Annotated in this window: 120 protein-coding genes, 1 tRNA gene and 1 pseudogene (2 of these 122 cut by a window edge); 47 read left to right on the forward strand and 75 right to left on the reverse strand. The window is 69.2% G+C overall.

Annotation, left to right across the window (positions count from 1 at the left end):
• Window positions 1-335, reverse strand: partial view of a hypothetical protein gene (locus EDF24_RS12740; protein ID WP_123703247.1) — the 5' portion only. 262 nt of this gene lie to the left of the window's left edge; 335 of the gene's 597 nt are visible here — the first part of the coding sequence; its start codon is at window positions 333-335; the stop codon falls past the left edge of the window.
• Window positions 332-1,009, reverse strand: a complete 678-nt coding sequence (locus EDF24_RS12745; protein ID WP_123703248.1) for a TetR/AcrR family transcriptional regulator — start codon at window positions 1,007-1,009, stop codon at window positions 332-334. The genes EDF24_RS12740 and EDF24_RS12745 overlap by 4 nt, the downstream gene beginning before the upstream one ends.
• Before the next feature lie 47 nt (window positions 1,010-1,056).
• Here EDF24_RS12745 and EDF24_RS12750 point away from each other — a divergent pair, with 47 nt between their 5' ends.
• Both EDF24_RS12750 and EDF24_RS12755 read left to right on the forward strand, forming a co-directional pair.
• On the forward strand, window positions 1,057-1,428 hold the full coding sequence (locus EDF24_RS12750; protein WP_123703249.1) for a VOC family protein: 372 nt from the start codon (window positions 1,057-1,059) through the stop codon (window positions 1,426-1,428).
• A 40-nt stretch (window positions 1,429-1,468) separates the two neighbouring features.
• The gene (locus EDF24_RS12755) at window positions 1,469-3,469 is read left to right on the forward strand and encodes a GMC oxidoreductase (RefSeq protein ID WP_260233438.1); all 2,001 of its coding nucleotides are present in this window, start codon (window positions 1,469-1,471) and stop codon (window positions 3,467-3,469) included.
• 21 nt (window positions 3,470-3,490) lie between these two features.
• Here the strand turns inward: EDF24_RS12755 and EDF24_RS12760 are convergent, their stop codons facing one another.
• Entirely contained in the window at window positions 3,491-4,462 is a 972-nt protein-coding gene (locus EDF24_RS12760) for a helix-turn-helix domain-containing protein (protein ID WP_123654286.1), read from the reverse strand.
• A gap of 69 nt (window positions 4,463-4,531) precedes the next feature.
• A complete protein-coding gene (locus EDF24_RS12765; protein ID WP_123654287.1) occupies window positions 4,532-5,104 on the reverse strand; it encodes a TetR/AcrR family transcriptional regulator in 573 nt (190 codons plus the stop codon).
• A gap of 161 nt (window positions 5,105-5,265) precedes the next feature.
• Here EDF24_RS12765 and EDF24_RS12770 point away from each other — a divergent pair, with 161 nt between their 5' ends.
• From EDF24_RS12770 to EDF24_RS12785, 4 genes are all read left to right on the forward strand, one after another.
• Complete coding sequence (locus EDF24_RS12770) at window positions 5,266-6,006, forward strand: DUF1345 domain-containing protein (protein WP_123654288.1); 741 nt, start codon at window positions 5,266-5,268, stop codon at window positions 6,004-6,006.
• 82 nt (window positions 6,007-6,088) lie between these two features.
• Window positions 6,089-7,474: an FAD-binding oxidoreductase gene (locus tag EDF24_RS12775; RefSeq protein WP_123703251.1), complete on the forward strand. Its 1,386-nt coding sequence runs from the start codon at window positions 6,089-6,091 to the stop codon at window positions 7,472-7,474.
• Window positions 7,474-8,295 carry an alpha/beta fold hydrolase gene (locus tag EDF24_RS12780; protein WP_123703252.1) on the forward strand — a complete coding sequence of 274 codons (822 nt, stop codon included), beginning with the start codon at window positions 7,474-7,476 and terminating at the stop codon, window positions 8,293-8,295. The genes EDF24_RS12775 and EDF24_RS12780 overlap by 1 nt, the downstream gene beginning before the upstream one ends.
• Complete coding sequence (locus tag EDF24_RS12785; protein WP_123703253.1) at window positions 8,292-8,792, forward strand: DUF427 domain-containing protein; 501 nt, start codon at window positions 8,292-8,294, stop codon at window positions 8,790-8,792. Before EDF24_RS12780 ends, EDF24_RS12785 begins: the two co-directional genes overlap by 4 nt.
• 1,004 nt (window positions 8,793-9,796) lie before the next feature.
• On the opposite strand, the gene EDF24_RS19680 is transcribed toward EDF24_RS12785, so the two are convergent.
• On the reverse strand, window positions 9,797-10,057 hold the full coding sequence (locus EDF24_RS19680) for a hypothetical protein (protein WP_395868060.1): 261 nt from the start codon (window positions 10,055-10,057) through the stop codon (window positions 9,797-9,799).
• Window positions 10,058-10,961: 904 nt separating this feature from the next.
• On the opposite strand from EDF24_RS19680, the gene EDF24_RS19685 reads away from it, so the two are divergent.
• Window positions 10,962-13,220 (forward strand): family 78 glycoside hydrolase catalytic domain, encoded by a 2,259-nt coding sequence (locus tag EDF24_RS19685; RefSeq protein ID WP_395868112.1) that lies wholly within the window; start codon window positions 10,962-10,964, stop codon window positions 13,218-13,220.
• 10 nt (window positions 13,221-13,230) lie between these two features.
• Here EDF24_RS19685 and EDF24_RS12795 read toward each other — a convergent pair whose 3' ends face one another.
• A complete protein-coding gene (locus EDF24_RS12795) occupies window positions 13,231-13,551 on the reverse strand; it encodes a Sec-independent protein translocase TatB (protein WP_123703255.1) in 321 nt (106 codons plus the stop codon).
• Between EDF24_RS12795 and EDF24_RS12800 the strand changes: the two genes are divergently transcribed.
• A complete protein-coding gene (locus tag EDF24_RS12800) occupies window positions 13,546-13,785 on the forward strand; it encodes a hypothetical protein (RefSeq protein ID WP_132048873.1) in 240 nt (79 codons plus the stop codon). The genes EDF24_RS12795 and EDF24_RS12800 overlap by 6 nt on opposite strands.
• 36 nt (window positions 13,786-13,821) lie before the next feature.
• On the forward strand, window positions 13,822-14,559 hold the full coding sequence (locus tag EDF24_RS12805; RefSeq protein WP_123703257.1) for a GAF and ANTAR domain-containing protein: 738 nt from the start codon (window positions 13,822-13,824) through the stop codon (window positions 14,557-14,559).
• A 49-nt stretch (window positions 14,560-14,608) separates the two neighbouring features.
• On the opposite strand, the gene EDF24_RS12810 is transcribed toward EDF24_RS12805, so the two are convergent.
• The 4 genes from EDF24_RS12810 to EDF24_RS12825 are packed head-to-tail and all read right to left on the reverse strand — an operon-like array spanning window position 14,609 to window position 19,761.
• Window positions 14,609-15,619: a carbohydrate ABC transporter permease gene (locus EDF24_RS12810; protein ID WP_123703258.1), complete on the reverse strand. Its 1,011-nt coding sequence runs from the start codon at window positions 15,617-15,619 to the stop codon at window positions 14,609-14,611.
• A complete protein-coding gene (locus EDF24_RS12815; RefSeq protein WP_185017216.1) occupies window positions 15,619-16,587 on the reverse strand; it encodes a carbohydrate ABC transporter permease in 969 nt (322 codons plus the stop codon). Before EDF24_RS12815 ends, EDF24_RS12810 begins: the two co-directional genes overlap by 1 nt.
• 1 nt (window position 16,588) lies before the next feature.
• Window positions 16,589-17,965 (reverse strand): ABC transporter substrate-binding protein, encoded by a 1,377-nt coding sequence (locus tag EDF24_RS12820; RefSeq protein WP_243698312.1) that lies wholly within the window; start codon window positions 17,963-17,965, stop codon window positions 16,589-16,591.
• A 41-nt stretch (window positions 17,966-18,006) separates the two neighbouring features.
• Window positions 18,007-19,761, reverse strand: a complete 1,755-nt coding sequence (locus EDF24_RS12825; RefSeq protein ID WP_123703259.1) for an alpha-amylase family glycosyl hydrolase — start codon at window positions 19,759-19,761, stop codon at window positions 18,007-18,009.
• Window positions 19,762-19,896: 135 nt separating this feature from the next.
• Here EDF24_RS12825 and EDF24_RS12830 point away from each other — a divergent pair, with 135 nt between their 5' ends.
• On the forward strand, window positions 19,897-20,907 hold the full coding sequence (locus tag EDF24_RS12830; protein ID WP_123654311.1) for a LacI family DNA-binding transcriptional regulator: 1,011 nt from the start codon (window positions 19,897-19,899) through the stop codon (window positions 20,905-20,907).
• Between the two features lie 97 nt (window positions 20,908-21,004).
• The gene (locus tag EDF24_RS12835) at window positions 21,005-21,349 is read left to right on the forward strand and encodes a cupin domain-containing protein (protein ID WP_123703530.1); all 345 of its coding nucleotides are present in this window, start codon (window positions 21,005-21,007) and stop codon (window positions 21,347-21,349) included.
• A 21-nt stretch (window positions 21,350-21,370) separates the two neighbouring features.
• On the opposite strand, the gene EDF24_RS19205 is transcribed toward EDF24_RS12835, so the two are convergent.
• Both EDF24_RS19205 and EDF24_RS19210 read right to left on the reverse strand, forming a co-directional pair.
• Window positions 21,371-22,126: a PspA/IM30 family protein gene (locus EDF24_RS19205; protein ID WP_185021656.1), complete on the reverse strand. Its 756-nt coding sequence runs from the start codon at window positions 22,124-22,126 to the stop codon at window positions 21,371-21,373.
• Window positions 22,123-22,680, reverse strand: coding sequence for a hypothetical protein (locus EDF24_RS19210; RefSeq protein WP_185021657.1), 558 nt, complete (start codon window positions 22,678-22,680; stop codon window positions 22,123-22,125). Before EDF24_RS19210 ends, EDF24_RS19205 begins: the two co-directional genes overlap by 4 nt.
• Before the next feature lie 191 nt (window positions 22,681-22,871).
• Between EDF24_RS19210 and EDF24_RS12845 the strand changes: the two genes are divergently transcribed.
• Window positions 22,872-24,566, forward strand: a complete 1,695-nt coding sequence (locus EDF24_RS12845) for a collagen-binding domain-containing protein (RefSeq protein WP_123703261.1) — start codon at window positions 22,872-22,874, stop codon at window positions 24,564-24,566.
• 19 nt (window positions 24,567-24,585) lie between these two features.
• On the opposite strand, the gene EDF24_RS12850 is transcribed toward EDF24_RS12845, so the two are convergent.
• From EDF24_RS12850 to EDF24_RS12860, 3 genes are read right to left on the reverse strand one after another with little or no spacing between them, the layout of a single operon-like run.
• Complete coding sequence (locus EDF24_RS12850) at window positions 24,586-25,524, reverse strand: ABC transporter substrate-binding protein (protein ID WP_123654316.1); 939 nt, start codon at window positions 25,522-25,524, stop codon at window positions 24,586-24,588.
• Window positions 25,524-26,303 (reverse strand): ABC transporter permease, encoded by a 780-nt coding sequence (locus EDF24_RS12855; protein WP_123654317.1) that lies wholly within the window; start codon window positions 26,301-26,303, stop codon window positions 25,524-25,526. Before EDF24_RS12855 ends, EDF24_RS12850 begins: the two co-directional genes overlap by 1 nt.
• Before the next feature lie 2 nt (window positions 26,304-26,305).
• On the reverse strand, window positions 26,306-26,923 hold the full coding sequence (locus EDF24_RS12860) for an ABC transporter permease subunit (protein ID WP_311316807.1): 618 nt from the start codon (window positions 26,921-26,923) through the stop codon (window positions 26,306-26,308).
• Window positions 26,924-27,441: 518 nt separating this feature from the next.
• On the opposite strand from EDF24_RS12860, the gene EDF24_RS19215 reads away from it, so the two are divergent.
• Both EDF24_RS19215 and EDF24_RS12865 read left to right on the forward strand, forming a co-directional pair.
• Entirely contained in the window at window positions 27,442-28,215 is a 774-nt protein-coding gene (locus EDF24_RS19215; protein WP_185021658.1) for a hypothetical protein, read from the forward strand.
• Window positions 28,208-29,359, forward strand: coding sequence for an XRE family transcriptional regulator (locus tag EDF24_RS12865; RefSeq protein WP_185021659.1), 1,152 nt, complete (start codon window positions 28,208-28,210; stop codon window positions 29,357-29,359). Before EDF24_RS19215 ends, EDF24_RS12865 begins: the two co-directional genes overlap by 8 nt.
• 76 nt (window positions 29,360-29,435) lie before the next feature.
• Here EDF24_RS12865 and EDF24_RS19690 read toward each other — a convergent pair whose 3' ends face one another.
• The 7 genes from EDF24_RS19690 to EDF24_RS18915 all read right to left on the reverse strand — a co-directional run bounded on the left by EDF24_RS19690 (window position 29,436) and on the right by EDF24_RS18915 (window position 35,194).
• Window positions 29,436-29,690: a nucleotidyltransferase domain-containing protein gene (locus tag EDF24_RS19690; RefSeq protein ID WP_185021660.1), complete on the reverse strand. Its 255-nt coding sequence runs from the start codon at window positions 29,688-29,690 to the stop codon at window positions 29,436-29,438.
• 34 nt (window positions 29,691-29,724) lie between these two features.
• Window positions 29,725-30,372: a hypothetical protein gene (locus tag EDF24_RS18905; RefSeq protein WP_148070886.1), complete on the reverse strand. Its 648-nt coding sequence runs from the start codon at window positions 30,370-30,372 to the stop codon at window positions 29,725-29,727.
• Window positions 30,369-30,734: a hypothetical protein gene (locus EDF24_RS18910; protein WP_148070887.1), complete on the reverse strand. Its 366-nt coding sequence runs from the start codon at window positions 30,732-30,734 to the stop codon at window positions 30,369-30,371. The genes EDF24_RS18905 and EDF24_RS18910 overlap by 4 nt, the downstream gene beginning before the upstream one ends.
• A 733-nt stretch (window positions 30,735-31,467) precedes the next feature.
• The gene (locus EDF24_RS12880; protein ID WP_260233439.1) at window positions 31,468-31,944 is read right to left on the reverse strand and encodes a hypothetical protein; all 477 of its coding nucleotides are present in this window, start codon (window positions 31,942-31,944) and stop codon (window positions 31,468-31,470) included.
• Complete coding sequence (locus EDF24_RS12885; protein WP_123703272.1) at window positions 31,941-32,735, reverse strand: hypothetical protein; 795 nt, start codon at window positions 32,733-32,735, stop codon at window positions 31,941-31,943. Before EDF24_RS12885 ends, EDF24_RS12880 begins: the two co-directional genes overlap by 4 nt.
• Before the next feature lie 177 nt (window positions 32,736-32,912).
• On the reverse strand, window positions 32,913-34,502 hold the full coding sequence (locus EDF24_RS12890; RefSeq protein ID WP_148070888.1) for a glycosyltransferase family 39 protein: 1,590 nt from the start codon (window positions 34,500-34,502) through the stop codon (window positions 32,913-32,915).
• On the reverse strand, window positions 34,499-35,194 hold the full coding sequence (locus tag EDF24_RS18915) for a hypothetical protein (protein ID WP_148070889.1): 696 nt from the start codon (window positions 35,192-35,194) through the stop codon (window positions 34,499-34,501). The genes EDF24_RS12890 and EDF24_RS18915 overlap by 4 nt, the downstream gene beginning before the upstream one ends.
• A gap of 493 nt (window positions 35,195-35,687) precedes the next feature.
• Between EDF24_RS18915 and EDF24_RS19220 the strand changes: the two genes are divergently transcribed.
• A complete protein-coding gene (locus tag EDF24_RS19220) occupies window positions 35,688-35,855 on the forward strand; it encodes a hypothetical protein (RefSeq protein WP_165931458.1) in 168 nt (55 codons plus the stop codon).
• 436 nt (window positions 35,856-36,291) lie between these two features.
• On the opposite strand, the gene EDF24_RS12900 is transcribed toward EDF24_RS19220, so the two are convergent.
• The 11 genes from EDF24_RS12900 to EDF24_RS19645 form a co-directional block, all read right to left on the reverse strand.
• A complete protein-coding gene (locus tag EDF24_RS12900) occupies window positions 36,292-36,495 on the reverse strand; it encodes a hypothetical protein (protein ID WP_132048893.1) in 204 nt (67 codons plus the stop codon).
• A 95-nt stretch (window positions 36,496-36,590) separates the two neighbouring features.
• On the reverse strand, window positions 36,591-39,101 hold the full coding sequence (locus tag EDF24_RS12905; RefSeq protein WP_123703278.1) for a LuxR C-terminal-related transcriptional regulator: 2,511 nt from the start codon (window positions 39,099-39,101) through the stop codon (window positions 36,591-36,593).
• A gap of 189 nt (window positions 39,102-39,290) precedes the next feature.
• Window positions 39,291-40,898: a SulP family inorganic anion transporter gene (locus tag EDF24_RS12910; RefSeq protein ID WP_243698313.1), complete on the reverse strand. Its 1,608-nt coding sequence runs from the start codon at window positions 40,896-40,898 to the stop codon at window positions 39,291-39,293.
• Window positions 40,899-40,945: 47 nt separating this feature from the next.
• Window positions 40,946-41,623 carry a GAP family protein gene (locus tag EDF24_RS12915; protein WP_123703282.1) on the reverse strand — a complete coding sequence of 226 codons (678 nt, stop codon included), beginning with the start codon at window positions 41,621-41,623 and terminating at the stop codon, window positions 40,946-40,948.
• Complete coding sequence (locus tag EDF24_RS12920; RefSeq protein WP_123703284.1) at window positions 41,620-42,759, reverse strand: AI-2E family transporter; 1,140 nt, start codon at window positions 42,757-42,759, stop codon at window positions 41,620-41,622. Before EDF24_RS12920 ends, EDF24_RS12915 begins: the two co-directional genes overlap by 4 nt.
• 36 nt (window positions 42,760-42,795) lie before the next feature.
• Window positions 42,796-44,160 (reverse strand): hypothetical protein, encoded by a 1,365-nt coding sequence (locus EDF24_RS12925; RefSeq protein WP_123703285.1) that lies wholly within the window; start codon window positions 44,158-44,160, stop codon window positions 42,796-42,798.
• Between the two features lie 27 nt (window positions 44,161-44,187).
• Window positions 44,188-44,682: a DUF1269 domain-containing protein gene (locus tag EDF24_RS12930; RefSeq protein WP_123703287.1), complete on the reverse strand. Its 495-nt coding sequence runs from the start codon at window positions 44,680-44,682 to the stop codon at window positions 44,188-44,190.
• A gap of 41 nt (window positions 44,683-44,723) precedes the next feature.
• Window positions 44,724-45,221 carry a general stress protein gene (locus EDF24_RS12935; protein WP_123703289.1) on the reverse strand — a complete coding sequence of 166 codons (498 nt, stop codon included), beginning with the start codon at window positions 45,219-45,221 and terminating at the stop codon, window positions 44,724-44,726.
• Between the two features lie 41 nt (window positions 45,222-45,262).
• On the reverse strand, window positions 45,263-45,571 hold the full coding sequence (locus EDF24_RS12940) for an SHOCT domain-containing protein (protein WP_123703291.1): 309 nt from the start codon (window positions 45,569-45,571) through the stop codon (window positions 45,263-45,265).
• Window positions 45,572-45,583: 12 nt separating this feature from the next.
• Window positions 45,584-46,018 (reverse strand): DUF6325 family protein, encoded by a 435-nt coding sequence (locus EDF24_RS12945; RefSeq protein WP_148070890.1) that lies wholly within the window; start codon window positions 46,016-46,018, stop codon window positions 45,584-45,586.
• Entirely contained in the window at window positions 46,015-46,791 is a 777-nt protein-coding gene (locus EDF24_RS19645) for an SHOCT domain-containing protein (protein WP_311316808.1), read from the reverse strand. Before EDF24_RS19645 ends, EDF24_RS12945 begins: the two co-directional genes overlap by 4 nt.
• A 787-nt stretch (window positions 46,792-47,578) precedes the next feature.
• Here EDF24_RS19645 and EDF24_RS12960 point away from each other — a divergent pair.
• The 5 genes from EDF24_RS12960 (at window position 47,579) to EDF24_RS12980 (ending at window position 52,817) form a co-directional block, all read left to right on the forward strand.
• Window positions 47,579-48,403, forward strand: a complete 825-nt coding sequence (locus EDF24_RS12960) for an alpha/beta hydrolase (RefSeq protein WP_260233440.1) — start codon at window positions 47,579-47,581, stop codon at window positions 48,401-48,403.
• A gap of 68 nt (window positions 48,404-48,471) precedes the next feature.
• Window positions 48,472-49,329 (forward strand): mechanosensitive ion channel family protein, encoded by an 858-nt coding sequence (locus tag EDF24_RS12965; RefSeq protein WP_165931460.1) that lies wholly within the window; start codon window positions 48,472-48,474, stop codon window positions 49,327-49,329.
• 47 nt (window positions 49,330-49,376) lie between these two features.
• Entirely contained in the window at window positions 49,377-49,634 is a 258-nt protein-coding gene (locus EDF24_RS12970; RefSeq protein WP_123703304.1) for a DUF6458 family protein, read from the forward strand.
• A gap of 33 nt (window positions 49,635-49,667) precedes the next feature.
• A complete protein-coding gene (locus EDF24_RS12975; protein ID WP_123703306.1) occupies window positions 49,668-50,339 on the forward strand; it encodes a GAP family protein in 672 nt (223 codons plus the stop codon).
• A gap of 150 nt (window positions 50,340-50,489) precedes the next feature.
• A complete protein-coding gene (locus EDF24_RS12980) occupies window positions 50,490-52,817 on the forward strand; it encodes a sulfatase-like hydrolase/transferase (RefSeq protein WP_123703308.1) in 2,328 nt (775 codons plus the stop codon).
• A gap of 1,036 nt (window positions 52,818-53,853) precedes the next feature.
• Here the strand turns inward: EDF24_RS12980 and EDF24_RS19695 are convergent.
• Genes EDF24_RS19695 through EDF24_RS18925 form a run of 3 tightly spaced genes read right to left on the reverse strand, consistent with a single transcriptional unit; the run spans window position 53,854 to window position 55,077 of the window.
• Window positions 53,854-54,279, reverse strand: coding sequence for a winged helix-turn-helix domain-containing protein (locus tag EDF24_RS19695; protein WP_123703310.1), 426 nt, complete (start codon window positions 54,277-54,279; stop codon window positions 53,854-53,856).
• Between the two features lie 10 nt (window positions 54,280-54,289).
• The gene (locus EDF24_RS19225; RefSeq protein WP_165931434.1) at window positions 54,290-54,718 is read right to left on the reverse strand and encodes a hypothetical protein; all 429 of its coding nucleotides are present in this window, start codon (window positions 54,716-54,718) and stop codon (window positions 54,290-54,292) included.
• A 53-nt stretch (window positions 54,719-54,771) separates the two neighbouring features.
• Window positions 54,772-55,077 carry an IS3 family transposase gene (locus EDF24_RS18925; RefSeq protein WP_148070891.1) on the reverse strand — a complete coding sequence of 102 codons (306 nt, stop codon included), beginning with the start codon at window positions 55,075-55,077 and terminating at the stop codon, window positions 54,772-54,774.
• Window positions 55,078-55,437: 360 nt separating this feature from the next.
• Between EDF24_RS18925 and EDF24_RS19540 the strand changes: the two genes are divergently transcribed.
• On the forward strand, window positions 55,438-55,671 hold the full coding sequence (locus EDF24_RS19540; RefSeq protein WP_243698315.1) for a hypothetical protein: 234 nt from the start codon (window positions 55,438-55,440) through the stop codon (window positions 55,669-55,671).
• Between the two features lie 139 nt (window positions 55,672-55,810).
• Here the strand turns inward: EDF24_RS19540 and EDF24_RS19700 are convergent.
• Window positions 55,811-56,047: pseudogene (locus EDF24_RS19700) on the reverse strand (MaoC/PaaZ C-terminal domain-containing protein); the annotation flags it as partial.
• A 761-nt stretch (window positions 56,048-56,808) separates the two neighbouring features.
• Between EDF24_RS19700 and EDF24_RS13000 the strand changes: the two are divergent.
• Together EDF24_RS13000 and EDF24_RS19705 are read left to right on the forward strand one after the other, a co-directional pair.
• Entirely contained in the window at window positions 56,809-57,984 is a 1,176-nt protein-coding gene (locus EDF24_RS13000) for an LCP family protein (protein WP_243698316.1), read from the forward strand.
• A gap of 279 nt (window positions 57,985-58,263) precedes the next feature.
• A complete protein-coding gene (locus EDF24_RS19705; protein ID WP_165931462.1) occupies window positions 58,264-58,677 on the forward strand; it encodes an IS3 family transposase in 414 nt (137 codons plus the stop codon).
• A gap of 225 nt (window positions 58,678-58,902) precedes the next feature.
• Here the strand turns inward: EDF24_RS19705 and EDF24_RS13010 are convergent, their stop codons facing one another.
• The 5 genes from EDF24_RS13010 to EDF24_RS19545 all read right to left on the reverse strand — a co-directional run bounded on the left by EDF24_RS13010 (window position 58,903) and on the right by EDF24_RS19545 (window position 61,037).
• Window positions 58,903-59,106, reverse strand: coding sequence for a hypothetical protein (locus EDF24_RS13010; RefSeq protein WP_123703319.1), 204 nt, complete (start codon window positions 59,104-59,106; stop codon window positions 58,903-58,905).
• 202 nt (window positions 59,107-59,308) lie between these two features.
• Window positions 59,309-59,806 carry a hypothetical protein gene (locus EDF24_RS13015; RefSeq protein WP_123703321.1) on the reverse strand — a complete coding sequence of 166 codons (498 nt, stop codon included), beginning with the start codon at window positions 59,804-59,806 and terminating at the stop codon, window positions 59,309-59,311.
• 166 nt (window positions 59,807-59,972) lie between these two features.
• Window positions 59,973-60,122: a hypothetical protein gene (locus tag EDF24_RS19230; protein WP_165931463.1), complete on the reverse strand. Its 150-nt coding sequence runs from the start codon at window positions 60,120-60,122 to the stop codon at window positions 59,973-59,975.
• A 94-nt stretch (window positions 60,123-60,216) separates the two neighbouring features.
• On the reverse strand, window positions 60,217-60,798 hold the full coding sequence (locus tag EDF24_RS13020) for a DUF2332 family protein (RefSeq protein ID WP_243698317.1): 582 nt from the start codon (window positions 60,796-60,798) through the stop codon (window positions 60,217-60,219).
• Entirely contained in the window at window positions 60,795-61,037 is a 243-nt protein-coding gene (locus tag EDF24_RS19545) for a hypothetical protein (protein ID WP_243698318.1), read from the reverse strand. The genes EDF24_RS13020 and EDF24_RS19545 overlap by 4 nt, the downstream gene beginning before the upstream one ends.
• A 102-nt stretch (window positions 61,038-61,139) precedes the next feature.
• Between EDF24_RS19545 and EDF24_RS13025 the strand changes: the two genes are divergently transcribed.
• Window positions 61,140-61,367 (forward strand): hypothetical protein, encoded by a 228-nt coding sequence (locus EDF24_RS13025; RefSeq protein ID WP_123703323.1) that lies wholly within the window; start codon window positions 61,140-61,142, stop codon window positions 61,365-61,367.
• 83 nt (window positions 61,368-61,450) lie between these two features.
• On the opposite strand, the gene EDF24_RS13030 is transcribed toward EDF24_RS13025, so the two are convergent.
• Entirely contained in the window at window positions 61,451-61,888 is a 438-nt protein-coding gene (locus EDF24_RS13030; protein WP_123703325.1) for a MarR family winged helix-turn-helix transcriptional regulator, read from the reverse strand.
• Between the two features lie 66 nt (window positions 61,889-61,954).
• Here EDF24_RS13030 and EDF24_RS13035 point away from each other — a divergent pair, with 66 nt between their 5' ends.
• Entirely contained in the window at window positions 61,955-63,532 is a 1,578-nt protein-coding gene (locus EDF24_RS13035) for an FAD-dependent oxidoreductase (RefSeq protein ID WP_123703327.1), read from the forward strand.
• 218 nt (window positions 63,533-63,750) lie between these two features.
• A complete protein-coding gene (locus EDF24_RS13040) occupies window positions 63,751-64,413 on the forward strand; it encodes a cyclase family protein (protein ID WP_260233441.1) in 663 nt (220 codons plus the stop codon).
• Between the two features lie 32 nt (window positions 64,414-64,445).
• On the opposite strand, the gene EDF24_RS13045 is transcribed toward EDF24_RS13040, so the two are convergent.
• Entirely contained in the window at window positions 64,446-65,063 is a 618-nt protein-coding gene (locus tag EDF24_RS13045) for a TetR family transcriptional regulator (protein WP_123703329.1), read from the reverse strand.
• Window positions 65,064-65,196: 133 nt separating this feature from the next.
• Between EDF24_RS13045 and EDF24_RS13050 the strand changes: the two genes are divergently transcribed.
• Window positions 65,197-66,276, forward strand: a complete 1,080-nt coding sequence (locus tag EDF24_RS13050) for a hypothetical protein (RefSeq protein ID WP_123703331.1) — start codon at window positions 65,197-65,199, stop codon at window positions 66,274-66,276.
• A gap of 70 nt (window positions 66,277-66,346) precedes the next feature.
• Here EDF24_RS13050 and EDF24_RS13055 read toward each other — a convergent pair whose 3' ends face one another.
• Complete coding sequence (locus tag EDF24_RS13055) at window positions 66,347-66,916, reverse strand: hypothetical protein (RefSeq protein ID WP_123703333.1); 570 nt, start codon at window positions 66,914-66,916, stop codon at window positions 66,347-66,349.
• Between the two features lie 215 nt (window positions 66,917-67,131).
• Between EDF24_RS13055 and EDF24_RS13060 the strand changes: the two genes are divergently transcribed.
• Entirely contained in the window at window positions 67,132-68,259 is a 1,128-nt protein-coding gene (locus tag EDF24_RS13060; protein ID WP_221181376.1) for a hypothetical protein, read from the forward strand.
• A 5-nt stretch (window positions 68,260-68,264) separates the two neighbouring features.
• Here the strand turns inward: EDF24_RS13060 and EDF24_RS13065 are convergent, their stop codons facing one another.
• Window positions 68,265-68,834 carry a helicase associated domain-containing protein gene (locus EDF24_RS13065; RefSeq protein WP_123703337.1) on the reverse strand — a complete coding sequence of 190 codons (570 nt, stop codon included), beginning with the start codon at window positions 68,832-68,834 and terminating at the stop codon, window positions 68,265-68,267.
• Between the two features lie 373 nt (window positions 68,835-69,207).
• Between EDF24_RS13065 and EDF24_RS13070 the strand changes: the two genes are divergently transcribed.
• Window positions 69,208-70,191 (forward strand): hypothetical protein, encoded by a 984-nt coding sequence (locus tag EDF24_RS13070; protein ID WP_148070893.1) that lies wholly within the window; start codon window positions 69,208-69,210, stop codon window positions 70,189-70,191.
• Entirely contained in the window at window positions 70,188-72,008 is a 1,821-nt protein-coding gene (locus EDF24_RS13075) for a hypothetical protein (protein ID WP_123703341.1), read from the forward strand. Before EDF24_RS13070 ends, EDF24_RS13075 begins: the two co-directional genes overlap by 4 nt.
• Window positions 72,009-72,273: 265 nt before the next feature.
• On the opposite strand, the gene EDF24_RS13080 is transcribed toward EDF24_RS13075, so the two are convergent.
• A tRNA-Gln gene (locus EDF24_RS13080) sits at window positions 72,274-72,348 on the reverse strand.
• A gap of 79 nt (window positions 72,349-72,427) precedes the next feature.
• Here EDF24_RS13080 and EDF24_RS13085 point away from each other — a divergent pair.
• Entirely contained in the window at window positions 72,428-72,922 is a 495-nt protein-coding gene (locus EDF24_RS13085; protein ID WP_123654726.1) for a MarR family winged helix-turn-helix transcriptional regulator, read from the forward strand.
• A gap of 69 nt (window positions 72,923-72,991) precedes the next feature.
• On the forward strand, window positions 72,992-73,423 hold the full coding sequence (locus EDF24_RS13090; RefSeq protein ID WP_123703343.1) for a VOC family protein: 432 nt from the start codon (window positions 72,992-72,994) through the stop codon (window positions 73,421-73,423).
• A gap of 28 nt (window positions 73,424-73,451) precedes the next feature.
• Here the strand turns inward: EDF24_RS13090 and EDF24_RS13095 are convergent, their stop codons facing one another.
• The 6 genes from EDF24_RS13095 to glp all read right to left on the reverse strand — a co-directional run bounded on the left by EDF24_RS13095 (window position 73,452) and on the right by glp (window position 78,727).
• On the reverse strand, window positions 73,452-75,305 hold the full coding sequence (locus tag EDF24_RS13095; protein WP_123703345.1) for an ABC-F family ATP-binding cassette domain-containing protein: 1,854 nt from the start codon (window positions 75,303-75,305) through the stop codon (window positions 73,452-73,454).
• 221 nt (window positions 75,306-75,526) lie between these two features.
• Window positions 75,527-75,925, reverse strand: coding sequence for a PLDc N-terminal domain-containing protein (locus EDF24_RS13100; RefSeq protein WP_123654337.1), 399 nt, complete (start codon window positions 75,923-75,925; stop codon window positions 75,527-75,529).
• 45 nt (window positions 75,926-75,970) lie between these two features.
• Window positions 75,971-76,465, reverse strand: a complete 495-nt coding sequence (locus EDF24_RS13105) for a molybdenum cofactor biosynthesis protein MoaE (RefSeq protein WP_123703347.1) — start codon at window positions 76,463-76,465, stop codon at window positions 75,971-75,973.
• Window positions 76,462-76,974, reverse strand: a complete 513-nt coding sequence (locus EDF24_RS13110; RefSeq protein WP_123703349.1) for a molybdenum cofactor biosynthesis protein B — start codon at window positions 76,972-76,974, stop codon at window positions 76,462-76,464. Before EDF24_RS13110 ends, EDF24_RS13105 begins: the two co-directional genes overlap by 4 nt.
• Window positions 76,971-77,459: a cyclic pyranopterin monophosphate synthase MoaC gene (gene moaC / locus EDF24_RS13115; RefSeq protein ID WP_123703351.1), complete on the reverse strand. Its 489-nt coding sequence runs from the start codon at window positions 77,457-77,459 to the stop codon at window positions 76,971-76,973. Before moaC ends, EDF24_RS13110 begins: the two co-directional genes overlap by 4 nt.
• Window positions 77,456-78,727, reverse strand: a complete 1,272-nt coding sequence (gene glp, locus EDF24_RS13120) for a gephyrin-like molybdotransferase Glp (protein ID WP_123703353.1) — start codon at window positions 78,725-78,727, stop codon at window positions 77,456-77,458. The genes moaC and glp overlap by 4 nt, the downstream gene beginning before the upstream one ends.
• A 96-nt stretch (window positions 78,728-78,823) precedes the next feature.
• On the opposite strand from glp, the gene EDF24_RS13125 reads away from it, so the two are divergent.
• The 6 genes from EDF24_RS13125 (at window position 78,824) to EDF24_RS13150 (ending at window position 83,449) form a co-directional block, all read left to right on the forward strand.
• The gene (locus EDF24_RS13125) at window positions 78,824-79,729 is read left to right on the forward strand and encodes an MTAP family purine nucleoside phosphorylase (protein WP_243698320.1); all 906 of its coding nucleotides are present in this window, start codon (window positions 78,824-78,826) and stop codon (window positions 79,727-79,729) included.
• Window positions 79,726-80,796, forward strand: a complete 1,071-nt coding sequence (locus tag EDF24_RS13130) for an NAD(P)-dependent oxidoreductase (RefSeq protein ID WP_123654343.1) — start codon at window positions 79,726-79,728, stop codon at window positions 80,794-80,796. The genes EDF24_RS13125 and EDF24_RS13130 overlap by 4 nt, the downstream gene beginning before the upstream one ends.
• 205 nt (window positions 80,797-81,001) lie before the next feature.
• Window positions 81,002-81,724, forward strand: coding sequence for a glycosyltransferase family 2 protein (locus tag EDF24_RS13135; protein ID WP_123654727.1), 723 nt, complete (start codon window positions 81,002-81,004; stop codon window positions 81,722-81,724).
• Window positions 81,721-82,407, forward strand: a complete 687-nt coding sequence (locus EDF24_RS13140) for a DUF2064 domain-containing protein (RefSeq protein ID WP_123703357.1) — start codon at window positions 81,721-81,723, stop codon at window positions 82,405-82,407. The genes EDF24_RS13135 and EDF24_RS13140 overlap by 4 nt, the downstream gene beginning before the upstream one ends.
• The gene (locus EDF24_RS13145; RefSeq protein WP_123703359.1) at window positions 82,404-83,072 is read left to right on the forward strand and encodes a bifunctional 2-polyprenyl-6-hydroxyphenol methylase/3-demethylubiquinol 3-O-methyltransferase UbiG; all 669 of its coding nucleotides are present in this window, start codon (window positions 82,404-82,406) and stop codon (window positions 83,070-83,072) included. The genes EDF24_RS13140 and EDF24_RS13145 overlap by 4 nt, the downstream gene beginning before the upstream one ends.
• Before the next feature lie 131 nt (window positions 83,073-83,203).
• Window positions 83,204-83,449, forward strand: coding sequence for a hypothetical protein (locus EDF24_RS13150; RefSeq protein WP_123654346.1), 246 nt, complete (start codon window positions 83,204-83,206; stop codon window positions 83,447-83,449).
• Window positions 83,450-83,546: 97 nt separating this feature from the next.
• On the opposite strand, the gene EDF24_RS19235 is transcribed toward EDF24_RS13150, so the two are convergent.
• The 8 genes from EDF24_RS19235 to EDF24_RS13190 form a co-directional block, all read right to left on the reverse strand.
• Complete coding sequence (locus tag EDF24_RS19235; protein ID WP_185021662.1) at window positions 83,547-83,687, reverse strand: hypothetical protein; 141 nt, start codon at window positions 83,685-83,687, stop codon at window positions 83,547-83,549.
• Window positions 83,684-84,346, reverse strand: a complete 663-nt coding sequence (locus EDF24_RS13155) for a contact-dependent growth inhibition system immunity protein (RefSeq protein ID WP_148070894.1) — start codon at window positions 84,344-84,346, stop codon at window positions 83,684-83,686. The genes EDF24_RS19235 and EDF24_RS13155 overlap by 4 nt, the downstream gene beginning before the upstream one ends.
• 234 nt (window positions 84,347-84,580) lie before the next feature.
• Complete coding sequence (locus EDF24_RS13165; protein ID WP_123703365.1) at window positions 84,581-85,177, reverse strand: contact-dependent growth inhibition system immunity protein; 597 nt, start codon at window positions 85,175-85,177, stop codon at window positions 84,581-84,583.
• A 37-nt stretch (window positions 85,178-85,214) separates the two neighbouring features.
• Window positions 85,215-85,538: a contact-dependent growth inhibition system immunity protein gene (locus EDF24_RS13170; protein WP_123703367.1), complete on the reverse strand. Its 324-nt coding sequence runs from the start codon at window positions 85,536-85,538 to the stop codon at window positions 85,215-85,217.
• A 243-nt stretch (window positions 85,539-85,781) separates the two neighbouring features.
• Window positions 85,782-86,105 carry a contact-dependent growth inhibition system immunity protein gene (locus EDF24_RS13175; protein WP_123654350.1) on the reverse strand — a complete coding sequence of 108 codons (324 nt, stop codon included), beginning with the start codon at window positions 86,103-86,105 and terminating at the stop codon, window positions 85,782-85,784.
• Window positions 86,102-87,895 carry an RNase A-like domain-containing protein gene (locus EDF24_RS13180; protein WP_123703369.1) on the reverse strand — a complete coding sequence of 598 codons (1,794 nt, stop codon included), beginning with the start codon at window positions 87,893-87,895 and terminating at the stop codon, window positions 86,102-86,104. The genes EDF24_RS13175 and EDF24_RS13180 overlap by 4 nt, the downstream gene beginning before the upstream one ends.
• Window positions 87,892-88,281 (reverse strand): DUF6507 family protein, encoded by a 390-nt coding sequence (locus tag EDF24_RS13185; RefSeq protein ID WP_123654352.1) that lies wholly within the window; start codon window positions 88,279-88,281, stop codon window positions 87,892-87,894. The genes EDF24_RS13180 and EDF24_RS13185 overlap by 4 nt, the downstream gene beginning before the upstream one ends.
• Window positions 88,278-89,159 (reverse strand): DUF6177 family protein, encoded by an 882-nt coding sequence (locus EDF24_RS13190; protein ID WP_123703371.1) that lies wholly within the window; start codon window positions 89,157-89,159, stop codon window positions 88,278-88,280. The genes EDF24_RS13185 and EDF24_RS13190 overlap by 4 nt, the downstream gene beginning before the upstream one ends.
• Window positions 89,160-89,229: 70 nt before the next feature.
• Between EDF24_RS13190 and pgm the strand changes: the two genes are divergently transcribed.
• Entirely contained in the window at window positions 89,230-90,849 is a 1,620-nt protein-coding gene (gene pgm, locus EDF24_RS13195) for a phosphoglucomutase (alpha-D-glucose-1,6-bisphosphate-dependent) (protein ID WP_123703373.1), read from the forward strand.
• Window positions 90,850-90,873: 24 nt separating this feature from the next.
• On the opposite strand, the gene EDF24_RS13200 is transcribed toward pgm, so the two are convergent.
• Both EDF24_RS13200 and EDF24_RS13205 read right to left on the reverse strand, forming a co-directional pair.
• A complete protein-coding gene (locus tag EDF24_RS13200; protein ID WP_123703535.1) occupies window positions 90,874-92,151 on the reverse strand; it encodes a glycoside hydrolase family 125 protein in 1,278 nt (425 codons plus the stop codon).
• Between the two features lie 46 nt (window positions 92,152-92,197).
• Entirely contained in the window at window positions 92,198-92,959 is a 762-nt protein-coding gene (locus EDF24_RS13205) for an alpha/beta hydrolase (protein WP_123703375.1), read from the reverse strand.
• 147 nt (window positions 92,960-93,106) lie between these two features.
• Between EDF24_RS13205 and EDF24_RS13210 the strand changes: the two genes are divergently transcribed.
• Window positions 93,107-95,569: an MDR family MFS transporter gene (locus EDF24_RS13210; protein WP_123703377.1), complete on the forward strand. Its 2,463-nt coding sequence runs from the start codon at window positions 93,107-93,109 to the stop codon at window positions 95,567-95,569.
• Between the two features lie 194 nt (window positions 95,570-95,763).
• Window positions 95,764-96,048, forward strand: a complete 285-nt coding sequence (locus tag EDF24_RS13215) for a GNAT family N-acetyltransferase (RefSeq protein WP_123654358.1) — start codon at window positions 95,764-95,766, stop codon at window positions 96,046-96,048.
• A 9-nt stretch (window positions 96,049-96,057) separates the two neighbouring features.
• Here the strand turns inward: EDF24_RS13215 and EDF24_RS13220 are convergent, their stop codons facing one another.
• From EDF24_RS13220 to EDF24_RS13230, 3 genes are all read right to left on the reverse strand, one after another.
• Window positions 96,058-96,387, reverse strand: a complete 330-nt coding sequence (locus EDF24_RS13220; RefSeq protein ID WP_123703379.1) for a hypothetical protein — start codon at window positions 96,385-96,387, stop codon at window positions 96,058-96,060.
• A gap of 226 nt (window positions 96,388-96,613) precedes the next feature.
• A complete protein-coding gene (locus EDF24_RS13225; RefSeq protein WP_123654360.1) occupies window positions 96,614-97,663 on the reverse strand; it encodes a biotin/lipoate A/B protein ligase family protein in 1,050 nt (349 codons plus the stop codon).
• Window positions 97,664-97,740: 77 nt separating this feature from the next.
• Window positions 97,741-98,610: an alpha/beta fold hydrolase gene (locus EDF24_RS13230; RefSeq protein ID WP_123654361.1), complete on the reverse strand. Its 870-nt coding sequence runs from the start codon at window positions 98,608-98,610 to the stop codon at window positions 97,741-97,743.
• 41 nt (window positions 98,611-98,651) lie between these two features.
• On the opposite strand from EDF24_RS13230, the gene EDF24_RS13235 reads away from it, so the two are divergent.
• Window positions 98,652-99,581: an acetamidase/formamidase family protein gene (locus EDF24_RS13235; protein WP_123703381.1), complete on the forward strand. Its 930-nt coding sequence runs from the start codon at window positions 98,652-98,654 to the stop codon at window positions 99,579-99,581.
• A gap of 361 nt (window positions 99,582-99,942) precedes the next feature.
• On the opposite strand, the gene EDF24_RS13240 is transcribed toward EDF24_RS13235, so the two are convergent.
• Complete coding sequence (locus EDF24_RS13240) at window positions 99,943-100,695, reverse strand: SDR family NAD(P)-dependent oxidoreductase (protein WP_123703383.1); 753 nt, start codon at window positions 100,693-100,695, stop codon at window positions 99,943-99,945.
• Window positions 100,696-100,821: 126 nt separating this feature from the next.
• On the opposite strand from EDF24_RS13240, the gene EDF24_RS13245 reads away from it, so the two are divergent.
• Together EDF24_RS13245 and EDF24_RS13250 are read left to right on the forward strand one after the other, a co-directional pair.
• Window positions 100,822-101,271 (forward strand): MarR family winged helix-turn-helix transcriptional regulator, encoded by a 450-nt coding sequence (locus EDF24_RS13245; protein WP_123703385.1) that lies wholly within the window; start codon window positions 100,822-100,824, stop codon window positions 101,269-101,271.
• Window positions 101,268-102,614 carry an MFS transporter gene (locus EDF24_RS13250; protein WP_123654365.1) on the forward strand — a complete coding sequence of 449 codons (1,347 nt, stop codon included), beginning with the start codon at window positions 101,268-101,270 and terminating at the stop codon, window positions 102,612-102,614. Before EDF24_RS13245 ends, EDF24_RS13250 begins: the two co-directional genes overlap by 4 nt.
• Window positions 102,615-102,749: 135 nt before the next feature.
• On the opposite strand, the gene EDF24_RS13255 is transcribed toward EDF24_RS13250, so the two are convergent.
• Window positions 102,750-103,646, reverse strand: a complete 897-nt coding sequence (locus tag EDF24_RS13255; protein WP_185021663.1) for an alpha-E domain-containing protein — start codon at window positions 103,644-103,646, stop codon at window positions 102,750-102,752.
• 348 nt (window positions 103,647-103,994) lie between these two features.
• On the opposite strand from EDF24_RS13255, the gene EDF24_RS13260 reads away from it, so the two are divergent.
• A complete protein-coding gene (locus EDF24_RS13260) occupies window positions 103,995-104,195 on the forward strand; it encodes a hypothetical protein (protein WP_123654367.1) in 201 nt (66 codons plus the stop codon).
• On the opposite strand, the gene EDF24_RS13265 is transcribed toward EDF24_RS13260, so the two are convergent.
• From EDF24_RS13265 to EDF24_RS13290, 6 genes are all read right to left on the reverse strand, one after another.
• Complete coding sequence (locus EDF24_RS13265) at window positions 104,196-105,122, reverse strand: NAD(P)-dependent oxidoreductase (RefSeq protein ID WP_311316809.1); 927 nt, start codon at window positions 105,120-105,122, stop codon at window positions 104,196-104,198.
• Between the two features lie 195 nt (window positions 105,123-105,317).
• A complete protein-coding gene (locus EDF24_RS13270) occupies window positions 105,318-106,001 on the reverse strand; it encodes a M23 family metallopeptidase (RefSeq protein ID WP_123654369.1) in 684 nt (227 codons plus the stop codon).
• Window positions 106,002-106,345: 344 nt separating this feature from the next.
• The gene (locus EDF24_RS13275) at window positions 106,346-106,672 is read right to left on the reverse strand and encodes a hypothetical protein (protein ID WP_123654370.1); all 327 of its coding nucleotides are present in this window, start codon (window positions 106,670-106,672) and stop codon (window positions 106,346-106,348) included.
• Window positions 106,673-106,787: 115 nt separating this feature from the next.
• Window positions 106,788-107,519 carry a 1-acyl-sn-glycerol-3-phosphate acyltransferase gene (locus EDF24_RS13280; protein WP_123654371.1) on the reverse strand — a complete coding sequence of 244 codons (732 nt, stop codon included), beginning with the start codon at window positions 107,517-107,519 and terminating at the stop codon, window positions 106,788-106,790.
• A gap of 97 nt (window positions 107,520-107,616) precedes the next feature.
• Complete coding sequence (gene recQ / locus EDF24_RS13285; protein ID WP_123703389.1) at window positions 107,617-109,464, reverse strand: DNA helicase RecQ; 1,848 nt, start codon at window positions 109,462-109,464, stop codon at window positions 107,617-107,619.
• Window positions 109,465-109,473: 9 nt separating this feature from the next.
• Window positions 109,474-110,634 carry a CPBP family intramembrane glutamic endopeptidase gene (locus tag EDF24_RS13290; protein ID WP_123703391.1) on the reverse strand — a complete coding sequence of 387 codons (1,161 nt, stop codon included), beginning with the start codon at window positions 110,632-110,634 and terminating at the stop codon, window positions 109,474-109,476.
• A gap of 36 nt (window positions 110,635-110,670) precedes the next feature.
• Here EDF24_RS13290 and EDF24_RS13295 point away from each other — a divergent pair, with 36 nt between their 5' ends.
• Window positions 110,671-111,615, forward strand: a complete 945-nt coding sequence (locus tag EDF24_RS13295) for an EamA family transporter (RefSeq protein ID WP_123703393.1) — start codon at window positions 110,671-110,673, stop codon at window positions 111,613-111,615.
• Window positions 111,616-111,633: 18 nt separating this feature from the next.
• Here the strand turns inward: EDF24_RS13295 and EDF24_RS13300 are convergent, their stop codons facing one another.
• Window positions 111,634-112,068 carry a GNAT family acetyltransferase gene (locus EDF24_RS13300; protein WP_123703395.1) on the reverse strand — a complete coding sequence of 145 codons (435 nt, stop codon included), beginning with the start codon at window positions 112,066-112,068 and terminating at the stop codon, window positions 111,634-111,636.
• 108 nt (window positions 112,069-112,176) lie between these two features.
• On the opposite strand from EDF24_RS13300, the gene EDF24_RS13305 reads away from it, so the two are divergent.
• A protein-coding gene (locus EDF24_RS13305) for a class E sortase (RefSeq protein ID WP_123703397.1) crosses the window boundary here: on the forward strand, window positions 112,177-112,273 show its start. It continues 683 nt past the right edge of the window; 97 of the gene's 780 nt are visible here — the first part of the coding sequence; its start codon is at window positions 112,177-112,179; the stop codon falls past the right edge of the window.

A 112,273-nucleotide genomic window follows, 5' to 3' on the forward strand; every position in this document is an offset into this window, starting at 1 on the left:
AGCGCCGAGGTCGCAGCGATCTGCAGCAGCCGGGAGCGGACGGGGCGCATCGCGCGCCCGAGCAGCATCGTGAACGGGAGTGCCACGAGTGCGGCCGCCATCGTCGGCAGGAACGCGACCACGTCGACCATCAGCATCCAGACCACGGTGCCGCCGATCGCGCTCAGCCACGAGCCGAAGGAGGTCTCGACGTCCCAGCCGGACGTCGCGCCGGCCCCGACCAGGCCGATGACGACCGTCGCCGGCAGGGTCACGCCGAGCATCCAGCCGAAGGCGCGGATCTCGAGCCACCGGCTGTCCGACCAGGTCCAGGTCGCCGGTGCGGTGGCACTCATGCCGCACGCCCGGCGACGATGCCGACGATCTCGGTGACCGCCGTGCGGAACGGCCGGATCCGGAGCATCGGGAGGGCGAATCGCAGGACGCCGAGCATCGCGTCGACGAGTCGGTTCGTCCGGCTCTGTCCCGGCGAGGTGTCGTACGTCCAGAACAGCGCGAACAGCAGGTAACCCGTCCAGAGCGCCGTCGGCAGGTCCTCGGCGAGGTCGGCTGGGAGCTTCTGCCGGGCGCCGGCGACCGCACGGCGGAAGAGGTCGAGCACCAGGTCCCGGGCTTCGGACGACTCGGCGGACAGCGGGTTGATCGGCGAGTCGGGGGCGACCGCGGCGGCGAGGAACTGCGGCGCGATGGCGTGGTACGCGGCGAGGTTCGTCAGGCCCGAGCGGACCACGATGCCGATCCGGGCGGTGAGGTCGTCGGTGGTGTCGAGCAGGGGCAGCGCGACGGCGCGGTGCTCCTGCTGCACGTCGACGTAGAGCTCCTGGACGAGGTGGTCCTTCGTCGGGAAGTGGTAGTAGGCGTTGCCGACGGAGAGCCCGGCCTCTGCCGCGATCCCGCGCATCGTGGTGGCGTCGTAGCCCTGCTCCCGCAGCGACCGGATCGCCACCGCGCGGATGGCTGCCCGGGTGCGCTCCCGCTTCGGGAGCGGCTTCCCCTCATTTTCGAACATGTTCAAAAACTACACCCCACCCGGTCCGGTGTCACTAGGGTGGTGCGATGACGAGCGTGCGGGAGTTCCAGGTCACCGTCGACTGCGCCGACCCGCAACGGGTGGCACGGTTCTGGGCCGACGTGCTCGGGTACACCGTCCAGGAGTCGGGGACGTCGTGCGTCGACCCGAACGACGTCGGGCCCCGGCTGTACTTCCAGCAGGTGCCGGAGGGCAAGGTCGTGAAGAACCGCGTGCACCTCGACGTGCGGGTCGGGATCGGGCTCGTCGGTGCCGAGCGGCTCGATGCGCTGGAGGCCGAGTGCGCGCGACTGGTCGCGATCGGCGCCACGCGCGTCCGGCTCCTGCCCGCGGACGACGACGAGGAGTCGTGCATCGTGATGCAGGACGTCGAGGGCAACGAGTTCTGCCTGGACTGATCCGTCCGACCACCCTGCTCACCCTGACGAAGGAGTCGGCGTGCTCTCACCCACCCAGGAACGGCTCACCACGCTGATGGACCGTGTCGTCCCCGGCGACGAGGACCCGTCCGCGAGTCAGGCCGGTGGCCTGGCGTTCCTCGAGTCGGTGGTCGCCGAGCGACCCGAGTGGGCCGAACGGCTGGACGACGTGGTCGCCCACGAAGAGGCCAGTGTGCACTGGGACTGGTTCGCCGAGCTCGTCGCAGGGGGCTTCTACGCCGACCCGGGCAACGGCGGCAACGCGGGCGCGGCGTCGTGGCGGATGGTCGACTGGCAGCCGGAGCCCCTCGGCGGGTGGCCGACGACGGTCCCGGTCGCCGAGGCGGCGCCGGTCACCGTGCACCCTGCTGCGCTGGAGGACCGCTACGACGCGATCGTGATCGGCTCCGGAGCCGGCGGCGGCGTGGCTGCCTGCGGCCTGGCCGAAGCCGGACGCCGTGTCCTCGTGGTGGAAGCGGGCGACTGGCCAACCATCGGCACGCTCGCCGAGGACCACCTCCGGAACCCGCGGTCCGACTGGGGCCTCGCGCCGCGCTCGGGCCCGACCGATGACCGGGACGTCCGGGTCGCCGACGACGGCCGCACCCGGCTGCCGATCCGGCCCGCGGACCCCGGGTGGAACAACAACGCGTCCACCGCCGGCGGCGGCACCCGTGTGTACGGGGCGCAGGCCTGGCGGTTCGCACCCCTCGACTTCCGGATGGCGTCGACGTACGGGGTCCCGGACGGCAGCGCGCTCCGGGACTGGCCGATCTCCTACGACGACCTGGAGCCGTACTACTCGCGCGCCGAGTGGGAGGTCGGGGTCAGCGGCGGCATCGACGACGGCAGGTGGTCCGGGCCGCGCTCCCGTCCGTACCCGATGCCGGCCGTCGCCGCAGGCCCGACCCGCGAGCGGTTCGCGGCGGCGGCGTCCGCGCTCGGCTTCGGCACGGTGCACGTCCCGCTGCTGGTCAACAGCACGCCGTGGCTCGGCCGACGGGCCTGCGCGGGGTGCAACCAGTGCGTCGGGTTCGCCTGCCCGGTCGACGCCAAGAACGGCTCGCAGAACACCATGCTGACCCGGGCGTTCGCCACCGGCCGCGCGCAGGTCGTGCTGCGGACGCGCGCCGCTCGGCTCCGCACCGACGCGACCGGACGGGTCGTCGGCGTGACCCTCGTCGGCACCCGGGACGGCCAGGACTGGCAGCGCGACGTCGACGCAGCGGAGATCGTCGTCGCAGCCGGGGCGATCGAGTCCGCACGGCTGCTCCTGAACAGCCGGAGCGACCTGGAACCGAACGGCATCGGGAACGGCAACGACCTGGTCGGGCGGCACCTGCAGGGGCACGTGTACGGCGGGGCGACCGGCGTGTTCGACGACGTGGTGGAGGACCTGGTCGGCCCCGGCCCCTCCATCGCGACGACGGACCACCGGCACGGCAACGCCGGGCTCGTCGGCGGCGGCATGATCGCGAACGAGTTCGTCGCCACCCCGTCGAACACCTACCGGTACCTGGTCGGTGCGGGGCTCCTCCCCCGGGCCGGCACCGCATCGAAGGCGGGCATGCGCCGCCTGGTCCGCTGGACCGCCCGGCTGATGGGCCCGATCCAGGAGGTGACCTCCGCCGATTCCCGCGTCCGCGTGGACGACGGGGTCACCGACCGGTACGGCGTGCCCGTCGCCCGCCTGAGCGGCAGCGTGCACGCGGAGGACCTGCGTGCCCGCGACGCGACGAGCGCGCGCAGTGCCGCGTGGCTCCGCGCCGCCGGAGCCGTCCGGGCCGTCGAGGTCGGGGGCACTCCGGTCGGACCGTCCGGCGGGCAGCACCAGGCAGGGACGCTCCGGATGGGGTCGGACCCGTCGCACTCCGTCGTCGACGAGTTCGGCCGGGTGTGGGGACACGAGAACCTCCGCGTGACGGACGGGTCGGTGCACGTCACGAACGGCGGGGTGAACCCGGTGCTGACGATCTTCGCGACGGCGATGCGGAGCGTCGAACAGATGACCGCGGAGTAGCGCAGCCGACCGCGGAGGAGGTCAGTCGACGGCGCGGAGCGTCGTGCTCGGGTACTCCCCGAACCGCTCCGCGTAGACCCCGGAGAACCGCCCCAGGTGCGCGAACCCCCAGCGGAGCGCGATGTCCTTGACGCTGGTCTCGCCGGGGTCGGCGCGACGGAGTTCGGAGTGCACGTGGTCGAGGCGCACCGCGCGCAGGTACTCGCTCGGCGACGTGTCGAGCGCCCGCCGGAAGCCGTCCTGCAGCGCTCGGACCCCGAGGCCCGCCGCCTTCGCGGCTGCGGTCGGCGTGATCGGCAGGTGTGCGTTCGCGTGGATGAACTCGACGGCGGTGCGCACCCGTGCGTTCCCGGGCACGAGGAGCGCGGGCGGCAGCGACACCGGCAGCTGCGGGTAGAGCTCGAGGAACGCGATGGCAGCGAGCCGGGACATCTCCGCGCGGAGCAACGGCGACGCCGGCGCACCGATCAGGGTGCGCGAGATCAACCCCATCGCCTGCCCCCAGGTCCGGACGGCGTCCCGCCCCGGCACGACCGCGCCGTCCACCCGGAGGTCGCCGTGCTCGATGCCCGTCTGCTCCGCGGCGACCCGTTCGACGAGCCCACGGTCGAGGTGCACGAGCTTCTGGTCGAAGTCGGCGTACGAGAACCGGAACGGACGATCCGCGGGGAACAGCACCGGCGTCCCCGGTGCGACGGCGACCTCGGCTGCGCCGACGTCGACGACGCCGCCGCCGGTCGTCACCCAGTTGACGATGAACTCGTCGCCGGTCGGCAGGATCTCACCGTCGAGCCGTCCGCCGTGGAAGGACGAGGTGCGGAGGGTCATCGACTCGTCGCCGATGGCGTGGTGCGAGTACGAGAACGGGCGGCCCTCCACCTCGGCCGCCGACCACCGGAGGCCGTGGTACAGCTCGCGGAACATCTCCACGGCCTCGCCACGATCGGTGCCGCGTGCTTCGATGCGCACGCGGGCAGGGGCTTCCTCGGTCACGACAGCATCGTCACACACGCAGATGACGCGGAGCCCTTCAGTGGCACGTCCCTGTCCGGATCGCGCCGGTCACTGCGGTCCGTACAGCCCGATGAGCATCGCGGCGGACGTCCGCGCCTCGCGAGCCGGGGCGACCGTGCCCATCGTCGCCGCTGCGACCTGCGCCCCTTCGGCCAGCAGGACGATCGAGGCCGTCAACATCGCCGGGAGACCGGCGCTGGTCACGAGGTCGTCGACGATCCCGGTGAACACCCGCGTGTGGTCACGCACCATCGCGAGGACCCGCGGGTTCGTCCGACCGAGCTCCCCGTACGCGTTGATGAACACGCAGCCGGCGAAGTCGTCCTCGGCGAACCAGCCCTCGAGGAACGTGAAGATCCCGATGAGCGCGTCGCGGGGATCGTCGATGGGGTCGACCGCGCGGAGCAGGTTGCCGGTCCACCGGTCGTGCTGCTGGCGGAGGACCGCCTCGACGAGGGCGTCCTTCGACACCACGACCGAGGCCGCACGACCCGCCGGCACACCGGCACGGAGCGCGACGTCCTCGAGTTCCACCGTGGTCGTCCCGGCGCGGTTGAAGAGGTCGTCCGCCGCCGCCATCAACCGTCGGTGGCACTCGACGTCACTGAGGACTGCGGGCATGACGGGTCCGATCGGGAGGGTGCTGCGGAGGAGTTCCGAGTTCTGACCATAGGCCAGCGTCGCCCGAGCGCCGCCAGGTGTCCGATGACCGGCGGTCCGGACGCCCCACCTGTCCGCGATGCGCGGCGCTGGCGGGTCCGGCCGCGCAGTACGGTCGGGGCATGAGCGGCGGACGCACCAGCAGCACAGAGCAGGACGACGAGACCCCACCGGGCGAGGCGGACCGCCGTGTCGGCACCGAGCTCCGCTGGCCGGCCGTCGTGGCGGTCCTCATCGCGCTCGGCCTCTACGGCGCCCTGCCGAGCGAGTTCCCCGCGTCCCTGCGCTTCGGCGTGGTCGCGCTCGGGCTCGTCCTGCTCATCCCGGTCACGATCCTCAACCCCGTCCGGCTCGACCGTCAGACCCGCTGGTCGCGCACCATGTCCACGGCGCTCGCGCTGCTGCTGGTCGTCGCGAACCAGGCGGCACTGGTGATCCTGATCGTCGTCCTGGTGTCCCAGGAGCACCCGAACGGTCCAGCAGACCTGCTCGCCGCGCTCCAGGTCTGGATCACGAACATCATGGCGTTCGGCCTGTTGTTCTGGGAGCTCGACCGCGGAGGCCCGGTGTCCCGCCGTGTGGACCACCGCGCCGACCTGCCGCCGGCGGACTTCCGGTTCCCGCAGGACGAGGACGAGAACACGGTCATCGAGGTGCAGCGACGCTCCTCGGTGAAGAGCGACTGGGTGCCCTCCTTCGTCGACTACCTCTACCTCTCCCTGACGAACTCGACGGCGTACTCCCCCACTGACGTGATGCCGCTGTCCTCCCGGGTGAAGGGGTTGATGGGTCTGCAGTCCGCCGCGTCGTTCGTGATGGTCGCGCTCGTCATCGCCCGCGCCGTCTCCCTGCTCGGATCCTGACGCGAGCGGGATCCCCTGACGCGCGCGGAATCCCCTGACGCGAGCGGTATCGTCGGCCCCGACCACCCCGGAAGGACCCACGATGACCGTCACCACCCCGGTGGACACCGCCGCCCTCGACGAGCTCCTCGGTGCCGACCAGGTCCTCCGCGACCCGGCCTCGCTCGAGCGCTACAGCCACGACGACGCCGAGTGGGCCGAGTTCTCCCGGCCGCTGGCGGTCGTCCGGGCCCGGAGCACCGACGACGTCGTCGCCGCGGTCCGCTGGGCGGCAGCAGCCGGCGTCCGGGTCGTCCCCCGCGGAGCCGGCACGGGACTCTCCGGCGGCGCGAACGCCGTCGCGGACAGCATCGTCCTGTCCCTCGAGCTGATGAACGCCGTGCTCGAGGTGAACACCGACGAGCGCTACGCCGTCACCCAGCCCGGCGTCATCAACGACGCCCTCCGCGCCACCGTCGCCGAGCACCGCCTCTGGTACCCGCCGGACCCGGCGAGCTCCGCGATCTCGACCATCGGCGGCAACGTCGCCACGAACGCCGGCGGCATCTGCTGCGTCAAGTACGGCGTCACCCGCGACTACGTCCTCGGGCTCACCGTCGTCCTCGCGGACGGCTCCGTGGTGCAGCTCGGCCGGAAGACCGCGAAGGGCGTCGCGGGCTACGACCTGACCGCGTTGATGGTCGGCTCCGAGGGGACGCTCGGCATCGTCACGAGCGTCACCGTGAAGCTCCTCCCCCTCGCCGGCCGCGACGAACGCGCCGTCATCGGCTACTTCCCGTCCCTCAGCGCCGCCGGTGACGCCGTCGCGGCGATCTCCCGCGCCGGGATCATCCCCGCCGCGCTGGAGATCGTCGACCGCACCTGCCTCCGCGCCGTGGACGAGTGGATGCACCTCGGTCTGCCGTCCGAGGTCGACACCCTCTTGCTCGCCCGCATCGACGAGCGCGGAGCGGCCGGGGACGAGATCGCCGACCACGTCGCCCGGGTCTTCGGGGACGCCGGTGGCACCGACGTCGAACGCGCCACCGACCCGGAGGAGATCGACCGGCTCTTCCAGGCCCGCCGGCTCGCCTACCCGGCGCTCGAACGCCTCGGCCCGGTCCTGACCGAGGACATCTGCGTCCCCCGCAGCGCGGTCCCCGAGATGCTCCGGCGGATCCAGGCGACCGCCGCCGCGAACGACGTCACGATCGCCAACATCGCGCACGCCGGTGACGGCAACCTGCACCCGCTGATCATCGCGCCCGAGGACGACCCCGCCGCGAAGGACCGCGCGAAGACCGCCTTCGACCGGATCGTCGCCGACTGCCTGGCGCTCGGCGGCACGGTGACCGGCGAGCACGGCGTCGGGCTGTTGAAGCTCCCCGGCCTCCGGCAGGAGCTCGGCGAGCGCGTCATCGCGATGCACCGCTCCGTCAAGGACGCCCTCGACCCCGCCGGCACGCTCAACCCCGGCAAGGCGTTCTGATGGTCGCCACCTTCACCTCCTCGGACGGCGCCCGCCTCGCGTACACCGACTCCGGTCCGGCGAGCCCCGGCGGACGCACGGTCGTCCTCGTCGCCGGCTACGCCATGCCCGCGACGGGCTGGGCACTGCAGGAGGACGCCCTCCGCGCCGCCGGGCACCGGGTGGTCGCCTTCGACCGCCGGAGCCACGGCGAGAGCGAGGACACCCTCCGGGGTCAGCGGGTCGCCCGCCACGGTGCCGACCTGCACGAGCTGCTGGAGGTCCTCGACCTGCAGGACGCCGTCCTCGTCGGGCAGTCCATGGGCGCGAGCACGATCTGGGCCACGATCGACCTGTTCGGCACCGCGGGCATCGCCGGGGTCCTGACCATCGACCAGACCCCGAAGCTCATCAACACCGACGACTGGCCGCACGGCTTCTACGGCATGACGCCGGAGAACAGCGGCACCTTCTTCGACCAGGGCATCCCGGACACCGGCCGCGGCCTCCGTGTCGACCAGGGGAACGCCGGCGTCCAGCGACTCATCGCCAGGATCGGCGGATTCCCGGCCGTCCGCACCCCGAACGCGCCGGAGACCGTCCGCCTGCTCCGCGACCACGGCCAGCAGGACTGGCGCGACGTCGTCGAGCGGCTCGACGTCCCCTTCACGATGGTCGCCGGACGGGACAGCCAGCTCTGGCCGTGCTCCCACGCCGAGGCAGCCGTCGGCGCGAACCCGAACGGCAGGGTCGTCGTCATCGAGGACGCCGGCCACGCCACCAACCTCGACCAGCCCGACGCCTTCAACGACGTCCTCCTCGCCTTCCTGGAGTCACTGTGAACCGTCACCCCGCGCCCGTCCAGCCCGGCCCCGGCCAGGAGTCCGTCTGGGACTACCCCCGCCCGCCCCGCGTCGAGTCCTCCACCGAGCGGATCGTCGTACGACTCGGTGGCGTCGCGATCGCGGACACCACGTCCGCCGTCCGCGTCCTGGAGACGAGCCACCCGCCCGTCTACTACATCCCCGCGGCCGACTTCGTGCCGGGAGCGCTCGCCCCCACGAGCGGCTCGAGCATGTGCGAGTTCAAGGGACGTGCGAGCTACTTCGACGTGCACGGCGGCGACACGACCGTCCCCCGTGCCGGCTGGACCTACCCCACCCCCGAGCCCGGCTTCGCCGAGCTGCTCGACCGCGTCGCGATCTACCCCGGCCAGATGGACTCCTGCGAGGTCGCGGGCGAGACCGTCCACGCCCAGGCCGGTGACTTCTACGGCGGCTGGATCACGTCGAAGGTGGTCGGCCCGTTCAAGGGCGAACCCGGCACCCTCGGGTGGTGACGCTGCGGCTCTGCAGATGGTGACGGGCCGGACGGGAGGCGCGGGTCGGGCCCGCCCCGTGCCTCCCGTCCGGCACCGTGGTCCAGTTCTGGTCCGCGCCGGTCAGGAAGGACGTCGGGAGGAGTCGGTGTGCAGAAGCCAGTCCATGTCGAGGTGTTGGCGGACCTTCTCCTTCGGTGAGATGTCGGCGACGTCCGAGACGAAGTCGATGTCGACGCGGTGGATCCGACCGGTGAACGGGAAGCCCTCGCGGGTTCGGTAGTACTCGTCGACGGGGCGATGGTGTTCACGCCGAACCCGAGCGTCGAGTCATTGATCGCGACCGGGCCCGCCGCATCGAGTGCGCAGAAGACGGAGGTATCGCCCGTCGTGGAGCCCCGCGTCTGCGCACTCGATCGCGCTGGCGCTGCGGCAGGGACAGGACAAGGGGCCAGGACGGGGCGCGGGACAGCGACCCGCCCCCGCCACCTGATCTGGGGTGTTCTCGAAGCGAGGGATCCTCCATAAGGTCGAGATCGGCCGTCCGGCCCGTTGCTTCGTCTGCCCTCTTCCCAGAACGGGTCCATGCGTCCTCGTCCTCCTCGTCGCGCCCGAACGGTGCTCGGCGTCCTCCTCGCCGCCGTCGTCGTCCTCAGCGGAGCCGTCACGACAGCCCCCGCGTTCGCGAGCACCGTCGACCCGTCGGGATCGACCGCGTCGCCGTCGCCTGAAGTGTCGGAGCAGCCGACGGACCCCGATGACCCCGGCGCACCGACGGCGACTCCCACGCCCGATGTCCCGACGCCGTCCGAGTCACCGACGCCGTCCGCGACCGCGACCCCGACGCCGGAACCGACGACCACTGCCCCACCCGAGCCGACGCCCACGGCGACCCCGACGCCGGAGCCGACCCCGGCCTCCCGGCCGACCGCGCTCCGCGTGAACGGGGCGACTTCGCCCATGGCGGTCGACCCGAGCGCCACCGTGCGGTTCTCATGGGTGCCGGACGCGGCGGTGGAGCGCACCTACCGGATCGTCGTGGCCACGTCGCCGGCGGCAGCGGCGGCGGGCACCGGGGACGTCTGGGACTCCGGGAACGTGACGTCGGCGGCGACGCAGAACGTGCCGTACCGGGGACCGCGCCTGGCGAACTCGGCGCGGTACTGGTTCAGCGTGCAGAGCACCGGCGACGACCGCCCCGCCTCGCCGTGGGCGACGCCGTCGACGTTCGGCACCACGGTGAGCGCGTGGTCCGCGAAGCCGATCTGGTCCGCGAAGCCGACCACCGCGTGGCAGAGCTACACCGTCGACGCGACGGTCACCGTGGACGCGGTGGCCATGGGCGTGGTGTTCCGGGCGAAGGACGCACGCAACGGGTACCTGTGGCAGTTCCGCGCGGACAACGACACGCTCGTGCCGCACGTCCAGCGGAACGGCGCCTACCGGGCACTGCCCGCGATCCGGCTGGCGAACGCCGGCGTCCGCATCACCCGGGGCTCCGCGTTCCCGGTCCGCATCGTGGTCACGGGGAACCGGATCGTCACCTCGGTCCGCGGGACGGTCGTGGACGACCGGCGGGACTCGACGTTCACCGAGGGGTGGGTCGGCGTCCGCACCGGCGCTTCGGAGCGGGGATCGATCACCGGACTCCGCGTCACGTCCTCGGACGGGGCGGCCCTCTGGTCGGCGAGCGGGACGACGTCGACCCCGGACCTGCCCTGCACGACGCTGAAGAGCGGGCGGACGACGGTCGGCGTCCGCGCGAACTGCGTGTACGACGCGTGGGCGAACTACACCGTGCACGCGACGGTGATGATGGGCGCGTCGCCGACCGGCATCGTCCTCCGCGCGTCGGACGACGCGAACGGGTACCTCTGGCAGTTCGACACGGCGACCTCGACGCTCCGCCCGCACGTGCAGGTGCACGGGTCCTACCGGCTGCTGAAGACGGTGTCCCTGAAGACCAAGGTGCTGAAGGCGCACCAGTACGCGATCCGGATCCAGGTGCAGGGCTCCACGATCCGCACCTGGTTCGCCGGGCGGCTCGTGGACACCCGGACGGACAAGACGTTCAGCCGAGGGCTGGTCGGCTTCCGGACCAGCACGAAGGAGACGGTGCAGGCGAACGTCTTCACCGTCACCGCGCCGTCCGGGCTGCAGGTGTACGCGAAGAACTCCGCCCGGACCGACATGTCCTGCGCGACCCTCAGCGCGACGGGCGTCCTGTCGGTGCCGAAGGGGAGCCGCTGCCTCATCGACTCGGCCGTGCCGGACTGGACGTTCGCCAGGACCTCGTTCACCCTGCCCGCCGGGAAGATCCGCTGGGCGACGGTGTGGTCCACCGGGTCCTCGCCGGCGCCGACGCGGCAGTACGTGTACCGGCTCTCGGTGAACGGGTCGTTCGCCGCCGCCGGCCCGGTGCGGCCCATCGGCACCGAGGTCCGCTACGACAGCACGGACGTCACGTCCCTGCTGCACGCCGGGCAGCGGAACGCGCTCGCCGCGCTCGCCTACACGACGGCGGACCGGCGGTTGCTGGTCCAGCTCGTCGTCACCTACGAGGACGGCACGCGTGTCGTCATCGGGAGCGGATCGTCGTGGCGCACGCTCGACGGCACCGGCGCCTTCCGTCCGGGCGCCTCGGTCGGCACCGGGTACTACGTCGCCCCGTCGGAGAACATCGACGCGGCCCGGTACCCGGACGGCTGGGACACGGCCGCGTTCGACGACAGCAGCTGGCGGGCCGCCGAGGTCCGCCCGACGATCGCCGCGCTGACCGCGTCCCCGCTCGTGCCGATCGTGGAGACCACGCACGCGGTGCGCTCGACCGTCCGTTCCGCATCCGGCACGCTCGTCGTCGACTTCGGCAGGACGTGGATGGGCGGCATCAGCCTGGCCGTGTCGAGCAGCGCGGCCCGGAACGTCACCGTGACCTACGGCGAGACCCTGACCTCGGCGAAGACCATCGCCGCGACGACCACGGCCGGCAACCGCTGGGTCGATTCCTACCGTCTGCGCCCCGGCAAGCAGACGATCGCGGGCTGGGGGCTCCGGGTCTTCCGGTACGTGCAGATCACCGGGCTGCCGTCCGGCGTCACCGCGTCCGCCGTCCGGGCCGTCGCGCTGCACTCCCCCATCGGGACCGACGCCGACTTCGACTCCTCCAACGCCACGCTCGACGCGGTCCGCGACCTGTCCGCCACCACGATCGAGAGCACCACGCTCGGCATGTACGTCGACTCGTGGGAGCGCGAACGGGCACCGTACGAGGCCGACGCGTACATCGAGCAGCTCGCGCAGGCGGCGCTCGACACCGACTCCGCCGCCGCCGCGTACACGTCGCGGTGGCTCCTGGCGAACGCCACCTGGCCGACCGAGTGGCCGCTGTTCGACGCCCTCGCCGTCCACGCCCGGTGGATGGAGACCGGCGACACCACCGAGATCTCCGCGAACTGGGCCGCACTGCAGAAGACCCTGCTGACGAAGTACATCGACACGGGGACCGGCCTGGTGCGGCACGACTCGTCGAAGGACATCGTGGACTGGCCCGGCGCCGAACGCGACGGGTACGTGTTCACGACGACCAACACCGTCGTGAACGCGCTGACGTACCGGGACCTCGTCGTGATGTCGGAGCTGGCGACCGCGATCGGCCGGACCGCCGACGCCGCGACGTACACGAAGCAGGCCGCGGCGCTCCGCACCGCGATCAACGCCCGGCTCTGGGACCCGACCAAGCGCGCCTACCGCGACGGGCTCACCGCGAGCGGCGGTGCCGTCGCGCACTGGGCCGTGCAGGCGAGCGCCTTCGCACTCGCCGCCGGCGTCGCCGACACGTCGACGGCCACCCGGGCAGCGGCGTACGTCGCCGGCCGCGGCATGGCCTGCAGCGTGTACTGCGCCGCGTTCCTCGTGCCGGGGCTGTTCGCGAACGGCCAGGCCACGGCGGCGACCGCGATGCTGACCAGCACCGGGAAGCGGAGCTGGTCGAACATGATCCGCGTCGGTGCCGGCGCGACGATGGAGGCGTGGGACCTGTCCCTCAAGGCGAACACGACCTACTCCCACCCGTGGGCGGCGTCACCGGCCTCGATCGTGGTGTCGAGCCTCGTCGGGCTCCGGGCCACCACGCCCTCGTGGTCCACGTTCGAGGTCGCGCCGGAGCCCGGCGGGATCGCGAACGCGACGCTCGCGCGGCCGACCGTGCGCGGGACGATCCGGGCCGGGTACGCGATCGTGGGGTCCGGGGTCGACGTGGCGGTGTCCGTGCCGGCGACCACGCGTGCAAGCGTGCGGGTGCCGGGGACGAGCTCGAGCGTGTGGGTGGACGGGGTGTCGCAGCCGGCGACGCGGACGGGCGGGGATGCGGTGGTCGAGGTCGGGCCCGGGTGTCACACGGTGTCGGTCGGCGCGACGCCGGCTGCGGTGCTCCGCGGGGTGTGCCGGTAGCGCTCACCGCTCACGTGCCCTCCGCGTCGAACGGCGCCACCTCCCCCGTTGCCAGCGGAACGACCGGCGCGGTTGCCCGGACCCGCGGCGCGGTCACCTGCACGGTCTCGACGACGGTCGGCACCAGGGCTTCGGCCGGCGCCGCCAACGCGTCCCGGACGATCCGCCGCGGGTCGTACTGCCGCGGGTCCAGCGACCGCCACTCGACGTCGTCGAAGTCCGGCCCCATCTCCTCGCGCAGCTGCGACTTCGCGTCCTGCGCGAATGCCCGCGCCGCCTTGACGAACTCCGCGAGCGTCTGCGCGTAGTGCGGCAGGTGCCGCTCGTGCACACCCTCACCGACACCGGCCGCGCAGCACTCGACGGTGGCCACGAGATCGCGGCGGAGGTGCTCCAGGACCTGTTCGCACCGTTGCACGAAGCGCAGCGAGGTGCCCTGATGGAGGCGCTCGCCGTGCTCACCGCTCAGGAGACGGTGATCGCCACGAGCCCCGCGACGCCGGCGAGGGAGAGCAGCACCACCACGAACGGGTCGATGCCCATCCGCGTTGCGCGGACTGTCTGAACGGTGCGTGATCTGTCTGGTCGTACGATCCGGGCCATGAGCACGACCGACGAACAGCCGCGCGGAGCGGACCGGTTCGAGCGCCTGTCCGCGGGACTCACCAGCGTCCTGGAACCGGAACTCGAAGTCCTCGACGCGATGGACCGCGTCATCGCTGCGTGCGTCGAGCTCACCTCGGCGACCGAGGCCGGGGTCGTCCTGGGTGACGCATCCGGCACCCTGCACGTGATCGCGTCGACCAGCGAGCGCAGCAGCGACGCGGAGGAGGCGCAGCTCGGCACGAACGAGGGCCCGTGCGTGGACTGCCACCGAACCGGGAAGGCGATCGACGTGCCGGACGTGGCCACCCACGAGTCGGTGTGGCCGGTGTTCACGGAGACCCTGCGCGGGCGAGGACTCCACGGGACGTTCGCCGAACCGATCCGGCTGCGGGACGCGACGATCGGCTCGTTGTGCGTCTTCGCAGCACACCGGGACGGACACGACGACAGCGACGTGGTGCTGATCCAGCTGCTCGCCGACGCCGCCTCCGCCGCACTCGTCCGGCAGCGGGACGGCGGGCGCCTGCACAGCCTCGACGAGCAGGTCCAGGACGCCCTCCAGGCGCGCGTGGTCGTGGAGCAGGCGAAGGGTGCGCTCGCGTTCCGACGTGGCATCCGCATCGACGAGGCCTTCCAGGTCCTCCGGCGCGCGGCGCACAGTGCTGGCAACGGCATGCGCGCCTCGGCCGAGGACGTCGTCCACCGCGGCTCGGACCTCGGGAGCACCGCCTGAGGAGCATCCGCGGCGGACACCGCTTCTAAGGGGACCCACCACCGCCGGTTCACCCCTTGACCGCGCCGCCCAGCCCCGCCGAGTTCAGGAACATCCGCTGGAACCCGAGGAACAGCACCACCGGGATGAGCGTGGAGATCGCCAGTGCCGCCAGGAACACGTCGAGCTCGGTCGTGGACTGGATGCTCGGCAGCCGCACCGAGAGCGGCTGGAGCGCCGGGTCCGGCAGGACGAGCAGCGGCCACAGGAAGTCCTTCCACGAGTTGATGACCGCGAACACGGACACCACCCCGAGGATCGGCTTGGACATCGGCAGCACCATCGACCAGAACATCCGGAACGGTCCGGCGCCGTCGGTCGACGCGGCCTCGAAGACCTCCCGCGGGAGCGCGTCGAAGAACCGCTTGACGAGCAGGATGTTGAACGCGTTGGCGCCGGCCGGCAGCCAGACCGCCCAGTACGTGTTGATGAGCGACGTCCCGATCACGGGCGGGTGCAGGATCGTCAGGTACAGCGGGACGAGCAGCACCACCGACGGGATGAACAGCGTGGAGAGCACCATGCCCTCGAGCACGCGCGCGTACGCCGGCCGCAGGATCGAGAGCACGTAGCCGCCGGTCGTCGCGACCAGGATCTGCATCACCCACGCCCCGATGGCCAGGACGAGCGTGTTCCCGAAGTACAGGCTGATGTGGACGTCGTTCCAGGCCGCGGAGAGGTTCGCCCAGTCGACGCCGTTCGGGAACAGCGCGAGCGGCGTGCGGAGCGTGTCCTGGGTCGGGGTGATCGCGGACTTGGCGAGCCAGAGCATCGGCCCGAGGCCGAGCCCGACCAGGCCGATGAGCAGCAGCCCGTTCAGCGAGAACAGTGACGCACGGACGGAGCGCCGGCCGCGGTCGGCACGCGCGATGATGCCGCGGCTGGTGCTGTCCACCGGGGCCGCCGACCGACGCGGCGGTCGGCGGACTGGCCGGAGCGGCGGTCGACGCACCGGTGCGACGCTCGCACCGGCGGGGTCGTCGGAGCCGAGGACGGGTGCGGAGGGAACCGTCGAGGTCATCAGACGCTCCACTTCTTCGTGAGCCGGAAGTACAGGATGCTGAGCGCCGCGAGCACGATCGCCAGCATGATGCTGAGCGCGGTGGCCGATCCGTAGTCGCCGCCGGTCGAGTTCGCGAACGCGTAGTCGTAGATCATCAGCAGGATCGTCGTGGTGGAGTTGTTCGGCCCGCCGCCGGTGAACAGGTACGGCTCGAGGAACACCTGCGCCGTCCCGATCACCTGCAGGATGAGCGTCACGAACAGCACGCCGCGGAGCTGTGGCAGCGTGACGTGCCAGATCTTCCGCCACACGCGGGCGCCGTCCACCTCGGCGGCGTCGTAGAGCTCGGGCGGCACCGAGAGCAGCGCCGCCAGGTAGATGATCACGGTGCCACCGGCCGCCGCCCACGTCGCCTCGAGCACCAGGGACGGCATCGCGGTGCCGGCGTTCTGCAGCCACGGCTGCGGCGGGATCCCGACGAAGCCGAGGATCGTGTTGAAGACACCGGTCGCGGATCCGTCGTAGAAGAACTTCCAGAGCAGCACCGCGACCACCGGCGGGACGACCACCGGCAGGTAGACCAAGGCGCTGAAGAAGCCCTTCGCCCGACGGAGCTCGCTCATCAGCACCGCCATCACGAGCGGCAGCGGGTAGCCGAACACCAGGGCCAGCACCGCGAACCACACGGTGTTGCCGATGGCCGTCGGCAGGAGCGGGTCGTGCAGGACGTTCGCGAAGTTGTCCCAACCGACGAACGTCGGCGCGGTCACCAGGTTCGTCTGCTGGAAGGACATCACCGTCGCGCGGACGATGGGCCACCAGGAGAACAGCCCGAAGACCAGGATCAGCGGGAGGGCGAAGACGAGCGTCGAGAGCCCACCCCGACGCAACCAGGTCGCGGGGGTGCGCCGCCGGTCCCGAGGACCGTCAGGGTCCGGACGGGAGGCTCGGCGCGGCTCCCGCAACCCGGTTGCGTTGGTCGTCATCTCACTTGGCCGAATCGAGCTTGGCCTGGATCTGCGTCTGCGCGTCCGACAGCAGCTTCGCCGGGTCCGCTGACTTGTCCGTCAGGACGGCCTGGACCACCGGGTCGAGCAGGCCGTAGAGCTCCTGCGTGTTCTTCGCCGGCTCCGGGACGATCGTCTGGTCGAACTGCTGCTCGGTGTACGGCTTCATCTGGTCGAGCGGCACGTTGATCCACTCCTTGGTCCACTCGAGGGTCTTGTCGTAGGTGGCCTTGTCGAAGACCGGGACCTGCGGCGCACCGACCGGCTGGTCGGAGGCGGCGAGGGTCTTCGCGTCGCGCTGGGCGTCGGCCTTCGTGAAGAGCTTCTGCATGTAGTAGAAGTCGATCCACTTGACCGCTGCGGCCTGCTGCTCGGCGGTCGACTTGGCGCTGACCGCGGCGAGCGTGCCACCGCCGAGCGCTCCGGCGTCCTTCCCGCTGAGGGGCACGACCGTCTCGCCGTAGGACTTCGGGTCGATCTGGTTCTGCGACACGAGCGAGCCGTAGTTGCCGCCGCCGGAGACGTACATGCCGACCTGGCCGGAGGCGAACGCCTGGTTGATGGCGTTCCAGTCGTAGAGGAAGTTGCCGCCCATCGAGTCGTCCTTCCACCGCATGTCCTGCATGAGCGTCAGGGCCTTCTCGTACGCGGCGGTGTCGACGGTGGCCTTGGTCTTCGCGCCGGAGCCGGTCTCCGCACGACCGCCCATCGCGTAGGCCAGTGACGTGAGGATCCAGCCGCCCGTGTTGCCCTGGGTCATCGTCGCGTAGCCGGCCTTGCCGGTCTTGTCGGCGATCTGCTTCGCGTCGGCGCGGACCTCGGCCCAGGTGGTCGGCGGCGAGTCCGGGTCGAGGCCGGCCTGGGTGAACAGGTCGCGGTTGTAGTGCAGCGCCTGGCCGTACGCCGCGATGGGGAGGGCTTCGATGTCGCCGTCCGCGTTCTCGCCGTTCTTCACGACGTTCGGGTTGAACTTCTCCGCGTACGGCAGCTTCGAGACCAGGCCGGAGATGTCCGCGATCTGGTTCTGCTGGATGAGCGACTTGCCGTCCGTGAACGGGATCGTGAACACGTCCGGCAGCGTGCCGCCGGCGAGCTCGGCGGCGAACGTCGTGCCGGTCCACGTGTACTCACGGCTCGTCACGGTGATCTTCGGGTTGGCCTTCTCGAACGCCTTCACCTGGTTCTGGAAGGCGACCTTGGCCGGCTTCTCGAGGCCGGCGTCGATGGCGACGACGATCTTGGTCTTCCCGTCGGAGCTGGCGGCGTTCGATCCGGTGCTGCAGCCGGCGAGCATGCCGATCGCTGCGGTGGTGGCGATCGCGGCGAACGCGATCCTGGTGCGTGACTTCATCGTCATGTCCTCTTGGTCGTGGAGCGGGTCGGGTGGTGCGTGCTGTGTCAGGCGGAACGGACGGTGAGCCAGACGCTCGTGTCCGGGGGCAGGGTGTGGTCGGGGAGGGGTCCGCTCGCGAGCAGGACGTCGGCGTCGTCGGGGAGCGGCACCGCGGTCGTCCCGCAGTTCGTGCGGTGGAGCAGTGCGCCCCGGTGGAACGCGATGACGTCGGGGGCGTCGTCGTCCCAGACGAGGTCGCCGTGCTGCAGGTCGTCGCCACGGCGGAGTTCGAGCACCCGGCGGTACAGGGACAGCGTCGACGCGGGGTCGTCCTGCTGCGCGGCCACCGAGTACGTCCCCCAGTCCGCGGGCTGCGGGAGCCACGGCTCGCCGGTGGCCCCGGCGGGGCTGAAGCCGGCCGTCGCGGGGTCGGTCGTCCACGGCAGCGGGACACGGCACCCGTCGCGGCCCGGGTCGACACCCCCGGAACGGTGGTGCATCGGGTCCTCGATCCGGTCGAGCGGGATGTCCTCCACCTCGGGCAGCCCGAGCTCGTCGCCCTGGTAGACGTAGAGCGCACCGGGGAGCGCGGCGGCGAGCATCGCGGCGGCCCGGGCACGTCGGGCGCCGACGACGAGGTCGCTCGGCGTCCCGAACCGCTTGGTGTCGAACGCGAACGCGCTGTCCTCGCGCCCGAACCGGGTCACCGGGCGGGTGACGTCGTGGTTCGAGAGCACCCACGTCGCCGGGGCGCCGACGGGTCCGTGCACGGCGAGGGTCTCCTCGATCGCGGCACGGAGTCCCTCGGCGCCCCACGGCCGCGCCATGAAGTCGAAGTTGAACGCCATGTGGATCTCGTCGGGCCGCAGGTAGAGCGCGAACCGCTCGAGGTCCGCCAACCAGATCTCCCCCACGAGGACCCGGTCGCCGAGGGTGTCCCCGTCGTCCGTCGCCGCACGCGCGGTGTACTCGTCCGCGACCGCACGCCATCCGCGGTAGATCTCGTGCAGGTCGTCGCGGTCGACGTTGGGGTGCTGCCCGGCGGGGTACTCCCCCACGATCTCCGGCAGCGCCGGGTCCTTCGCCACGAGTGCGGCGGAGTCGATCCGGACACCGGCGACCCCGCGGTCGAGCCAGAACCGGAGGACGTCCTCGTGCTCACGCCGGACGTCCGGGTGGTCCCAGTTCAGGTCCGGCTGCTCGGGGGTGAACAGGTGCAGGTACCACTGCCCTGGCGTGCCGTCGGGGTCCGTGGTCCGCGTCCAGGTGCTGCCGGAGAAGCTCGACGGCCAGTTGCCGGGCGGCAGGTCCCCGTCCGGTCCGAGCCCGTCGCGGAACCAGAACCGGGCCCGGGCGTCGCTGCCCGGTTCGCTCGCGAGTGCCTCCTGGAACCAGGCGTGCTGGTCGGACACGTGGTTCGGGACCACGTCGACGATCGTGCGGATGCCGAGCGCGGCGGCCTCGGCGATGAGCGCCTCGGCCACGGCGACGTCGCCGAAGTCCGGGTGGATCGCGCGGTAGTCCTCGACGTCGTACCCACCGTCGGCCAGCGGTGAGCGGTACCAGGGGGTGAACCAGATCGCGTCGATGCCGAGGGCGGCGAGGTACCCGAGCCGTGACCGGACGCCCGCGAGGTCGCCGATCCCGTCGCCGTTCCCGTCCGCGAAGCTGCGCACGTAGACCTGGTAGATCGCGGCGGTGCGCCACCACTCCTGGTCGGTGACCGGCGTCGTGGAGCCGATCCGAGCCTCCAGACCGGGTTCGTCGGAGGCCGACGTGCCGGGCGTGGCCGCGGTGTCACGGGGCGGGCTGAGCGTCATCGTCCGGTCCTTCCGACGGTCGGGCGACAGTGCCTCGACCGGATTTGGTTTAGCGCTATACTCGGCGCTGGAGTGACAATATGGTGCTCCGCTCCCGGATGTCAACTCCCCTCACGAAGCAGGAACGAACCGCCCGTGCCCGTCACCCTCAAGGACATCGCCGCCGAGGCCGGAGTCAGCCTCATGACGGTCTCGAACGTCGTGAACGGCAACCACGACAAGGTCTCCGCCGGCACCATCGAGCGCGTCCGCGCCATCGTCGATCGGCGCGGCTACGTGGCCAACGCGTCCGCGCGGAGCCTCGCCGCGAAGACCTCACGGCTGATCGGCCTGCTCGTCCCGTCATCCGAACACGACATCCTCGTGCTCAGTCCGCACAACGTCGCGGTGTTCGGGTTCCTGGAACGGCAACTCCGCGATCGCGGCTACCACCTGCTGTTCCGCGGCGTGAACGAGACCGCCGAGGTCGACGTCGCACTGCGGTCCTGGAACCTCGACGGCGCGGTCGTGCTCGGGTTCCTCGACGAAGAGGTCGACGGTTTCCGACCGACCGGCGGCACCCCGATCCTGGCGCTCGACAGCTACTCCGCGAACACCCGGACCACCGGGGTGCGCTCCGACGACCGCGAGGGCGGACGGCTCGCGGCCGAACACCTGCTCGCCCTCGGACACCGGCGGATCGCGTTCGCCAGCCCGGCGTTCTCCGACGTGGGCCTGGTCCGCCAGCGCTTCGAGGGGTTCCTGCAGGCGCACCTCGAGGCGGGCGTGGCATGGGACCCGGCCGACCAGGTCGTCGTCGACCCGACGTGGGAGTTCGGCGTCACCGCCGGCGCAGCGCTCGCCGGCGACCACCCGCACGTCACCGCCGTGTTCGCCACGGCCGACATCCTGGCCGTCGGCATCACGGAGGGGCTCCGGCAGGACGGCCGCTCCGTCCCCGGCGACGTGTCGATCGTCGGCTTCGACGACATCGACGTCGCGCACTACGTCACGCCGAAGCTGACGACCGTCCGCCAGGACGTCGCGGCGAAGGGGTCGATCGCGGCGAGCATGCTCCTCGACGAGGTGCAGGGCCGGGGTGCACCCGGCGAGCCCGTGGTCATCCCCGTGGAGCTGGTCGTACGGGAGTCGACGGCGGCGCGCTGAGCGCTCCGCGCGGTCCGGTGCCCCGATCCGCGGCGTTCCGGCGTCGACCGGAGGACGATGGTGGGCACCGACGCACATGAACGGAAGCGAGTCGACGATGACCGCAGACGATCCCCTGGAGACGGACCCGGAGCACTACCGGCTGCTGTGGGAGAACGAGCACGTCCGGGTGCTGGACTACACGGACGAGCCGGGCGACCAGACCCACCCGCACCGGCACCCGAACAGCGTGATGGTGACGCTGACCGCGTTCGAACGGCAGCTCGCCGCTGACGACCGGACCGTGGACGTCGCGCTCCCCGCCGGGAAGGCCGTGTGGCTCGCCGCGCAACGACACTCCGGCCGCAACACCGGCGCGACCCCGACACACACCGTCCTCATCGAGCTGAAGGACGCGCCAGGGGGCGGAGCGCCGACATCCGTCCTCGGCCCGGTGCCGTGACCCGCCGTGGCCGTTCCGGGGTCAGCGCGGACCGTCGATCTCGAGCCAGGACCCGGCACCGCCCCGAGCGTCGCCGTCGATCCCGGGTCGTTCCCGCAACGCGGCGAGTTCCCGGTCGATCGCGGAGCGGTCCGCCGTCGACCCGAGTTGCCGGTCGAGGTCCGCGTCCGGTTGGCCCGTGACGTCGGGGATGCCGTTCGTCGCGAGGAGCTCGTCGGTGGCCGCAGCTCGAGCCTGCATCTGCGCGATGCGTTCCCTGGCGTGGTCGAGCCGTGCCGCGGCCTGGTCGAACTGACCGCTGATGCCGGCGACCGCCTCGTTGACGCGGACCTGTGCCGCTGAGGCCGCGTAGGAGGCCTTGATCGTCTCCTTCTCGATCCGGAACGCCGCGAGCCGTTCGCGGAGCCGCTGCTCCGTCTCCTGCAGCCGGGTCTGCTGGCGTTCGAGCCCCTCGAACTGCACGCGGAGCGTCGCGACCTGCGCGGCGACCGACGTCCGTCGTTCCAGGGCGATCCGAGCGAGGTCCTCGCGTCCTTGGTCGATCGCCTCCCGCGCCTGCTCGCCGAGCCGCGCGTACCGGGCGCCCTCCTCCTGTCCCTGGAGTTCGACGCGCTTGCGGGCCGTGGCGATGTCGGCGATCCCGCGGCGCACCTGCTGGAGCATCTCGGCCTCACGGTCGTAGGTGTCGTCGAGGGCGTCGCGTGGGTCGTCCATCCGGTCGATCGCTCGGGCGGCCTTGCCCTGCATGATGGCCTTCAGGCGTCCGGTGTTGCTCACGGTCGGTCCCTTCGTGTCAGGTCTCGGTACGCATTCGTCCCGGCCGCCAGCGCGGCCGCTTCCCGGTCGACGTCGTCCCGGAGGATCGAGATCCGTCCGCCGGTCTCGCTGGTGACGGAACGGATCGTGCTCGAGAGACGGTCGACGATGCCGGACAGCTCGGCGGCCTGACTCCGGAGCGCCGGCAGCTCGACCGCGACCCGGCCGGCGTCGTGGTCGGTCAGGAGGAACGCGATCGCTCCGTCGACGGAGGCCGCACCCGCATCGATGCGGAGGACGAGCCGTCGGACTCCGGGCTCCGCTCGGTCGACCGCGATCGCGTAGGCGAGCGCCGCATGCGCCCGTTCGACCGTGCGAGCGAGGTCCGCCCTGAGCGCGATCGCGGTCCGCCGTGGTCCGGGCGTCGTCGCCATCCGGACCCGCCAGCCGATCGTCCGGACGGTCGTGCTGCGTCGGAGGGCGCGGGCCATCCGCAGCACGATGATCGCCACTGCCGCCCAGAACGCGATGAGCGCCACCACGAGCGAGACCAGCACCCAGCCGAGAACGTCCATCGAGAACCTCCTGCCGACCAGGATCACTCGCGCCGCGGCGACGGACCATCACCCGAACAGGGCGATATCGAGCGGTCCGGTCCCGCCGGGACCGCCCTCGGGTCTACGGTCGGGCGGACCGGGGAAACCAGGGCCCCGGGGTTGGGGATCACTGTGGCGTGGAGCAGGGTCGATGCGACCGTGAGCAGCAGATGACCAGTGCGACGCGAGTGCGTCGGATCACCGCGACGGGTGTCGTCGGTGCGGCGATCGGGGCGTTCGCCCTCACGGCAGCCTCAGCGGGACCGGCGCAGGCGGCGGACGTCGCTCCGGTCAACCCCGTCACCGTGCCGGTCGACGGCCACGCGGCGAACCAGGGATTCCTGGTGTTCGTGCAGGGCGACGTCGCACTCTCCGCCGACGAGGCAGAGGGCACAGTCGCCGCGGGCGGGGACCTGGCGTTCGACACGGACTACAACATCGCGGCCGGCAGCGTCCCGATCGGCGCGCCCACGCTGCCCGGCGACGACCGTCCGACGTACCTCTACGTCCAGGGCGGTGTCCAGTTCCCCGCGGACAGCGGCGCGATCCTCCGTGTCCTCAACGGCGGGCTCACACACGTCGGCGACACGTCGACCTACGACGCGTTCGACGCCGACCAGAACGGGGCGTCGATCGCCTACCGGATCGCTCCGGAGGGCGGCACCGCCGAGAGCATCCCCCGCATCGAGGGGACCGTCGCCGAGCCGGCTGCCACCGTCCCACGGCTGGCCGACCCGTCGGTCCTCGACTTCGATGCGTCCTTCACCCGCTACCGCGCGCTCTCGACCGACATCGGCACGTGCCCGGCGACGACCACCCTCGCGGACGACGAGGGCACGCCCGTCACCAGCCCCGTCCCCGACGGGTCGGCCGCCCGTGTCGCGATCCGACCGGGCGTGACGAACGTGCTGACCGTCTCCGCGGCCGACCTCGACGCCCTCGGGCAGCTCACCTTCGACGGGCTCCCCCGATCGGACAGCCCGCTGGTGGTCAACGTCACCGGGACGTCGTTCGACGGGTCCATCCCGAACCTCGCGAACCTGACCAACGGGCAGGCCCCGTTCGTGCTGTGGAACTTCCCCGACGCGACGACCGTCCACGTCACCGGTGCCGACGCGCTCGAAGGCACCATCTACGCGCCACGTGCCCTCCTGCAGTGGGACGTCACACAGAACATCGAGGGCAACGTGATCGCCGCGTCCTTCGTCCACGGGGTCCCGGCCCGACCAGGCCCCGCCCCGCGTGAGATCCACGGCTTCCCCTTCGCGGCCGAGGTGTCGTGCGTCACGACCGATGCCGTGACGGGGAACCTGACGCTCGTCAAACAGGTCGACGGCGGCACGGCCTCCGCGTCCGACTGGACGCTGACCGCTGCCGGTGCCGGTGCCGGGGCCACGACCATCAGCGGTCAGAGCGGCAGCTCCGCGGTGACCGACCAGACCGTCGCTGCGGGCGACTACACGCTCTCCGAGTCGGGCGGCCCCGACGGGTACACGGCTGGCGACTGGACGTGCGTCGGCGCGCGGGTCACCGGCGCGACGGTCACCGTCGAGGGCGGTGACGACGTGGTGTGCACCATCGTCAACACGGCCGTGTCGCCGACACCGACACCCACCCCGACGGCGCAACCGACTCCGACCCCCACCGGCACGCCGGCCCCGGACGCCGGGCCGCCGTCGGACCCGGGTGCTGGCGCAGGGCCGGAGATCACCGGTGACGGTGGGGAATCGCCCTGGGCGGATGCGGGCTCGCTCGCCTTCACCGGGTACGACCCGCTCGGGCTCACACTCGTTGCGGGAGCGCTCCTGCTCGGCGGGCTCACGCTGACCATCGTCGTCGCACGGCAGCGCGCACGTCGCTCGTGACCCGACGACCCACTCTGGGCTACCGCAGCAGCCCTTCCTTGGTCAGCCAGTCCTTCGCCGCGGTCGCGGCTTGGGCCTTCTCGCTCCCTTCGACACGGTTGCGCAGCGCGATGAGGTCGTCTGTGGTGAGCTTCGCGGAGATCTTGTTCAACACCGAAGCGAGTTTCGCGCTGGAGATCTTCTTGTTGAGGAACGGCAGGACGTTCTGCGCCGCGATCAAGTTCTCGGGGTCCTTCAGCACGAGCAGCTTCTTCGTCACGAGGTCGGGCGACGTCGTGTAGATGTCGGCCACCTGCACCGTGTCGTCGACGAGCGCCTTGACCGTGTCGGGTCCGCCGTAGTCCTCGATCGACTTGAACGTCACCTTGTCGACGCCGTACGTCGACTTGAGCCCGGGGATGCCGTAGGGAAGTGTGCCGAACTGCGGGTTGGCTCCGAGCGTGAACGGCTGGATCTTCGACAGGTCCGAGATCGACGTGAGGCCCTCCTTCGCCGCCTCCGCCTGGGTCACGACGTACGCGTCCTTGTCCTGCGCCGGCGACGGGTCGAGCACCTGGAAGTCGCTCGGGACCTCGGTCTTCAGCGCCGCGTCGACGTCCGCTGTCGTCTTCGCGGTGGCCTTGGTGTCGTAGAAGAACAGCAGGTTGCCGTTGTACTCCGGCATGAGGTTGATCGAACCGTCCTTGAGCGCGGGGATCGTGGTCTGCCTGGGGCCGAGGTTGAACTTGGTCGTCACGTCGAACCCCGCGTCCTTCAGGGCCAGCGCGTACATGTTGCCGAGGATCTCGCTCTCCGGGAAGTTGAACGAACCGACCACGATCGGCGTGCTGCCCGATCCGGAGCTGCCGCCTGGAGCCGCCTTCGTGGGATCAGAAGTGGAACATCCGGAGAGGGCGACGATCGTTCCGATCGCCACCACGCCCGCGAGGATGCGTGTCGTGGTGCCTGCTGTGAACATCAGTGGTCCCTTTCGTCGACGGTGGATACCGTCACCGCGCGGCGCCGGGATGGCAGCGTACGGACGTGTGTGCGACGGCGGCGGGTCGGTGCTTCGTGGCCGCGTCGGGTGAGGCGCTGCGCGAGCGCGAAGAGCCCGTCGATCACGAGGGCGAGCACCGTCACGAGCAACGCGCCACCGAGGATGAGGTCGTTGTCGTTCAGGCTGATCCCGGTCGAGATGATCGCACCGAGCCCGCCGAGTGAGACGTACGACGCGATGACCACCGTCGCGATGACCTGCAGGACCGATGCGCGGATCCCGCCGATGATGAGCGGCAGCGACAGCGGGATCTCGACCTTCCAGACGATCTGCAGTTCGGTCATCCCGATCGAGCGGGCGGCATCCACCGTCTCCGGATCCACGGACTCCACTCCTGCGTACGCCCCGGCGAGGATCGACGGGATCGCCAGGACGACGAACGCGATGATGGACGCGAAGAACGCGGTCTGCGTGAACGGCACGGTCAACCCGATGACGACGAAGAGGGTGCCGAGCAGACCCAGGGTCGGCAGGGCGCGCATGCCGCCGCTGAAGGCGATGACGAACCCGCGTCCGCGTCCGGTGTGGCCGATGTACAAGCCCAGTGGAAGCGCGATCAGGGCTGCGATCGCGACGGAGATGAACGTGTACAGCAGATGCTCGACGATCCGGTCCTGGATCGGGAGCGGAGTCTGGAGGCCGGGACGGTAGTTCGCCGGGTCGAGGAGCCAAGCGACGGCGTTGAGGAAGAACTGCACGGTCAGGCCCCGCGTTCGATCGTCGCCAGCGCTGCGCGCCGCCGTGGCCGGAGCGGGGTTCGACGCGACCACGGCATCAGCACGCGCCCGATCGCCACGAGGACGGCGTCGAAGACCAGTGCGATGACGAGGCTCGCCACCACGCCGACGAGGATCTCTTCGAGGAACTGCCGCTGTCGCCCGTCGGTGAACAGGAAGCCGATGTTCGCGGAACCGACGAGGGCGCCCACCGAGACCAGGGCAACGGTGCTCGCGGAGACCACCCGCATCCCTGCGAGGAGGACGGGGCCGGCCAACGGGAACTCGACCGCCCAGAAACGGTGCCACGCCGAGAAACCCACCGAGGTGGCCGAGTCGATGACGTCCGCCGAGACGGCGCCGAACGCGTCGGACGACAACCGCACCATGATGGCGACCGCGTAGACGGAGAGCCCGACGACGATGTTGACGGGATCCGTGATGCGTGTCCCGAGCAGGTACGGGAGGATCACGAAGAGCGGCAGGGACGGGATCGTGTAGAGCAGACTGCCGCCGCCGACGATGACCGATCGAACTGCGCGCCAACGGTTCGCCACCCACCCCAGCGGCACCGCCACGACGAACCCGAGGACGATCGGCACGGCGGCGAGCGCCGTGTGCGTGACGGTGAGGCTCCAGATGAGACCGAAGTTCGCGGTGATCCAGTGCAGGTCAGCACCCCAATCCTCATCGGAAGGCCAGCGGATGGGGCCTTCGTCCCGCAGGGCTGCTGCGTCCGTCTGAGAGTAGCCGCGCAGGACGGTTCTGACCGGGTGGCTGGCTGGCGAGGTGTTCGGCTTATTCGCGGATGCCAGTGATCACGCGGATCGCGGATCCCAGTACTGACGGGCGTTCCACGGGTTACGGGGATCTCTTCCACGGTCTCGTTCCAGACCGAGCGAGGCGGCTCATCACATCTTCGGACCTGCGTTGACCTGCCTGGACAAGAATTTGGTTCTCGAAGGAGAGCGCTGCGAGTGGCCCACTCCTACGCGCGGCACCCTGGCGCCTGGCCAAAACGAAACTCACGAAAAGCGAACACATCGTGCGCGAATCTGAAGCATAGGTGCTACTCTTAGGTCAAGAACTCCAGGAGCACCACCTACCCGAAAGGTACCTCATGGTCTCGACCCCCTTGTGGCTGCGCCAGCTCCTCGGCACTGACGCCGAGGACGTCATCGAAGCCGTCTTCAGCTGCATCGACTCCGCCCACCGCGACGCTAGCGACGCTCAGGACGCAGGCAGGCTTCGCAAGCGCACCACATACGGCGCAACGTTCTGGCTGTCCGTGTACGACCAGCTGATCGACCGCTTCGACGGCATGCCAGGGGCAACGCGCTTCCACCCTCGCGGCGCACCCTACGACCTCGTCGTCCTCAACGGCGTCCTGCTGTACCCGATCAAGGTGGGTGACAGCCTCAAGCGCGCCGTTCGGGACGGACGCGTCGCCGACCAACGGATCCGGAAGGGCATCCTCGAGATGGCGCGCCGCTACAGCCTGAACCACGGTTTCGATCTCGCGGGGCTCGTCGATGACGACGGCACCGAGTGGGACGAACTGCCGCCGATCATCCCCGAGGGACAGGTCGCCGAGATCCTTCTCGTGCCCTACATCAGCAACGCAGAAGCGGGAGTACTCGCGGCCGGACTCGGCCAAGGTAGCCTGCAGACCCCGAAGTCCATCACGTGGGAGCACTACGTCGATGTGGACCTCGACCTCTATCGGAGCGCCCCGCAACGCGTCGATGTCGACACCGACGACAACCGATTCGACAACGCACCGCTGCCGAACCCGACGTTTGGCATCCGCGCGGCAGCCGTCGACAACCCTGAGGAAGTCGACGAGGGCACCGAACACGGAGCCGAGGAGGAGAAGAGTGGCACGGGTGACTGACCAGTTTCCGTCTTCGGCGAAGGCCGACGATGTCGCGCGGCTCTTCGACCCCGCTCGGCTCCGCCAAGCAAGGCGCTTGACGATGATGACGAAGCAGGCGCTCGCTGAGAAGGTCGGCGTTTCGCCAGCGGCTGTTGGGCAGTACGAGTCTGGTGTCCACAACCCGAAAGCGGATGTACTTCGCGCACTGGCGGACAGTCTTGACGTTCCAATCGAATTCTTCGCCCCGGACCGACCACTGACATCCCTTGACAGTTCCGACGCGCACTTTCGCTCGCTGCGCTCCACGAGCGTCGGGCAACGCAACAAGGCGCTCGCGTTCACAGAGCAGGTGTGGGAGCTAACGCATGCATTGGAACGCTGGGTGCAGTTCCCCGAAGTCAATCTCCCCCAGACCCTCAACGGAAGCTCGCGGGATCGGTCTAGGGCCGAGCTCCGAGACGCAGCGGACATGCTCCGGACACACTGGGGCATCCCTCTGAACGAGCCGTTTGCACACCTCACTCGGACTTCTGAGACGAATGGCGTCGTTGTCGTCTTCGCCGCGTTCGCCGGCGCAGGAGAGAAACAACGCATCGACGCGTTCTCAACGTCCAAACTCTCGAGGCCAATTGTCGTAACGCCGCCGGACCGCGCCGAAGGCGTCTTCAAGCATCGGTTTAACCTCGCGCACGAGATCGGCCACCTACTTCTACATCGCGAGGAGGTCCACGGAGAGCTCATCATCGAACGCGAAGCGAATGCTTTCGCAGGCGAGCTTCTCATGCCTGAGCGTGCGATGCGAAACGTGCTGAAGCCACGGATTGATTGGGACAACTTAAGCAAGCTGAGCCATAAGTGGGGCGTAGAGATGAAGGCACTAATATTCCGCTCCCGCGAACTCGGCATCCTCTCCGATTCGTCCGCCCGGCGCGCGTACCAGCGGATCGAAGTCATGCGATCCGCCAACCTTCTGACAAACCTGTCGACCGCCGAGTTTGAGGGCGAGATTCCAGTACTGCTGCAACGCGCGTTCGAGTACGCGACAACCGAAGGGGTCACTGTCGAGTCACTCGCCCAACAGCTGCGATGGCGCCCACTTACTGTCAAAACACTTCTCGGCGTTACAGGCGATAGCAGACCAAAGCTGCGAGCGCTGTTGTAACCCCTAACGCTCGCAACTCAGGCGGCCATGCTCGAGCTCATCGAGTCACGCAACGCTGAGAAAGCACATTGTACATTTAAACTTCGCGGGCAGGACCGAGGACCAAGCGTGCCCCCTCCGACCGAATGAAGTCAAAATGGCGCTCCTCTTCTGGCGTCATGGAGATCACATCGACCGGCAGGTCCGAGGGAAGCTCATACAGGTCCCTTAGGAACGCCCGTAGCTGCTCTAGATTCCGGTAAATCACGAGAATATCGATGTCTCGATACTTTGACTCCCCGCGCGTAAACGACCCGAATCCGTAAACCTGAACGTTGGCGTGCGCGGACACAACGTGGCGTAACGCCTCCCAGTTCCGCAATCCTTCAGGTCTTAGCAAGTGCGGACATAAGTTGCCCGGGCCTCACGAAAACCTCAATGCCCGCATCAGCCGCAGCTTTGTAAAGACCTAGAGCAGGCCCGGCACCATTCGGGTTCGTGCAGTAGTAGTAGTCAAAAAGACCCTGCGCAAGCTCGTCAAAAAACTGCGCAGTCGTTGGTTCATAACCAATATCCAGTACAACCGACTTTATAACACCTGTACGACACTCGACTTCGAATCGATTTAGGCCAACCCGGCTAATCTTGACCACATTGGAGAGGCCATGTATGTGAGCGAACGCAAATCGGATGCTCGGACTGACGTACTCGCTCGGCTCCTCCTGATCGACAGCCCGAATTGCGTCTGCCCAGTCACAGAGTACAACGCCATGACTATCGGCCTCGACGAAAGCAAGGCCATCTACCCGTATGGGTTTGTGCATCAGGAGAACGAGCTCAGCTTCTGGGTAGTCCTCAACCAATCTGGCCACCATCGAGCCCGTAACCACCGGGTCGTCCAGGGCACCAAGGCCGATACGGCGTCCATCGTCGCGTTGAAGCCATGCGAAGCTGTCAGCAACGTTCTCATACGTCCCGATCGAGTCTGACTTCGAGCTCAGCCACCTCGCTGCGCGTGCAGCCTCGCCCGTCATGAGTTCACGTCCAGCGGCTCGGCGATGGCGCCCATCCCGCGCGGCCATCGGGATCCTCCGGGAATTGGGGCCTCGCCTAGGTGGCGTCGTTCGAGGTCCAAGACGTGCTGACGGAGAGCTGCCACAGTTTCTCTTTCATCTTCAGTCAGAAGCCGCTCGTTGACCTCGAGAAGGCGAACGACGGTGAGGTTGTTCGGCAGAATGTCTTCGCGCACTTTGACCCGCCAAGTGTCCGCGCGATCATCGTATGGCATCACGAAAGGGGCGGAATCTGGGCCAAACTCAGCGTGAATGAGCTTGTTGAGGCGCAGAAGCGGGTCGATCGCTCCTCGAAGACTCTCACGGTCATTGAATGTCTGCACGCCGAATACTGCGTCGAGTCTCGCTCGGTGCGAAGATTTCCATTCGCGGAGTAGATCGACAGGGTAGTCAGCGTCAGCCTTGTCTACGACCTTATGGCAGTTCGCGCAAAGCACTAGCAGGTTCGCATCGCCCGCTCGCTCGGTCTCACCGACACGATCATCACCACGAGCACCGCCGGGGCTCGCAGCGATGATGTGCGCGAGCTCCGCGAAATGTACAGTTTGCCCAGAAAAGGTTGTCTTGAAGATGCTCTGGTTGCAGTCAGGATTCTGACAAAATCCCCCGGACTCTGCAAGGAGGACGTTCTTTGTTGCTTGACTTGCGTCACTGCCGCCGCGCGCACACGATCTTGACACAGCCATCCCTCTTGTCGAGTTCCCATCAACGCGGGCCAACCCATGTTTGGCTCAGCCCGCAACCACGCTACCGCGGATCGGAAGCGAAAGACGGACGTGCTCTGGCGCGGTTTTCGGAAGCAACGCTTGGCTCTAGCGGGGAGGTCCGTCGCCGACCTCGGCAAGCAGGGCACCGCCCCACCACCCCCTCGATTGCCGCGTCCGACTGCATGTGCCAGTCCGCATCTGGTCGTAGCCAAAGACACCCGGAATCCGGCCAACGGCGCCGATAACGCTCAGTATGTCTGCGCGATGTTGCGGTGCCCCAGCTTGGGAGCCGCTCATGCTCAGCGCGAGCATGAGCGGCTCCCACAAACCAACTAGTGCGCCCGGCGGACTAGTTCTTGGACAGTCGAACGGTCGCGGTGCTGCCTGCGATGCTCACAGGGAAGCTGATCTCGTCGTCTTCGTAAATGAAGTCTTTCGTCGCGTCCGTCGACGCCAGCAGCGCGGTCTCGGTCGCTGCTTTGTCTCGCGTCGACGTCCAGGTGTACGGCGTCGTGTCGTCCGTGGGAGGTGTAAAGGAGCCGACCCAAAACAGCGACGTGGTGTCGCCGTTATCGGTGACGAAGCTCGCCGTGATGGTGTTCCCGGACACGGTTGCGGTCATCCACCCGTCGTCGCTCGCCGAGTTGTTCTGTTTCCAGTCCCCAGCCAGATCGGGGATGACCACCGGGTCCGGAGTTGGAGTGGACGCGACCGCAGTGCTGGGGTTGCTGGTGGCTTCGGCGGCGGTGCCCCCGGAGTTCGGCGCACTGCACCCGGTGAGTGCCAAGATCGCAGCGAGCGCGATGGGCCCGATTAGCCGCTTCACTGGAACCACCCCGAGACGCCGATTGCGAAGGTGTCGCACGGGGTGTCGTACAGGTCGTGGCTGAATGACACGGTCGCATCCGCCTCGATGTCCCCGGTCTCCGTGGCGTAGTCGAGGGTCGAAGCGGACAGGGCGTCGCCGTTGAAGCAGTAGATCCCGACTGAGTACGGCCCGGTGAGGGGCTTGCCGGTCTTGTTCGCTGCTGTGCCGATGATGGATGTTCCGTTGTTGTCCGCCTGGGTGACGGTGAGCGGCGCGGTGTTGTAGGAGGAGGTGTTCGCTGGCGACGTCGAGGCCTTGAAGTCGTACTGCACTCCGGATTCCGGGATCGACGAGGTGTCTTCGAAGTAGATGTAGCCGAAGCCTGCTTCTCCTGGCTGCACCTGCGCCGGGATCGTGTCCTGACTCGAGCCACTCGCGACGACCTTGCCGCTGGCGGTGGCCGTGCCGGTGAAGTCCACGTGGGAGATCGGTGCCGATGTGTTGTTGCGGAACGCGAACGCCAATGTGCCGCTGCCGATGCCGTCCGAGTCAAGCGGCGCAGTGGCCACGACAGAGACCTTGCCGACTTCCCCGGCGTCGACTGTCGGTGTCGCGTTGCCGCCGAGGTACCCGCCGGCGTTGAACGGGAGGGCCTCTACGGTCGTCGGGGTCGGCGTCGGTGATGCCGTCGCAGACTCGCTGACGGCGCCGGCGGCGACGTTGGAGGTGGATGACGTACTGCAGCCGGCGAGGAGCAGCGTTACTGCCCCTCCGAGTGCGGCCGCCATGAACGTCTTCTTCGAGATCATGGAGAGGGGGGTTCCTTCGTTGAGCGTCCATCAAGACTGTGGTTCTGTTCAACGTAGCGTGATGGGCGAGCCAGCCCGACGCCCCAGTTGTGGGCAGAGCAAGAACGGCGGATCACCGCAGGATTGATAACGCATCGGTCTCTGCGGATGTCGCCCGATCGGCGCATCGATTGCGAGTCAGCGTGGCACCCAGACCTCGTATGCCCCGTCACCGTAGGCCGTTGAGAATTGCACGCGGGGTAGGCGTTCCCACGTCCGATCGCCCTTGAGCTCCATCCTGATGCGTCTTGCTGTCGCGGCGCTTGGCCCGAATCGGAGGACCACCGCCCCGAAGTAGTGGTCACGGACAGCCGCAGAGTAAGCGGCGTCGCCGTTCAACGCGCTTCCCTCCGACTCGTACGTGAATGCATCGAGACCGGTCCACTGCCACCCCGAGGCGATGTCGCGGAGCTCGTACCGTGGGACCTCCATCTCCTCGGCCAATACTCGCGTGTCATCGGAGCGGACGACGGTCCGGAGGACCTGCGCTGCGCCGCTGGCGTCCGGCCATGTTGTGTACAGCTGCTTCGCTTCGCGAAGTCCAACGCCGGTGAGCAGGACGAGTGTGGCGATGGAGAAGGCTGCGATCTGCGTGGTCGACATTTGAAGCGTGGTTGTCGTGCGTTCGAGCGCGTACCCGATGAGGAAGGCTCCGAACAGCACGCCGAAGGCCATGTGCTTGTCGAACGACACTTGTTCGCCCGTCGCGACGTGGTACACGGGAGCGATGAGCATCGTGGCGAGTGCGAGACTCCCGAGCGATCTCGATGGCCCGCGCCGAGTCCGAGTCCGAGTCCGAGTCCGAAGGTGGTCACCGGGTACAGCGGAGCGTGCCCGAACGAACATCCATGCCAGCCCGACGGTCGCCACGAGCACTATTGGTCCGAACAGCGGGAGGGCATGCAGGAGAAGATCCGACGCGGACTCTCGGTGCAGCACGGTCCGGCTGGTGGTGGTCAGAGACAGTCCGGCGAGGAGCTTCGGCTGCTCAACGGCGAGTATCCCGACGACAGCGGCCGCTACCGCCCCCGTCGCACCAGCGACGATGAGTTGCGTCCGCAAGGCACGCGCATCTCCACGCCGCAGCAGCAGGACGACACAGAACACCATTGCAGTGGGCACGAACGCAGCCGTCGCGTACTTCGCGATCGGGGCCGCCACGATCACGGCGACGAGCAGGAGCGTGCGCCACCACCGCGGAGTCGCCGTTGCGATGGCCAGCCCGGTACCGAGAAGGGCGAGGCTGAACGCATCGAAGGTGGCGAGGCGCCCGATGAAGAGCACCGACGGTTCCCCGGCGAATGTGGCCGCGGCGAGCAACCCGCTTCGCGCACCGATGAGGTTCCGGGTCACGAGGTACACCACGACCGTTAGCCAGAGCACCGAGAGGGTACTGAGGAGCCTGGCGAGTTCCAGACCGCCGACCGCGTCGAGTCCGGCGGCGATGACGGGGTAGAACGACGGCAGTCCGGAGAAGAATCCCGAGTAGTCGCTCGTCAGCGCGCTACCTGTTGTCCAGGAAGCCCAGATGTCGTGTCCGGCGTAGATGTAGAGCGCTTCGTCCTGGAACGGTCCGTTGCGGAGGGTCTCGAGCAGGAGGAGCTGCGCGGCGAGCACCAGGGTGAGCACGGCAGGAACCCGCACCGAACCGACGACGCTGCCTTCCCGACGTCGGGCTCCTGCGATGGCGGCGACGGTGCGCACGCGACGCCCACTGACAGCGGTCATCGCGCACTCTCCGCTGCGTTCAAGACTGCCTTGCGGGTCACGTCTCCGTCGGCTGCCGTCCGCAGGAAGGCCTGCATGACCTTTGTCGTCGCAGGGTCCGACGATGCCGACCAGTCCTCCGCGGGGTCGTCGCCCGAGGAACCTGGCGCAGCTTCGTGGTACACAACCGCTTCGACGCGCGGACGTGCAGCGGCCTGCGCGAGAGCGTCCCGAAGCCACGTCGCCTTCTGTACCGAGTCGCCCACCGCGCCGAGTACCAGGATGAGCGGCGCGCCCGGGTGTGCTTCTGCTGCCAGGTCGAGCGCGGACGAGACATTGGGCCACGCGGTTCCATTGAGCCGAAGTTCCGTGACGACGACGGCGTCCGTCGAACCCTTGGGAGGAGCGAATTGCTCGTCGTCCCCTGCTCGCGCAGGCGCCCACGCGAACGCAGCGTTTGAGGCACCCGCCTTTGCGAAGAGGTCGCGCACGTGTCGCCAGGCGGCCGATGCGTCCGCAGGCACGCCGCCGCCGGCGACGGCTGAAGAGACCGCCCAATCCGCGTCGGCTTGCGGAAGTACCGTGACCACGAGTGGGCTTGCGTACTCGCGGACGCTGTTCGCCCATTGACGAAGGCGAGCGTCGAACGCTCCATTCTCGATCGCTATCAGACCAGTTTCGCGCTGCTGCGCGGTGTCGAACTGCAGAGTCACCCACGGAGTGCCGCCGCCATCGCGCACCGCGCCAGCCCATCGTTGGTCGAACGCCTCCGAAATGAGCTGCGTGCGTGCAACGAGTCCGGGCGCCGCGCTGTCGAACGCCGCGCTGTGAGACCTCGTCGTGTTCCCTTCGAGGTGACGAGGTGACCGAGGACTGGGCGCCCGACGTCCTGGGCCCGGGCTACGAGGCGCTGCGGATACCGCTCGAGGACGACGACGAAGGCGCCGTCGTGGCGACCCTCGTCCGGCGGGCACCGCCCCACCGCACGGTCGGGCGGTGGCGCATGTCACCTCTGGTGCCCGCGGAGCGGACGGATCCGCTGGGATAACCCCAACTTCACCGACGGATACGAGCCGGGCGCTACGGGCAGGCGGACTCATCGTGCCCTCCTGGCGACGAACCTGCCGGAGATCGCGATCACCGTCGGTGCCGCCACATCTGGATCTGCTCACACAGGCGAACGCCAGCGACATCTAGCTGACCGCCGTGGCGGCGCTCCTCACGCTGGTCTACGCGGCGGTCGGGTTGATGTTCCGACCGAGGCTGCGCATCGCCGGGATGGGCATGGACTCCCTCGTCGTCGTGCTGCTCTACTTCGCCGTCGCGGGGCTCATCGCTATCGCCTTCCATGAAGGCCGTTGCCACGCCTCGTGAGGGTACTGCCCGCTTTCGCTGGAAAGTGAAAGCGGGCAGCCGCGCCGCACCGAGGATCAGAAAACTCAAGGCGCGGGCGCTAGGACGGTAACCAGCCGTCCTACCCCCATTGTGCGGCATCTCGGATGTGGGTCAGCGCCGAGGCGGGTCCGGCAGGGAGCAGCCGGTGTACGGGAGCGAGCCTCGGGGTGACGTTAGAGACGCCACCGCCCGGGACGAATCAACTCCTTCGTCGCCATCCGGCACGGACCTCACCGATGCCCGCCGACTCACCGGCATCACCGCACAGGGCGAGGCGCGCGTAGTCGCTTGACGAAGGTTTGGGTGCGGCGCCCGACGTGTGCCGGGGCGGCTGAGGTGAAGTCATCGCAGTCCGCTGAGTTCGGGTTCGAGAGATTGTCTTTCGTGGCGGGAGTGACGGCCGTGTCGCCAACCATCACTCGGCGGTTCGACGGAATTCGGAGATTTCCAGGCCGAGATCGCCCACGCGTTCGAGGAGCGCGTGGACCTCCGTCGGATCACCGAAGGATCCCGTTAGCAGGGTCTGCGCTGGTCCGATCTGAACCAGTTCGAACTCCGGGAAGGCTGCAGCGAGCGTTTCCGACATGGCGTACGGTAAGCGGAACTCGTAACGGCTCATTTGACCATTCCTCCCAACCGGCTCGATCCCATCGTCGAACCTGAGGTTGGTTGGCGCGTCCCACATTCCGGGTGAGACCGGGCACGCCATCGAGTTCAGATCAACCCGTGCTTCCTTGCTGCTGCGACAGCATCGGCACGACCTGAGACGGCCAGCTTCAGGTAGATGCTCCGCAGGTGCGTCTTCACCGTGTTGCTGCTGAGGTGATGCTTCGCTGCGATGACGCCTACCGTCTGATGCTCCGGGAGTTCGAGGAGCAGCTCTCGCTCCTTCCGGGTGAGCGGGACGAAAGCGGCGCCGTCCGTGAGATGAATGTCCGCGACCGAGCACAGCGTGAGCAGATGGGCGGCGTAAGGCTCAACGCCGCCGTGTTGTCCCTGGGTGGCGAACACGATCCTTGCTCCCCGTCCTTGACAGGCGAGGAACTCCCGCGCGTACCCGTACTGCTCGCTGACTTCCATTGCATGGCGTACTTGGTCTGCCGCGTCGTTCATTCGGCCGCTGCTCAAAGCTCGGTCGGCAACCGCCAGATGTCCTTGCACGACGGAGGTCCCGTTCCACGCGCCATCCTTGAAGCTCAGGCGTTCGGTGAGCGCGTGCTCGGCCGTCCGATCTCCTCCGACCGTCTCGCGAACGCGCATCGTCAGGACCTCCAGTGAGTCGCTGCCGAGGATGCCGGAAACCAGACGGCGGACCTCGGCGGCGCTGGCTGCGCCGTGCAGAACCCCTGACCATTCGTGGAGGCGGGGCGCAACGGCAGCGACGATACGAGGATGAGCGGCGCCGTCGGTGCGGACAAGGTCAAGAAGCTGTGGGAACGCCTCCCGCACTGTCCGTCGGTCATCGAGCGCGTGCAGCAGGAGCAGCGATCGCGTTTCGAACCCAAGACCGAGCTCGGTTCCTGTGGGATCAGCCGTCTCGATCTGGTGGACGGCCTTGAACGACACCGGCTCGCAGCGTTCATAGGAGCACAGCGTGTTGATCAGCATGGCTCGCGCTGTTGCGCGGTTGTACGGCGGCGACGTGTCGAACGGTACTGCCGCCATTCGCTGTTCTTGCACGGCGGCCGTTCGCCAGTCACCTCGTCGGCCGGCGAGCGTGGCTGCCAGATCGGTGGCGACGAGGAACACCCACGCGGCCCCGCTTCGGTGTGCGGCGGCTTGCACGGAAAGGAGTAGTGCTTCGGCGTCCTCGAATCGGTCCGTCGCGATCAGGCAGTGTGCGATCGCGAGTCGAACGCCCAACGCGGCAGGCAGCGAAGGCAGCGGTGTCGTGCGCAGATACGTACCGAGCGACTCGAGCGTTGTTGCTGCTTCCACCGGATCGACGATCAACAGTGCCGAAATGGTGCGGATGATCGGTCGCCACCGTTCTGCGACGTCGTCCGGCGCATCGTTGAGCGATCGGTTGATCGTGGCCATGTGATCTGTCGCGCCGATGCGGTCAGGGAAAGATGGCACGTCCATCGCGAGCCGTATCACTGCCACCGGGAGGGACGGGCACGTGCCCTCCAACTTCCGCAATGCCTTGGCGACGATGCCGCTGCGCCCCTGCATGAGCAGCAACAGTCCGGAGCGCTCCAGCTGCTCGGCGAGGATGGAGACGTCGCGGGACTGTATTGCTTGCTTCATCGCATCGTCGTGCGAACCGGACTCCTCGTACCACCGCGCTGCCACCGCGTGGTTCTGGATCGCCCCGCATTCATCTCGCCGTCGATACTCCGCCCGCATGTAGCCGACCAGGATCGGGTGGATTCGGAACCCGTCGATCTGCCGGTCAGCGTCAACGAACATATGCCGTGAACTCAAGCGTTGCAGGACGGCACCGGCGTCGCGGCGTCGTGTGAGCGTCACAGCAAGGTCAAGTGGCACGTCCTCCGTCACCGATGCTCGCATCAGCACCTCGCGATCCGAGTCGTTCAACCCGTCGAGGATGCGGCGGACAAGGTAGTCCGCGACTTGGTGATTGTCGCCGTCGAATTCCTGGATTGCCGCGGACGTGCTCGACGCAGCGGCGAGGTACGGCATGGCCAAACCGAGCCCAGCTGCCCATCCTCCGACGTGAGCGGTGAGGATGTCTGAGTCACTCACGCTGAGAGGCACACCGCACTGTCGGGCGAGTTCAAGAGTCTCATCGGAAGTGAAGGCGAGGTCCTTGTGGGGCAAGGAGAACGCCCCACCTGCAGCGTCGATCACTTCGGCGAAACCGTCGGGCGCGTACCGACCCGTCATCACGATACGGACGGTCTCCGGAAGCGCGGCGACGAGGTTCACCAGCGGCGCGACGCCGAGACCTCCGACAAGCGCGTTCACGTTGTCGATGAGCACCCACCGGAGTCCAGGAGGCGATGACGTTTGGGCGGCCTCGCCGGGAACGTCACGTTGCGCTCCTTCGCGGATGACCTGTACCACGACGCCGCGCGCGATGAGGATGTCTTCCCACTGCTCAAGCAGTGTTGTCTTGCCGATGCCACCTGGTCCCCAGATGGTGAGGAGCCGTTGGTCGGACTCACCGAATGTCGTCAGGTGCGTCAGGAGCCGTCGCCGTCGGACTCGGGCGCGACCCGTCGTCGTATCTCCGCGGAGGGCCATGATGGTTGTCTGCATGGACTCGCCTTTCCCCTGAAGAAGGCTTGATCTCCCTGCGACAGTAGAGCGGTATGCCCGGTGATGTAAGGCTCCACCGCTTCCCGCCGCAACGGGGCACGATTCTCACCCATATTGGGTGACCAAGCTGCCTGGAGATGGGCAGGTGTTCGCCGCTCAGTGCCGGCTGCGATGGCGATGCCGTTTCCGTCACCCGCGGTCGTTCGGGCCGGACGTCGTGAGGGCGGCGACGGCCGCCGCGTTGCTTGAGTAGATCGTCACGTCGCCGGTGAGCGCGAATTCCTCGAGCTCCGCCTGCAGTTCGGGGCGGAGCCGACTGTAGGAGACGGTCAGGTTCTGATTCCGGCACCATTCCAGCGTGTCGCCCATGACGTCTGCAGCTGTGGTGTCCACCCCCGTCACAGCCTCGCAGTCGAGCACGAGGTGCCGTACGTGTTCGCTCCTGCCTGCCTCGACGGTGGCCCGCACGGCATCACCGAAGCGCTGTGCGTTGCCGAAGAACAACGGTCCGGCGAAACGCAGCACGATGACGCCCGGAGCCGTGGTGAAGACGCCGTCCTTCGCTGATCTGAACGCGTCGAGCGGTTCTCCGTCTCCAGTGAGCACGTCGACCGGCGGGTTAGAGGCGCGGCGCACCACGTCGATGAGAGACAGGATGAACGCGATGACTACCCCGATCACCGGGCCGAGGAACAACGCCCCGAGGAAGCACACCGCCGCGACGGCGAACTCGAAGCGCCGGAGCTGCCAGAGACGCGCGAGTTCCCGCAGACCGAGCAACGGAACGACCGCGACCGCCACGATGGCGCCGATCGCCGGTGAAGGGATGTCTCGCAGGAGGGCCGTGCCGAAGCACACGACGACAAAGGTGAGGATCGCGGCGACGAGGGCGGGCAGTTGCGTTCGCGATCCGGCTTGGTCCATGGCAGCGGTACGCGAGGCGGAGGAGCCAACGGTGAACCCGCCGGTCACCCCCGCGCTGAGGTTGGCGGCGGCGAACGCGAACAGGTCGCGGTTCGGGTCGTCGTGGTAGCCGTGTCGCTCGGCGTAACGACGTGCCACGAGGAGTCCCTCGGCTATGGTCACGAGCGTCAGGGCCAGCGCGCTCGGCACCACCTGGAACCATTGCGTCAAGCTGATCTGCGGCCAGGTGAAGGTTGGCGGTCCGGCCGGCACATCTCCCAGGATCGACACCCCGGCGTCGTCCAGGTGGAACACGACGAGTGCGACGGTCGACGCGACGAGGACCACGAGTGCCCACGGCACTGAGCGGAGCCTGCGTCCGATGAGGAGCACCGCTATGGAGGCGACAGCGATCAGGACGGACCAGAGGTTGGTCCCGCCGAGTCCGGTGAGCAGCTGACCGGCTTTCTCCACGAACTCGCCGCCGCTGTCGATGTGGACGCCGAGCATTTTCGCGAGCTGGCTGACGAGGATGTCGAGCGCGAGGCCGCCGACGAACCCGACGAGGATCGGCGCGGACAGGAAGTTCGCGAGGAACCCGAGCTTGAGGACGGCGCACAGCGCGAACATCACCGCGCCGATCAATGCCTGGGCGAACGCGAGTTGCAGGTACGTGTCGCTGTCCGCCGCGACCAATCCGGTGAGCGAGGACCCGACGAGCGCCGCTGCGGCTGCGTCCGGCGAGGCGACGAGCTGTCGACTCGAGGCCAAGAGGGCGTACAGCACGGCAGGCACGATGAGTGCGTAGAGACCGGCGGTCGGCGGCAGTCCTGCGATCTGCGCGTAGCCGATGTTGAGTGGGATCGCGATGGCAGCGAGGGTGACGCCAGCCAACGCCTCTGTGCGCCAGTTACCCGCGCTGAGCCCGGCAAGTACTCGCATTAGAAACTCTCAATCCCTCTGCCGATGTTGATGACTCCGCTGATCAGGAAAAGCACGGTCATGATCGCCGTGGCCTGGCGTGACAGCTCAACCCGCATCTGGTCCAGCGGCCCGTCTGCCCGGCGACCAAGTATCCGGGAGAGCACGATCGGACCCGCGACTGTCGTTGATGCCACCGCGACGAACACACCGATCGTCCAAACCTCCGTTCCGATCGCAGCGTTGCTCGTGCCGATCGTCAAACCCGCGGCGCAACCCGACAGGAGGTTTTTCGGGTTGACGGACGCCAGGGCGAGTCCGATTCCGGTCGTCCTCCAGGGTTTCAACGCCTCAACCGTCCTGAGCCAAGGCGGGGGCCCCTGGGCTGATCCTGTTGCCCCGTGCGGGCGGATCTGCCGGATGGCCAGTGCAATGAGCGTTGCGCCGAACAGGATCTTGAGGGTGCCGATGATCGGCCGGGATGCGTCCTCGCTGACGGTGTTTATGGCAGAGGCGAGGATGGTTGCCGTCGTGAGAAGCAGGAGGACCCCAAGAACCCACCCTCCGACGAAAGCTCCCGCTACTCGAGATGCTTGCGGTGTGCGGAGCATCACGATGACTGCGATCACCGGTATGGGACTGATCGCGATCGTGACCGCTTGTGGGAGGAGTTCACCAATCAGCGTTGCAGCGTTCATCGCTCTGGTCGGCGTCGCTTGGCGGGTGTGACCCCGGAGAGGTCCCCGAGCGCTGGGCGCATCCAGCGTGCGTCCGGGTTCGCGTCGACGAGGAGCGCGCGGACGAGGAGCGTGAGCGGGAGCGCGAGGATCGCGCCGAGCGGCCCGAGGAGCGCCGACCACACGACCACGGACAGGAACGAGATCGTCTGGTTCAACGACACCGCGGAGCCGGTGATGTGCGGCTGCAGGCCCGACTGGATGACACCGTTGATCACCGCGTAGACGACGATCACCGCGAGGGCCGTCGGCCACCCGAACGCGAGCAGTGCGAGGAACGCTGGGGGGATGAGGCCGATCCAGTAGCCGATGTTCGGGATGAACCCGGTGATGAAGGCGAGCAGACCCCAGAGCAGCGCACCCGGGATCCCGAGGACCACCAGCGCCAGCGCGTCGAGCGCCGCCACCGCTGCGCCGAGCAGCGCCGTGACGAGCATGTACCGGCGCACGCTCACCGTGTACGCGACCAGTGCCTCCACCAGGCCGGGACGCGCCGGTCGGAGCCGACCCGCGATGAGGTGTCCCCAGCCGGCGTCGAGGGTCATGAACACGATGAGTGACAGCACGAGGAAGGTGGAGAAGCCGAACCCGAAGACGCTCCCGATGAGACCGGACACCACGCCGACGATCTTCCCCGGGTCGAAGGTGGCGAAGACCGCTGCGACCTGCTCCGGTCCCACGCCGAGGGATTCCAGGCCGTTGGCGACCGATTGCTCGAGATCGGCGAACTGGTCGGAGTACTGCGGGAACAGCGTCGCGAACTGCGCGAGAGAGATCACGAGCGCGGCGGTGAACGCCACGGTGACCACGAGCACGATGACGATCACGACCGCTGACGCGAGGCTCCGGGCGAACCCGAGGCGTTCGAGGAAGACCCGAGCCGGTTGCACGCAGATGGTGACGACGAGCGCGAGGACGGTCGGGCCGATGATCGGGGCGAACCGCGCACAACCGAACGCGACGACGACGGCGCAGGCGAGGCCGATGACGGTGCGCAGGCCGCGGCCGAGACCGGCGCGGTCGTCCGGCGAGCGCGGGGCCGCGTCCGCGGCCGGCGGCACCGGCGCGGTGTCGTGATTGCGTCTTCTCCACAACACGGTGGTCTCCTCGTGGTTCGTCGGCGCTGGTACCGGTCAGGGGTGAACCGGCGCGGCGGGGACGGCGTCGTCCGGAGGGACTCCGGCCGTGTCGGCAGGGCCGGGTGGGCGCGAGACGAGCTCGACGGTCGCTACCGCGACGAGCCCTCCGACGAGGGTCCACACGATCAGTGCCGGCTGCAGTGGCCGGTGCAGGACGATGACCGCCGCCGCTCCGAGCGCGATGAGCGTCCGCAGCACCAGCCGCCAGCGGTACACGGCTTCGCCGACCCGTCCGGTGGTGACCCCGTGGGCTCGTGCGCTGCCCCGCGCGGCCGCGGCCAACCGGTTCCACCCTCCGCGGACCCGGACGGCGGGACGGGACGAACCCGAGAACCAGGCGACCACGGCGACCGACAGCGCCAGCACGGTGACGGCGATCGAGGCGCTCAGGACGAAGGCGACCGCCGCGTCGTACACGGCCCTGGCGGCGTTCCTCGGCATGAGGTCCGGAGCGAGTGCCCGGACGGTGACGATGCGGCCGAACGCGACACCCAGCACGGTCACGAGCATCGCGACGGCGATACCGACGGCGGCCAGCGCGAGCGCTCGGGACCGTCGACGGGCCATCACCACCCCGACACCGATGCAGGCGACGACGAGCCACGGGAGCCACAGTGCGGTGACCTGCACGAGCGCGTACGCGGTCTGCGCGCGGACGGCTGCGTCCGAGGACGCCACGACGATGGTGCGGTCGATTTCGGGGAGACGGGACGCGAATGAGATGCCGCGGTCGAGGAGCCGCTCCTTGACCTCGGCCACGATCGGCCCGAGTTGGATCCCGATCGAGCCGTCCGCCGCGATCGTCACCGCCGCCCGGTCGTCACCGCTCAGGGCCCCCACCATCTGGGTGTGGCCGGTTCGGAGCAGCCGTTGCCACAGCTCCGCGAACGCATCGGACGCGACGAACCGCCGCACGGTCTGGTGGACGAGCTCCTCGACGCCGGCCGCCGCCGGGGCTTGCAGGGTTGAGAGTGCCTGGGCGGCACGCGGCGGGAGATCGAGCTGGCCGACACCGTCGAACACCGTCTTCGTCAGGGCGCGGACGTCGAGCTGCTCGTCGACCGCGTCGATCGTTCGACTCACCACCAGGCTCTGCACGGCCTGGTCGCGGGCGAGCGGCGCGAAGGTCTGCACGAAGGCCTCGGTGGAGGTCAGCTGCCGGTCTGCCCACGCGCTCACCACGGCGACCGGGGCGAGGATCGCCCCGATGACGATGAGCGCAGCCGACGGGATCACCCATGCCCGACCCCGGCGGGCCGGAGCCGGCCGGTCGGGCCCCGTCGCCGCGTCGAGCTCCGCCCGCAACCGGGCGTTCTCGACCCGGAGTGCCGCGAGTTCGGCCTCGGCGTCGGTGCTCATGGGTGATCCCGTCCGCTGCGGACCCGGTTACCGGCTCGCGGTCATGTCGTGCGCGAGTTCGTGTTCGTCAGCTTCGGACAGGGACGTCTGCACGATGGTGCCGCCGAACCCGCGGAGCGCCTCACCGAACTTGTCCTCGGTGATCTTCGTCGCGTACAGGACGACGGCCGAGCGCCCGTCCGCGACGGCGGACTTCACCCGGTCCCGGAACTCAGCGTTGAGCCCCGTCTTGTCGAGTCCGGCGATGAGCCCGCCGAGCGCGCCGCCGATGACGAATCCGAAGAACGGGACGAAGAACAGCAGGCCGAGCAGGCTGCCGAAGAGCGCACCCGTGCCGACTCCCACCCCGACCTTGCCGGCCGGCCCGGGTGTCTCGACGTGGGTCTTGCCCTCGGAATCGGCACGCACGAGCGCGACTCCGGCGAGCTCGACGACGAGATCCTCCTGCAGCCGTTGCACTTCCTCGTACGCCGCGACGGCTTCCGCTTCGTCGTTAAACGAGATGACAATGAGATCGGACATTGTTTGAACCCTTCGATTGCGAGCGACGGAGACGAGGGTCTCTACGCGCTGTAGCGGTTGGCTCGCAGGGGTGCGGCGTCAGTGATAAGCTGATGCGCCTTCTCGACCGTTGCCGCGTCGCCATGGACGATCACGAGGTACCGGTCGGCTTTGAGGTCGTCCTCGTACTGCGGAATCTCCTCCTCGGGGACGGCCAGGCCGACCAGTGCACCGAGACCCGCACCGATGCCGGCACCGACCAGTGTGCTCGCCAGCCAGCCCGCCGCAGCAACCCAACCGATGCCCGGCAGCCACACAAACCCGAGGAGCAGCCAGCCGGTCAGGGCACCCCAGAGCGCTCCCCACCCGCCGAACGATCCCGCCTGGTTGCCGACGGGGATCCAGCCGTGGACGGTCTTCTCGTCCTTGACGCCCTTCCCGACGACGGACACGACATCCTCGCCGTAGCCGGCTTCCTTGAGGGTCTGCACCGCGGCGAGAGCCTCGTCGCTAGAAGCGAACACGCCGATGGTGGAGTCGGAGGTTGTGGTGGTGGTCATGGTTTCCTGCCTTCTTCCGAGTGGGTAGTGCGTGGGTGTGGCTACGGCGCGAGCAGGCGCTGCTTCGCCGCCGTGAACTCTTGGTCGCTGAGCAGACCCTGCTGGCGTAGTGCACTGAGGCGGTCGAGTTCGCTCATCAGATCGGTCGGGCCGGGTGGGGAGGGTGCTGGAACTTGCGAGGTCGGGATGGTCTGTTCGAGTTCGTATGCGTTCGCTTCCTCGCGGCGTTGCGCATTTTCCTGCTGGTGGGTCGCAACCGCGCCGCCGACCGCTGAGGCCGTTCCAGCGACGACGGCCGTTCGAGCGGCGAGGCCGAGCAGGCCGGGTCTTCCGAATCTCCGAAATGGCATGTCCTGCCCCTTTCACTTGATGTGTGCTGCCGCGGCGAGCTCGTTGAGTTCTGGGGCCGGTACGCGCACGGTCTCGAGCAGTTCGCCGCCGCTCTCTGAGAAGCGTTCCGCGAGGTTCTTCGCCCAGAGCAGTTCGATGACCGCGATCGCTGCTGACATGCCGGGGGTGAGCCCGTCGGCGATGCTGTCGACGTCGTCGTTGCCGGCGAGGCCGCGGGCGTCGAGTGTGACTTCGCCGAGTGCGCCGTCGGTCGGGAGATCGTCGATCTCGAGGACTGACACGGCGCCGTCGACGGCACGGGAGACGACGAGGATGTCGAGGAGTCGTACCGTGCTGTCCGCGACCAGGGCCGCGAGTGCTTCGAGCACTCCTGGGTCAGGCAGAACGCCCGGGTATCGAATGATGTACACCTCGGCGGGGCCGAAGTCGAAAGCTGTCACCGTCACACCGCCGCGTGCGTCGAGGGGGCCTGACGGGAGGTGCCGAGTGCCGTGGACTTGATTGCTTCGAACTCCGCCTGCGTGATTGCACCGTTCTCGAGCAGCGTCCGAGCTTTGGCGATCTCGTCCGCGGGTGACGATCCGGCGACATGGCGGATGTAGCCCTCCGTGGCCTGCTTCTGCTTGTCGGCGGCCCCTGCCTGCCGGTCGGCCATGCCTCGGCCTCGTGCAATGAAGTAGACGAACACCGTGAGGAACGGTACGAACACCAGGAAGAACATCCAGATGGCCTTGTACCAACCGTTCAATGTTCGGTCCCTGACGAGGTCCGCGAGAACGGCGAAGATCGCGAACAGCGACGCGATGAACGCGAATCCCAGCAGGCTGTACCAGAGGATCGACCAGAACCAGTACCAGAAGTCCATTGCGATGTTCCCTTCTATCGGTGTGGTGTCCGGTCTACGGCGAGGGAACATGCGCGGCACCACCCGGATCGGGCGATCTGTGGTTGAGGGGCCGTGATCCCGCTCGCGCGACGCGGGTGTGTGCCGTCTCGTGGCATCTGACCGGACGAATTCGGCGCCGACGTCCGATGCGCGGTGGTCGCCAGTGCCCTCAAGCTCGGCGCAGATGCGCGGCTTGAACTGGTCGTCGAGAACGAGTACGCGGCACGAGTCGATGGAGTCCCGGTTGGCGGTGCCTGTGTCGTCAGCGAGGGCGGCGACGACGGAAGCTACGGCGAAACGTCCCGCGCCGTAACGCCGGCCACCCGTCACCATCCTTCAGGCGACCGTCGCGGGCCAGCCCGTCCCACTTGTCCAGCTCGTCACCATCACGATCACATGCACGCTCAAACCCGTTCCGACACCGACACCGACGCCCGCATTGACACCCGCATCGACACGGACACGGAATTCCACCGCGCCGCCGGTGCCGTCGTCGGCCGGGGCTCAGGGGAACCGGCGAACGCGGACGGATCTCTGGCGTACACCGGTTCCGACAGCGCTGCGATGATGTCGCTCCTGCTCCTCCCCAGCGTGCTGCTCGGTGGAGGGAGCCTCCTCAGGCCAAACGACGTCAGCGATGGGTTCGCCCGGTTTGGGCGATGCAGGAAGCGGTCACACCGGCGTGAACTTGCGACATCACACGATCGCGAGGAGGCCACCAGATGAGCGACAGACTGCATCCGGACCGAGCCCGGCAGGACGACCCGACCATCAAGATCACGGTCGTCCCGGTGCCTCGCATCGACGGGGCCCTTCCCACCCGCACCTCCGTCGTGCCCCCGAAGCCTCTGTCCACGAGCACTACGCCGCGACACCGAGCGTGAGACAAACTAACCGCTCTCCGCGTCCGACACGACAGCGGCAACGGGGGTCGTGGACATCAGACGTCCTCGGGACTGACTTCGAGTCGATGCCCCTGCAGCTCGACGACGATGACGAGGGGGCCGTCATCGCGACTTTGGTCCGCCGAACCGCGACGCATCGGCTGCCAGGACGGTGGCGGACCGGGCTACGACATCGCTCCGACAGACGTCCACTGGGCGGAGCCGATGTTCTCTACGTGCACGGGTGGTCGGACTACTTCTTCCAACGTGAGCTGGCGGAGCACCTCGAAGCCCTCGGCGCACGCTTCTTCGCCTTGGACCTCCGGAAGTACGGCCGGAGCCTGCTCCCACATCAGACCCCCGGTTACGTCGACGACTTGGGGACGTACGACGAGGACATCGCCGCGGCACTCCACGCCATGGGTCACGGCGAGGACGCACGTGGACATCGACGGCTCATCCCGCTCGGGCACTCCACCGGCGGACTCATCCTCGCGCTGTGGAGCGCTCGGCATCCAGGGACCGCCGCCGGCTTGATCCTCAACAGTCCCTGGCTCGAGTTTCAGGCCACCGCCCTCGGACGGGAGTTCCTTGCGCCGCTGATTCGACTCGGTGCGCGTCGGAACCCGCTCGCGCCCATGCCGACCATCGACCCCGGCTTTTACACCCGCACCATCTCCAACGGCGCAGAGGGAACCTGGAGCTACGACCAACACTGGCGCCCCGAACGGGGTTTCCCACTGCACCCCGGCTGGCTCGCCGCGGTATTCGACGCCCAAGACGCGATATCGCGCGGGCTGCGCACGACGACCCCAACGCTCGTGCTCCTCAGCTCGCAGAGCCTCCTGTCTCCTCGCTGGAGCGACGCGATGGCGCACGCGGATGTCGCACTCAACGTCGACGCCGTCGCCCAACGCGCGCTGTCCCTCGGAGACGACGTCAGCGTGGTCCGCATTCACAACGCCGTACACGACGTCATGCTCTCCGAACCGTCAGTCCGAGAGCACGCGTACACGGCCATCCGCCGGTGGTCGCGAACGATTCCCCTTCCCGGAACCTAGCCGCTGCCTGTAAACCACCGCGACCACCAATGAGGCGGCCCGCCGGTTGCGCTGAGGAAAGGACACACATGCAGGACTTTCTGAACCAACTGCTGAAGGAGTCGTCCTTCAACGTTTGGGACGTCGTCCTCGCGGCCGTGGTCGTCGTCCTCGGGTGGATGGCTTCCATCTGGGCGCGAAAAGGCACTCGTAAGCTCCTCGAACGTTGGAGTGGTCTCGGTGCAGAATCGACCAACTTGCTTTCCCGCCTGGTTCGGTACGGCATCCTGCTCCTCACCGTCGGCATCGTCCTCTCCGTCCTCGGGGCGCCCCTTCAACCAGTGCTTGCCGCAGTCATCATCGTCGTCACGGTCGCTGTCCTCGCCTTGCGCGGAATCGCGGCCAACTTCGGCGCGGGACTCGTGATCCAGGCCCGACGTCCCGTCCGCATGGGCGACACCATCGAGGTGGACGGTCGACAGGGCCGCATCATTGAACTCACCGGCCGCACCGTGCTCCTGCTCACATCGGAAGGTGACACCATTCGCGTGCCGAACGCGCTCCTGCTCCAACGACCGTTGGTGAACTCCACAGAATCCGGCGCAGTACGCAACGAGATCTGGGTCCGCGTCACTTCGGACATGTCTGCGAACGCGGTGCTTCAAACGATTCACGACGCAGTCCTCTCGATCCCGCACCGAAACGAGCGGCTCCCCGAGACGCTCCTGGAGACGGCCGGGCCGAGGCAAGTCGACGCTTCTGTCCGGTTCTGGACAAGCTACGTCGACCGCGAGGCAGCTCGGAGCGCAGCGGTGAACGCAGTGCTCGACGCTCTCAACAGTCAGCAACCCGACGCGTGGGTGTCCTCACACCGGCCCCACGCCGTCGACTGGGTCCGTCCCATCCCCCCGATTTCACCCCGCCCGGGCGAGGCACCCGACCAATAACCGGAGTTCCGTGACACCACCAGATCACGAACATCACGGGAGTGAAAATGAGCATCGGCGGCGGAATCTTCCTCATGGTCGTTGGCGCGATCATGGCTTTCGCGTTCAACTTTCAGCTTGCACGCGTTGATATCCGCCTCATCGGGTACATCCTGCTCGCCGCCGGTCTCCTCGTCCTCGTGTTCGGCATCATCAGCCGGGTACGCCGCCGTCGCTACGAATCGACGTACGTCGTCGACGTCGATCCGGTCACCGGGGAACGTGTCACGCGAAGGATCGTTGAAGAAGGCGGACCGGAGAACTAGCGCAGCAGCGTCCGAAGAGTGACGAGGAGCCGCATGCTCGCGGTACTCGGCCATACGTTGCCCCTCGCTGTCGCACTCGCGATGAGCTCCGTACCGATCGTCACCAGCCTCACCCTCATCATTCGGAATCCGAGGCGGTGGGCACCGACGTGCTTCGCGGCAGGGTATGTCCTCGGGATGGCCGGTTTCCTCGCCGCCTTCGTCCTGCTCATCCCCGCGCCGAACAACGACGGGCTCCTGCGCGGGTCAGCTGTTCAAGGATGGGCGGAGATCTGCATCGGCGTCGTGGTCGTGGCTCTCGGGATCCGCTCGATTCGCCACCGCCCGCAGGGCGGGATCCTTCACTCGGTTATCAGACGGCTGTCTGCCGCACTGACACGAGCACCTTCCCTTCTCGCGGGACTCGTTGGTATCGCAATGAACTTGCGGCCGAAGTCTCTCCTGCTGACGACCGCACTCGCACTGATGATCGCGGCGGCACAGCTCTCCGTCTGGGGCAGCGCAGTCACCGTCGGCGCCGTTGTCGTTATCGGAACGAGCACGGTTCTCGGACCAGTCGCCATCACATTGCTGCGCCGAGAAGAGGCACGAGGATGGGCTGAGAACGCCGACCGATGGATCCGGCGAAACGGCCACATCGTCGCGGTCGTCGTCCTGCTCCTCGTCGGAGTAGTCATCGTCGGCAACGGTCTGGCCCTGGTGTAAGCCTCGGTGCGCATGAGCGGTGCCGTCGAGTTCACCCGGTTCGGGCGATGGATCGTCTTCGCAACACGCGGACAGTGAATGACGAGGTTGGCTAGCCCGTCCGAACGGACGTTGAACTGTGCCGACGATCCGACCAGTGAGGAGTGACACATGTCGCAGCCATTCCGCGGCGTCATCAACATGGACGTTCGGGACTCAGTCCCGGACTGGGAGCCGTTCCAGCCGCCCAAGGCCCGCGCCGACGCGCCGAACGTGCTCTACGTGATCTGGGACGACACCGGCATCGCAGCATGGGACGTCTTCGGCGGTCGTATCAAGATGCCGACCCTTTCGCGCATCGCTGAACTCGGTCTCCGTTACACGAATTGGCACACGACCGCGTTGTGCTCCCCGACACGGTCCAGCCTCCTCACGGGAAGGAACGCCCACTCGAACGGGATGGCGTGCATCGTCGAAGGAGCGGCAGGATACCCCGGGCAATCTGCGGTGATCCCGCCCGAGAACGGCACGATCGCGGAGACCCTGCTCGAAGAGGGCTACAACACCTACTGCGTGGGCAAATGGCATCTGACACCGGAGAGCGAGTCGAACATGTCGAGCTCGCGGCGCACCTGGCCTCTCGGCCGCGGCTTCGAGCGCTACTACGGGTTCCTCGGCGGAGAGACGAACCAATGGTTCCCGGACCTCGTCTACGACAACCACGCCGTCGACCAACCAGCGAAGCCCGATGACGGCTACCACCTGTCCGCAGACCTCGTCGACAAAGCGATTGAGTTCATCCGCGACGGCAAGCAGGTCGCTCCGGAGAAGCCATGGTTTACCTACCTGGCGTTCGGCGCGAACCACGCGCCGCATCACGCCCCGATCGAGTGGTCGGACCGGTACAAGGGCGTGTTCGACGACGGGTACGAGTTGTACCGCGAAGGCGCACTTGCACGGCAGAAAGAACTCGGCATCGTCCCGCCAGACACCGAGATGGCACCCATCAACCCGTGGCCCGCCCCGGAGGTCATCGCCGAGGCCGACGAGGTCCGTCCGTGGGACGAACTCTCCGACGACGAAAAGCAGCTGTTCGTCCGGATGGCCGAGGTCTACGCCGGGTTCTCCAGCTACACCGACCACGAACTCGGCCGCCTGCTCGACTACCTCGAACAGTCTGGGCAGCTCGACGACACGATCATCGTCGTGTGCTCTGACAATGGCGCCTCCGGCGAGGGAAGCCCGAACGGCTCCGTGAACGAGAACAAGTTCTTCAACAGCTGGCCGGACGACCTGCAGGAGAACCTCGCGAAGGTCGATCAGCTCGGCGGCCCGGAGACTTACAACCACTACCCGACGGGCTGGGCGGTCGCCTTCAACACCCCGTACAAGATGTTCAAGCGGTACACGCTCGAGGGCGGCATCGCCGATCCCCTGATCATCGCGTGGCCGAACCGGATGAGGGACGTCGCCGGGCAAAATCGCGACCAATACCACCACGCGATCGACATCGTCCCGACCATCTACAGCTGCCTCGGCATCACGCCACCCGAGTACGTCAAGGGCTACCCGCAGGTGCCGATCCAGGGCGAGTCCATCGAGTACACCTTCGCCGATCAAACCGCCGCGAGCCGCCGCCGTACTCAGTACTACGAGATGCTCGGCAGCCGGGCGCTGTACCACGACGGATGGAAGCTCGTCGCGCAGCACGGCCCCCTGTCCGGCGTGGGCCACTTCGGTCAAGACGTTTGGGAGCTGTACCACACAGAGACGGACCGTGCCGAGATGCACGACGTCGCCGATCAGTATCCGGATCGGGTTCAAGAGATGGTCGGCATGTGGTTCGCTATCGCCGGTAGGAACAACGTGTTCCCCCTCGACGACAGGACCGCGCGCGAGCGCCTCGTCGAAGAACGACCAAGCGGTTCGGCACCTCGCACTGCGTACACCTATTACCCGGGCACGGCCGAGATCCCAGAAGGTGTCGCACCGAACATCCGGAACCGGTCCTACACGCTCCGCGCGGTCATCGACGTCACGGACCAGGATGCGTCCGGGATCGTGCTCGCCCAAGGCAGCCGCTTCGGCGGTCACGCGTTGTACCTGGCGGACGGGAAGCTTCGTTACGTCTACAACTTCCTCGGGATCGACGAGACCACCGCCGCAGCTGAGACCACCGTTCCCCTCGGGACGACAACGATCGAAGTCGCGTTCGACAAGGAGCACGAGGAACCCCAGGGGGTCGCGAACGGCACTGTCACCGTCCGGGTAGACGGCGACGACGTCGCGTCAGCGATGCTCCGCACGCAACCGGGAAAGTTCGCCCTCGCCGGCGAAGGGCTGGCCGTCGGACGAGACTCAGCCGATCCGGTCAGTCAGGCATACGGCGCTGACTTCCCGACGCACGGGTTCACGATCGACCACGTCACGGTCGACGTCGCTGGTGACCACTACGTGAACGAGGAGATCGAGGCCCGCGGCATGCTCGCCCGAGAGTAACCACCAAGGAGCCGGGCCAGGGAGTTGTACCGCCTAAGAGCTTCCCTGGCCCGGCTCCCGATCATCAATTGCGGTGGTAGTGCGGTGGAAGAAGGAGGCGAGCCGGGTGATGGAAGTGAAGCTAAGTCACGGCGCAAGATGGCGGAAGAACCGTGATCTCGTCACGATTGTCATCCAGTCGACACCACCCCAGGAGGCCACCCGTACGGGTCGGTCACGGTGAGTTCGCCCAACAGATGCTGCGCACTGCGGACGGCATTCTGAAGTACATCGTCGGCCGGCCCTGGACGCTGGTCCGTTTCGATCGCCGGTCACTGATCACCTCCGGCTCCCCGGTGAGCTTGGTTGCACGGCCTGATGCCAATGAGTGGGAGGGAGTAACGTACACGACTGCGTGAGGCATAGCAATGCCTTTGACTCGGAAGCTCGGACTCATCATGGGAGATCCGACGCCGTTCCATGGTGTGGTGCCCGTCGAGGAGGGACATCACGGTCGGTGGGACACGCTCCTCCTGTCGGCCCAACACCCTACGAGCGCTTCTTCAATGAGCACACCATCGGCCACGCGAGCCGATGGTTGTACTGCCACCCATCGATGAACATCGCGTCCAGGATGACTCACCCGAACCTCATCTCGTGAATATGCAAGTCCAGAATGATCCGTGGGAGTTGAACGGAGAGCCCAACGGGGTTGTCTGACTGCCTGGCACTCGCGGCTGCGCCACCATCCACACCAGAGCGCTACGCGACAGCATGAAAGCAACCGTGCAGGACATCGAGGATAGCCACACGTGAGGGGTACTCCTCGAGCCGAGTCCGTCCCGGAAGGGGATCGGCTATCGAGAGGGAACCATGGTGCTATCGACGGGAAGAGCCGACGTCACGGCAGTGAGATTGAGCACAGTTCGTCAAACTTGACGGCGCCGCGCTCCTACAGTGTGAGCCCCCCCCTCGATGCAGAATGCTCACTCGCCGCCGTCGGCAAGGCTTCCCATGATCTGGAGGGCGGCTTCTACGATGGAACGGTTGGCTGCGGTCACGTATTAGGCGGTCGTCGTCGGCCGGCAGAGCCCGCTGCTGAAGCAGGATGAACGAAGAAGTCGCAGTAGCGGACCTGTCCGCCGACAAAGTAGCCGTGACCGGGCACCGATCGCACCATACCCTCAGCGATCAGGGTCCGATACGCGTTCAGGATCGTATTAGCGCTCAACGCCGACGTCGTCACCGCGACCCGGTACGGCGGCAACTGATCCCCGTCGACAAGGGCCCCGTCCGCAATCGCATCCCGAATGAGCTGCTCGACCCGGTCCTGCCGCGACGACCCTGATTGCCGGACGGCAGGCAGCACCAATTGGAACGCCGAAGTTCTCACGGCGCCCCGACCCTGATGGTCGCTCTCCTCGATATACCCATTCGGGCCTGAACGACCAACCGCTGCGCGTGCACGTCGATACCGATTCATTAAATACCCATCACCCCCGACATACGCCACCGTTCCGCCCCGGGTTTAGTGGAGGCTCGGTAGTGCCGCTTCGACGGTAGCCGGAGCGGTTTTGTGCCGATAGTGGTTCGGCTCGAACTCGACGGGTGGGACCATGCCGAGTTCGCCGTGGAGGCGGCGCTGGTTGAACCAAGTCGATGTTCTCCATGGTCGCGATCTCGAGGTCGTCGATGCCGCGCCAGGGTCCGCGGTTGCGGATGAGTTCGGCTTTGAAGATCGAGTTCACCGCTTCCGCGAGGGCGTTGTCGTAGCTGTCGCCCTTGGAGCCGACAGACGCGACCGCGCCGGCTTCGGCGAGCCGGTCCGAGTACCCAATGGCCCGATATTGCACACCACGGTCGCTGTGATGGATCAGGTTCGACAGGTCGTGGCCTTCGCGTTGGCGGGTCCAGATCCCCATCTCGAGGGCGTCGAGGGCGAGGTCGGTGCGCAGGTTTTTCGATAGCTGCCAGCCTATGATGCGGCGGGAGACACGTCCGTGACGAACGCCGCGTAGACCCAGCCCGAGAACGTACGGATGTAGGTGATGTCCGCGACCCAGCGCTGGTCCGGACCCGATGCGGTGAACGCCCGCTGCACCAGATCCGCCGGCCGATCCCTGACCGGACCCGGGACCGTGGTCTTTGGTCCCTTCCGCTTGGACACTCCCGCCAGTTCGGTGATCCGCATCAACCGTTCGATCGTGCAGCGGGCGATCTGGTGGCCTTCCCGGTGGAGCTGCGCATGCACCTTCCGGGCGCCATAGACGCCGTAGTTCATCTCGGGTAGTGATCAGCCACGCGCGAAGGGTGCGCACCATCGGTTGCCACCCTATTCAGGCAGGAATTGTGTCGCCACGGTCGGTTCACCCGATACGGGTGAGGCCCGCGAAACGGGCCCCTCCGCCCCGCATCTCGCGGCAGATGTAGCCACTTACCCGAGCGAAGTTCACCCGCAACGGGCGGCCGGACTCTTCCCCGTGGAGAGCAAGAATGAGGAACGGCGCTCCTCCTCCAACGGGACGAGCGTTACCGTCAACGCCGGATCTGGGCGGAGGGGATCGTGAAACCGACATACGGGAACTCAGCGCCGACGCGCTCACGAGGCTATGCGCTGTGTGCGGCATCAGTGGTGCTCGCCGTGCTCTTCTTCACCGTCTTCGCACTTGTGGGCCCGGCGGACTGGCTGTGGGCAGTTCCCGTTGCGATGGCGGAGCTGGTCATCGTTGTGCTCATTGCACGATGGCTGCACGCGACGCGAGGGCAGCGCGGATCGCTTCGTGATGCAGCGAAAGGAGCCATCGCCATTGGGCTGTTCCCCACCATCTGCCTCCTCGTGCTCGTCGCAGCACTCCTGGTGGCTGCCAGCCTGTAATCGGCGCCCGCATCGTTGCTGGTCGCTTCGTACCGCGGCGTCGATGGGTTTCCGCTGGACACGGAACGAAAGGCGCCCGGTCCCAGCCAAGAGTGCTCTCTGCTCGCTTCGAGGTAGTACGACCCGGGGACGTCAGGAACGACGTTGCGAAGATTCGCATCATGAGCGCCGCGGTGTGCCAGCCGGAGGCGATGAGTCCTCCGAATGGGCCGGACGTGGCCCTCTCGGCATCGGTGTGGATCATTTGCGGGTCGAATTCGGCGGCGAAGCGGAGGATGTCGTTCTGTTCGACCCGTTGTGCGCCGTACCGGACGTCGATGCCGGGGAGGTAGTCCTCGAAGTACCGGTCAGCAGCAGGTCGAGCGAAATCGGGCATGCCTTCCACTCTGCCTTGTTGCCCCGCCGGCGCTGGGGTGCAACTGACACAAGACGGGAGGCGGCGGGTTGTCGCTGCCCGCAGGAGGATCGTCTACCGGGCGGCTTGCCCCTCCGGTCAGCCGCGGCGCAGCTCCGAGAGCATCGGGTGGTTGCGGTCGCGTTCTGAAAGCAGCGCTTCGGTGAGAGGGTCCGGTGGCCGATCGGGTCCGTTCTGAGAAGCTCCGGCCAGCCACGACCGTTTTCCCTTGAATATTAGTGACGGGCTGTGGCGCTCGTCCGAGCCGGCAAGCCCACCGCGACGGCTGCAGTCGTGCTCGGCGTCGGGGCCGCGTCGAGCCGGAACCTACGGTCGACCGGGGTGAACGACCCGGTGTCGCGGCCAGGAAGGCATCGAACTCGCAAGGGCGGGGAAGCGCATCCGGTAAGCGTGCGAAGAGGGCAGCGACACAACCGCACGCTGGGCGAGCACGCGGTATCTCATGCGCCGAGGCGCTGGTTGGTGTCGGGAGCGCGAGCCGTGGTCCTGGATGGTTTCTCATCAGATTGGAGGCGCGTGGCGGCCCTGCCACGAGCCTCCAGTCCGGCAGGATGCAGGTCCACGGCGATGGTCGCCGTGGCGACGGAGGGGAAGCCATGGGGCACGAGCACACCGCCGAGCCACGCGGGGGCGAGCGGCCGGTCCGGCACGGACGGCTCCGGAGGCGCGGAACGGTCGGTCCCGCGCTCTCGGTGATCACGACGGCCGTGGTGGTCGTTCTGGTGAGCACGGGCTCGGTCGCGGCGATCGCGACCTGGCAGGTCCTGCAGGCGGCGACCCCGACGGTGTCGCTCGCGATGCCCGGAGGGCGCGAGACGGCGAACGCCGCCCCGGAACTCACGGCGCAGTCCGGGGAGGTGAACATGCTCCTCGTCGCGACGGATACTCGTGACGGGCAGGGGGCCGGGTTCGACGACGCGGCGAACCGGCGGGCGAGCACGGGTGTCGGCAACAACGACACCAACATCCTCGTGCACATTTCCGCCGACCACACGAACATGGCGGTCGTCAGCTTCCCGCGCGACCTGGTGCTCCCGATTCCCGCGTGCACGAACGACTCCGGCGCCGTGACACCCGCCTCGTCCGCCGCGATGCTGAACACTGCGCTGGGACGAGGGGGAGAGCAGCACGGGCTCGCGTGTGTGGCGAGCACGATCAGCCGGCTCACCGGGCTCCAGATCGGCTACGCCGGCAAGATCACGTTCGACGGCGTGGTCGCGATGGCGGACGCGGTCGGTGGCGTCGAGGTGTGCCTGGCGACGCCGATCCACGATGACGACGTCACACCGGCGCTCGACTTGGCCGCGGGGAACCGGACACTGTCCGGCGCCGAGGCGGCCGCGTTCCTCCGTTCCCGGCACGGTGTCGGCGACGACAGCGACCTCGGACGGATCAGCAACCAGCAGACGTTCATGTCCGCCCTCGCGCGACAGGCGGTCTCTGCGGGCACACTGACGAATCCGGCGAAGGTGCTCCGGCTGGCGAACACGGCCTTCCGGCACATGACGCTGTCCGACACGCTGTCGGATCCTGGCACCCTCGCTCGGATCGCGCTCGCCGTGAACACCGTCGGGCTGTCGAACATGGTGTTCGTGCAGTACCCGGTCGTCGACGACCCGGACGACTCGGCGCGCGTGCTGGTGGCGCAGGGCGCGGCAGCGCAGCTGAACGGGGTGCTGCAGGCGAACCAGGCCGTCGTGCTCGGTGCGGGCAGCCTCGGGCGTTCGGCCGTCCGGGACCCGTCGGCGTCGGCCGGACCGTCAGCGGCCGCGTCGGCCTCGGCCTCCGCCTCGACGGGGGCCTCGGTGTCGCCCGGATCGTCCGCTCCTGCCGCGCAGCTGCCGGACAGCGTCTCCGGCCAGAGCGCGAACACGGTGACCTGCGCCGCGAAGAAGTGATCGGTCAGGAGGCAACATCGTGGAAACGGCCCGTCCACGTATGGCGCGTAGCGCGACTCGTCCGGGGCTGCTGCCTCAGGTGACGCGGTGGGCAGTAGTCACCCGCTGGTGTCGGATCACACCGAAGCGTGTCATCTCCGTGCCGGTAACTGATGTTGGAAACACGTCGGGCACGACAGCGCACGTCAGCCTCAGTACTCTCCTACGTCACGCAGGCCCGCGCCACCGCTCGCGCCGATTCGCCCCATCAGCCGGAGCCTGCTCGGGGTTGCCCGCACTGTGTGCTCCGTTTTTCAGAGCCGAGGTGATCCGCTACCCCGGCCCTGGCGCGGCATCGAGGACCTCGATACAGCGACCGTCGAGTACCTCGACTGGTTCAACCACCGACGCCTGCGCGGCGAGCTTGGCATGGTTTCACCGGTCGAGTTCGAACAGATCCCCCACCGACGCAACCGCTCCGACTACCGTCGAAGCGGCACTACCGAGCCTCCACTCAACCCGGGGGCTGAACACCTGTTTCCGCGGTTAGGAAACGCCCGCGCCGCCGGCAGCGCGGGCGCCGAATCTACGCGGCGTGGCGGCCTGCTCCGATCGAGTCGTTGGGCGGCCGGTGGTGTCGGCATGCTTCCCGACATGACGAGACCACCGGCCTGGCGAGTGCCACAACGTCAGGGAGTGGCACGGGCTACCTGAAGGATCACCTGGGCTGGGCGGTGTGCGAGATGCAGACGTCCGCACACTTAACGACGCCGCGAGTCTCGCGTCCCCGGGCGTCGATGAACTCCGTTGGGCATCACCGTGCTCAACGACCGCGACGAACCAGTGATGACCTTGGTCGCGATGAACATGCTCCGCTGCCGCAGCGAGAAGTAGGGCGCGTCCGGTAGCCGATCCATCTCCGGGCACCATCTATCTCGGCTACTTGCGAGATCGGTCGTTGCGCGACCACGAGAAGAGCCAGCCCGCGAGCAGCATCACGGCACCCACAAACGTGAAGATGACGCCGACTACCAGGTTCCATCGGCCCGCAAGCAGAACGACGCCGACCACCAGCACGATGCTCCCGACGAGCAGGTTGTACCGCGCGCGGGCTGGCCGATCATCGTCGCCGGAGGACTTCACCGCTCGAACGCTACCGGCGCAGCATGACGTTCGATAGCCGATCGCCTACCGAGACACCGAGCGGCCAACACGTTCGAGACCGTTCCATTAGCGGTGCGGCTCCGCTGTCACAGCTGGCAGCAGGCCGGGGCACCGTGCGTCGAGTTCGCCTAACCGTCCATGTCGATGCCGGTTATCGCGGTCGAGATCCTCGATGCGAGAGTCAGGCTGGCTCGCTGTGTGTGCGATGGACCGTGGGTGCCGTGGCGGTGGTGATTGGCCATGCGTCGAAGCGGTACTGCTCATGCACGGTGTCGATCCAGACTTGTTCGCGGCCGCGCCCGCTGATGCGGAGGCGGTAAAGCCCCGGGGCCGGGGTGAGTGGGGGCGCGTCGAAGTCGGGGCCGTTGAAGAGGCTGACAACGGTGAGCCCGGTGTCGATGTCGTCGACGTCGAATGTGACGTCGACGACATTGGTCCAGGTTTCGTCGGGGAGCGGTGGTTCGGTTGCGTGCGCGTACGCGTCGATCGTGACGAGGCCGCATCCGGCGACCATTGCGAGGGCGACCGGCAGATGCAGGTCAACTCCTGGTGCCACGGCTCGGACGGTCTGTTCCGGGTCAAGAAACCCGATCCGAGTGAACTCGTCAGGGGTCGCGGCGAGGAGATGGCCGCCCTCGATGATGAGGGCGCCGTTGTCGATGTCAGCTTCGTAGCGCATGCGTTCTCCGGATGAATCTGGTGTCGTAGGCGATGCGGGTGGAGAAGGCGTCTCCTTCCTCGGTCATGTAGCTCACGCTACGCCGCGACGAGATCCGACGAGGGAGCAGTGTTCGGACATCCCGGTAGCCGATCCCCTGGCGGGACGGGTTTCAACGCGGACGGGGTCAACCTCGTGATCGCCGCATGGTTCCCAGCACGACGCAGGCAAGGCCGGCGATGAGCGCGACGATCAGCACGACGAAACTCGCCCCATGAATCGTCGGGTTGATGATCCACACGAGCAGCGCGAACGCGATCACAACAGCACCGAGCACGGTGAGACTCCGAGCAGACATAGGGCGAGTCATCAGGACGGGTGCCGTCCCGATAGACGATCGGCTACCGGACGCTAGCGAGCGGCACCAGCGATCAACGCGATCGCTTCGTCCTGGTCAGTGCGATCCCGGCGAAGATGCCGCCGATGACGGCGAGAGCGGCGCTGGTAATGACCCACGGGCTGAGGAAGCTCTCGCCGTTGAGAAGCCGAGACGTGATCGTGAGTACTTGAGACAGAACGAGCAAGGACCCGACGAGAATCGTGGTGCCATGAGACGACGATGGCTTCTTCTCAGGTTCTTCACTCACGGCCCCATCATGCACCGTGCCGGAAGGAGCAGCGAGACTCGATTGAGGATCGACTACCGGACGTCTCGCAGGACGAGGGTTCAGGTCAATGCCGGCACGCCAGACGATCTCCGGCAGATGCGTCGGAGCTGAACGCCCGCGCAGTTCAGTTTCGAGGACGACCGAGCTGCCGCATGTCGGTGCGAGTTCGTCAACTCCCCGCTCGGTGATGAAGCGGTAGGCGTACTTGTCCGGGTACAGGCACAACCCCGCGGACGCTCCGACTTCGAGCAGTGCGATTGGCCCGCGGATCTTCGCCAGCTCGGGCAGGAATACGGCGCACCGGCGGGCTTCGTTCGTCTGCGTCGCGTGGGTGAGAGCGATCACGCGGATCGCATCCCACCTGGCGACGAACTCACTCCTCGCCTCGCGGTAGGGCACGAGAGGAACACCGGCCATCCGAGCCGCGGCGAAGACGTGTTCGGTTGCCGCTTCGCCGCGGACAGCTCCTGGACCAGCTTCACGATGTCCTCGTCGGCAGCGACACCAGTCGCCCAGTCGAAGTACAGATCGGAAACGCCGTGCGCTTCGACCTGCGCCCACGCCCGATACTTCTCGCCGGTCACACCCACAGACGCATCCTAGGGAAGGTACTTGCCGAGCCAGGAGCCGATCGCCACAGGGACACCCTCTCTGGCGCGCGGCTCGTCCTCCGTTAGGGTCTGGTCATGGCAGCGGAGGTCTTGAGTTCGTACTCGCGCCGAGCCGCGGAGTACGCGGAACGGTTGGGTTCGACGGTGACGGTGCACCCGTCCGATGCGCACCTCGTCTCGACGTGGGCCGCGGATATCGAAGGCCCGCTGCTGGACGCCGGCTGCGGCCCGGGCCACTGGGCGGCCTACCTCCGAGACCTCGGGCACGAGGTGCGAGGAATCGATCAGGTCCCCGAGTTGTGAGCTGAGCAGCACTGCCCAATGGCGCTCTTTTGTTATCGCTCGGTGGCCTCGCGCCGTGGTCCTGTTGCTCGGGCTGAAGATGATCAGGGCCAGGCGCTGTCGAGGGTCTGTCGTAGTTGGGCGAGCTGTGACGGGCCCACGCGGTCTGCGAATTTCTGCTCCAACTCGAGGAGGACGTGCATGGCGACGGTCCTTCGGTGGTGACCTGCGGGGGTGTATTCGATGAGGGTGCTCCGTGGGAATCCTGGTCCCGGCTTGCTCGTGAGGAGCCCTTCGCCGATCAGTTGTGCCACGGCTCGGTGCATGGTTTGGCGGGTGACACCAGCACGGCGCGCCAGCTCAGCGATGCTCAGCGCGGCGTCATCGTCCAGGTGTGCGAGCACGGTGGTGTGCGCTGGTGTGATCGGATCCACGCCGGCGGCTGTCAGGGCATCGACGAGTTCGTCGGACAGCCAGCGGACGCTGCGTTGCAGGAGCGCGAGTAGCGGGAGATCGGTCTTGTCAGGGTTTTCAGCTGGCATAGCTCGGTTCCCTCTCCAGAGCGTAAGGTCCAGTGTCAGACTAGCTGACACAGGGAATGAGGAACCATGGCGCTGCGCGATGTTGATGTTCTGATCGTTGGGGCGGGACCGGTTGGGCTGATGGCTGCGTCGCAGTTGGCCCGGGCCGGGGTGTCGGTTCGTCTGGTTGATGCGGCCGCGGCGCCCGCGACGACGAGTCGCGCGCTCGGCGTGCATGCGCGCAGCATGGAGATCTACGACCAGATCGGGGTCCTCGGGGAGGTTGCTGGGCAAGGCACGAGGGTCAACGCGTTCATCCGCCATCAGCCGGACGGCGCGTCGCGGCTCAACTTCGATTTCGGGACCTTGGCGACGCAGTTCCCGTACATGTTCAACGTCGACCAGGTGGTCATCGAGCGTGTCCTCCGTGGGCATGCTGCCGCGGCGGGTGTCGCGGTGGAGTGGAACACCCGCCTTGACTCGTTTCAGCGCGACGCCGACGGTGTCACTGCCGAGCTGCGGTGCGACGGCGAAGCGGCCACGGGCGCCGAATCCGTGCGCGCGCAGTACTTGTGGGGGTGTGATGGTGGGCACTCGACCGTGCGGAAAGCACTCGACCTGCCACTCGAGGGTGAATCGGCGCACACCTGGCTCATCTCGGACGCGATCGTGCACACCGATCTCGACCGTGACGGGGTGCACTGGCTCTTTCCCCGCGGCAGCACGATGATGCTCTTCCCGTTCCCGGAACCCGAGAAGTGGCGACTGCTGGACACCAGCGGCATAGGAGACCCTTCGGACGCGGACCAGATCGCTGCGCAGCTCAGCGGCAAGTTGACCGAAGCGCTCGGCCGTGAAATCACTGTGGAGCGCCCGAGCTGGGCGTCAAAGTTCACCATCCAGCAGCGTGCAGTCCCTGCGATGCACGTCGGCCGGTGTTTCGTATCCGGCGACGCCGCCCACGTGCACTCGCCAGCATCAGGGCAGGGACTGAACACCGGCATCCAGGACGCGTTCAACCTCGCCTGGAAGCTGGCCATGGTCCTCCACGGCGATGCGGACGCTGCGCTACTGGACACCTACGACGCCGAGCGAGTCCCCATCGGGCAGGCGCTGCTTGCCTCCACGGGCAAGGTCATGGACACCACCATGGTCAACACACCGGAGGAGACCCAAAAATCCGACCTGAACTTCATGCGGCAGCTCATCCGCAGCATGTCGGCTCTCGCGATCGAGTACGACGACAGCCCGCTCACAGTGTCCGGCGATGAGCCGGGTGCAGGGCCTCGTGCGGGGCAGCGCCTGACACAGGTTTCCGCTGCGGACGCGCAGTCACCGGGCTGGACGAACCTCCGCAGCATGCTGCGAGCTCCATCGTGGCACCTGCTCACCGTCGCTGGTGACACATCCGACAGCAGCGTCGACGCGACGTCACTACCGGGCTGGTTGACGGTGGTGCCGATCAGCCGGACACGCTCCGAGGACGCAAGCCCCAGCGTCTGGGACCCGGACGGCAGTGTCCACACGAACCTCGGTGCAACCATCGGTGATTGGTTCCTGGTGCGCCCCGACGGCTACCTCAGCGCACGAGGCACCGGGACCACGCGCCTGCGCACCGCCCTAGAGCACTTGACCAGCCTCCACACCCACAAGGACGAAAGGTGACCGACGTGCATGACGATGCTCTCCCCAGCAACTGGGGACGGTGGGGCGACGCCGACCAGATCGGAGCCCTGAACCGCATCGATGACAGCGCCCGCCTCCGCGCCGCGGGAGAAGTCCGGACCGGGATCTCAGTGAGCCTGGCACGAGAGACCGCCCCGACACCGTTGACCACTGGTCTCGGACCAGTCGGCAGTCCCGGAACTGTTCCTGCCCCGGTCATGCAGGTCGTGAACTTCAACGGGGTGAAGCCGATGGCCATCACCGACTCGCTGCTGATCAACACCCATAACGCCGGTCTCACCCACGTCGACGCGCTCAGCCACATCCCCGCCGGCGACGAGGTGTATCCCGGAGTGAAGTTGCCGGACGCGATCACTCCGACGGGGGTGCGCCACGGGTCGGCCGATCACCTCGCCGCGGGCGTCGTCACCCGCGCCGTCCTCCTCGACCTCGCACCCGGCGGCGGCCGTCTCGACGCCACCCACCGGGTCAACGCGGCAGATCTCGATGCTGCGCTCGAACGTGCTGGCACAGTCCTGCATCCGGGCGACGCCGTCATCGTCCGCGGCGGCTGGGATGTAAATCAACCGATGTCGCAGCCTGCCCCGGGTCTTGACCTCACGGCCGTGACCTGGTTGGACGAACACGGCGCCGCCCTCTACATCGGCGACATCAGCGATCCCCGCCCGATGTCTGTTCCGATGCCAATGCATCAGGTCGCGCTCGCACGGCTCGGCCTTCCACTCGTCGACGCAGCCGACCTCGCTGACCTCGCCACGCAGTGTGAGGCGGTGCAGCGGTGGAGCTTCATGCTCGTCCTCGCGCCTCCCCGCATCACCGGCACAACCGGGCTCGCCGTGAACCCGATCGCAATCTTCTGACCCCGACGCCGTCGAGGCGAACAGTGCGACCGTCAGGGCTCCGCGGTCAGGACTGCCTGCATCAATGGGGCGATCATCCCCACAATGCTCTCAAAGTCCGCATCGACCATCGCATCGATACCGACGACCTGCCGCCCGACGACGACGCCGATGAGCATCGAGGACACCAGTGTTGCCCGCAGCGCCGCGTCGGGAACATCCGGGAAATGCGGCACGTACGCCTCGAGGACTCGCCCCCTGATGAACGCCCGCAGATGCGCTGCAGCTTGCTCGTTCGTGACGGCCGATCGGAACGTGGCCAGCAGCGGACCCGATGACGCTGGTGCCGTCCACAACTCAAGGAAGGCCCGCGTGAGGCGTTCACCGACACCGTCAGCTGGACCCTCCAGAGCGCCGCTGAGTGCTGTGGCGGCCTCAGCAGGCATCACCATTGCCGCTGCGAACAAGTCATCCTTCGACCCGAAAAGACGCATCACGACCGCCGCATCGACGCCCGCGTCCGCTGCAATCTTCCGGATGGACGCGCCCGCATACCCGTCCGCTGCGAACCGGGCCCGCGCCGCGTCGAGGACCGTCTGCCGAGTGTCATGCACCCCCGGGCGCCGGCCCAGGGGACGAGCCGTCTCGCGCTTCGCTGTTGCCTCGGTCATGAGGTAATCCTATGCAGCGCTACCAATAAGTCAACGCGCGTTGCTTTCTTGGTGGGTTTGATTTACGCTCGCAGACGGTCCACCGCCCTGCCGCTGCTGCCGGGGCCCGTTTTCTTACCGAGAAGAGCCGCGCATGAGCACCCCATCCGTCCTGCCCCAGCCCACGCCCTGGCGGCGCGCGGTCGCGACCAGTGTCCTGGTCGCGGCGATCGTATCGCTGGTGGTCATCGCGTTCACGTGGCCGTCGCGGGCCTCCTCGGCGCACGACATCTCGATCGCGATCGCTGGACCGAGCGCAGCGTCGAACCAGCTGAAGTCCGCGCTGACGAAGGGCAATGACACCTTCGACGTCCAGCTGGCCGACACCCGCGCCGACGCGGTGCGGATGCTCAAAGAGCGTGACGTCTACGGCGCAGTGGTGCTGTCCTCCGGGTCCGCTCCCGAGGTACTCACCGCGACTGCGGCCAGCCCCGCTGTCGCGCAGGTGATGAACGGCGTCGCCGCGAAACTGCAAGCACAAGCACAGGCACAAGGTTCCGCCGCGTCGGCAGCCGGTGATGCGGCCGCCGCTCCGACTGTCGCCGTCACCGACGTCGTCCCGCTCTCCGATGACGACCCGACCGGGTCGGGCTTGGTTGCTGCGGCGTTCCCGCTGGTCATGGGCGGGATGCTCGGCGGGATCCTCCTGACGTTCCTCGTGCACGGCACCGGGCGGCGCCTCGTCGGCCTGGTCGCCTTCGTGGTCATCGCAGGCTTCGCCGTGGCCGGCATCCTGCAGGGCTGGCTGGGAATCCTGCAGGGTCACTACCTCGAGAACGCGGCGGCATTCGCCCTCGCCCTCAGCGCGATCGCCGGAACAATCCTCGGCGCTTCGACGCTCATCGGCCGCCTCGGCGTCAGCGTCGGGCCGGTGTTGTTCCTCCTGTTCGCAAACCCCCTCGCATCCGCGGCAACACCGTCGTCGTTCCTACCAGCCCCCTGGGGTGTCATCGGTCAGTGGTTCCCACCGGGAGCAGGCGCGCGGCTCCTCCGCGACATCTCATACTTCCCGGACGCCAACTCCACTTTGCAGTGGCTGATCCTCGTGGGATGGACGGCCTTCGGCCTCGCACTCATGGGCATCGGTGCACTCGTGCACGAACAGCGACGCCGAGCCCATCACGGCGAACACGTCGCCCGGCCCGAGCACGCACCGGATCCACTCACCGTCTAGAGGCCTACCGCAACCGAATCCCGAGGCGGGGACTGCTGCAAGTTCGGTTGACTCCTGCCAGAGGGAGCAGCTAGCGGGTCTCCGCTCGTCTACGCGGGAGCCGCTTCCGTCCTGTGGTTGTCCCAGCTGGGCGGTTCCACCACAGGCCTTCCTCGGTTTTCTTCTTCGAGCGCGGTGCGGAGCGGTGTCCTCTGAGGGCGCAGTCGGGGCAGCCGGTCGCGTACTTGGAGGTGTGGTTGTCTGGGCGGACTGAGAACGCGCCGTGTTTGCGGCAGTTCACGGTGACGTCGGTTCGCGCGTCCACGTAGGCGACATCGGTGTAGTCGTACCGGTTGCCATGCGTAGCCAGAGCCTTCGCAACGAAGCGCTCGCGACGAATCTCTACCTGCGCGTTGAAGCCCTTGCAGTCGTGGCAGCCCTGGCCGCGCTGCGGGCCCCACGGCGTCTCGCGGACGCGGCGGTGCTCGCGCGGGGTCTGCTCGAAGGCCCCGTGGTCGGGGCAGATGATGGTGACCTTGGTGTCGCCGTTGACGTAGTCGCGTTGGACGTGCGCGTAGTCGTATCGGCTGTCGTGCAGCTTCGTCGCGAAGTCGATGAACTCGGCGGCTCGTTCTTCACGGGTTGCGGTGCGGTAGTCCAAGGGGTCCTCCAGGAGTCGTTGTCCTGGAGCTATGCCGGCACACCCGAACCAGCCGGGAAAGTCGGCTCGGACCCGTCCTTCGGGGGCCGGTTCGATCTACTTCTCGGCGTTCCTCACGTCAGGGTCCGACCGTTAGGCATAGCCGTGGCATGCCTTCGCTCCCTACCGCCGTTCGAGCAGCGCTCCGCTCACCGAGTTCAACCGAGCACCACGTGGTGCCGAACCAGGAGACCGTCACGTTCGCGATCGCCCTGGGGCGACCGATGGGCGCCGCCTTCGGTCGTCCGTTCCGACGTCACAGTCCTGTCGAGCACTGCTCGCACGTCCAATGTTGGGAACCCGAGCCGCTCATCCTCGGGCACTCAACACTCGGGGCCCGAAGCTCCAAGACCGACGAGGGCCCTCTTGTCGCGCAGCTCCGCCCTGAGCCCATCCACGCGATGCGGAAGTATCGGAGCCAGTCGGTTCCCGCGGACAGGTGGGCCAACATCGAGCCGTTCGTGCTGGACGCTGTTGCGCTCGTCGCGCCCGCGTGCGCGTACCTTGCTGAACGGCTCATGGTCGCGGTGACGCCGTACGTTGACTGGGTCGTGCACGTCAACGGGATGCAGAAGGTCGCCAACGTGTTCCACCCGGTGCTGATCCGCCGGTACGTTTCCCGCGACGACCTCCACCTCAAGGACAAGACGCGCCGCGACTACCGGTCCTTCCTGCTCCGGATCTCGGAGGTCGTCCTCCCCCACGAGGGTCCGATCGAGTTTGCGCCGTTGAACGGACAGTCCGTCACCGCCCCGTACACCGACCTCGAACTGAACCTGCTCGAGTCCTGGGCACGTGGGCAATCAACCGCACTGCGACGTCGAGGTGCTGGCGCGGTCCTTACCCTCGGTGCAGGCGCTGGGCTTGACCCATGGGAGATGCAGCACCTGCGTCGCAGCGACGTGCGCGTTGACCGTCACGGAATTCTCGTCGACGTACTGGGTGGGACGCCGAGGTTGGTGCCCCTGCTCGAACGATGGGAGCAGCTCCTCATCGACTCCCTCGCGGGGGTGCCAGACAACGCATGGATCCTCGGCGGGGCGAACAAGAAAACGACCTACAACTTCGTCACGCCGTTCATCAACCACACCGACTTCGGCAACGAACCGAAGCCAGTCCCGACGCGAATGCGCGCAACCTGGGTCACCACGCACCTTGCTGGCGGTACGCACGCCGCCGAACTCATGGCTGCCGGCGGACTGAGCAAGCCAAAGCACTTGGTCACGTCCCTGCGGCACATTCCGACGATGAACGTATCCGAGCACCGTCGACGGATCCTCGCCGAGGCCCGCGAAGTTCGGTAACGCCATCAGAGGACCCGGAACCGTGCCGCCCGGAGCTGCTGCTCGCGTTCGGGCAACAGGCGGCCGCGGGCGTGCTGGGCTCGTTGCTGGGCGACCCACCGTCCGATCGTCACCTCCGTCTGGTCGGTCGCGCGACGACGCGGCGGTCGCTGATGATCGGCCCAGAACTGCTGGTGCGCGGCGAGCATCGACGACCACTGCGCATCGCGGGGGTTCCAGGCGAAGCCCGGCACCGCTTCAAGGCGTCGAACCTGGTACGAGCAGTAGCCACCCGCAGCGCCGACCTGCCGAAAGTAGGTGAGGGCGTCGACGAGGCTCTGCTCGACGGTCGCAGGGCGAGGACGGGTCGAGTCGGCACGGGGCATCCGTCCGTACTTGTCGACGAACTCGTCGAGGTCGTGCACTCGATCGATCCAGCGTCGCACGAAGGATTCGATCTCGACGGCGTCATCGGTGTCGGCGAGGTAGAACGCGACGCCGCGCCGTTGGTCGAGGGTGAGTGTCAGGGCTGGCTGCGTTGCGTGGTCGGCGTACTCGGCGTGGAGCGCTGCGAGCGCCGTGGTCGGGGTGGGCATGTGGTCCTCTCCGAGGCCGGCGGTCGGCCTCGGAGGGGGTATGCGCGGAACGGGCGTGATCTTGGAGGACGCGCGGGTCGCAGACGAGCGGGGTCCGCAAACAGGACCAATCCGGCCGCGAAGATCACTACGTTTTCTGAGTCCCCGAAGCAGAGAGCCGCCCGGATCGCATGCACATCGCCAGCGTCACGCGTACGACGCCGACGTCACCGTCGCATGCGTTGGCAAGCGGCGACACGCCCGGCTTGACGCGACCGTTCGCGTCGACGGCAGTGGCCGCGGTTCCGCGCGGGCATGCGGATCGGCCGGCAACGAGATCGGAATCTGGAGCGCCTTCCCACAGCTCGTCCCGAGTCGCTTGCATAGGCCGGGCATGCCTAGCCAGATCCTCCGGTCACCGCGTCAGTACATCGCCGCGATGCTGCGCGCCATCCTGTCGCTCCTCGCACTCGGAAGAACACCGGTGAAGTACGTCCCGACGTTCGCGGAGGACCGATGGAGCGTTGTCCGGGACTTCGTGGTCAGCGCAGTCGTCGAGGCGGCAGCGTCCATTGCTCAGCCTGCCGACCGGCTCATCGTCGTCGCGGCACCGTTCGTCGACTGGGTCGTCAACGTCAACGGATACCCGGCGAAGAACGCTGTCGTGTTCCACCCCGTCATCGTCCGCCGCTACATCACCAGGACCGACGTCACCTGGTCGGACACCACGCGTCGCACCTACCGGTCGGCGCTGATGCGCATGTCCGAGGTCCTCGTCGGCGAGGTGCCGCTGGAGTTCGCACCGACGACTCCGCAGAACACCGCAGCACCCTACGACGACCTCGACCTGCACCTCCTCGAAAGCTGGGCGACGGGCCAGTCGACCGCGGCACGGCGTCGCAGCGCCGGCGTCGTCCTCGCGCTGTGCACCGGAGCGGGGCTCAAAGCAAACGAGCTCCTCCAGGTTCGCCGCCGCGACATCCTCGCTGACACCGACGGCATCCTCGTCACGGTCAATCCGGGAGCCCGGACGGTTCCGCTCCTGGCCCGCTTCGAGACGCTCCTGCTCAACTCCATCGCAGAGGTCGAGCCGGAGCACTGGGTGTTCGGTTCGCCGAAGCGCGTCAAGCACGGCATCAGCACGCTCACCACGTTCCTCTACGACACCGACCGTGGCAACGAGCCCGACCCCGTCACCACGCGCATGCGGAACACGTGGCTCATCACGCACCTCATCGCCCGCACCGACATGCGCGCCCTCATGACCGCCGCCGGCGTCACCAAGTTCGAACACTTCGACCAGCTCGTCGCACACGTGCCCGCTCTCGATGACGCTTCGTACCGCCGCCAGCTTCGCGCGCACGAGGTCACCCGGTGACCGCCGCGCTGACGAAGTATCACGATGCCGAGCACGTCGACCGATGGTTCGAGCAGAGCTTCGAGATGACGCTCAACGACTGGGTGACGATGGGCATCAAGAAGTCCGTCAAACGGGCTGTCCACGAAGTCTCCCTCGTTTGTCGACACGGCGACGTGCAGCAGGTCATCGACGGCTTCAAAGCAGAAAAGCGTAAGTCCAACGCTGGTCAGAAGAGCAAGTTCAGCGAAGCGAGCGCACTGATGCTCGTCTTCGTGTGCCTGCGCGCGAGGAAGAAGATGTCGCTGATGGCAGCCGTCGAGATGCTCATGCATATGGGCTGGAAGCAGCGACGGCGCCTGGGCATCACCGAAGTGGTGGAGAACCGCCAAGAACTGATGTACGACCGCGTGTGGGCCGCGCTGGCTCGCTTGCGTGACCTGGTTGACGATGAGCCCGGGGATCGCCACGAAGGTATGACGTTCGAGTTCTACAACGAATGGGTCGCCCAGCGCGACCCCGTCGAGATGGCCGCTCGGACTCGACGTCGCGGAGAACTGATGACGGCGATCCTGCACGGTTCTGTCCTTCTCCTTCCGAAGGAGATCCGCGACCGTCCGGATGGAACACACGCAATCGACGCCACCATCCTCGAGCTCGTCGGGATGCACAAAGCCTTCGAAAACATGCGCCCAGGCGACAAGATGCCGACAAACCACGGTGGCGGACTCTACGTCCGACACGGCGATCACGACGGCTCGAAGAAGGGTCCCGGCAAGCGCAAGTACGGCCAGGAGATCGAGTACTGCATCTGGACCCGAAACAATCCCGCCGCCGACAAGGACTTCCCGCTTCTCTTCACGGCGATCGGCGACCACAAGCCCGGCAAGCTCATCGGTCACGGTCGCAAGCTCCTCGAGTCCCTTATCGCGCGAGACATCAAGATCAAGACGCTCGTCGCAGACCGCGCGTACACGCCCAACGCCAAGGTCGAGGACCTGCAGCTTCCCTTCGCCCAGCACGGCGTCAGCCTCGTCATGGACTACGGCATCGATCAGAAAGGCAAGCAGGCTTTCTGGGCCAGCCCCGACGGCAAGCACGACCTGGTCATGTGCGATGGAAGCTGGTACCTCGCTGCGATGCCCAAGACACTGCAACTCGCCGAGAAGACATATGCGGACGCGCAGAAAGCCGCGACCGACAACATCGAGAACGAGGACGCTCGCGAGGCGCACATCGCTGCCGCTCACGACGTTCTCGTTCAGCAGCGCGCCCGCCGCTCCCGCTTCCGTCTGGAGCCGCGCGGCCGTCACCGCGCCGACGGATCACGACAGTACTTCTACCCGACCCTGCGTCTCGAAGACTCAGTCGATATCGACCCCAACTCCGGGGCGATCGTCGACATCACCGTGCCGAGTAAGACCGTCCTCATTCCCGGCGTACTCGGAAGCGGCACCCGAAACGAAGAGAACACCAAGCACCTCAAGTACGGCCAAGAGTTCGAGTACAAGTCCGAGAAGTGGCGCGGGATGTACGGCCTGCGCAACACGGTCGAGTCTGGCAACGCGTCCGTGAAGAACCCGGAGCACCTTGCACTCGGCATCGCGATGAAGCGCCTCGTTCGCGGCCCCTGGTTCGCGGCCCTCTGCGCCGCGATGGCGGCCGCATGCGAGAACATCCACCGAATCGTTGACTGGTACCAGGAACGGCTCAACCTCGCCCACCGGAATCGCAAGAACCGATCCCACCCCGCCGTCTACGAGCAGCGCGACCCTGCGAAGTACTGGGCCGACCGCAAGGTCACCACCGCACCGCCGGACATACCGGCGGCGGCCTGACCAGGCCCACTCAGAACTGAACAGACCAACCCCAGCCGCTCGGCGTGAGCACTCAGCGCCCCGAGCCGATGCCCCCTGCCCGGAATCCGGGTAGGGGGCTTTTTGCGTCCTTCGGGAGGGGCGTTGGCTTCATTCAAGGGGCCCCGACCAGCACCACTCGGCTCCTCGACGGCGCGATGAAGACCCCACAGGAGGTCCGCACACGGTCGACGAGGGGTCGGACCGAATACCCCGAACCGATTCCGTCGATAGACCGATCGGCCCGTGGCTCCGCCTCCAGGATTCGAACCCGGACCTAACGGCACCAAAGGCCGTCGTGCTGCCATTACACCAAGGCGGAACACCCCACGAAGGGGCCAGACCATCCTCCCATGACCCGCACGGTGGCCGTGCGCGCAGGGTTCGGCCAAGATGGTGGGATGCCGCACGAGGACGAAGTCGACCGGATCGTCGCGGCGTGGGGACGGCAGCGCGACGACCTCGACTTCGCACCGCTGCAGGTGCTGTCGCGGGTGGACCGGCTCGCCCGGCACCTCGACCGGGCACGGCGTGCAGCGTTCGACGCGAGCGGGACGGAGCCGTGGGAGTTCGACGTCCTGTCGGCCCTCCGGCGTGCGGGTGAGCCGTTCGAGCTGAGCCCGAAGACCCTGCTGCAGCAGACCCTGGTGTCGAGCGGCACGATGACGAACCGGGTGGACCGGCTGACCGCACGGGGTCTGGTCGCGCGGCGGACGGACCCGAAGGACGGCCGGGGCATCCTGGTGTCGCTGACGGATGCCGGCCGGACCGCGGTCGACTCGGCGATCGCAGATCTCCTGGGAGCGGAGCGGGACATCCTCGCGGGGGTGTCCGACGACGAGCAGGACCAGCTCGCGGGGCTGCTGCGCCGGCTGATCCTCGGCCTGGGCGACTGACCGAGGATCAGGCCGAGGTGCAGGCCGACGAGCGGGCCGAGCAACGAGCTCCGGCGTAGTCTCCGCCGCATGCACGCCATCACCCTCGCCGTCGCCGACATCGAGCGATCGGCCGCGTTCTACACCGCGCTCTTCGGCATCGAGGGCAGCGGCATCATCGGCACCGAGTACGTCGCGACCGACACCGCGGCGGGCGGGACCACCGCGATGTTCACCCTGGACGACGGGCTGATCGTCTCCGTCTACGGCCGCGACGACATGCGGAAGGACGCGAGCGTCGCGCTGGCGACCGACCCGAGCACCACGATCGGGCACTTCGAGGAGTCCCGGGAGGCCGCCGATGCGTTCCTCGAACGTGCGCGGGCAGCGGGTGCGACCATGCTCGAGCCGCCGTACACACGGCCGTGGGGCATGTACTCCGGCTTCTTCCAGGACCCGGACGGCCACCTCTGGGAGGTCGTCGCGAACCCCGGCCTCGGCGACCCCGCCGCTGGCGCCTGACGTCCGACCAACCGGACGACGGACCCGCTCAGACCCCGAGCTGCTCCGCGACCTCGAGCCACCGCTCCTCGAGCTGCTCGATCTCGGCCTCGAGCGTCCCGAGCTTCGTCTGCAGGTCCCCGAGCCCGGCGTAGTCGGACTGGTCGTGCGTGGCGAAGGCGTCGAGCAGCTTCCTCCGGTCGTCACCGACGCGGGCGATCCGCCTGTCGAGCGCTGACATCTCCTTCTCCGCGGCGCGACGATCCGCACCGGACAAGCCGGACGCGCCCCCGGCACCGGACGCGACCGCAGGAGAAGGTGACGAGCCCGACCCAGCCGTGTCGGGCCTCCCGGCCGAAGCGGCGGCAGCCGCAGAAGCGGTGGACCCACCGGTGCCGGCCGCCCGGAGTCGCATGTACTCGTCGACCCCGCCCGGCAGGTGCCGCAGGTGCCCGCCGAGCACGGCGTACTGCTGGTCGGTGACCCGCTCGAGCAGGTACCGGTCGTGCGAGACGACCAGGAGGGTGCCCGGCCAGGTGTCGAGGAGGTCCTCCATCGCGGCGAGCATGTCCGTGTCGAGGTCGTTCGTGGGCTCGTCGAGGATCAGCAGGTTCGGCTCGTCGAGCAGGATGAGCATGAGCTGCAGGCGACGCTTCTGCCCGCCGGACAGGTCGCGGACGGGAGTCGAGAGCTGCTCGGCCGTGAAGCCCAGGCGCTCCAGCAGCTGCGACGGCGTCATCTCCTTGCCGTCCGCGACGTAGCTGGTCTTCTTGCGGGCGACGACCTCGCGGACGCGGTCGTCGGCGTACTGCGCCAGGTCCGCGAGCTGCTGGTCGAGGACCGCGACCTGCACGGTCTTGCCCGTCTTCACGCGGCCACTCGTCGGCTGGAGGCGTCCCGCGATGAGCGAGAGCAGCGTCGACTTGCCGGCGCCGTTCGGCCCGAGGATGCCGGTCCGCTCCCCCGGCGCGATCCGCCACTCGATGCTGCGGATGGTCGGCTCGTCGGTGCCGGGATAGGTGACGCCGACGTCGAGCAGGTCCACGACGTCCTTGCCGAGGCGGGCCGTGGCGGTCTTCGACAGGGCGACGGTGTCGCGGAGCGGGGGCACGTCGTCGATGAGCGCGTTGGCCGCGTCGATGCGGAACTTCGGCTTGCTGGTGCGGGCCGGGGCGCCGCGACGGAGCCACGCCAGTTCCTTGCGCGCCAGGTTCTGGCGGCGCTGTTCCGAGGCCGCCGCCTGCCGGTCGCGCTCCACGCGCTGCAGGATGTAGGCCGCGTAACCACCCTCGAAGGGTTCGACGATGCCGTCGTGGACCTCCCACGTGTCGGTCGACACGGCGTCGAGGAACCACCGGTCGTGGGTCACGACGACCATGCCGCCCTGGTTCGCCGGCCAGCGCCGGTTGATGTGCTCGGCGAGCCACTGGATGCCCTCGACGTCGAGGTGGTTCGTGGGCTCGTCGAGGAACAGCACGTCCCAGTCGCCGACGAGCAGGCGCGCGAGGGCGACGCGGCGACGCTGGCCTCCGGAGAGGTCGTCGACGAGTTCGTCCCAGGGGATGTCCGACACGAGTCCGCCGATGACGTCGCGGATCTTCGGGTCGCCGGCCCACTCGTGCTCCTCGCGGTCGCCGACGACGACGGCGCCGACGGTCTGTCCCTCGGGCAGGGCGTCACGCTGGTCGAGGACGCCGACGGTCACGCCGCGGCGGTGGGTGACGCGACCGGTGTCCGGTTCGAGGCGCTTCGCGAGGAGGCTGAGGAGCGTCGACTTGCCGTCGCCGTTCCGACCGACCACGCCGATGCGGTCACCCTCGTCGATGCCGATGGTGACGCTGTCGAAGACCGTGCGGGTGGGGAACTCGAGATGCAGGTTCTCGGCGCCGAGGAGATGTGCCACCCGTCAAGGGTAGGTGCTGCGCGGCGCGCCCTGCGCTCGCGGCCGCGCGAGCGCGGCGGTGCGTGGTGCGAACCGGCGGCGCACAACCGAAACCAGTTCGAACCACGTGCGTCCGTGGTGCGAACTGGTTTCGGTTACGCGGCGGCGGCCCACGGTGGCGACGCACGCGGCGGACGCGCGGTGCGCGGGCGGGCGCCCGACCGACCGACGGGAGGCTCGGCTCAGCTCCCGAGCGTCGGGTCGGGTTCGCCGGCGGCCTCCTTGGCACGCTGCAGGCGCGCCTTGGCCTCCCAGAACGCGATCTCGCGGTCGAGGTCCGCGAGTTCCTGCTCGGTGGTGGTCACCCTGCGGTCGCCGTGCGCCGCTCGAGCGTGCCCGAGGCTGGCGTACCCGTCCTCGTGGCGGGTCGGCTCGATGTACCGCCCGTGGTTCCGGGGACCAGGAGCCCAGTCGTGCCCGATCGCGAACCACACGATGCTGCCGACGACGGGCACCAGGATCACGAGGATCACCCACGCGATCTTCGGCAGGCCGCGGATCTGGTCGTCCGTCTTGGTGAGGATGTCGATCAGCGCGAACACCAGCAGGACGATCGTCACCCCGGACAACAGCACGCTCATGTCCCGGATTCTATGGACTCCCTTGGAGCTTCCGCTACGCCCGCGTCAGAGGGACGCCACCCACTCGTCGGAGCCGTCGGAGAAGCGCTGGTGCTTCCAGATCGGGACGCGTTCCTTGACGAGGTCGATCAGTGCCGCGCAGGCCGCGAAGGCCTCCGCGCGATGGGCCGACGACACCGCTGCGGCGAGCGCGACGTCCCCGACGACGAGCTTCCCGACCCGGTGCAGCACAGCGATGCGCACCCCCGGGTGATCGGCAGCGATCGTCGCTGCGACCTCGGTGATGACCTCCCCCGCGCTCGGGTGCCGTTCGTACTCGAGCGCGGTGACGCCCTTGCCGTCGTCGTGGTCACGGACGACTCCGGCGAAGGTCACGACGGCACCGTCCTGGTCGGTGGCGACGACGTCCGCGGTCTCCGCCACGGTGATGGCGCGGTCGACGACGTCCGACAGCACGACCCGCGCAGCGGCGGCCCCCGACCCGGCGGCGGCCCCGGCGGCCCCAGCCCCGGCCCCGGCCCCGGCCCCGACGTCGGTCACGATGCGCTCCGCGGCGCGTGGCCCTCGCCGTGCAGCTGCGCCAGGACGTGGTCGAGCAGCCCGTCGAGCACCGCGAGCCCGTCCGCGACGCCACCGCGTGATCCGGGCAGCGTGACGACGAACGCCCCGCCGGACGCGATGCCCGCGACACCGCGGCTCAGCAGCGCGGTGGGACCGGCGCCGGCGAGGCCGCGGCGGCGGATCTCCTCGACGATGCCCGGCAGCTCGAGGTCGAGGAGGGGCCCCACGGCTTCCGGAGTGCGGTCGGTCGGCGTGACCCCGGTGCCTCCGGTGGTGATGACGACCCGGGCGTCGGCGAGGAGCTCGCTCGTGATGGTCTCGGCGACGGGCCCGCCGTCGGCGACGATCACCGGGTCCGGGACGGAGAACCCGTGCTCGCGGAGCCAGGCCGCGATCACGGGCCCGGTCCGGTCGAGCGCCGGGTCTGCGGCGGCCTGCGTGGAGACGACGACGACGGCAGCTCGGCCCCGGGTCGGTTGCGAGGTCATCGTGCGCTCCAGTCCCCGGACCGACCACCGTGCTTCTCGAGCACCCGGACGTCCGTGATCGTGGCCGTCCGGTCGACGGCCTTCACCATGTCGTACACGGTGAGCGCGCCGATGCTCGCCCCCGTGAGCGCTTCCATCTCGACGCCGGTGCGCGAGGTCGTGCGCACCGAGACCTGCACCACGACGCGGTCGTCGGCGCCGGTGATGTCCACTTCGACCCCGGCGATCGGCAGCGGGTGGCAGAGCGGCACCAGGTCCGAGGTCTTCTTCACCGCCATGATCGCGGCGATCCGGGCGGTGCCGATCACTTCCCCCTTGGGCAGCGAGCCGTCGAGGATCCGTGCGACCACGTCGGGGCGGGTGACGAGGGTCGCCGTGGCGGTGGCCGAGCGCGCGGTGACGTCCTTCTCGGAGACGTCGACCATGTGCGCGCTGCCGTCGGCCCGGACGTGCGAGAGGCCGGTCTGATCAGCGGCGTCAGTCATCGGATGCTCCAGACGGTCAGGGGGTCGCCGGGTTCGACGGCCGCGGTGCCGACGGGCACGTGCACCAGGTGCGTGGCGTCGGCGTAGTGGGCGAGGAGGTGCGAGGACGGACCGCCGACGAAGTGCACGCGCCCGTCTGCGACCCGGCCGCGGCGGACCTGGTGCTTTCCCTCGGGCGAGGTTGCGGCGGACGCGGCGGGCAGGGTCTGGGTCGGACGGGCATCGGGCATCCCCGCGGCGCGGGCGAGCACCGGACGCAGGAACACCTCGAACGAGACGAGCGCCGACACCGGGTTGCCGGGGAACGACACGACCGGGACGGGTCTGCCGGCGAACTCGACGGTGCCGAACGCCTGCGGTCCGCCCGGCTGCATCGCGACCGGGGTCACGGCGAGCCCGCGCGGCTCGAGGGCCTGGCGCACGACTTCGTACGCGCCGGCGCTGATGCCACCCGTGGTCAGCACGAGGTCGGCCCAGTCCCCCACTGCGGTGTCGAGCGCGGAGAGGAACCTGGCTTCGTCGTCGGGCACCCGGACGGTCCGCGACTCCACCCCGACCTCGGCGAGCGCCGCCCGCAGCGCGACCCCGTTCGCATCGTTGATCCCGGCGCCACCACCGCCGCCGTCGCCGCCGCCCGGAGCCTCTGCCGAAGCCCCGCCGAGCTCCGACCCCGTCGACACGACGAGCGCCCGCGGCCGACGGACCAGCTCCACGTGGGTCACCCCGGCGGACGCGAGCGCCCCGAGCACGGCGGGCGTCAGTGCGGCTCCGGCGTCGACGATCGTCTCGCCGACGCCGAGGTCCGACCCCGTCGCCCGCACGAAGGTGCCCGGGGCGAGGTCCGCCGGCACGTCCACCGATGCCAGCGACAGCGCCGCCGGGAACGCCCCTGGCAGTGTGGCTTCCACCGGGAAGACCGCGTCGGCGCCGTCGGGGATGCGGGCACCGGTCATGATCGGCGCAGCGCTGCCCGGTGCCAGCGGCGCGGGGACGACCCCGGCCGGGATCGGGGCGACGACGCGCAGCGTCGAGCCGGCGTCCGCGGCCCGCACCGCGAAGCCGTCCATCTGGCTGTTGTCGAACGGTGGGAGCGGGATCGGCGACCCGACGGCACGACCGAGCACGCGGTACCCGTGTCCCGCGCCGGTGTCGGCAGCGAGGTCGTCGACGGCCACGGCCTCCGGACCGGGGAACCGCAGCGCAGACGGACGCACCACGGGCTCGACGAGCGCTTCGATGTCCTGCCGATGCTGACCGATCGATCGCAATGGTGCCTCCGAATGACTCGACGCGCGGCCCCCGAGGCGGCCCGTGTCAGTAGCGTAACGAGCGCGCACGACGCGCCCAGACGATCCGGAGGACCTGTGGAGAACGACCTGCCCGCCACCAACCCGACTGCGACCATCGGCGTGATCGGCGGCTCCGGCCTCTACGAGCTCTTCGCGCCCGGCACCGCCGACGAGCTCGACGTGCCGACACCGTTCGGGTCGACCTCGTCCCCGATCACCGTCGGGACGATGGCCGGCAAGCGCGTCGCGTTCCTCACCCGGCACGGCCGCGAGCACTCGGTCGCCCCGCACCGGATCAACCACCGCGCGAACCTGTGGGCGCTCCGCTCGCTCGGGGTCCGCGCGATCGTGTCCTCGAGCGCCGTCGGTGGCCTGCACCCGGACTACGCCCCTGGCACCTTCGTGGTGACCGACCAGCTCATCGACCGGACGTGGGGCCGCGCCGACACCTTCTTCGAGGACGCCGTCCAGCATCTGTCCTTCGCGGACCCGTTCGACCCGGTGCTCCGCCGCGTCGCGATCGAGGCCGTCGGTGCGCTGGACGTCCCGTTCCGCCCGACCGGCACGTGCGTCGTCATCCAGGGGCCGCGCTTCTCCACCCGCGCCGAGTCGGTGTGGATGCGCGAGGCCGGCGGGCACACGATCAACATGACGATGACGCCGGAGGTCCCGCTCGCCGCCGAGCTCGGGATCGGCACCGTGAACCTGTCGTTCGTGACGGACGCCGACGCGGGGCTCGCCCCCACCGAGGACGAAGCGGAAGCCGCCGCCGAGACCCCGGTCACCCACGCACTCGTGATGGAACGCCTGGCCCGCGCGAACGAGGTGATCGTCGGCGCCATCGGCTCGATCGTCGGCGCGATCCCCGACGACTTCACCCCGCGCGAGCTCGTCCCGGCCGCAGCGAGCGAGCGCGCCGCGAGCGACCGCGCAGCGAGCGAGCGCGCAGCGGGCGAGCGCGTGACGGGCGCCTCGGCATGAGCCGCCTCCTCGTCACCGGCGGCGCCGGGTTCATCGGCTCCGCGATCGTCCGTCGCGCGATCGCCGACGGCCACGAGGTCCGCGTCCTCGACTCCCTCCGCGCCGACGTGCACGGCGACCCGCAGGCCGTCATCGCGGACCACGAAGCGCGGGGCATCGCGTTCGTGCACGGCGACGTCCGCGAGCGCGTGGCCCTCGACGCCGCACTCGACGGCATCGACGTGGTCTGCCACCAGGCCGCAAAGGTCGGCCTCGGCGTGGACTTCCAGGACGCCCCCGACTACGTCTCCAGCAACGACGCCGGCACCGCGTACGTCCTGGCCGGCATGGACCGGCTCGGGATCGGCCGCCTGGTCGTCGCGAGCTCGATGGTCGTCTACGGCGAGGGGGCGTACACGACATCGACCGGCGAGCCGGTGCGGCCGCCCGCCCGCCGCCGCGAGGACCTCGACGCCGGCCGCTTCGACCCGATCGGTCCCGACGGGCAGCCGTTGGTCCCCGGCCTGATCGACGAGTCCGCCGCCCTCGACCCCCGGAACGTCTACGCGCAGACGAAGGTCGCGCAGGAGCAGCTCGCCTCGTCGTGGGCCCGGGCGACCGGTGGCCGTGCCGTCGCGCTCCGGTACCACAACGTCTACGGCCCCGGCATGCCCGCCAACACGCCCTACGCCGGCGTCGCATCCCTGTTCCGCTCCGCGATCGCCCGCGGCGAGGCACCCCGGGTCTTCGAGGACGGCGCGCAGCGACGGGACTTCGTGCACGTGGACGACGTCGCCGGCGCCAACCTCGCGTCGATCGCCGCGACGGACGCACTGCCCGACGACTCCTTCCGGGCGTACAACGTCGGGTCGGGCACCGTGCACACCATCGGCGACATGGCCGCCGCGATCGCGGGCACGGCCGGCCTGGAGCCGGTCGTCACCGGCGAGTACCGTCTCGGCGACGTCCGGCACGTCACCGCCTCGTCCGCGCGGATCGCGGACGAGCTGGGCTGGCGCGCCGAGGTCGACTTCGAACGGGGCATGCGCGAGTTCGCGGACGCGCCGTTGCGCGCGGCCGTCCGCTGACGACCTGGTCGCCACCACCCACCGGACGGGAGGCACGGTGCCAGCCCGCACCGTGCCTCCCGTCCGGTGGTCCCCTGCCCACCACCGGACGCTTGCTGTGCGCGGACCGGACACGGGGTACGAGCATCCTGTGCGTCAGCGGCGACACTCCGGTTGCCTGGTGTGCATGGCAACCAGCTCCCGTCGAAACGGCCGACCGCACCGAATGGTCGACATGAACGTCGACGTGATCCTGCCGTGCCTGGACGAGGCGGACGCCCTGCCCAAGGTGATCGGCCGCCTGCCCTCCGGCTACCGCGCGATCGTCGTCGACAACGGCTCGACCGACGGCTCCGCCGAGGTCGCCCGTGCGCACGGCGCGCTCGTCGTCACCGAGACCCGACGCGGCTTCGGATCGGCCTGTGCCGCCGGCGTGGCCGCAGCGACGGCGGAGTACGTCGCGTTCTGCGACGCCGACGCGTCCATGGACCCCGCCGAGCTCCCGCCGCTCGTCGCCCGTGTCGCGACCGGCCGCGTCGACCTGGCGCTCGGCCGCCGCGTCCCCACCACCCCCGCCGCCTGGGCACCGCACGCGCGCTTCGCGAACCGGGTCCTGGCGGTCCTGATGCGCCGCGCGACCGGGTACCGGCTCCGCGACCTCGGCCCGATGCGCGTGATGCGCCGCGCCGACCTCGTGGCCCTCGACCTGCAGGACCGCCGCAGTGGCTACCCGCTCGAGATGGTCCTCGCCGCCCACGCCGCCGGCTGGCGCGTCGACGAGTCCGACATCGGCTACGAGCAGCGCATCGGCGACAGCAAGGTCACGGGCACGCTCCGCGGCACGATCAACGCGGTGCGGGACATGTCCCGGCTGCTCCGCAAGTACCGGCGCGACGGACGCACCCGTGTCGTCGCGCCGGCCCCCGTTGCCGAGGGGACGAACGCATGAACACCCCTGAGACCACCGTCGCGCCGCTGACCGTCGTCGTCATCGCGAAGGAGTGCCTGCCCGGCAAGGTGAAGACCCGCCTGACCCCGGCGATGACCCCCGAGGACGCAGCGCGTGTCGCTGCCGGCAGCCTCGACGACACCCTCCGCACCGTCGCCGCGCTCCCGGTCGCCCGCCGGGTGCTCTTCTTCGACGGCTCGGTCGTCCCGGACGCCGCGGCCGGCTTCGACGTCCTGCACCAGCCCGGCGGCGGACTCGACGAGCGCCTCGGCCACCTCTTCGACGCGATGACCGGTCCGACGCTCCTGGTCGGCATGGACACCCCACAGCTCTCCGCCGACGACCTCGCGCCCGTGCTGCACGACCCCGAGCGCGACGCCTGGTTCGGCCCGGCCGAGGACGGCGGCTTCTGGGCCCTGTACCTCCGCGAGCCGGACGGCACGCACCTGCGCGGCGTCCCGATGTCCCGGGACGACACCGGCGCCGTGCAGCGCGCACGGCTGGTCGACGCCGGACTCGACGTCGGCACCCTCGCCACCCTGCTCGACGTGGACACCGTGCCCGACGCCCGACGCGTCGCCGAGCTCGTCCCCGACTCCACGTTCGCCGCGGCACTCGCCGCATCACTGCCGTCGCCCCTCACCACGGCGACGACCCCCCTCACATCAGGAGGCACCCGATGAGCGACATCACCCAGGCCCCGGTCACCTTCGGCACCGGCGGCGACGAGCCGTACGCACGAGCACTCCGCTCCGACGGTCGCCTCCGCCTGACCGACCCGGACCGCCCGGACGCCGAGGTCACGCTCGACGTCGGACGCTGGAGCGCCGCCGCGGACCGTGTCGACCGTTCCCTGCTCGACGACGTCGACGGCCCCGTGATCGACATCGGCTGTGGCCCCGGGCGGATGCTCGTCGCCGCCCGCACGCTCGGCATCCCGGCGCTCGGCGTCGACGTCTCCGCCGATGCCGTCGCGATCGCACGGCGTGCCGGCGGCCGTGCCGTCCAGGGCTCCGTGTTCGACGCCGTCCCGGAAGAAGGGCGCTGGGACACCGCGCTCGTCCTCGACGGCAACATCGGCATCGGCGGCGACCCCACCGCCCTGCTCGAGCGCTGCCGGGACATCGTCCGCGTCGGCGGCCGCGTCGTCGTGGAGACGCACGTCGACCGCACGGCCGACCGTACGTACCGGGCGAGGGTGATCGACACCGACGGCCACGAGAGCGCCGAGTTCCCCTGGGCGGAGGTCGGCCTCGACGCACTGCACGGGCACGCTGCCCGTGCGGGCCTCGTCGCACGCTCGAGCTGGACCGTCGCGGGTCGGAGCTTCTGCGAGCTCATCGCCTGAGCCGCACCGATGCAACCGGTTGTTTTGCATTGCTCAAGACAACCGGGTATCATCGGTGTCTCCAGCCGACGGCGTCAGGGCCGCCGACTCGGCGTTCCCCTCGACGCTGCCACCACATCGAGGAGACCACCATGACGAACAGCACCTTCCCGTTCGGCGGCGCCTTCGTGTCCGGACTCGGCGGACGTGACGAGCACGGCACCTACACCGGCTCCCGCTCCGACCGCTCGGTCGGCACCTACACGGGCGTCCCGGTCACCGGACGCCTCGGCCGTTTCGTGGACACCCAGTCCGCGCGACCGGGCACCGTCACCGCGTCGAACCGCACGGTCACCGGCTCGTTCCGCACCGCGACGGGATCGTTCCGCACCGCCTGAGCGCTTCGCCGCGACCGACCGCGCACGGCCGTCCACCCCGGGTCCTCCCCCCTTCGACCCGGGCCGGGCGGCCGTTCGCTCGTGCGGACCCTGGTCGTCAGACCCCGGCGACCGCAGCCTCGAGGCGCTGCGCGACCTGACGGAGCCACTCGCGATCGTCGAGCCCGTCCTTGGCCGACACCCCGTAGATCTCGGGCGTGCGGCGTGCGAGCTCCTGGCTTTCCTCGTGTCGCTTCACAATCCGCGCTCCAGACGCGCGACGAGCGCATCCAACCACTGCCCCGGCGTCATCCCGAGGTCCAACATCGGTGACAGCCCCGTTCCGACGTACCGCAAGTACTCCTTGACCGCGTCATCGTCGTCGAGCGCCGCTTGCAGGCTCCGCGCCTGGTCGAGGTATGCCCGTCGCGACTCGGGGGGAAGGTCGTCGAACGCATCGGCGTACACCGCTTCGACGTCGGGATGGTCGAGATTCCAGTCGTAGTTGAAGTACGCAGCCAGCAGGTTCACGATGCGGGGCGTGCGGAGCGCGAGTTCGTCGTTGCTCACGTCGACCGCCGGATCCTGCGGACCAGGCAGCTCAGCAAGGTCTCGGTCTACGTACGCGCGGAGCTGTTCGAGCCACGCGACCGGCGACAAACCCGTGTCGAGCGCTGGATCCAGGCTCGTGTCGAGGGTGTCGAGGACTGTCTGCACCCGCTCATCGGTCGTGAACGCCGATGCGATGACCCTCAGCTCGGTGCCGAGTTGCTCGACCCTGCTCCGGGGCATCCGTTTGAGCGCCTCGTCGTAGACGGCCTCCGCGGACTCGTGATCATCGCGCCAGTCGTAGTTGAAGTACCCACCCATCAAGGTTGAGAAACGTGGGAAGTCCTTCGTGAGTTCGTCGATGTCCACCAGGCTCATTTCGTCGGATACGAGGCGTGGACCCCGCAGAACGGGGACGGGGCAGTTGATCGGAGCACGACCCGCACCGTCCTCGCGTCGGACATCTCGTGCCCCTGCACCTTCAGGTCGTAGACCCTTCCGATCGAGCCCTCCGGCCGCATCGTGAAACTCTGCTTCTCCCGAAAGGACAGGATCGTCGCGAACTTCCTGCGCCCACCGTTCACTCGTTCCGGGTCCTGGTCCTCAGGCCCCGGCGACCGCAGCCTCGAGGCGCTGCGCGACCTGACGGAGCCACTCGCGATCGTCGAGCCCGTCCTCGGACGGCACGTAGTTGCAGTCGAGCTCGACGAGTCGCCCGCCCAGTGCCGCCGCGTCGGGCAGGACCTCGTCCAGGTCACGGACGTCCCCGAGCAGCGCACGCTGGTCGTCGTCGGAGCTGATCGCCAGGTAGTGCTCCAGGGCATCGGCAGCCCCGTAGGGTGCGTCGGCCCAGTCCTGGTGGAAGTAGGCGCCGACGAAGTCGTCGAAGGCGTCGAAGTTCGTCGCGGTGATGCTCGCGACCGCGGGGTAGGCCGTCAGCACCGTGTACCCGGCGGGACGGTCCGGTGCCGCGGTGAGCACCACCCGGACGGCGTCCAGGTCCTGGACCTCGCCGAACGGCATGCCGCGCCCGGTCACACCGCCGGGGACCGCGTAGACGCGGAGCGGCTTCGGGCAGTCCTCGGCGACCCAGGTACGGATCCGCAGGTGGTTGGCGTCCAGGGCGTGTGCGACGATCCGGTTCGCGTCGTCGGTCCCGCCGGTGAACACCGAGGTCCCGGTCCTGACGGCGTGGGGCATCACGTACTCCTTCTTCGTGCTGGTCGTGGGACGTCGATCATCCGCGCTCCAGACGCGCAACGAGCGCGTCCAACCACTGCTTCGGCGTCATCCCGAGGTCCAACATCGGCGACAGCCCCGTTCCGACGTACCGCATGTATCCCTTGACGGAATCGTCCTCACCGAGCTCTTGCTGGAGGAGCTTCGCCTCCTCCGAGTACACGTCGCGTTCGCGACCCTCAAGCTGGTCGATGGTCGATGCGTACACCGATTCCACGTCGGGATGGTCGAGATCCCAGTCTTGGTTGAACTCCGCTGCCAGCAAGTTGCGGACGCTGGGCGAACGCTCGACGAGCGCACGGTACTTCTCGATTCCACTCATTCAGGCGCAACTCTCGGGTGGGCGGTGAGGACGAAGTACGGCGGATTGCGGGACGGATCGTAACGAAGGACGGCCCGGACCACGGTCGTGTTACGCATCGGTGGCACTCCCTCCGGCTCGCAATCGCTGCCAACTCCGCGTCGAGCTCCGCGACCCTGTGCTCCACGGGCAGCGTGTAGACGCTCTTCGGTGTCTGCCCGTCCTTCCGCGAGCGGATCCCTCGGAGAGGGAGTTCATCGTTGCTCACGTCGACTCACCGATCCTGCGGGTCAGGGAACTCGGCCACTCGGCGAGAGGCACGCCGAGATGCACACTCGGAGCGAGCCCAGACCCGACGAAGTTCAGGAAGGCCTGTACCTCAGCTTCGGTCGTCAGCTCCCGCTCGAGGACCTGCGCCTCACGCAGGTACACGGCGCGCGCTTCGGGATCGAGATCGTCGAGAACGGATGCGTAAGCGGCTTCAGCATCCTCGAAGTCGAGGTCCCAATCGTAGTTGAACACTGCCCCGAGCAAGTTGCGCAGGTGCGGGATCTCGGCGACGACCGCGCGCCGTTCTGAGTCGTTCACTGGTCCAACGTCGCCTTCGGGTAGGTCGTGATCACTCGGTAGGGCGGTTCCGCAGTCGGGTCCCACCGCAGCACGACGCGGACCACCGTGTCGTCGTGCATGGGCGGCGTGCGTCCCGGGGCATAGCCCCGACCGACTACCCGGTCCGAAGGCCAGTCAAAGCCCTCGGTCCGTGTCGGTTTGTCGGCGACCTGATTGGCGTGGATCCATTCCTGGACCGCTTCGTGGTTGAAGTCAAGCGTGTTCGCGACCAGTTTGTCGACCTCGGACGTCTGCACGGTGAACACGCTGTTCGCGCTCTTGCCGCCGTTCCGCGAGCGGATCCAGTCGTCGAGTTCCTGCCCGTGCAGGTCCGGCCGGACGTGCCGCTCGAGGGTGTGGCCGCCCGCCGCCTCCGCGGCAGCCAACCCGCCCCCGTCGGTGAACGGCTGTGACTCGATGCCGTGCGGCAGCGAGGCCTCGTCATGCGGCCGCAGCAGGTCCGGGTGCTCGTCCGCGAACTGCGCCATCTCGCCGCGCAGCATCTGGTCGAAGGAGCCGTCACCCTTCCCGATCCCCGGCGTGAAGTCGTCGCTCCCGGTGTACTCGCGGTAGGTCCGGTCCACCAGGTCGTGCAGCGCGTCGACGCTCTCCTTCGAGGCACCGTGCTCCACCCAGGACCGGACGTCCCGGCTCAGCCCGTGCAGCCCGAGCTTCGACAGCCCCTCCGCCAGCTCCGTCGCCTTCGCGGTGTCCTTCGCGAGGCCGCCGGGCCCGCCCAGACCGAGCCCGAGTCCCATCGCGGCAGCTCCTGCAGCTGCGCCCGGGTGTTCCTGCGCCTCGGTCCACCAGTCGCCGAGCGCCTGCCCGGCGGCGTCGTGCGCCTTCGCCGCGTCGCCCTCCGGGTCGAGCGCGGCGTCGACCCAGGCGTAGGGCGAGAGGAACAGCCCGAGTGTGGCCGCACCGTCGGCGAAGCCGCCCCACGTCGAGCCGAGGGTGCCGGTCGACCAGGCTCCCTGGTTGTCGAAGCCGAGCATGTGGATGCCGCTCTCGAGCGACTGCAGCAGCTCGTCCGTCGCGCCTTCGGAGAACTGTTCACCGCAGGTCTTGCCGTCTGCCGTGCCGGGTGTGCTCCACGGCAGGTCGACGCCGCGGGTGTTGAGGTCGTTCTCCGACGGAGCGACGTAGGCGCCCTCGAGGCTCGCTCCCGATGCCGTCTTGATCGCGGTCGCGCAGTCCGCCTGGGCCTGCTCGAGGAGCGCGACCTGCGCGTTGATCCGCCGGATGATGTCGTCGTTCTCGTTCCGGGTGACGATGTCCTCGTACCAGGGCACGGTGGTCTTCTCCGGGGGCGCGTCGGTCCGGGTCGCGCCGTACGCGTTCCACGAGCCGTCCACCTGCGGCGCGGTCGTGGTCGAGTAGGGCGACGTCGCCTTCGGGACGCCGTGCTGCACCCGCGCGACGAACGCCGCCGCTTCGACGCGCAGGTCGTCGAGCTGCTGCTTCGGCCCGGCAGCGCTGGAGGCGTACGTGTCGAGCGCCTTCGCGACGCCGCGTGCTGCCTTGCCGATCGCGTGGGTGTCGTCGGCGACGGGGTCCATCAGCGCGAGGGCCTGCCCCGACTCGGGTGCCTCGTAGACGCCGGCGAGCGCCTTCCACTTCGTCGGGATGTCGTCGGCGACGGTGCGCATCGACTCACCGCCGCCCGAGATCGTCGTCGCGGCGGCCGACACGGTCGCCAGGTCGAGTTCCGATCCGGGGATGCCGTCGGGGTCGACGAGGCCGTGGTCACCGATCGCGACGCCGCTCACCGGCCGGCTCCGGGAACGGCCGTCGCGCCGTCCGCCCCGGCGGTCCGGACGAACAGGGAGACGTCGTGGGTCTCGTGCGCCGTGATGCCGGCGCGCTGGGATGCCGCCGCCATCTCGAGGTCGCCGCGGACGTAGGCGTCGACCGCGCCGTGGACGCCCTGGACTCCGCCGATGAGCCGGAACGTGACCTGGTCCACGTCGTCGCTGACCTGGTCGACGAAGGCCCCGAGCGCTTCGTTCACGACCGCACCGGCACCGCCGGACGCGTCGGCGACCCCCGTCTGCACGGACTGCAGCGCGGCCGCCGTGCCGTCGAGCGACGTCTGCATGCCGTCGAGCACCGACCGCACCCCGGCCGGGTCGATCTTCCAGCTCCCCGAAGTCATCGAACCTCCCCCGTTCGGATGCCATCGTCCCGTGCGGACGGGGTCCGGTGCAACCCGCTCCCACGGACGCCGCGTGCCAGTTCCGCTGCGGCCCGCCACCGATCCGGCTCGTCGCCGGCGAACCAGAACACGAGGCCCGGCGTCCGGGGCGAGCCGACGGGTCGCCCGCCGAGGTCCTCCGCTCGCCCCGCCAGGCCGCGAGCCCGCACGGCGCGGGCGCCGGCGAAGACCGCGAGCGGGGTCGTCGGTCCGCGGAGGACGGGGTCGGTGACCCCGTCGAGCCGTCCGCGGCTGGTGGAGAACAGTCCGGACTGCGGATGGCGACCGAGACTGACGGACTGGAGGCCCGCCTCCAGTCCGTGCCGCACCGAGCGTCGGTCATCGGTCGCCACCACGACGCGGAGGGTCTCGAAGACCGTCTGCGGTCCGCGTTCGACGACGAGGAGACCGCCGACGGTGCCGTCGGCACTGCCGACGACGACGGTGGTGGGTGCCGGTGAGCGCCGCTCCGCGTGCGCCGTCAGCTCCGCAGGCGACCACGGCTCGGCGGACTCGTGCGGGGCGAACGTGACGGTGCGACCGAACGCCTCCAGGAACCGGGCGGTTGTCGCGCCGAGCACCAGGCGCCCCGACGGCGCGTGCTCGATCGTCAAGTCCACGTGCAACAGGTCCCCGACCGGTGCGTCCGGTCGTCCCGGTTCCCCGGACGGCCGCCAGCGGTACCCGTGCTCGGCGAGCAGGTGCAGCGCCGCCCAGGACAGCACCGCGCCGGGCGCCGTCTCGACGACACGCGTCCGCTCTCGGGCGACCCGCCCGAACAGCGCGGCGTCCGCGCGCACGACCTGCCCCATGATCCCCCCGACCGCGATGCCACCCATCGCCCGACCCAGCGTACGCACGGGCGGTCACCCTCGAACGCCCCGGAGGTGCTGGTGCCAGGATGGGGGCATGAACGACCGCGCCGGAACACCAGCGACCGCAGACGACCTCGTCGACCTCGACGCCCTCATCGCCGCGTACTACGAGCGGGTCCCGGACGTCTCCGTCCCTGAGCAGAAGGTGGTGTTCGGCACGTCCGGGCACCGCGGGTCCTCGCTGGACTCCGCCTTCAACGACACGCACATCGCCGCCATCACGCAGGCGATCGTGGAGTACCGCCAGTCGCAGGGCACCGACGGCCCGCTGTTCATCGGCCGCGACACGCACGCACTGTCCGGCCCCGCCGAGCGCACCGCGCTCGAGGTGCTGGCCGCCAACGACGTGCACGTCCTCGCCGACAGCGACAACGGCTACGTCCCCACCCCGGCGCTCAGCCACGCGATCATCCGCTACAACCGCGCCGGCAACCCGGACACCGCGGACGGCATCGTGATCACGCCGAGCCACAACCCGCCGCGCGACGGCGGCTTCAAGTACAACCCGCCGCACGGTGGCCCCGCCGACAGCGACGCGACGTCGTGGATCGCGAACCGGGCGAACGCGATCATCGAGGGCGGCAACGCCGAGGTCAAGCGCACCGAGCACGCCACCCCGGACCGCTACGACTTCCTGCACACCTACGTCGCGGACCTCGAGAACATCATCGACATCGCCGCGATCAAGCAGGCCGGCGTGAAGATCGGCGCCGACCCGCTCGGTGGCGCGTCCCTGCCGTACTGGAACCTGATCCGCGACCACTACGGTCTCGACCTGACGGTCGTGAACCCGGACGTCGACCCGACCTGGTCGTTCATGACGCTCGACTGGGACGGCAAGATCCGGATGGACCCGTCGAGCCCGTCGGCGATGGCCTCCGTCCTGGCGCACAAGGACGACTACGACGTCCTCACCGGCAACGACGCCGACTCCGACCGGCACGGCATCGTCACGCCCGACGGCGGCCTGATGAACCCGAACCACTACCTCGCCGTCGCGATCGAGTACCTCTACGCCCACCGTCCCGCGTGGCGCGACGACGCGGCGATCGGCAAGACCCTGGTGTCCTCGAGCATCATCGACCGCGTCGCGGAGTCCCTCGGCCGTCGTCTGTGGGAGGTCCCGGTCGGCTTCAAGTGGTTCGTGCCCGGCCTCATCGACGGCTCCGTGGCCTTCGGCGGCGAAGAGTCGGCCGGTGCGTCGTTCCTCCGCACCGACGGCACCGCGTGGACGACCGACAAGGACGGCATCATCCTGGCGCTCCTGGCGTCCGAGATCGTCGCGGTCACCGGCAAGACCCCGTCGCAGCTCTACGACGAGCTGACCGAGCGCTTCGGCGCCCCGGTGTACCAGCGCGTGGACGCGGCGGCCTCGAAGGAGCAGAAGGCCCGGCTGTCGAAGCTCGACGGTGACGCGATCACCGCGGAGACCCTGGCGGGCGACCCGATCATCGCGAAGCTCTCGAAGGCCCCCGGCAACGACGCTGCGGTCGGCGGTGTCAAGGTCGTCACGGACAAGGCCTGGTTCGCCGCCCGTCCGTCCGGCACCGAGGACGTCTACAAGATCTACGCGGAGAGCTTCGTGTCGCAAGAGCACCTCGAGCAGGTGCAGCGCGAGGCGAAAGAGATCGTGGACGCGGCCCTCGGCGCCTGACGCGGTGCCGCCCGGCGGCGGGGGCTAGTCCTCCGCCGCCACCAGCGCCAGTTCGCAGAACATCGCGTCCGCCCACGAGAACCACGGGCGGGAGAAGCGCGTCGGGTCGTCGACGTCGAACGACTCGTGCATGTCCCCGGTCCCGGCGTCCGTCGCGACGAGCACGTCGAGGACCTCGCGCCGCCGTGCCGCCGATCCGGACACGAGCCCGTCCACGGCGAGCGCGATCGGCCACGCCCGACCCGGCAGCGTGTGCGGACTGCCGATGCCCGCGGCGGCCGAGCCGGCGAACCAGAACGGGTTCGCCGGTGAGCGCACGAAGTCCCGCGTCGCCGTCCACACCGCGGGGTCGAGCACCGTCGGCGCCGAGAGCGGCAGCGACAGCAGCGACGGGGTGTTCGCGTCGTCCATGAGCAGCACACCGCCGAGTCCGTCGACCTCGTACGCGTAGACGTCGGCACCGGACGGGCCCGGAACGACGCCGTGCCGGGCGACCCCGTCGAGGATCGTCGTCCGCAGGGCGTCGGCGTCGGCGGCGAGCGCGCCGTCGTCCCAGACCTCCCGCGCGATCGCCGCGACGGCGAGCAGCGCCTCGGCGGCGAACAGGTTCGCGGGCACGTTGTACCCGTACGTGCAGGCGTCGTCGGACGGCCGGAACCCGCTCCACGTCATGCCCGTGACCGCGACGGGTGTCCCGCGGCCGTCCCGGGCGAGCGTCTCGGTGGCCACCGCACCCGGCCGGACGAAGCGGTACGCAGACCGGTCGTGGTCGGTCTCGAGCCGCCACTGGTCGACGATCGTCCGGAACACCCGGTGGGCCGTCGCGTCGAGGACGTCGACACGACCGGTCGACCGCCAGAGCGCGTGGGCGAACGTCACCGGGTACCCGAGGCTGTCCACCTCGTACTTCTGCTCCCACACGAGCGGGTCGGCGTTCAGGTCGTCCGGGTCGTAGTGCGCCCCGTTCGGCTCCCGGTTGAAGGAGTTGGCGTACGGGTCGTGGTCGATGAGCCGGAACTGCCGGCGGACCACGGCCCAGAGCAGGTCGGCGAGCGCCGGGCTCGCCGCCGTCAGCCGCAGGTACGGGGTCATCTGCGTGGTCGAGTCGCGGAGCCACATCGCCGGGATGTCGCCGGTGATGACGAAGGCACCGTCTTCGTCGAGGGAGATCGTCTCCCGCAGCGTCCGTCCGAGGGCCCGCTCCACGCGGTCACCGATGTCCGTCCCGAGCGTCGCCCGGACGCGGTCGGCCGCGCTCCGCAGGGTGGTCAGGACCTGGTCGTCGATGTGCGTCGTCGTCACGGCACCCACGGTAGCGACCGGTCGTCCCGTGGTGGGCACACACCGGTCAGGAGGCTCGGGACACCTCGTCGGTCAGCACGCGCTGGTAGTGCAGCCAGTTCTCGCAGAGGCGCGTCCACTGGGACGTGTGCGGCTCCCGCACGGCGGTGCCCAGGCCGTGGCGGCCGTGCGGGAAGACGTGCACCTCGACGGGCACCTCGTTCCGGACGAGCGCGTCGGCGTACGCGAGGGTGTTCGTCGCCCGCGTGACCCGGTCGTCCGCGGTCGTCCAGACGAACGTCGGCGGTGTCCGGGCATCCACCCGGGTCTCCATCGAGAGCTCGCGGCGCTCCCGCCAGCTCGGGGCGTCGCCGAGCAGTCCGGCGACCGGTCGTTCCCGCGTCGGGTGCTCCATGGTGATGACGGGGTAGTTGAGGACGCAGAAGTCGGGCCGGTCGAGCGTCGGGTCGTCGATGCCGTTCGCCAGGCACGCGGCGAGGTGGCCCCCGGCGCTCGACCCGACCACGCCGACCCGCCCGGTGTCGATCAGGAGCCCGGTGTCCTCCGCCGCCTGCCCGGAGCGCAGCCACGTGAAGACCGCGCGGGTCGCGTCGATCGGCGCCGGGTGCAGCGGCCCGACGGTCGCCGGCGTGCGGAGCGGGTAGCGGAACAGGACGGCGTGCACGCCGACGCTCGCGAACCACTCCGCCATCGGCTCCGAGCTCGGCCGCCCGTGCTCCTCGTAGCCCCCGCCCGGCAGGACGATCACCGCTGGACGTGAACCACTCCGGGAGGTCGGGCGTAGCGTGATCCCGTCGGGCGTGCTCATGACCGCGACCCTACTGTTCCTCGACGGATCGCTGCCGATCCACACAGGAAGCCGCACCGGCGCGGACCAACGCCTTGCGGCAGATGTAACTTTGCAGACAGCGCAAAATTCTTCACCATTGCGCTCCGGCACCGGGAGACCCTGCACATGACCCAGACGGCGACCGCACCCGCGGGACCGACCACGGCGTCCAACGTCGTGATGAACCACCGACAGATCCTGTTGGTGATCTACGGCCTGATGGCCGGCATGTTCCTCGGCGCTCTCGACCAGACGATCGTCGGCACCGCGATCCGCACCATCGGTGACGACCTGCACGGCCTCGACCAGCAGGCCTGGGTCACCACGGCGTACCTGATCGCCTCGACGATCACCACACCGATCTACGGCAAGCTCTCCGACATCTTCGGCCGTCGCCCGCTGTTCCTCACCGCGATCGGCATCTTCATCATCGGGTCGTTCGCCGCGTCGTTCTCGACCTCGATGCTGATGCTCGCCGGGTTCCGCGCGCTCCAGGGCCTCGGCGCCGGTGGTCTGATGTCCCTGCCGCTGGCGATCATGGGCGACATGCTCGCCCCGCGCGAGCGCGCCAAGTACCAGGGCTACTTCCTCGCCGTGTTCGGCATCTCGTCCGTCATCGGGCCGCTCGTCGGCGGGCTCTTCGCCGGTGCGGACCAGATCCTCTTCGTCGCCGGCTGGCGCTGGGTCTTCCTGATCAACGTCCCGATCGGCATCATCGCCCTCGGCATGGTCCTGACCTTCCTGCACCTGCCGAAGTTCGGCGACCGCGGGAAGCCCCGCATCGACTGGTGGGGTGCGACGCTCGTCATCGTCACCCTGGTGCCGCTGCTGCTCATCGCCGAGCAGGGCCGCACGTGGGGCTGGTCCTCCCCCGGTGCGATCGCCTGCTACGTGATCGGCGCGCTCGGGCTCCTCGGATTCGTCATCGTCGAGCGGGCGATGGGCGACGACGCGATCCTGCCGCTGAAGCTCTTCGGGTCGCGCGTGTTCTCGATGTCCGCGATCCTGTCGGTGCTCGTCGGCTTCGGGATGTTCGGCGCGATGCTGACGATCCCGCTGTACCTGCAGATCGTGAAGGGCGTCACGCCGACCGAGTCCGGGTTCGCGATGCTCCCGATGGTCCTCGGCCTGATGATCTCCTCGATCGCCTCGGGTCAGATCATCGCCAGGACCGGCAACTACCAGGTCTTCCCGATCACCGGCACGGCGTTCACCGCCATCGGCTTCACGGTCCTGACCTTCCTGACCGCCGACCGGCCGCTGTGGTTCCTGATGCTCGGCATGTTCGGCATCGGCCTCGGGCTCGGGCAGCTCATGCAGACGCTCACCCTGGCCGCGCAGAACTCGGTCTCCCCGCGGGACATCGGCGTCGCGACCTCTGCGGCGACCTTCTTCCGCCAGATCGGCGGCACGATGGGCACCGCGGTGCTCCTCTCGGTGCTCTTCACGCTCATGCCGACGAACATCACGACGGCGATGCAGAACAAGTCCGACCTCTCCAGCGCGCTGAACGCCGCACTCACCCCCTCGGTCGCGAACGCGGCCGACAACAAGGGCGTGATGGACCAGATCTGGGACAAGATCGTCGACCCGGTGAAGAAGAACGTCCAGGACGGCCTCGACAAGGGCGCGGTCCAGGCGAAGGAGGCGGCCGACGCCGCCGTGACGAAGCAGGTCACCGCCGCCGTGCAGCAGCAGGTCGCCGCCGGCACCGTCCCCGCTGCCGCCGCGCAGTCCGTCATCACCGAGCAGGTCGCGGCCGCGAAGCCGGCGGCCGAGCAGCAGGCGCTCGAGACCGCGGCGTCCAAGGCGAACGCCGAGGTCGTCGACGGCACGCTCCAGGTCGACTACTCGAACGCGTCCCAGCGTTCGAACGTCGTCGACGAGGTGACGCCCACCCTGATCAAGCAGCTCAAGAGCGGTGACTCCGCGGCCAGCTCCTCCTCGAGCTCCGCGACGAGCGACACGTCGTTCCTCAACGGTGCCGACAAGCGCCTCACCCGCCCGTTCCTCGTCGGGTTCAGCAGCTCGGCCGTCACCGTGTACTACGTCGGCCTCGCCGTGATCCTGATCGCCTTCGTGCTGACCTGGTTCTTCCGGGTGCCGCCGCTGCGCAAGACCTCGGCGCTCCAGGAGCAGGCCGACACCGCACGTGCGGCCGCTGCCGGCGGGAACGACGACGACGACGACCGGGACCGCCTGACCGTCGACGCCCAGGGCGCCGCAGCACGGTCGGGTTCGCTCGTGTCGCCGGACACCGGGTCCATGCACGTGGTCCCGACCTCCCCGGACGTGCCGGCGCAGCCCCGCTCGGCCCGGTCCACGGGGACGCCCGACGTGTCCGTGCTGCCGGAGGACGTCGCGGGTGACACCCGTGCGCCGCTGCCGGACGCCCCGACGCACGGTGCGCACTCGGCGGCTGCGCCGATCGACGAGCCCCCGACGTCGACCGGTGCCATCCGGACCCGGCGCGCCGCACACGCCGCCGCCCTGGAGGCGGACGCCCCCGCAGCCGGTGCGGCCGAGCCGAGCGGAGCCTCCCGGCTGGACGAGGGCGACCACCCGCACGGCCGCCACTCCGCGGAGTAGCGCGCCCGCGGTCCGCGCGCCCGCACGCGCGCACGCCGGCCTGCCCGGGCCTACCGACGCGGAACGACGAAGTCGCTGTCGTACGACAGCGACTTCGTCGTTCCGCAGCGCGTGCACCCGTCGCGCACGCGGGACAGCGACGCCCACGCGGCCCCTCCACCGCGCTTCCGGGAACCGCGGGTACGGTCGTCCGCATGGCACTCGAGGTCCGGAACGACACCGAACAGCAGCAGTACTCCCTCGTCGACGACGGTGAGGTGATCGGCTTCGCCGCGTACGAGACCGACGACGACGAGATCCGCTTCGTGCACACCGAGGTGGACCCGGCACACCGCGGCGGTGGGCACGCCTCCATCCTCGTGCAGCAGGCGCTCGACGACGTCCGCGCAGGGTCCACACTCCGCGTCGTGCCCCAGTGCAGCTACGTCGCCGCGTGGATCGAGCGGCACCCGGACTACCAGGAGCTCACGACGCGCTGACGTCGCCGCTCAGTACGAGCGGTCGTGCGTACCCGCACGCGCTTCGTGCCGGCCGCCACCCCGCACCGCCGGCACCTTGATGAGCACGCTCCCGCTGAGCAGGTCGTGGTCGTCGTCGGCGGGCGTCGGCGCTTCCCGCGGGAGGCGCGACTGCCGTTCGTACTCGGCCTGCGTCTCGTGGCGGGTCGGGGCGAAGACCTCGTCCATCATCGAGATGACACCGCCGGAACCCCCACTGCTGGTCGACTTGTTCGACAGGTCGATCCACCCCAGGCGATCGGCGATCCACGTCACGACGACCGCAGCGGCCACCGCCCCCAGGAGGATCAACCAGTTCACGCAAGCGAGGCTACGTGGCGCTCCGGGTCGCCGAATCAGCCGCGCGGGTGATTCTCATGATCCACATGTGTGGTTCATGGGGAGGACACCCACACTGGGTCCGCGGCGGTCGGGGTACCCCCCTCCCCCGGCCGCCGACCAACGCTTGCCGGTACCACAGAACCGCCGACGGCCCCCGGCCGCCGAGCAACGTCCGACGCAGCGCGCAAGCGCGGGCGCCCGCGACTCACGGGACCCGCTCGAGCCACTCCCTCGTGGCGAACTTCGACGCGACGAGCTCCTGCGCCCGCGCCCGCTCCGCGTCCGTGACGTGCCCCGGCGTCGCGCCGTAGCGCTTCGTGAACGTGCCGATCAGCGACTCGATGATCGCCGCGCGGGACAACCCGGTCTGCGACCGCAGCGGGTCGACGCGCTTCGCCGCCGAGGTGGTCCCCTTGTCGCTCATCTTCTCGCGGCCGATCCGGAGGACCTCGACCATCTTCGCGCCGTCCATGTCGTAGCTCATGGTGGCGTGGTGGAGCAGCGCTCCGGTGCCGAGGCGCTTCTGTGCGGCGCCGCCGATCTTGCCCTTGGTCGAGGTGATGTCGTTGAGCGGCTGGTAGTACGCGTCGATGCCGAGGGACTTCAGCGCCTCGATCACCCACTCGTCGAGGTACGCGTACGAGTCCGCGAACGTCATGCCCTGCACGAGGTCCGTCGGCACGTACAGCGAGTAGGAGATGATCGCGCCGGCGTCCATGAACATCGCGCCGCCGCCGGAGATCCGCCGGACGACCTCGACGCCGTACTTCGCAGCGCCCTCCGGGTCGACCTCGTTCTTGAGGGACTGGAACGACCCGATGACGACCGCGGGCTGGTCCCACTCCCAGATGCGCAGGGTCGGCCCGCGGCGGCCGGCGCCGACCTCTTCGGTGAGGACCTGGTCGAGCGCGAGGTGCTCGTTGGGGCTGATCGGTCCCTCGTGGATGATCTGCCAGTCGTAGTCGTTCCAGGCCGATGCACGCGACAGGGCACGGCGGACGGCGACCCCGACGGACTCGGGCGTGAAGCCGAGCAGCACGGCGTCCTGCGGCAGTGCGGCGCGGACGGCAGCGGCGACCCCGGCGGCGTCCGTGGTGGCGGGCAGGCCGTTCACGGCGGCGTCGATCAGCGGGAGCGCGTCGTCCGGTTCGAGGAAGAAGTCACCCGCCAGCCGGAACTCCTGGATGGTGTCGTCGACCACTTCGAGGTCGACGACGACGAGCTTGCCACCTGGGACCTTGTACTCACCGTGCACGGTCCGAGCCTACGCCGCGACGGACGGGAGGCTCGTGGCGGCGCCGCCACGGGCCTCCCGTCCGATGCCACGCACCGTCAGTGCCCGACGACCCGTCCCAGCCACCCCACCAGGTCCGCGACCACCTCGTCGCGGTTCGTCTCGTTGTAGACCTCGTGCCGCGCCCCCTCGTACACACGGACGGTCACGTCCGACAGCCCGCCGCGCCCCCGGTACGCCCGCGCAAGCCGCTCCACCGATCGGGGACCACCGAGCGTGTCGTCGGAGCCGACCTGCAGCAGCATCGGGACGTCGTGCGGGATCCCCCGCCGCGGTACACCGAGCAGCCGGACGGCGTCGGGGAGCCCGAACAGGCTGATCACGTTCGCCTCGACGACGAGCGGGTCGACCGACATGGCCTCCACCACGGCGCGGTCGCGGCTGAGCCACTCGAACCGCGTCGGCCCGGTCGCCGCGTGCCGCTTGTTGAGGTCGCCGCTGTTCATGAACCCGGGAAGTCGGTAGGCGCTGGCCGACAGGACGACGCCGTCGTAGGCCTCGCTCGAGGTGTTCACGATCCGCTGCGCCATCAGCGACCCCCACGACTGCCCGAACAGCACCAGCGGCACGCCGGGGGTCTCGTCCCGGGCGATCGCGGTCATCCGCTCGACGGCCGCGATCGCCGCCCGGAGCCCGCCGGGCCCGAGCTTGCCGAGCTTGGCGTGGTCGCCGTCCCACTGCCCGAGGCCGGTCCGCCCGTGGCCGCGGTGGTCGTTGGCGACGACGGTGTACCCGGCGCGGACGAGGTCCTGCGCGAGCCGTTCGTAGCGCAGCGCGTACTCACCGACGCCGTGCGCGATCTGCACGATCCCCTTCGGCCGGCCGGCGCGCCAGGTGGAGTAGACGATCTCGACGCCGTGCGCGTCGACGAACGAGGAGTCGCCGCGAGCAGCTGAGAAGGTGGGCACGGAAGCATCCTCGCAGACCACGCGCCTGCGAGGATCGGAGCGTGACCGAACACCGCATCGACGCCTCCCTCGAGTCCGCCATCGACGTCTTCACCGCCCAGCGCGCGCCCGTGCTCCGCGTCGGACCCGGCGACACCGTGACGGTCCGCACCCTGAGCGCCGCCGGCTACACCGAACGACAGCAGCAGCCCGGGGTCGACGTCCCGACGCTCCTCGACCCGCGCCGCGGCCACTGCCTGGTCGGCCCGGTCGCCGTCGCGGGTGCCCGTCCGGGCCAGGTCCTCGCCGTGCGGTTCGACGCGCTGGTCCCCGACGACTGGGGTTACACCGGCGCGGGCGGCGTCGACACCCCGGTGAACCGCGCGCTCGGGCTCGCCGACCCGACCTCCCGTGGGCCGCTCCTCTGGGAGATCGACCCGGAGCGGGGCGTCGCACGGAACCAGCTCGGCCTCGGGGTCCGCACCGCGCCGTTCCTCGGCGTCGTCGGTCTGCCGCCGGAGCCGTCCGGGGAGCACTCGACCATCCCACCGCGTGCGATCGGCGGCGGCAACATCGACTGCCGCGAGCTCGTCGTCGGCTCGACGCTGTACCTCCCGGTGACGGTGCCCGACGCGCTGCCGTTCGTCGGCGACGGGCACGCGGCGCAGGGCGACGGCGAGGTGTCCGGCACCGCGATCGAGTGCGGCATGACCACGACGATGACGCTCTCCCTGCTGGACACGGCTCCGGTCGAGGGCGTGCACGCGGACACCCCCGCCGGGCGCATCACGTTCGGGTTCGACGCGGACCTCAACACCGCGACGACGACCGCGCTCGACCGGATGGTCTCCTGGATCGCCGGCGAGCACGGCATCGGTCGCGCCGAGGCACTCGCGATGGCCAGCGTCGCCGTGAGCATGCGCGTCACCCAGGTCGCGAACCGGACGTGGGGCGTGCACGCACTGCTCCCCCACGGCGCGATCCTCGCCTGACGAACGCGCGGACGCGGTGGCTCCCGACGCGCGTTCCTTCCCATTGCGCCCGCCCTGGGAAGGCGAATCGCGCGTGGTGGGTGCGAACTTCCGACCTCCCACGCGCGATTCGACCACCCACGCACGTTGGCACCGGCGGCTGGGCGATCGACGCGGGCACAGCACTGGACGGGAGGCCGTGCTCACGCTCCCGGAGTCGGGAACGTGAGCACGGCCTCCCGTCCGACGCGCGTGGTGCACGTTCCTTCCCATCGCGCTCACGCTGGAAAGGCGAATCGCGCGTACGCAGTCGGAACTCCCGACTGCCTACGCGCGATTCGAGCGCCGACGCGGGAAAGGACACCCCCGCGGCGGCACCGCCTCAGTGGGCGGAGTAGCCGCCGTCCACCAGGTGGTAGCTGCCCGAGATGAACGAGGCCTTGTCGCTCAGCAGGAACAGCACGAGCGCAGCGACCTCGGCATCGGTCCCGAGACGCTTCGCAGCGTGCTCGGACTCCAGCGCGGAGAGCTCCTCGGCGGACAGCGACGCGCGGACCAGGGGCGTGTCGATGAAGCCGGGGCCGACCGCGTTGGTGCGGACACCCTGCGCGGTGTACTCGAGCGCCGCGACCTTGGTGAGGCCGACGAGCGCGTGCTTGGACGCGACGTACGCGGCGTTCTGCGCGATGCCGACCGAGCCGAGGACGGACGCCATGTTCACGATGGCGCCACCGCCGGCCGAGAGGATCGCCGGGATCTCGTAGCGGAGCCCGTAGAAGACGCCGTCGAGGTCGACCGCGCGGACGCGGTCCCACGCGGCGATGTCGTACTCGCCGATCGGCTGCGGGGCGGCGCCGATGCCGGCGTTGTTCACCGCGAGGTGCAGCGCGCCGTAGGTGTCGACCGCGAACTGCACGGCCCGCTCGTTGTCGGCGGCGACGGCCGAGTTCGCCTCGAACGCGACCGCGGTGCCGCCCGCTTCCTCGATCGACGCGACGACGCGCTGGGCGCCGTCGAGCTTGATGTCGGTGACGACGACCTTCGCGCCCGCGGTGGCGAGCTCCTTCGCGATGGCCTCACCGATGCCGCTGCCGCCACCGGTGACGATGGCGACCTTGCCCTCGAACTCGGACATTGTGTGCTTCTTCCTACTCGTTGATCGGCAACACGTGTTGTCTACGATCCAGAACCATACACCCGCATGGACAATTCCCGTCGGCAACAAGTTCGTTCGCTGAACTAATTTGCTAGGCTAACGATCATGACCATGTCCGACACCACGGAACGCGCCGCACCGCACCCGTCGCTCAGCACGGACTTCCGCGTCGCCGTCAACCGGCTGTCCCGGACGCTCCGCGCGCAGAAGGCCGACTCGAGCGTCAGCGACGCGATGTTCTCCGCGCTGGCACGGGTTCACCGCGACGGCCCGATGACCCTCGCCGAGCTGAGCCGGAGCGACGGGGTCACCCCGCCGTCGATGACGAAGACCGTCGCAGCGCTCATCGAGCGCGGCCTGGTGTCGAAGGGCATGCACGGCGACGACCGCCGCAAGGTCCTCATCGGCGCGACCCCGGCCGGAGCCGACTTCGTGGTCGAGACCCGTCGTCGCCGCGACGACTGGCTCTCCCCGAGACTCGCCGCGCTCACGCCCGCCGAACGACGCGTCCTCACCGACGCCACCGAGATCATGAGGAGGCTGGCCCACCAGTGACGGCCATGTTCCGGTCCCTGTCGGGACGCAACTACCGCATCTGGTTCGCAGGTGCCCTGGTGTCGAACGTCGGCACCTGGATGCAGCGGACCGCGCAGGACTGGATCGTCCTGACGCAGCTGACCCACAACGACGCGATCGCCGTCGGCACCACGATGGCCCTGCAGTTCGGACCACAGCTCGTCCTGCTCCCCTGGACAGGCCTCGTCGCCGACCGCTTCGACCGGCGCCGCACGCTGATGCTCACCCAGGCACTCATGGGCCTGCTCGGGCTGGGGCTCGGCATCATGGTCGTCACGAACACCGCGACGCTGCTGTCCCTCTACGGCTTCGCGCTGGCACTCGGTGTCGTCGCCGCGTTCGACACCCCCGTCCGGCAGGCGTTCGTCTCCGACGTGGTCACCGGCGAACACGTCGCGAACGCCGTCGCGCTGAACTCCGCGTCGTTCAACGCCGCGCGGCTCATCGGCCCCGCGGTCGCCGGCGTGCTCATCGCCGCGATCGGGTCCGGGTGGGTGTTCATCATCAACGCCGCATCGTTCGCGGCCGTCCTCTGCGCGCTGCGGTTCGTCGACCCGGAGCAGCTCGCCGACCGGGTCCGAGCCAAACGCGGCAAGGGCCAGGTCGTCGCGGGCTTCAAGTACGTGCGCACCCGGCCCGACATCATCGTCGTGCTCTGCATGATCTTCGTCGTCGGGACGTTCGGCGTGAACTTCCCGATCTTCACCTCGACGATGGCGCGGGTGGAGTTCCACAAGGGCGCCGGCGAGTTCGGCCTGCTCAACTCGGTGATGGCGATCGGATCGGTGCTCGGCGCCCTGCTCTCGGCCCGCCGCGAGCGTCCCCGGATGCGCCTGCTCGTCATCGCCAGTGCCGGGTTCGGCCTGGCGTGCACCGCTGCGGCGTTCGCTCCGACCTACTGGACGTTCGCGATCGTCCTGATGTTCGTCGGCCTCGCGTCGCTGACCTTCATGACGACGGCGAACGCCCTCGTCCAGACCACGACCGCCCCGGCGATGCGCGGCCGCGTGATGGCGCTCTACATGGCGATCTTCGCGGGCGGCACCCCCATCGGCGCCCCGATCGTCGGCGCCATCGCGGACGCCGCCGGCCCCCGCTGGGCGATCGGCGTCGGTGCGGCCTCGGGTTTCGTCGCACTCGCCATCGCCCTGGTCTGGCTGGTCCGGCACGAGCACTTCCGCGTGCGGTACGACGCCGACAACCTCCTGCACATGGCGGTGACGCACTCGATCCCGGTCGTCGGGACCAGCGCGTCGCGTGCGGCGGTCCGGCACGACCTGGAGCGCGACGAGGCGGTGGCGGACCGGTCCAGCGCGGTCTGAGACGTCGCGTCGCGTCCAGGCGCCGGACGGGAGGCTCGGTGCCAGCCCGCGCCGAGCCTCCCGGCCGGTGGGTGGTGACGGTCAGTGCGTCGATTCGGCTCAGTGCGTCGGTTCGGCTCAGTGCGTCGGTTCGGCTCAGTGCGTCGGTTCGGCGACCGCGAAGACGCGTTCGTCGAGCGCGCCGGCCACGCGCTCCGCGAGCGCGGCCAGCCGCTGGCCCGCTGCGCGGGCCGCCTCGACGGCGTCGGCCGGCGGGATCGACTGCAGCGCACGCCGGGCATCCCGGAGTGCATCGAGCTCGTCGGTGACCACGGTCGGGGCCACGTCCGCGAGGCACTCCTCCGCGCGCAGGGTGAGGAACAGCATCGACCGCGGACTCCGGTCGTCGAGGAGCAGGAACGCCGCCGCCTCCGAAGCGGGGGCACCGGGACGGGACTCGCGCTGGAACGCCTCGCCCGCGCCGCATGCCCGGAGCGCCGTGCTCCACGACGCCACCGAGGTCGGATCGAGCAGGTCCGACGCGAGCAACCGTGCCGTGGCGGCGCAGCGTGCGAGGGACCGGCCGAGCGTGAAGAACTCCCACACCTCGTCCCGGCTGGCATCGCCCTCGACGACCCCGATCGCGAGGGCGCTGCGCTCCCGGACCCACCCGAGGAACTCGTGCTCCCGACCCGCGGCGATCTTCCGCGGCATCCGGGACCTGGTCACGTTGAGGCAGTCCCAGAGCTCGGTCGACACGACGTCCCGGGCACGGCGGGCATCGTCACGGGCGACGGCGACCGCGCCGGCGATGGATGCCGGTTCGTGCCGGTCGAGCGCCAGGGACTCGAGCGTGGCGGCACGGTCGAACACCGTCGACGGCCGCACGGGTGCTCCGGCGACGGTCCGGAGCTCGCGGGCGGTCAGGCGCTCCCCCGGTCCCGCGGCGGCCTCCGGACGGGCGAGGTACACGTCGAGGAGCCGCGCGATCACGTCGGCGCGTTCGACCGATGCCCCCACGCGGAACACGCTCCCGGCGAGTCGGCTCAGCACCGCGGCTCCTGCATGTCGGAAACCTACTGACCTCGGATTGCAGCGGTGTTTCCGGGCCGCGTCACCGGTGTTGCGTGGTGCGCGGGCCGGGTGCGGCGGCTGGTGCGTGCGCGGCGGCTGGTGCGTGCGCGGCGGCGGTGGCGGGGGTGGATGCGGCGGCGGATGCGAGCGATGCGACAAGCTGCGGAGTTCTGCGCCGCGCATCCCCCGGGTCCTTGTCGCTCGATGCGTGCTCATCGTGGCGAGCGACAACGCGCACACGAATGCGCGGCGCGAAGTCCGGGGCGGTGTCGCTTCCGCCGCCGAACCGCACCAGGAGCGTCGACCGCGCGAGCGTAGCCTGGGGCGATGACCGAGACGCGTCCGCACGAGCCCGAGGACGACATGCCCCTCGCCGAGCTCGACGCACGGGCCCGCGCCGACGCCGCACTCCGTCGTATCCGGGACGGCGGCGATCCCGCGCGTGAGGCCTTCGACCTCGCGAACACCATGAACGACGAAGCCGTCGGACGGCTCGGTGCAGCTCTCCGGCGGTGGCTCCGCCGCTAGCTAGCCCTGCGCCCGGTCCGGCTGGCCGTGGTCGGCCTGGAATGCCGTGCCGACCGCGGCGATGTCGTCCCCGCCGTGACCTGCCGCGCTCGCGTCGGCGTAGACCCGGCCGAGCGCGTCGAGCAGGGTCGTCGACACCCCGGCGGAGCGGGCCGCGTCGGTGATCAGGCCGATGTCCTTCCGGAGTCCGTCGAGCGCGAACTGCGCCGGGAACTCGCCCTTGAGCAGGGACTCGCCCTTCGTGTGGGCGTACGCGGAGTCACTCGCGGAGCCGTCGATCGCCTCCAGGAACAGCGCCGGGTCGATCCCGAGCGCCTGCGCGATCGCGAGCGACTGTCCGGTCGCCGCGGTGATCGACGCGATCCAGGCGTTGGCGGCGAGCTTCAGCGCTGTCGCCTGCCCGACCTGGTCGCCCGCGCGGACGGTCTTCACGCCGATCGCGTCGAGCACCGGGTCGATGCGGTCGAGCGTCTCGGCCGGTCCTGCGGCGAGCATCGTCAGCTTGCCCTGCTCCGCGGGGGCTTTCGTGCCGAGCATCATCGCCTCGACGAGGGTGATGCCGTACTTCGCGGCGATCTGCACCACGGTCTCGGTGCCGGCGACCCCGACCGTGGAGCTCTGCACCCACACCGCGTCCTCTGGAGCTTCTCCGGCTGCCTGCTCGAGGATGTCGACCACGGCGTCGGTGTCGAACAGGGTCAGCAGCACGACCTCGGCGTCCGCGACGGCGGCACCCGGGTCGTCCGCGACGGTCGCGCCGTGCTCTGCCAGCGGCAGCGCCCGGTCACGACTCCGGTTCCAGACCGTGACGTCGTGTCCCTCGCGGAGCAGCGACTGCGCCACTCCGGCTCCCATCGCCCCTGTACCCAGCACCGTCACGCGCACCTTGTGTCTCCGTCCCGCCGCGCGGCACGGTGCCGCCGGCACCTCGGACGGTACGCCCGGGGCACGCGGCGCCGGTCAGCTGGGTCGGGCACGGCACGCTGCGCGCTCGGCGGCCGGAGTGGTGCGCGGAAGCGACAGTGGTCGCCGGCATCGCTCGTGACCTCTGTCGCTTTCCGGGACCACTCCGGCGGAGGGCCGGCGCGGGTCGGGCGGCGGGCGGCGGCGGGGCGGGGCGGGTCAGAGCAGGCCGCGGGCGCCGAGCCAGGTCGCGGGGTCGACGGGACGGCCGCCGATGATGACCTCGAAGTGCAGGTGTGCCCCCGTCGAGACCCCGGTGCTGCCGACGGCACCCAGCCGCTCCCCCGCGACGAGGGGTTGGCCGACGCGGACGTCGATCTGCGACAGGTGCCCGTACCGGGTCTGCGTGCCGTCGCCGTGCTGCACGAGGACCTGCTGGCCGTACCCGCCGGAGACACCCGCCGAGACGACCCGTCCGGGCATCGCGGACACGACCACCGTCCCGAGCGGCGCGGCGAAGTCGAGGCCCTGGTGGTTCGTCGAGCACGCCCCGCACCCGCGGACCCACCGCGCGCCGAAGCCGCCGGCGACCGGGATCGACCCGGCGACCGGACGGGAGGCAGGACCGGCGGTCGTGCCGACGGTCGTGCCAGCGGGTGCGGCAGCCGCACCCGCACGTCCGACCGAGAAGCCGTCCCGGGCGGTCGGGAGGCTCGCGGCGGCGGGCACGGTGAACTCCTGCATGTCGAACGCGAGCACGCCGACGTCGACGGTGCTCGCACTCGCCGGCTGTGGCGTGGCGACGGTGACGAAGAGACACGCGGCCACGGCGGTCGCGGTGACCGGGATCGCGCGGGCCGACTGCACCGCTCCGCCGAGGGCACGGAGCGGGGTCGTGACCATGCGGACGACGAGTGCGCCCGCGGCGAGGAGGTCGGGACGCGCGGAGCGTACCGGGCGGCAGCTGCGACGGCCGCGACGGCTCGGGAGGCTCGGGGGCGCGACCCGCGGGGAGGCGGGTTCCCGGGAGGCGGGTTCCCGGGAGGCGGGTCCAGGGGCAGTGGGTCCAGGTGAAGTGGGTCCAGGTGAAGTGGGTTCCGGGGTGGCGGGAGGGGACACCGTCACCCCGGAAGACTGGGGAATGCGGGCAGCGGCAGCGGCTGCTGCGCGGTTCGCGGCGTCCCGGGCGGCACCACGCGGGCGCACCGGGAGCCCGGGGTTCGTCGTCATCGGGCAGCTGTACGCGGTCAGGCGCGCACGACGCCGTCGGCCGTGATCCGGTCGAGCTCGGCGACGACGGCGTCGACGACCGCGCGGGTGATCGCGTCGGCGACCGCTTCGACGAGGCCGAGCTGGTCGGCGCGGACGGCGTGCTCGTGTGCGAGGGCCGAACCGACACGGGCGGGGATCTCGTCGATGGCCGCGACGAGTGCGGCGGGGACGAACATCGACTGCGCCGACGGGACCGGAGCGGTCATCGGCGAGGTCGGAGCCGGGGTGAACGTCGCACGGGCCACGGCCGGTACGCCGTCGTGGTCACGGGCGACGGAGTCGAAGAGCGGGGTGGAGGACATGCTGCTGACCTTCCGATCACGTGCGAGGAGACCGGGTCGATTCGGACGACCCGGGTGTGCGCTGTGCACTCCGCACATCCTGCCAGCAATATTTCACATGTGCAATAGTCTACGGTCAGTCGGGTTCGACGGCCTCGATCGGGTCGTCCCGGTGCAGCACCCGGCGGACCCGCTCGACGATCGTGGCCGCCGGCGGGTTGTTGTAGGCGTTCGCCGGCTCCTGGCCGCTCATCGCCTGGATCGCGGCCATCACGGCGTCGGTCGCGTGCCGGCGGGCGCGACCGGACGACGCCTCGCCGTAGGTGGAGAGGTCGAGCGGCTTGCCGAACTCGATCGTGACGCGGGCGAGCTTCGGGATCCGGGAGCCGACGGGCTGCACGTCCTCGGTGCCGCGCAGGGCGACGGGGACGACCGGAGCGCCGCTCGTCAGTGCGAGCCACGCCACGCCCGTCCGACCGCGGTAGATCCGGCCGTCGAGGGACCGCGTGCCCTCGGGGTAGATCGCGAAGGCCTCACCCTCCTGCAGGCGTGCGAGTCCGAGGTCGAGGGCGTGCTGCGCAGCGGCACCCGCGCCCCGCTCGACGCCGATCGCGCCGATGCCGCCGAAGAACGCCCGGGACACGGCACCCCGGAAGCCCTTGCCGGTGAAGTACTCCTGCTTGGCGAGGAAGGACACCTTCCGCGGCGCCATGATCGTGATCGCCGGAGAGTCGATGAAGGACCGGTGGTTGCTCGCGAGGATCACGGGTCCACGCTTCGGGACGTTCTTCCGTCCGATGATCTTCGGCCGCCAGACGACCCGAGCGAGCGGCGCCACCACGGCACGTCCGAGCACGGTGGCGAACATCGATGAACCGGACACCTGCTGCCTCCTCGGGGCGGGAGGTACCGAGTGTAGCCACGGGTCGGACGGGTACATGCCGCGATCGGCATGAACCAGCGGGTCAGTCGGCGGCGGCCACCACGTCGAGCACGGCGCGGCCGTACGACTCGAGCTTCGCGGCGCCGACGCCGGAGATCTCGGCGAGCTGGTCGACGTCGGAGGGACGCACGGCAGCGATGCCCCGGAGGGTGGCGTCGTTGAAGACCACGTACGCCGGGACCCCTTGCTCGCGGGCCTGACCGGCACGCCAGGCCCGGAGCGCCTCGAACAGCCCGAGCGCTTCCTGCGGCATGTCCGACACGACCTGTCGACGGGAGCGGCTGGCGCGCGGGGCCTTCACCGGGTCGCGGCGCATGAGCACCTGGACCCGCCCGGCCAGCACCTCGGCGCTCGACTGGCTGAGCACGAGCGTGCCGTACCCGTCGCTCGACACGGTCGCGTAGCCCTGCGCCAGGACCTGCCGGGCGACGGTGCGCCATTCGCCCTCGGACAGGTCGGCGCCGATGCCGAACGTGGCGAGGGACTCGTGCTGGAGCTCCTGCACTCGCGGCGACGCCTTGCCGACGAGGATGTCCACGAGGTGCGCGACACCGTAGCGCTGCCCGCGTTCCCGGTCGAGCCGGACGATCGTCGACAGGAGCTTCTGCGCGGGCACGGTGCCGTCCCACGACTCCGGCGGCGCGATGCAGGTGTCGCAGTTGCCGCACGCCGTGGATTCCTGGCCGAAGTACGCGAGCAGCCGGACCCGGCGGCACTCGATCGTCTCGCAGAGCGCGAGCATGGCGTCGAGGTGCGCGCTCAGCTGGCGGCGGTGTGCGGCGTCGCCTTCCGACTGGTCGATCATCCGGCGCTGCTGCACGACGTCGTTCAGGCCGTACGCGAGCCACGCGGTCGAGGGTGCTCCGTCACGCCCCGCACGACCGGTCTCCTGGTAGTAGCCCTCCACCGACTTCGGGAGGTCGAGGTGCGCCACGAAGCGGACGTCGGGCTTGTCGATGCCCATGCCGAACGCGATCGTGGCAACCATCACGATGCCGTCTTCGCGCAGGAACTGCGACTGGTTCCGCTCACGCACCCGCACGTCGAGTCCCGCGTGGTACGGCAGCGCCGGGATGCCCTGGTCGACGAGCGCCGCGGCCGTGCGCTCGACGGAGTTGCGGGACAGGCAGTACACGATGCCCGCGTCGCCCTTGTGCTCCGTCCGGATGAACGTCAGGAGCTGCTGCAGCGCACCGGTCTTCGGTTCGATGCGGTACTGGATGTTCGGCCGGTCGAAGTCCGCGACGAAGTGTGCGGCGTCGTCGAGGCCGAGGCGGGCGGAGATCTCCCGGTGGGTCTGCGGTGTCGCCGTGGCGGTCAGCGCGATGCGGGGCACCGTCGGCCAGCGCTCGTGCAGGACGCTCAGCTCGAGGTAGTCCGGGCGGAAGTCGTGCCCCCACTGCGCCACACAGTGGGCTTCGTCGATGGCGAAGAGCGCGATGCGCGCCCGGTCGAGCAGCGCGCGGGTGTTCTCGTGCCGGAGCCGTTCGGGAGCGAGGTAGAGCATGTCGACCTCACCCTGCACGACGGCACGCTCGACCCGAGCACGCTCGTCCGGCCCCTGCGTGGAGTTGAGGAACGCCGCACGGACCCCGTTCGCCGCGAGGGCGTCCACCTGGTCCTGCATGAGGGCGATGAGCGGCGACACCACGACTCCGACGCCGTCACGGACGAGCGCGGGCACCTGGTAGCAGAGCGACTTGCCGCCACCGGTCGGCATCAGGACGAGGGCGTCCCCGCCGCTGACGACGCGGTCGATGATCGCGGCCTGTTCGCCACGGAAGTCGTCGTAGCCCCAGACCCGGTGCAGCACGTCGAGCGCGGCCGCGCGCGACGGGGTGACGGCCGCAGCGGCCTCGGTGGTGCTCATCCGCCCAGCCTACGGGCGACCAGCGACACCACCGGCGTTGTCCACAGCGTCTGCCGGACCAGCCCCGACCGGACCAGCACCGGCCGGAGCAGCCGCACCCACGGCACCGGACCCGGCCACCCCCTCGGAGCGAGCCGGCGAGTCGAGCCAGCCCGAGCCTCCCGGTCGGGTCCAGCGCTTGCCGCCCGCCCAGGCCGGCACCGGACCACGGAACCGGGGTGCCTCGGCACCCGGGAACGCGCGGTCCAGCTTCCGCCACCACGCGAGGAGCTCGACCATGCCCCAGTACGCCAGCGAGGTGGCCAGCGTCAGCAGCCAGCCGCCGATCGAGCCGTTCGAGGAGTCGAGGTCGACCTTGGACCACCCCGGCGCCTGCAGCACGAAGATCATGATGTTGTTGAAGGCGTGCTGGAGCACGGTCGCCTCGAGCCCACCGGTCCGGAGCACGATGATGGCCGCGACCAGGCCGAACGACCCGACGTCGAGGATCCCCCACACGTTGTAGCCGTTCGGGATGTGCAGCAGCGCGAACACCACCGTCGACACGGCCACCGCGACGACCGTCCCGACGATCCGCCACGGGATCCAGGCGCCGATCGTCTGCATCAGGAAGCCGCGGAAGATGTACTCCTCGGCTGCGCCCTGGAACGGCACGAGCAGGACGACGAGCACGATCGTCGTCGTCAGGGTGCCGAGCGACACCGTCGACTGGCCGATCTCCGCCGTGTTCCAGGCGAAACCGCCGGCGAACGTGAACGTGCCGGCGGCCTGGAAGACGAACATGACCGCAGCGATCACCAGCGTCGGCAGTACGCACCACGCGGCCCAGCGCCAGCGGACCCGGAACCGCACCGACGACAGCGTGTTCGCCGGGCCGATCCGCGCGATCTTCACCGCGAGCAGGATCCCCGGCAGCAGCACCACGAGCGACACCAGCGACAGGCTCAGGATGATCGGGTCCGTGGGGTCGAGCGCGGAGTCCTGCAGACTGCGCTCCAGGTCGAGCAGCCCGTCCGGTCCCTGCGTCGCACCGATCGGCACGAAGTACGCCACGGTGATGAGGACCTGCGACACCAGGTACCACCCGGCGAGGAACGCGAGGGCGACGAGCGGACGCCACCAGCGCCAGCGGCCGTCGACGCGGAAGAGACGGTGGTAGGGAACGCTCACGCAGCGCAGGCTACCGGGCGGGGCAGGATGGGACCCGTGCTCACCGTCCTGCTCGGCCTCAGTGGCGCGCTCGTCTACGGGTTCGCGGACTTCCTCGGCGGACTGGCGTCCCGGCGCGTCCGACCGGTGACCGTGGCCGCGATCGGTGCGGCCGTCGGGATCGCGCCGCTGCTCGTCGGACTCGTCGTGGTCGGTGGGCGGTTCTCCTGGTCCGCGACCGTGTGGGGTGCGCTCGGCGGGCTGTCCGGTGCCGTCGGCGTGCTGCTGCTCTACGCGGCGCTCGCGATCGGGCCGATGAGCGTGCTCTCACCGCTCACCGCCGTCTTCGCCGCCGTCGTGCCCGTGCTCGTCGCGGTGCTCCGCGGGACCGTCCTCTCCCCCGTGGCCGTCGGCGCACTCGTCGTCGCCGTGGTCGCGGTGGTGCTCGTCGCCTCCGTCCCGGACCCCGGCGGAGCGCGGCTCACGACGCGCGGGGTGGTCGCGGCAGCGGTCGCCGGATGCGGGTTCGGCGGGATCGTGCTCGCGTTCAACGAGACACCCGCCGACTCCGGCGTCGCACCGCTGGTGGTGGCGCGGGTGCTGCAGGCGGTGCTGCTCGGCGCGGCGGCCCTGGTGTGGACGCGGGTCGCGTCTGCCACGTCGGTCACGTCTGTTCGGTCGGGAGGCTCGGCAGACTCCGCCCCGCCGGCGCCGGCGGGTGCGGTTCCCGGCCCCGGGGCCGCGGGGGCGCCCGTCCGCCGGATCGCGCTCGTGATCGTCGCGTGCGGGGTGCTCGACGCGCTGGCGAACGTGTTCATCCAGGCCGGGCTGCACTCGAGCACGGACCCGTCGACGCTCCCGGTGATGAGCGTGCTCAACGCGCTGTACCCGATCGGCACGGTGGTGCTGGCGGGTGTGGTGCTCCGCGAGCGGCTCACCGTGCTCCAGGCCGTGGGCATCGGGCTGGCGCTCGTGGCGTCGGTGGCACTCGCCCTGGCGTGACCGGCGGCGGCGCGCGGGTCAGGCGTCGGGGATGAGGCGCTTGCCGAGCGACACCGTGCGGTCGTCCGCGTAGCCGAGGGACTCGTAGAACCCGATCACGCGCTCGTTGCCCGCACGCACCTGCAGGTTGAGCTTCGGGCAGCCGAGGTCCGCGAGCAGCCGCTCGAACTCCGTCATGAACGCCCGCCCGAGCCCGGAGCCCTGCAGGTCCGGCCGCACCGCGAGGTAGTTCACCCAGCCCCGGTGCCCGTCGAAGCCGGCCATCCCGGCACCGACCACCACGCCGTCGTCGTCGGCGTCGACCGCCACCAGGAACAACTCGGGCTGCACGGTCAGCTTCCGCGCGATGTCCTTCCGCGGGTCGTTCCACGGACGGACCAGGCCGCAGGACTCCCAGAGCGCGACGACGGCTTCGGTGTCGGCCGGGACGAAACGGCGGATGACGTGCTGCATCACTCCACGGTAACGGTGCTGTGGAGGAGCACGTCACCGCGCCGTCGCCGTGGTCTGATAGACCTGGGCGTCGTCCACCGCGACGCTCACCACCGGACCAGGAGCCACGTGACCGCCCAGGAGACCCTCCCGCAGCGCCCGAGTGCGCGCGGTCAGCGGCCCCGCCAGACCGTCGGCGGCGCGATCGTGTCGCTCATCGCCGAGC

Source organism: Curtobacterium sp. PhB130, assembly GCF_003755165.1.
Classification (GTDB): Bacteria; Actinomycetota; Actinomycetes; order Actinomycetales; family Microbacteriaceae; genus Curtobacterium.

Bases quoted from the DNA above. Each gene is read 5' to 3' on its own strand.
- EDF24_RS12745 (WP_123703248.1), bottom strand. From the start codon at position 1,009: ATGTTCGAAAATGAGGGGAAGCCGCTCCCGAAGCGGGAGCGCACCCGG.
- EDF24_RS12750 (WP_123703249.1), top strand. From the start codon at position 1,057: ATGACGAGCGTGCGGGAGTTCCAGGTCACCGTCGACTGCGCCGACCCG.
- EDF24_RS12765 (WP_123654287.1), bottom strand. From the start codon at position 5,104: ATGCCCGCAGTCCTCAGTGACGTCGAGTGCCACCGACGGTTGATGGCG.
- EDF24_RS12770 (WP_123654288.1), top strand. From the start codon at position 5,266: ATGAGCGGCGGACGCACCAGCAGCACAGAGCAGGACGACGAGACCCCA.
- EDF24_RS12775 (WP_123703251.1), top strand. From the start codon at position 6,089: ATGACCGTCACCACCCCGGTGGACACCGCCGCCCTCGACGAGCTCCTC.
- EDF24_RS12780 (WP_123703252.1), top strand. From the start codon at position 7,474: ATGGTCGCCACCTTCACCTCCTCGGACGGCGCCCGCCTCGCGTACACC.
- EDF24_RS19685 (WP_395868112.1), top strand. From the start codon at position 10,962: ATGTCCTGCGCGACCCTCAGCGCGACGGGCGTCCTGTCGGTGCCGAAG.
- EDF24_RS12805 (WP_123703257.1), top strand. From the start codon at position 13,822: ATGAGCACGACCGACGAACAGCCGCGCGGAGCGGACCGGTTCGAGCGC.
- EDF24_RS12810 (WP_123703258.1), bottom strand. From the start codon at position 15,619: ATGACCTCGACGGTTCCCTCCGCACCCGTCCTCGGCTCCGACGACCCC.
- EDF24_RS12815 (WP_185017216.1), bottom strand. From the start codon at position 16,587: ATGACGACCAACGCAACCGGGTTGCGGGAGCCGCGCCGAGCCTCCCGT.
- EDF24_RS12820 (WP_243698312.1), bottom strand. From the start codon at position 17,965: ATGACGATGAAGTCACGCACCAGGATCGCGTTCGCCGCGATCGCCACC.
- EDF24_RS12825 (WP_123703259.1), bottom strand. From the start codon at position 19,761: ATGACGCTCAGCCCGCCCCGTGACACCGCGGCCACGCCCGGCACGTCG.
- EDF24_RS12835 (WP_123703530.1), top strand. From the start codon at position 21,005: ATGACCGCAGACGATCCCCTGGAGACGGACCCGGAGCACTACCGGCTG.
- EDF24_RS19210 (WP_185021657.1), bottom strand. From the start codon at position 22,680: ATGGACGTTCTCGGCTGGGTGCTGGTCTCGCTCGTGGTGGCGCTCATC.
- EDF24_RS12845 (WP_123703261.1), top strand. From the start codon at position 22,872: ATGACCAGTGCGACGCGAGTGCGTCGGATCACCGCGACGGGTGTCGTC.
- EDF24_RS12850 (WP_123654316.1), bottom strand. From the start codon at position 25,524: ATGTTCACAGCAGGCACCACGACACGCATCCTCGCGGGCGTGGTGGCG.
- EDF24_RS19215 (WP_185021658.1), top strand. From the start codon at position 27,442: ATGGTCTCGACCCCCTTGTGGCTGCGCCAGCTCCTCGGCACTGACGCC.
- EDF24_RS18905 (WP_148070886.1), bottom strand. From the start codon at position 30,372: ATGACGGGCGAGGCTGCACGCGCAGCGAGGTGGCTGAGCTCGAAGTCA.
- EDF24_RS12885 (WP_123703272.1), bottom strand. From the start codon at position 32,735: ATGATCTCGAAGAAGACGTTCATGGCGGCCGCACTCGGAGGGGCAGTA.
- EDF24_RS12890 (WP_148070888.1), bottom strand. From the start codon at position 34,502: ATGACCGCTGTCAGTGGGCGTCGCGTGCGCACCGTCGCCGCCATCGCA.
- EDF24_RS12900 (WP_132048893.1), bottom strand. From the start codon at position 36,495: ATGAGCCGTTACGAGTTCCGCTTACCGTACGCCATGTCGGAAACGCTC.
- EDF24_RS12905 (WP_123703278.1), bottom strand. From the start codon at position 39,101: ATGCAGACAACCATCATGGCCCTCCGCGGAGATACGACGACGGGTCGC.
- EDF24_RS12915 (WP_123703282.1), bottom strand. From the start codon at position 41,623: ATGAACGCTGCAACGCTGATTGGTGAACTCCTCCCACAAGCGGTCACG.
- EDF24_RS12925 (WP_123703285.1), bottom strand. From the start codon at position 44,160: ATGAGCACCGACGCCGAGGCCGAACTCGCGGCACTCCGGGTCGAGAAC.
- EDF24_RS12930 (WP_123703287.1), bottom strand. From the start codon at position 44,682: ATGTCCGATCTCATTGTCATCTCGTTTAACGACGAAGCGGAAGCCGTC.
- EDF24_RS12935 (WP_123703289.1), bottom strand. From the start codon at position 45,221: ATGACCACCACCACAACCTCCGACTCCACCATCGGCGTGTTCGCTTCT.
- EDF24_RS12940 (WP_123703291.1), bottom strand. From the start codon at position 45,571: ATGCCATTTCGGAGATTCGGAAGACCCGGCCTGCTCGGCCTCGCCGCT.
- EDF24_RS19645 (WP_311316808.1), bottom strand. From the start codon at position 46,791: ATGGTGACGGGTGGCCGGCGTTACGGCGCGGGACGTTTCGCCGTAGCT.
- EDF24_RS12965 (WP_165931460.1), top strand. From the start codon at position 48,472: ATGCAGGACTTTCTGAACCAACTGCTGAAGGAGTCGTCCTTCAACGTT.
- EDF24_RS12970 (WP_123703304.1), top strand. From the start codon at position 49,377: ATGAGCATCGGCGGCGGAATCTTCCTCATGGTCGTTGGCGCGATCATG.
- EDF24_RS12975 (WP_123703306.1), top strand. From the start codon at position 49,668: ATGCTCGCGGTACTCGGCCATACGTTGCCCCTCGCTGTCGCACTCGCG.
- EDF24_RS12980 (WP_123703308.1), top strand. From the start codon at position 50,490: ATGTCGCAGCCATTCCGCGGCGTCATCAACATGGACGTTCGGGACTCA.
- EDF24_RS19695 (WP_123703310.1), bottom strand. From the start codon at position 54,279: ATGAATCGGTATCGACGTGCACGCGCAGCGGTTGGTCGTTCAGGCCCG.
- EDF24_RS19225 (WP_165931434.1), bottom strand. From the start codon at position 54,718: ATGGGGATCTGGACCCGCCAACGCGAAGGCCACGACCTGTCGAACCTG.
- EDF24_RS18925 (WP_148070891.1), bottom strand. From the start codon at position 55,077: ATGAACTACGGCGTCTATGGCGCCCGGAAGGTGCATGCGCAGCTCCAC.
- EDF24_RS13015 (WP_123703321.1), bottom strand. From the start codon at position 59,806: ATGCGCTACGAAGCTGACATCGACAACGGCGCCCTCATCATCGAGGGC.
- EDF24_RS13025 (WP_123703323.1), top strand. From the start codon at position 61,140: ATGGCAGCGGAGGTCTTGAGTTCGTACTCGCGCCGAGCCGCGGAGTAC.
- EDF24_RS13030 (WP_123703325.1), bottom strand. From the start codon at position 61,888: ATGCCAGCTGAAAACCCTGACAAGACCGATCTCCCGCTACTCGCGCTC.
- EDF24_RS13035 (WP_123703327.1), top strand. From the start codon at position 61,955: ATGGCGCTGCGCGATGTTGATGTTCTGATCGTTGGGGCGGGACCGGTT.
- EDF24_RS13040 (WP_260233441.1), top strand. From the start codon at position 63,751: ATGCAGGTCGTGAACTTCAACGGGGTGAAGCCGATGGCCATCACCGAC.
- EDF24_RS13045 (WP_123703329.1), bottom strand. From the start codon at position 65,063: ATGACCGAGGCAACAGCGAAGCGCGAGACGGCTCGTCCCCTGGGCCGG.
- EDF24_RS13050 (WP_123703331.1), top strand. From the start codon at position 65,197: ATGAGCACCCCATCCGTCCTGCCCCAGCCCACGCCCTGGCGGCGCGCG.
- EDF24_RS13065 (WP_123703337.1), bottom strand. From the start codon at position 68,834: ATGCCCACCCCGACCACGGCGCTCGCAGCGCTCCACGCCGAGTACGCC.
- EDF24_RS13070 (WP_148070893.1), top strand. From the start codon at position 69,208: ATGCCTAGCCAGATCCTCCGGTCACCGCGTCAGTACATCGCCGCGATG.
- EDF24_RS13085 (WP_123654726.1), top strand. From the start codon at position 72,428: ATGCCGCACGAGGACGAAGTCGACCGGATCGTCGCGGCGTGGGGACGG.
- EDF24_RS13090 (WP_123703343.1), top strand. From the start codon at position 72,992: ATGCACGCCATCACCCTCGCCGTCGCCGACATCGAGCGATCGGCCGCG.
- EDF24_RS13100 (WP_123654337.1), bottom strand. From the start codon at position 75,925: ATGAGCGTGCTGTTGTCCGGGGTGACGATCGTCCTGCTGGTGTTCGCG.
- EDF24_RS13110 (WP_123703349.1), bottom strand. From the start codon at position 76,974: ATGACCTCGCAACCGACCCGGGGCCGAGCTGCCGTCGTCGTCGTCTCC.
- moaC (WP_123703351.1), bottom strand. From the start codon at position 77,459: ATGACTGACGCCGCTGATCAGACCGGCCTCTCGCACGTCCGGGCCGAC.
- EDF24_RS13130 (WP_123654343.1), top strand. From the start codon at position 79,726: ATGAGCCGCCTCCTCGTCACCGGCGGCGCCGGGTTCATCGGCTCCGCG.
- EDF24_RS13135 (WP_123654727.1), top strand. From the start codon at position 81,002: ATGGTCGACATGAACGTCGACGTGATCCTGCCGTGCCTGGACGAGGCG.
- EDF24_RS13140 (WP_123703357.1), top strand. From the start codon at position 81,721: ATGAACACCCCTGAGACCACCGTCGCGCCGCTGACCGTCGTCGTCATC.
- EDF24_RS13145 (WP_123703359.1), top strand. From the start codon at position 82,404: ATGAGCGACATCACCCAGGCCCCGGTCACCTTCGGCACCGGCGGCGAC.
- EDF24_RS13150 (WP_123654346.1), top strand. From the start codon at position 83,204: ATGACGAACAGCACCTTCCCGTTCGGCGGCGCCTTCGTGTCCGGACTC.
- EDF24_RS13165 (WP_123703365.1), bottom strand. From the start codon at position 85,177: ATGCCCCACGCCGTCAGGACCGGGACCTCGGTGTTCACCGGCGGGACC.
- EDF24_RS13170 (WP_123703367.1), bottom strand. From the start codon at position 85,538: ATGAGTGGAATCGAGAAGTACCGTGCGCTCGTCGAGCGTTCGCCCAGC.
- EDF24_RS13185 (WP_123654352.1), bottom strand. From the start codon at position 88,281: ATGACTTCGGGGAGCTGGAAGATCGACCCGGCCGGGGTGCGGTCGGTG.
- EDF24_RS13190 (WP_123703371.1), bottom strand. From the start codon at position 89,159: ATGGGTGGCATCGCGGTCGGGGGGATCATGGGGCAGGTCGTGCGCGCG.
- pgm (WP_123703373.1), top strand. From the start codon at position 89,230: ATGAACGACCGCGCCGGAACACCAGCGACCGCAGACGACCTCGTCGAC.
- EDF24_RS13205 (WP_123703375.1), bottom strand. From the start codon at position 92,959: ATGAGCACGCCCGACGGGATCACGCTACGCCCGACCTCCCGGAGTGGT.
- EDF24_RS13210 (WP_123703377.1), top strand. From the start codon at position 93,107: ATGACCCAGACGGCGACCGCACCCGCGGGACCGACCACGGCGTCCAAC.
- EDF24_RS13215 (WP_123654358.1), top strand. From the start codon at position 95,764: ATGGCACTCGAGGTCCGGAACGACACCGAACAGCAGCAGTACTCCCTC.
- EDF24_RS13240 (WP_123703383.1), bottom strand. From the start codon at position 100,695: ATGTCCGAGTTCGAGGGCAAGGTCGCCATCGTCACCGGTGGCGGCAGC.
- EDF24_RS13245 (WP_123703385.1), top strand. From the start codon at position 100,822: ATGACCATGTCCGACACCACGGAACGCGCCGCACCGCACCCGTCGCTC.
- EDF24_RS13260 (WP_123654367.1), top strand. From the start codon at position 103,995: ATGACCGAGACGCGTCCGCACGAGCCCGAGGACGACATGCCCCTCGCC.
- EDF24_RS13270 (WP_123654369.1), bottom strand. From the start codon at position 106,001: ATGGTCACGACCCCGCTCCGTGCCCTCGGCGGAGCGGTGCAGTCGGCC.
- EDF24_RS13275 (WP_123654370.1), bottom strand. From the start codon at position 106,672: ATGTCCTCCACCCCGCTCTTCGACTCCGTCGCCCGTGACCACGACGGC.
- EDF24_RS13280 (WP_123654371.1), bottom strand. From the start codon at position 107,519: ATGTTCGCCACCGTGCTCGGACGTGCCGTGGTGGCGCCGCTCGCTCGG.
- recQ (WP_123703389.1), bottom strand. From the start codon at position 109,464: ATGAGCACCACCGAGGCCGCTGCGGCCGTCACCCCGTCGCGCGCGGCC.
- EDF24_RS13300 (WP_123703395.1), bottom strand. From the start codon at position 112,068: ATGCAGCACGTCATCCGCCGTTTCGTCCCGGCCGACACCGAAGCCGTC.